Annotated in this window: 115 protein-coding genes (1 of these 115 running past the window's edge); 77 read left to right on the top strand and 38 right to left on the bottom strand. The window is 31.7% G+C overall.

The features are described 5' to 3' along the window. The 33 genes from ACZ098_RS14365 to ACZ098_RS14205 form a co-directional block, all read left to right on the top strand. Window positions 1–658, top strand: partial view of a hypothetical protein gene (locus tag ACZ098_RS14365; protein WP_487312457.1) — the 3' portion only. Its footprint begins 20 nt before the window's first position; 658 of the gene's 678 nt are visible here — the last part of the coding sequence; its start codon lies off the left edge, out of view; it ends in the stop codon at window positions 656–658. Between the two features lie 174 nt (window positions 659–832). Then, window positions 833–1,324 (top strand): hypothetical protein, encoded by a 492-nt coding sequence (locus ACZ098_RS14360; RefSeq protein ID WP_487312456.1) that lies wholly within the window; start codon window positions 833–835, stop codon window positions 1,322–1,324. A 152-nt stretch (window positions 1,325–1,476) separates the two neighbouring features. After that, complete coding sequence (locus tag ACZ098_RS14355) at window positions 1,477–1,890, top strand: immunity 22 family protein (protein ID WP_487312455.1); 414 nt, start codon at window positions 1,477–1,479, stop codon at window positions 1,888–1,890. A gap of 168 nt (window positions 1,891–2,058) precedes the next feature. Next, window positions 2,059–2,775, top strand: a complete 717-nt coding sequence (locus tag ACZ098_RS14350) for a hypothetical protein (RefSeq protein ID WP_487312454.1) — start codon at window positions 2,059–2,061, stop codon at window positions 2,773–2,775. Between the two features lie 144 nt (window positions 2,776–2,919). Then, window positions 2,920–3,435, top strand: coding sequence for a hypothetical protein (locus tag ACZ098_RS14345; protein ID WP_487312453.1), 516 nt, complete (start codon window positions 2,920–2,922; stop codon window positions 3,433–3,435). Window positions 3,436–3,588: 153 nt separating this feature from the next. Continuing rightward, complete coding sequence (locus ACZ098_RS14340) at window positions 3,589–4,143, top strand: hypothetical protein (RefSeq protein ID WP_487312452.1); 555 nt, start codon at window positions 3,589–3,591, stop codon at window positions 4,141–4,143. 185 nt (window positions 4,144–4,328) lie between these two features. Then, window positions 4,329–5,174 (top strand): hypothetical protein, encoded by an 846-nt coding sequence (locus ACZ098_RS14335; protein WP_487312451.1) that lies wholly within the window; start codon window positions 4,329–4,331, stop codon window positions 5,172–5,174. A gap of 228 nt (window positions 5,175–5,402) precedes the next feature. Beyond that, window positions 5,403–5,804, top strand: a complete 402-nt coding sequence (locus ACZ098_RS14330; RefSeq protein ID WP_487312450.1) for a hypothetical protein — start codon at window positions 5,403–5,405, stop codon at window positions 5,802–5,804. Between the two features lie 179 nt (window positions 5,805–5,983). After that, the gene (locus ACZ098_RS14325) at window positions 5,984–6,412 is read left to right on the top strand and encodes an SMI1/KNR4 family protein (protein ID WP_487312449.1); all 429 of its coding nucleotides are present in this window, start codon (window positions 5,984–5,986) and stop codon (window positions 6,410–6,412) included. 156 nt (window positions 6,413–6,568) lie between these two features. Then, entirely contained in the window at window positions 6,569–7,012 is a 444-nt protein-coding gene (locus ACZ098_RS14320) for a hypothetical protein (protein WP_487312448.1), read from the top strand. 221 nt (window positions 7,013–7,233) lie between these two features. Next, window positions 7,234–7,479, top strand: coding sequence for a hypothetical protein (locus tag ACZ098_RS14315; protein ID WP_487312447.1), 246 nt, complete (start codon window positions 7,234–7,236; stop codon window positions 7,477–7,479). A 13-nt stretch (window positions 7,480–7,492) separates the two neighbouring features. Continuing rightward, window positions 7,493–7,819, top strand: a complete 327-nt coding sequence (locus ACZ098_RS14310) for an EF-Tu C-terminal domain-related protein (protein WP_487312446.1) — start codon at window positions 7,493–7,495, stop codon at window positions 7,817–7,819. A 160-nt stretch (window positions 7,820–7,979) separates the two neighbouring features. Next, window positions 7,980–8,681 carry an SIMPL domain-containing protein gene (locus ACZ098_RS14305; protein WP_487312445.1) on the top strand — a complete coding sequence of 234 codons (702 nt, stop codon included), beginning with the start codon at window positions 7,980–7,982 and terminating at the stop codon, window positions 8,679–8,681. Between the two features lie 182 nt (window positions 8,682–8,863). After that, entirely contained in the window at window positions 8,864–9,037 is a 174-nt protein-coding gene (locus ACZ098_RS14300) for a hypothetical protein (RefSeq protein WP_487312444.1), read from the top strand. Between the two features lie 1,079 nt (window positions 9,038–10,116). Beyond that, window positions 10,117–10,695 (top strand): hypothetical protein, encoded by a 579-nt coding sequence (locus tag ACZ098_RS14295; protein ID WP_487312443.1) that lies wholly within the window; start codon window positions 10,117–10,119, stop codon window positions 10,693–10,695. Window positions 10,696–10,861: 166 nt separating this feature from the next. Continuing rightward, a complete protein-coding gene (locus ACZ098_RS14290) occupies window positions 10,862–11,326 on the top strand; it encodes a hypothetical protein (protein ID WP_487312442.1) in 465 nt (154 codons plus the stop codon). Window positions 11,327–11,527: 201 nt separating this feature from the next. Beyond that, the gene (locus ACZ098_RS14285; protein WP_487312441.1) at window positions 11,528–11,878 is read left to right on the top strand and encodes a hypothetical protein; all 351 of its coding nucleotides are present in this window, start codon (window positions 11,528–11,530) and stop codon (window positions 11,876–11,878) included. A gap of 185 nt (window positions 11,879–12,063) precedes the next feature. Further along, a complete protein-coding gene (locus ACZ098_RS14280) occupies window positions 12,064–12,693 on the top strand; it encodes a hypothetical protein (protein WP_487312440.1) in 630 nt (209 codons plus the stop codon). Between the two features lie 223 nt (window positions 12,694–12,916). Further along, entirely contained in the window at window positions 12,917–13,528 is a 612-nt protein-coding gene (locus tag ACZ098_RS14275; protein WP_487312439.1) for a hypothetical protein, read from the top strand. A 176-nt stretch (window positions 13,529–13,704) separates the two neighbouring features. After that, window positions 13,705–14,583 (top strand): hypothetical protein, encoded by an 879-nt coding sequence (locus ACZ098_RS14270; protein ID WP_487312438.1) that lies wholly within the window; start codon window positions 13,705–13,707, stop codon window positions 14,581–14,583. A gap of 256 nt (window positions 14,584–14,839) precedes the next feature. After that, window positions 14,840–15,088, top strand: coding sequence for a type II toxin-antitoxin system ParD family antitoxin (locus ACZ098_RS14265; RefSeq protein WP_487312437.1), 249 nt, complete (start codon window positions 14,840–14,842; stop codon window positions 15,086–15,088). Then, complete coding sequence (locus ACZ098_RS14260; RefSeq protein WP_487312436.1) at window positions 15,081–15,380, top strand: type II toxin-antitoxin system RelE/ParE family toxin; 300 nt, start codon at window positions 15,081–15,083, stop codon at window positions 15,378–15,380. The genes ACZ098_RS14265 and ACZ098_RS14260 overlap by 8 nt, the downstream gene beginning before the upstream one ends. Before the next feature lie 153 nt (window positions 15,381–15,533). Continuing rightward, window positions 15,534–16,646, top strand: a complete 1,113-nt coding sequence (locus tag ACZ098_RS14255; RefSeq protein ID WP_487312435.1) for a DUF6438 domain-containing protein — start codon at window positions 15,534–15,536, stop codon at window positions 16,644–16,646. A gap of 207 nt (window positions 16,647–16,853) precedes the next feature. Beyond that, window positions 16,854–17,123, top strand: a complete 270-nt coding sequence (locus ACZ098_RS14250) for a hypothetical protein (RefSeq protein ID WP_487312434.1) — start codon at window positions 16,854–16,856, stop codon at window positions 17,121–17,123. A gap of 384 nt (window positions 17,124–17,507) precedes the next feature. Then, window positions 17,508–17,834 carry a hypothetical protein gene (locus ACZ098_RS14245; protein ID WP_487312433.1) on the top strand — a complete coding sequence of 109 codons (327 nt, stop codon included), beginning with the start codon at window positions 17,508–17,510 and terminating at the stop codon, window positions 17,832–17,834. Between the two features lie 169 nt (window positions 17,835–18,003). After that, complete coding sequence (locus tag ACZ098_RS14240; RefSeq protein ID WP_487312432.1) at window positions 18,004–18,576, top strand: hypothetical protein; 573 nt, start codon at window positions 18,004–18,006, stop codon at window positions 18,574–18,576. A 163-nt stretch (window positions 18,577–18,739) separates the two neighbouring features. Continuing rightward, a complete protein-coding gene (locus tag ACZ098_RS14235) occupies window positions 18,740–19,234 on the top strand; it encodes a hypothetical protein (protein WP_487312431.1) in 495 nt (164 codons plus the stop codon). A gap of 147 nt (window positions 19,235–19,381) precedes the next feature. Further along, complete coding sequence (locus ACZ098_RS14230) at window positions 19,382–19,729, top strand: hypothetical protein (RefSeq protein WP_487312430.1); 348 nt, start codon at window positions 19,382–19,384, stop codon at window positions 19,727–19,729. 62 nt (window positions 19,730–19,791) lie between these two features. Next, window positions 19,792–20,235, top strand: a complete 444-nt coding sequence (locus ACZ098_RS14225) for a hypothetical protein (protein WP_487312429.1) — start codon at window positions 19,792–19,794, stop codon at window positions 20,233–20,235. Window positions 20,236–20,410: 175 nt separating this feature from the next. Next, window positions 20,411–20,833: a hypothetical protein gene (locus ACZ098_RS14220; protein WP_487312428.1), complete on the top strand. Its 423-nt coding sequence runs from the start codon at window positions 20,411–20,413 to the stop codon at window positions 20,831–20,833. 177 nt (window positions 20,834–21,010) lie between these two features. Next, window positions 21,011–21,616 carry a hypothetical protein gene (locus tag ACZ098_RS14215; protein ID WP_487312427.1) on the top strand — a complete coding sequence of 202 codons (606 nt, stop codon included), beginning with the start codon at window positions 21,011–21,013 and terminating at the stop codon, window positions 21,614–21,616. A gap of 260 nt (window positions 21,617–21,876) precedes the next feature. Then, the gene (locus ACZ098_RS14210) at window positions 21,877–22,848 is read left to right on the top strand and encodes a DGQHR domain-containing protein (protein WP_487312426.1); all 972 of its coding nucleotides are present in this window, start codon (window positions 21,877–21,879) and stop codon (window positions 22,846–22,848) included. Further along, window positions 22,849–23,808, top strand: coding sequence for a hypothetical protein (locus ACZ098_RS14205; protein ID WP_487312425.1), 960 nt, complete (start codon window positions 22,849–22,851; stop codon window positions 23,806–23,808). Window positions 23,809–23,914: 106 nt separating this feature from the next. Here the strand turns inward: ACZ098_RS14205 and ACZ098_RS14200 are convergent, their stop codons facing one another. Further along, entirely contained in the window at window positions 23,915–24,406 is a 492-nt protein-coding gene (locus ACZ098_RS14200) for a thermonuclease family protein (RefSeq protein WP_487312424.1), read from the bottom strand. A gap of 96 nt (window positions 24,407–24,502) precedes the next feature. Between ACZ098_RS14200 and ACZ098_RS14195 the strand changes: the two genes are divergently transcribed. Then, window positions 24,503–25,306: a hypothetical protein gene (locus tag ACZ098_RS14195; RefSeq protein ID WP_487312423.1), complete on the top strand. Its 804-nt coding sequence runs from the start codon at window positions 24,503–24,505 to the stop codon at window positions 25,304–25,306. A gap of 757 nt (window positions 25,307–26,063) precedes the next feature. Here the strand turns inward: ACZ098_RS14195 and ACZ098_RS14190 are convergent. Beyond that, window positions 26,064–26,330: a hypothetical protein gene (locus ACZ098_RS14190; protein ID WP_487312422.1), complete on the bottom strand. Its 267-nt coding sequence runs from the start codon at window positions 26,328–26,330 to the stop codon at window positions 26,064–26,066. A 204-nt stretch (window positions 26,331–26,534) separates the two neighbouring features. On the opposite strand from ACZ098_RS14190, the gene ACZ098_RS14185 reads away from it, so the two are divergent. Together ACZ098_RS14185 and ACZ098_RS14180 are read left to right on the top strand one after the other, a co-directional pair. After that, window positions 26,535–27,467: a hypothetical protein gene (locus ACZ098_RS14185; protein WP_487312421.1), complete on the top strand. Its 933-nt coding sequence runs from the start codon at window positions 26,535–26,537 to the stop codon at window positions 27,465–27,467. After that, complete coding sequence (locus ACZ098_RS14180) at window positions 27,467–28,174, top strand: hypothetical protein (protein WP_487312420.1); 708 nt, start codon at window positions 27,467–27,469, stop codon at window positions 28,172–28,174. The genes ACZ098_RS14185 and ACZ098_RS14180 overlap by 1 nt, the downstream gene beginning before the upstream one ends. A 150-nt stretch (window positions 28,175–28,324) precedes the next feature. On the opposite strand, the gene ACZ098_RS14175 is transcribed toward ACZ098_RS14180, so the two are convergent. The 8 genes from ACZ098_RS14175 to ACZ098_RS14140 form a co-directional block, all read right to left on the bottom strand. Then, window positions 28,325–29,500 carry a GIY-YIG nuclease family protein gene (locus tag ACZ098_RS14175; RefSeq protein WP_487312419.1) on the bottom strand — a complete coding sequence of 392 codons (1,176 nt, stop codon included), beginning with the start codon at window positions 29,498–29,500 and terminating at the stop codon, window positions 28,325–28,327. Further along, window positions 29,493–31,427 (bottom strand): DEAD/DEAH box helicase, encoded by a 1,935-nt coding sequence (locus ACZ098_RS14170; RefSeq protein WP_487312418.1) that lies wholly within the window; start codon window positions 31,425–31,427, stop codon window positions 29,493–29,495. Before ACZ098_RS14170 ends, ACZ098_RS14175 begins: the two co-directional genes overlap by 8 nt. A gap of 167 nt (window positions 31,428–31,594) precedes the next feature. Further along, complete coding sequence (locus tag ACZ098_RS14165; RefSeq protein ID WP_487312417.1) at window positions 31,595–33,262, bottom strand: RNA/DNA-binding domain-containing protein; 1,668 nt, start codon at window positions 33,260–33,262, stop codon at window positions 31,595–31,597. Continuing rightward, a complete protein-coding gene (locus ACZ098_RS14160; RefSeq protein ID WP_487312416.1) occupies window positions 33,259–35,967 on the bottom strand; it encodes a DNA methyltransferase in 2,709 nt (902 codons plus the stop codon). Before ACZ098_RS14160 ends, ACZ098_RS14165 begins: the two co-directional genes overlap by 4 nt. Window positions 35,968–36,067: 100 nt before the next feature. Continuing rightward, a complete protein-coding gene (locus tag ACZ098_RS14155) occupies window positions 36,068–36,991 on the bottom strand; it encodes a hypothetical protein (protein WP_487312415.1) in 924 nt (307 codons plus the stop codon). Window positions 36,992–37,012: 21 nt separating this feature from the next. Continuing rightward, the gene (locus tag ACZ098_RS14150) at window positions 37,013–37,291 is read right to left on the bottom strand and encodes a helix-turn-helix domain-containing protein (RefSeq protein ID WP_487312414.1); all 279 of its coding nucleotides are present in this window, start codon (window positions 37,289–37,291) and stop codon (window positions 37,013–37,015) included. 133 nt (window positions 37,292–37,424) lie between these two features. Then, a complete protein-coding gene (locus tag ACZ098_RS14145) occupies window positions 37,425–38,615 on the bottom strand; it encodes a hypothetical protein (protein ID WP_487312413.1) in 1,191 nt (396 codons plus the stop codon). Between the two features lie 7 nt (window positions 38,616–38,622). After that, a complete protein-coding gene (locus ACZ098_RS14140) occupies window positions 38,623–39,834 on the bottom strand; it encodes a tyrosine-type recombinase/integrase (protein ID WP_487312412.1) in 1,212 nt (403 codons plus the stop codon). Between the two features lie 388 nt (window positions 39,835–40,222). Here ACZ098_RS14140 and ACZ098_RS14135 point away from each other — a divergent pair, with 388 nt between their 5' ends. The 12 genes from ACZ098_RS14135 (at window position 40,223) to ACZ098_RS14080 (ending at window position 49,736) form a co-directional block, all read left to right on the top strand. Continuing rightward, window positions 40,223–40,996 (top strand): hypothetical protein, encoded by a 774-nt coding sequence (locus tag ACZ098_RS14135; RefSeq protein ID WP_487312411.1) that lies wholly within the window; start codon window positions 40,223–40,225, stop codon window positions 40,994–40,996. Window positions 40,997–41,184: 188 nt separating this feature from the next. Next, window positions 41,185–41,820, top strand: coding sequence for a hypothetical protein (locus ACZ098_RS14130; RefSeq protein ID WP_487312410.1), 636 nt, complete (start codon window positions 41,185–41,187; stop codon window positions 41,818–41,820). Between the two features lie 283 nt (window positions 41,821–42,103). Next, a complete protein-coding gene (locus tag ACZ098_RS14125) occupies window positions 42,104–43,054 on the top strand; it encodes an isopenicillin N synthase family dioxygenase (protein WP_487312409.1) in 951 nt (316 codons plus the stop codon). A gap of 144 nt (window positions 43,055–43,198) precedes the next feature. Further along, a complete protein-coding gene (locus ACZ098_RS14120) occupies window positions 43,199–43,531 on the top strand; it encodes a translation initiation factor (protein ID WP_487312408.1) in 333 nt (110 codons plus the stop codon). A gap of 115 nt (window positions 43,532–43,646) precedes the next feature. Then, window positions 43,647–44,513 carry a nucleoside phosphorylase gene (locus ACZ098_RS14115; protein ID WP_487312407.1) on the top strand — a complete coding sequence of 289 codons (867 nt, stop codon included), beginning with the start codon at window positions 43,647–43,649 and terminating at the stop codon, window positions 44,511–44,513. A 218-nt stretch (window positions 44,514–44,731) separates the two neighbouring features. Further along, window positions 44,732–45,286, top strand: coding sequence for a GNAT family N-acetyltransferase (locus ACZ098_RS14110; protein WP_487312406.1), 555 nt, complete (start codon window positions 44,732–44,734; stop codon window positions 45,284–45,286). A 126-nt stretch (window positions 45,287–45,412) separates the two neighbouring features. Continuing rightward, on the top strand, window positions 45,413–46,267 hold the full coding sequence (locus ACZ098_RS14105; protein ID WP_487312405.1) for a hypothetical protein: 855 nt from the start codon (window positions 45,413–45,415) through the stop codon (window positions 46,265–46,267). Window positions 46,268–46,339: 72 nt separating this feature from the next. After that, entirely contained in the window at window positions 46,340–47,191 is an 852-nt protein-coding gene (locus ACZ098_RS14100) for a substrate-binding domain-containing protein (RefSeq protein WP_487312404.1), read from the top strand. A gap of 20 nt (window positions 47,192–47,211) precedes the next feature. Further along, window positions 47,212–48,144 (top strand): transglutaminase-like domain-containing protein, encoded by a 933-nt coding sequence (locus tag ACZ098_RS14095; RefSeq protein ID WP_487312403.1) that lies wholly within the window; start codon window positions 47,212–47,214, stop codon window positions 48,142–48,144. Window positions 48,145–48,201: 57 nt separating this feature from the next. Continuing rightward, the gene (locus ACZ098_RS14090; protein WP_487312402.1) at window positions 48,202–48,768 is read left to right on the top strand and encodes a DUF3575 domain-containing protein; all 567 of its coding nucleotides are present in this window, start codon (window positions 48,202–48,204) and stop codon (window positions 48,766–48,768) included. 10 nt (window positions 48,769–48,778) lie between these two features. After that, the gene (locus tag ACZ098_RS14085) at window positions 48,779–49,363 is read left to right on the top strand and encodes a hypothetical protein (protein ID WP_487312401.1); all 585 of its coding nucleotides are present in this window, start codon (window positions 48,779–48,781) and stop codon (window positions 49,361–49,363) included. 10 nt (window positions 49,364–49,373) lie between these two features. Beyond that, window positions 49,374–49,736: an iron chaperone gene (locus tag ACZ098_RS14080; RefSeq protein WP_487312400.1), complete on the top strand. Its 363-nt coding sequence runs from the start codon at window positions 49,374–49,376 to the stop codon at window positions 49,734–49,736. A 3-nt stretch (window positions 49,737–49,739) separates the two neighbouring features. Here ACZ098_RS14080 and ung read toward each other — a convergent pair whose 3' ends face one another. Further along, window positions 49,740–50,408 carry a uracil-DNA glycosylase gene (gene ung, locus ACZ098_RS14075; protein ID WP_487312399.1) on the bottom strand — a complete coding sequence of 223 codons (669 nt, stop codon included), beginning with the start codon at window positions 50,406–50,408 and terminating at the stop codon, window positions 49,740–49,742. Between the two features lie 123 nt (window positions 50,409–50,531). Here ung and ACZ098_RS14070 point away from each other — a divergent pair, with 123 nt between their 5' ends. Further along, a complete protein-coding gene (locus ACZ098_RS14070; RefSeq protein WP_487312398.1) occupies window positions 50,532–52,700 on the top strand; it encodes an endonuclease MutS2 in 2,169 nt (722 codons plus the stop codon). Window position 52,701: 1 nt separating this feature from the next. Next, on the top strand, window positions 52,702–53,118 hold the full coding sequence (locus ACZ098_RS14065; protein ID WP_487312397.1) for a thiol-disulfide oxidoreductase DCC family protein: 417 nt from the start codon (window positions 52,702–52,704) through the stop codon (window positions 53,116–53,118). Window positions 53,119–53,167: 49 nt separating this feature from the next. Here ACZ098_RS14065 and ACZ098_RS14060 read toward each other — a convergent pair whose 3' ends face one another. The 3 genes from ACZ098_RS14060 to aroC all read right to left on the bottom strand — a co-directional run bounded on the left by ACZ098_RS14060 (window position 53,168) and on the right by aroC (window position 57,442). Next, window positions 53,168–54,853: a T9SS type A sorting domain-containing protein gene (locus tag ACZ098_RS14060; protein WP_487312396.1), complete on the bottom strand. Its 1,686-nt coding sequence runs from the start codon at window positions 54,851–54,853 to the stop codon at window positions 53,168–53,170. A 94-nt stretch (window positions 54,854–54,947) separates the two neighbouring features. Then, on the bottom strand, window positions 54,948–56,210 hold the full coding sequence (locus ACZ098_RS14055) for a dicarboxylate/amino acid:cation symporter (protein ID WP_487312395.1): 1,263 nt from the start codon (window positions 56,208–56,210) through the stop codon (window positions 54,948–54,950). Window positions 56,211–56,371: 161 nt separating this feature from the next. Next, window positions 56,372–57,442 (bottom strand): chorismate synthase, encoded by a 1,071-nt coding sequence (aroC, locus tag ACZ098_RS14050; RefSeq protein WP_487312394.1) that lies wholly within the window; start codon window positions 57,440–57,442, stop codon window positions 56,372–56,374. 176 nt (window positions 57,443–57,618) lie between these two features. Here aroC and ACZ098_RS14045 point away from each other — a divergent pair, with 176 nt between their 5' ends. The 3 genes from ACZ098_RS14045 to ACZ098_RS14035 all read left to right on the top strand — a co-directional run bounded on the left by ACZ098_RS14045 (window position 57,619) and on the right by ACZ098_RS14035 (window position 59,920). Next, window positions 57,619–58,449: a UDP-2,3-diacylglucosamine diphosphatase gene (locus ACZ098_RS14045; protein WP_487312393.1), complete on the top strand. Its 831-nt coding sequence runs from the start codon at window positions 57,619–57,621 to the stop codon at window positions 58,447–58,449. 33 nt (window positions 58,450–58,482) lie between these two features. Continuing rightward, on the top strand, window positions 58,483–59,274 hold the full coding sequence (locus ACZ098_RS14040) for a hypothetical protein (RefSeq protein ID WP_487312392.1): 792 nt from the start codon (window positions 58,483–58,485) through the stop codon (window positions 59,272–59,274). Window positions 59,275–59,413: 139 nt separating this feature from the next. Continuing rightward, a complete protein-coding gene (locus ACZ098_RS14035) occupies window positions 59,414–59,920 on the top strand; it encodes a hypothetical protein (protein WP_487312391.1) in 507 nt (168 codons plus the stop codon). A 52-nt stretch (window positions 59,921–59,972) separates the two neighbouring features. Here the strand turns inward: ACZ098_RS14035 and ACZ098_RS14030 are convergent, their stop codons facing one another. The 11 genes from ACZ098_RS14030 to ACZ098_RS13980 form a co-directional block, all read right to left on the bottom strand. Next, entirely contained in the window at window positions 59,973–60,428 is a 456-nt protein-coding gene (locus tag ACZ098_RS14030) for a protease complex subunit PrcB family protein (RefSeq protein WP_487312390.1), read from the bottom strand. Next, on the bottom strand, window positions 60,379–61,521 hold the full coding sequence (gene bshA, locus ACZ098_RS14025; protein WP_487312389.1) for an N-acetyl-alpha-D-glucosaminyl L-malate synthase BshA: 1,143 nt from the start codon (window positions 61,519–61,521) through the stop codon (window positions 60,379–60,381). The genes ACZ098_RS14030 and bshA overlap by 50 nt, the downstream gene beginning before the upstream one ends. 9 nt (window positions 61,522–61,530) lie before the next feature. Then, a complete protein-coding gene (locus ACZ098_RS14020; protein ID WP_487312388.1) occupies window positions 61,531–62,064 on the bottom strand; it encodes a hypothetical protein in 534 nt (177 codons plus the stop codon). Window positions 62,065–62,127: 63 nt separating this feature from the next. Then, on the bottom strand, window positions 62,128–65,124 hold the full coding sequence (locus ACZ098_RS14015; RefSeq protein WP_487312387.1) for a serine hydrolase domain-containing protein: 2,997 nt from the start codon (window positions 65,122–65,124) through the stop codon (window positions 62,128–62,130). A gap of 138 nt (window positions 65,125–65,262) precedes the next feature. Next, entirely contained in the window at window positions 65,263–65,745 is a 483-nt protein-coding gene (locus tag ACZ098_RS14010; protein WP_487312386.1) for an ABC transporter ATPase, read from the bottom strand. 54 nt (window positions 65,746–65,799) lie between these two features. Continuing rightward, window positions 65,800–66,591 carry a (Fe-S)-binding protein gene (locus ACZ098_RS14005; protein ID WP_487312385.1) on the bottom strand — a complete coding sequence of 264 codons (792 nt, stop codon included), beginning with the start codon at window positions 66,589–66,591 and terminating at the stop codon, window positions 65,800–65,802. 72 nt (window positions 66,592–66,663) lie between these two features. Beyond that, window positions 66,664–67,110: an LNS2 domain-containing protein gene (locus tag ACZ098_RS14000; protein WP_487312384.1), complete on the bottom strand. Its 447-nt coding sequence runs from the start codon at window positions 67,108–67,110 to the stop codon at window positions 66,664–66,666. A gap of 82 nt (window positions 67,111–67,192) precedes the next feature. Continuing rightward, window positions 67,193–68,518, bottom strand: coding sequence for a 4Fe-4S dicluster domain-containing protein (locus ACZ098_RS13995; protein ID WP_487312383.1), 1,326 nt, complete (start codon window positions 68,516–68,518; stop codon window positions 67,193–67,195). A 30-nt stretch (window positions 68,519–68,548) separates the two neighbouring features. Continuing rightward, window positions 68,549–69,505 (bottom strand): MlaD family protein, encoded by a 957-nt coding sequence (locus tag ACZ098_RS13990; protein WP_487312382.1) that lies wholly within the window; start codon window positions 69,503–69,505, stop codon window positions 68,549–68,551. A gap of 38 nt (window positions 69,506–69,543) precedes the next feature. Beyond that, entirely contained in the window at window positions 69,544–70,704 is a 1,161-nt protein-coding gene (locus ACZ098_RS13985; protein WP_487312495.1) for an N-acetylmuramoyl-L-alanine amidase family protein, read from the bottom strand. A gap of 52 nt (window positions 70,705–70,756) precedes the next feature. After that, complete coding sequence (locus ACZ098_RS13980) at window positions 70,757–71,833, bottom strand: N-acetylmuramoyl-L-alanine amidase family protein (protein ID WP_487312381.1); 1,077 nt, start codon at window positions 71,831–71,833, stop codon at window positions 70,757–70,759. Between the two features lie 80 nt (window positions 71,834–71,913). Between ACZ098_RS13980 and ACZ098_RS13975 the strand changes: the two genes are divergently transcribed. Both ACZ098_RS13975 and ACZ098_RS13970 read left to right on the top strand, forming a co-directional pair. Continuing rightward, entirely contained in the window at window positions 71,914–74,667 is a 2,754-nt protein-coding gene (locus ACZ098_RS13975) for a putative LPS assembly protein LptD (RefSeq protein ID WP_487312380.1), read from the top strand. 10 nt (window positions 74,668–74,677) lie between these two features. After that, entirely contained in the window at window positions 74,678–75,058 is a 381-nt protein-coding gene (locus tag ACZ098_RS13970; RefSeq protein WP_487312379.1) for a RidA family protein, read from the top strand. 73 nt (window positions 75,059–75,131) lie between these two features. Here the strand turns inward: ACZ098_RS13970 and ACZ098_RS13965 are convergent, their stop codons facing one another. After that, window positions 75,132–75,830, bottom strand: coding sequence for an SIMPL domain-containing protein (locus ACZ098_RS13965; protein WP_487312378.1), 699 nt, complete (start codon window positions 75,828–75,830; stop codon window positions 75,132–75,134). A 45-nt stretch (window positions 75,831–75,875) separates the two neighbouring features. Continuing rightward, window positions 75,876–76,508, bottom strand: a complete 633-nt coding sequence (locus tag ACZ098_RS13960; protein WP_487312377.1) for a rhomboid family intramembrane serine protease — start codon at window positions 76,506–76,508, stop codon at window positions 75,876–75,878. Window positions 76,509–76,610: 102 nt separating this feature from the next. On the opposite strand from ACZ098_RS13960, the gene ACZ098_RS13955 reads away from it, so the two are divergent. Beyond that, on the top strand, window positions 76,611–77,483 hold the full coding sequence (locus tag ACZ098_RS13955) for a lysophospholipid acyltransferase family protein (RefSeq protein WP_487312376.1): 873 nt from the start codon (window positions 76,611–76,613) through the stop codon (window positions 77,481–77,483). Between the two features lie 10 nt (window positions 77,484–77,493). Here ACZ098_RS13955 and ACZ098_RS13950 read toward each other — a convergent pair whose 3' ends face one another. The 4 genes from ACZ098_RS13950 to glmM all read right to left on the bottom strand — a co-directional run bounded on the left by ACZ098_RS13950 (window position 77,494) and on the right by glmM (window position 82,963). Beyond that, window positions 77,494–78,981 carry an aminotransferase class V-fold PLP-dependent enzyme gene (locus ACZ098_RS13950; protein ID WP_487312375.1) on the bottom strand — a complete coding sequence of 496 codons (1,488 nt, stop codon included), beginning with the start codon at window positions 78,979–78,981 and terminating at the stop codon, window positions 77,494–77,496. A 61-nt stretch (window positions 78,982–79,042) separates the two neighbouring features. Beyond that, complete coding sequence (locus ACZ098_RS13945; protein WP_487312374.1) at window positions 79,043–80,632, bottom strand: S41 family peptidase; 1,590 nt, start codon at window positions 80,630–80,632, stop codon at window positions 79,043–79,045. Window positions 80,633–80,713: 81 nt separating this feature from the next. Then, on the bottom strand, window positions 80,714–81,142 hold the full coding sequence (locus tag ACZ098_RS13940) for a hypothetical protein (RefSeq protein WP_487312373.1): 429 nt from the start codon (window positions 81,140–81,142) through the stop codon (window positions 80,714–80,716). Between the two features lie 417 nt (window positions 81,143–81,559). After that, complete coding sequence (gene glmM, locus ACZ098_RS13935; protein WP_487312372.1) at window positions 81,560–82,963, bottom strand: phosphoglucosamine mutase; 1,404 nt, start codon at window positions 82,961–82,963, stop codon at window positions 81,560–81,562. 210 nt (window positions 82,964–83,173) lie between these two features. On the opposite strand from glmM, the gene ACZ098_RS13930 reads away from it, so the two are divergent. The 4 genes from ACZ098_RS13930 (at window position 83,174) to ACZ098_RS13915 (ending at window position 86,798) form a co-directional block, all read left to right on the top strand. Further along, window positions 83,174–83,758 (top strand): acyl carrier protein phosphodiesterase, encoded by a 585-nt coding sequence (locus ACZ098_RS13930; RefSeq protein ID WP_487312371.1) that lies wholly within the window; start codon window positions 83,174–83,176, stop codon window positions 83,756–83,758. Between the two features lie 200 nt (window positions 83,759–83,958). Then, complete coding sequence (locus tag ACZ098_RS13925) at window positions 83,959–84,372, top strand: GxxExxY protein (protein ID WP_487312370.1); 414 nt, start codon at window positions 83,959–83,961, stop codon at window positions 84,370–84,372. A gap of 71 nt (window positions 84,373–84,443) precedes the next feature. Beyond that, complete coding sequence (ggt, locus tag ACZ098_RS13920) at window positions 84,444–86,120, top strand: gamma-glutamyltransferase (protein WP_487312369.1); 1,677 nt, start codon at window positions 84,444–84,446, stop codon at window positions 86,118–86,120. A 9-nt stretch (window positions 86,121–86,129) separates the two neighbouring features. Then, window positions 86,130–86,798 (top strand): DNA alkylation repair protein, encoded by a 669-nt coding sequence (locus ACZ098_RS13915; RefSeq protein WP_487312368.1) that lies wholly within the window; start codon window positions 86,130–86,132, stop codon window positions 86,796–86,798. 195 nt (window positions 86,799–86,993) lie between these two features. Here the strand turns inward: ACZ098_RS13915 and ACZ098_RS13910 are convergent, their stop codons facing one another. Both ACZ098_RS13910 and ACZ098_RS13905 read right to left on the bottom strand, forming a co-directional pair. Then, the gene (locus ACZ098_RS13910) at window positions 86,994–87,557 is read right to left on the bottom strand and encodes a hypothetical protein (protein ID WP_487312367.1); all 564 of its coding nucleotides are present in this window, start codon (window positions 87,555–87,557) and stop codon (window positions 86,994–86,996) included. A gap of 1 nt (window position 87,558) precedes the next feature. After that, a complete protein-coding gene (locus ACZ098_RS13905) occupies window positions 87,559–88,485 on the bottom strand; it encodes a hypothetical protein (protein WP_487312366.1) in 927 nt (308 codons plus the stop codon). 174 nt (window positions 88,486–88,659) lie between these two features. On the opposite strand from ACZ098_RS13905, the gene ACZ098_RS13900 reads away from it, so the two are divergent. The 4 genes from ACZ098_RS13900 to ACZ098_RS13885 all read left to right on the top strand — a co-directional run bounded on the left by ACZ098_RS13900 (window position 88,660) and on the right by ACZ098_RS13885 (window position 93,099). Then, a complete protein-coding gene (locus ACZ098_RS13900) occupies window positions 88,660–89,667 on the top strand; it encodes an SIMPL domain-containing protein (RefSeq protein WP_487312365.1) in 1,008 nt (335 codons plus the stop codon). Window positions 89,668–89,675: 8 nt separating this feature from the next. After that, the gene (locus ACZ098_RS13895) at window positions 89,676–90,143 is read left to right on the top strand and encodes a hypothetical protein (protein WP_487312364.1); all 468 of its coding nucleotides are present in this window, start codon (window positions 89,676–89,678) and stop codon (window positions 90,141–90,143) included. A gap of 94 nt (window positions 90,144–90,237) precedes the next feature. After that, the gene (locus tag ACZ098_RS13890; protein WP_487312363.1) at window positions 90,238–92,058 is read left to right on the top strand and encodes a chloride channel protein; all 1,821 of its coding nucleotides are present in this window, start codon (window positions 90,238–90,240) and stop codon (window positions 92,056–92,058) included. A gap of 51 nt (window positions 92,059–92,109) precedes the next feature. After that, complete coding sequence (locus ACZ098_RS13885) at window positions 92,110–93,099, top strand: tetratricopeptide repeat protein (RefSeq protein WP_487312362.1); 990 nt, start codon at window positions 92,110–92,112, stop codon at window positions 93,097–93,099. Window positions 93,100–93,135: 36 nt separating this feature from the next. Here the strand turns inward: ACZ098_RS13885 and ACZ098_RS13880 are convergent, their stop codons facing one another. Further along, complete coding sequence (locus ACZ098_RS13880; protein WP_487312361.1) at window positions 93,136–93,657, bottom strand: hypothetical protein; 522 nt, start codon at window positions 93,655–93,657, stop codon at window positions 93,136–93,138. Between the two features lie 215 nt (window positions 93,658–93,872). Here ACZ098_RS13880 and ACZ098_RS13875 point away from each other — a divergent pair, with 215 nt between their 5' ends. From ACZ098_RS13875 to ACZ098_RS13845, 7 genes are all read left to right on the top strand, one after another. Then, window positions 93,873–95,405: a T9SS type A sorting domain-containing protein gene (locus ACZ098_RS13875; RefSeq protein ID WP_487312360.1), complete on the top strand. Its 1,533-nt coding sequence runs from the start codon at window positions 93,873–93,875 to the stop codon at window positions 95,403–95,405. Window positions 95,406–95,773: 368 nt separating this feature from the next. Then, window positions 95,774–98,605, top strand: a complete 2,832-nt coding sequence (gene uvrA / locus ACZ098_RS13870; RefSeq protein ID WP_487312359.1) for an excinuclease ABC subunit UvrA — start codon at window positions 95,774–95,776, stop codon at window positions 98,603–98,605. A 57-nt stretch (window positions 98,606–98,662) separates the two neighbouring features. Further along, a complete protein-coding gene (locus ACZ098_RS13865; protein WP_487312358.1) occupies window positions 98,663–99,388 on the top strand; it encodes an LOG family protein in 726 nt (241 codons plus the stop codon). Window positions 99,389–99,463: 75 nt separating this feature from the next. Beyond that, window positions 99,464–100,897 carry an MBOAT family O-acyltransferase gene (locus ACZ098_RS13860; RefSeq protein ID WP_487312357.1) on the top strand — a complete coding sequence of 478 codons (1,434 nt, stop codon included), beginning with the start codon at window positions 99,464–99,466 and terminating at the stop codon, window positions 100,895–100,897. Beyond that, the gene (locus tag ACZ098_RS13855) at window positions 100,897–101,784 is read left to right on the top strand and encodes a hypothetical protein (protein WP_487312356.1); all 888 of its coding nucleotides are present in this window, start codon (window positions 100,897–100,899) and stop codon (window positions 101,782–101,784) included. The genes ACZ098_RS13860 and ACZ098_RS13855 overlap by 1 nt, the downstream gene beginning before the upstream one ends. Continuing rightward, window positions 101,781–104,567, top strand: a complete 2,787-nt coding sequence (locus tag ACZ098_RS13850; protein WP_487312355.1) for a gluzincin family metallopeptidase — start codon at window positions 101,781–101,783, stop codon at window positions 104,565–104,567. The genes ACZ098_RS13855 and ACZ098_RS13850 overlap by 4 nt, the downstream gene beginning before the upstream one ends. Window positions 104,568–104,750: 183 nt before the next feature. Beyond that, entirely contained in the window at window positions 104,751–107,156 is a 2,406-nt protein-coding gene (locus tag ACZ098_RS13845) for an alpha-ketoacid dehydrogenase subunit alpha/beta (protein WP_487312354.1), read from the top strand. Between the two features lie 39 nt (window positions 107,157–107,195). On the opposite strand, the gene ACZ098_RS13840 is transcribed toward ACZ098_RS13845, so the two are convergent. Then, entirely contained in the window at window positions 107,196–108,419 is a 1,224-nt protein-coding gene (locus tag ACZ098_RS13840; protein WP_487312353.1) for a porin, read from the bottom strand. 94 nt (window positions 108,420–108,513) lie between these two features. Here ACZ098_RS13840 and prmA point away from each other — a divergent pair, with 94 nt between their 5' ends. After that, the gene (gene prmA, locus ACZ098_RS13835; RefSeq protein ID WP_487312352.1) at window positions 108,514–109,380 is read left to right on the top strand and encodes a 50S ribosomal protein L11 methyltransferase; all 867 of its coding nucleotides are present in this window, start codon (window positions 108,514–108,516) and stop codon (window positions 109,378–109,380) included. Window positions 109,381–109,408: 28 nt separating this feature from the next. After that, window positions 109,409–109,684, top strand: a complete 276-nt coding sequence (locus tag ACZ098_RS13830; protein ID WP_487312351.1) for an ATP-dependent Clp protease adaptor ClpS — start codon at window positions 109,409–109,411, stop codon at window positions 109,682–109,684. A gap of 69 nt (window positions 109,685–109,753) precedes the next feature. Here the strand turns inward: ACZ098_RS13830 and ACZ098_RS13825 are convergent, their stop codons facing one another. Genes ACZ098_RS13825 through ACZ098_RS13815 form a run of 3 tightly spaced genes read right to left on the bottom strand, consistent with a single transcriptional unit; the run spans window position 109,754 to window position 111,194 of the window. Beyond that, complete coding sequence (locus tag ACZ098_RS13825; protein ID WP_487312350.1) at window positions 109,754–110,176, bottom strand: lipocalin family protein; 423 nt, start codon at window positions 110,174–110,176, stop codon at window positions 109,754–109,756. A gap of 44 nt (window positions 110,177–110,220) precedes the next feature. Next, window positions 110,221–110,634: a DUF6691 family protein gene (locus ACZ098_RS13820; protein ID WP_487312349.1), complete on the bottom strand. Its 414-nt coding sequence runs from the start codon at window positions 110,632–110,634 to the stop codon at window positions 110,221–110,223. A gap of 2 nt (window positions 110,635–110,636) precedes the next feature. Beyond that, window positions 110,637–111,194 (bottom strand): YeeE/YedE family protein, encoded by a 558-nt coding sequence (locus tag ACZ098_RS13815; RefSeq protein ID WP_487312348.1) that lies wholly within the window; start codon window positions 111,192–111,194, stop codon window positions 110,637–110,639. 109 nt (window positions 111,195–111,303) lie between these two features. On the opposite strand from ACZ098_RS13815, the gene ACZ098_RS13810 reads away from it, so the two are divergent. From ACZ098_RS13810 to ACZ098_RS13795, 4 genes are all read left to right on the top strand, one after another. After that, window positions 111,304–111,756, top strand: a complete 453-nt coding sequence (locus ACZ098_RS13810; RefSeq protein WP_487312347.1) for a 2-dehydro-3-deoxyphosphooctonate aldolase — start codon at window positions 111,304–111,306, stop codon at window positions 111,754–111,756. Window positions 111,757–111,861: 105 nt separating this feature from the next. Further along, the gene (gene kdsA / locus ACZ098_RS13805) at window positions 111,862–112,680 is read left to right on the top strand and encodes a 3-deoxy-8-phosphooctulonate synthase (RefSeq protein WP_487312346.1); all 819 of its coding nucleotides are present in this window, start codon (window positions 111,862–111,864) and stop codon (window positions 112,678–112,680) included. Between the two features lie 9 nt (window positions 112,681–112,689). Then, entirely contained in the window at window positions 112,690–113,550 is an 861-nt protein-coding gene (locus ACZ098_RS13800; RefSeq protein ID WP_487312345.1) for a hypothetical protein, read from the top strand. Between the two features lie 80 nt (window positions 113,551–113,630). Next, a partial coding sequence (locus ACZ098_RS13795) for a fibronectin type III domain-containing protein (protein ID WP_487312344.1) occupies window positions 113,631–115,343 on the top strand: 1,713 nt, incomplete at its 3' end.

Genomic DNA, 115,343 nt, shown 5'->3' with positions numbered 1-115,343 from the left:
TAAAGAGAAAATTATTGGCATAACTATTTTGGCCCAATTTGGTTCTCCTAGATTGCATTTAAAAAAGATATTAATTACTTTTTTTAGAATACTCAAAACCGAAAATAACAAAAATGTAATCAGTTCATTATTATACGGAATTGGACACAACAATAAAAATTTAACAGAAAAGCAAATTAAAATAATTTGTTCTTATCAAGATCATAGAAGCGTAAATGTTCGACACAGTTTAGTTTCTTCTCTTTTAGCTATTGAAGAAATTGAAGCAGTTACTACTTTAATAAAGTTATCTAAAGACAAAGATTCAGGTGTTAGAGATTGGGCGACATTTGGTCTTGGAACACAAATAGAATTAGATAATGAATTAATTCGTGAAGCATTATGGAATAGAACATATGACAACGATAAACAAACAAGAGATGAAGCTATTATTGGTTTAGCTAAACGCAAAGACAATAGAATAAAAGAAATTTTAATAAGAGAACTTGAACAAATAGATGAATTTGGTTCAATAATTTTAGAATCCATTGAAGCACTCAATGATAAAGATTTTATAAATTTAATTGAAAAACAAATCATTATCAATAAAGAACTAAAAAAAGTAAATGAAGAATGGCTAGAAGATACATTGGAAAAATTAAAGAAAAATAAAGAATAAACTGTCACCACCATTCGTTTAGCACGATTGCGAATTTTGTAGTAATTTCACGTTTACATTTCACAAGAAATTTTATCTTTGATAGAAATAATTGAGATTATTAGCGCAATACAAAAGTATACAGCTAAGGTTAGCTTACATCATTATCACCTAGACCTTAGTTAACAAGTATTTATGAGAAACTCTGTTGGAAATAGTACTACTTTGATTTTTATCATAATCCTGAGTTTTGGATTGAATATCTATTTCTCAGAATATAATTTGTCAATAAGCTTATTTGTTTTATTTTTAATTTTAGTTTCTATCTCATCTTTATGCTTGTATTTTTTGAATTATTATGTAAAAAACAAAAGACTTAAAGTTGTCTTATCAGTATTAGTCGTTCTATTTTCGATTGGATTGTTAGTTTGTGAAGTCATGCTCGCAAGTCTCAGAAGTGCAAATAATGTCTTCAAAACTTGGCGAATAAATCAATTTGAGATACAATCCATTACAAGGACATTTGAAGGGCCAGAAACAAGCTTTTATGTATTAAAGGAAATATATTGTTTTGGTTTAATTCACAAAGATTTGGGCATTGCATTTCCGAATGAAAATAATAAGTGTATTGTGGAATTTGGTAATGCAAATCAAACTTTTGATTTGTGTAAAGGACAACAAAAATAAAAGCTTGCTAACAGCAGTTTCTCGCAATTGAGAATTTTTGTTGTAAGTTCACTTTCACGTTTCGCAAGAATTTTTATCTTTAACAGAAAATAAAAAGTTCCGAACTTCGCAACTTCGTGAAGCGGCGACACGTTAGCAAACATTTTAGAGAAATGAGTACAAAAAAGATAATCTGTGTTTGGATTGGAAAATTTAAAACCGAAAAGGAGTTTTATCAAGACTACTTGAAATTTGATTATGAAAATGAAGCGAACTCAATATCCCAATTTGGAAAAGACGCTGAACTTGAATATTATGACGAAGATTATATTGAAAGTTGGTGGTTTGAAAAATTAGAAATAAATAATTTAATTGAAAATCAAGACAATTTACTTGATTCCAAATATTTTTTCGAAGAGTTAATTACTGAATTAAAAACGAGAAATCTAAATAATATAAATTTCATTACGTTTCTTTTTGGAGAAGTTGGAACAAATCCTACAAATGAAATATTATTTGAATATCAAGGAATAAAACCCACAAAAAAGCCAATAGAGTTTGTTCTCAAAAAAGAATATAAATTGTAATAAAAACGCTTGCTAACAGCCGTTTGAAGCAATTGCTGGCTCGGGATTTATTTAGAAATGTAAAAGGTTATTAATTAAAAGTTTAAGTTATATTTGTAAAGGCTTTGTCATAGTTCATTGCTACTTCATGAAGCAGCGACACGTTACTTACAATTTTTAACCCTGCAAATGAAGAACACAATCTTTCTAATTACATTACTAACCTGCTCCATTTGCGTAAGTCAAAATCAGAAAATTGACAGTTTGTTTATTCAATTCAAAAAGGCATCTTTTTATGAGAATGTTTATCCTTCTAAACTTGCATTAGAAAATTATCAAAAAGAAGTTATCCCTCAATTAGTTGAGTTACTAAGCGATACAAACTTTGTAAAATTAACTGGAACTGCCGACTTGATTTATCTAGGTACTGAGCAATGGTATGGACATGGGCAATATGTTCCGTATGCAATGGATTGGATTTCGATTAGAGCTGGTTGGCTAGTTGAAGAATTAACCTTTCAGGATTTTGGATATAAAACCATAGATATTTGCAACTTAAATTGGAAAGATAAACCAGAAGTTGGAGAAAAGTTAAAAGAATTACGAAAAGTACAAGCTCAAAAAGTTGAAAATTGGTGGAAAGAAAACAGTACAAAATGGACTCGACTTGAATCTATAAAAGAAGCGTTGATTTCTAATAATGTAAATAGAATATCGAACGCAGTTCAATTTTTAAGATTTGGAGAAACAAAATGTGACGGACTCAATAGAGAAGTGTTTCTTAAAGAAATAAAGCCATTAGCGCTAAAATTAAGAGATTCGGGAAATGAAGACATAAAAGAAATTGGAAAGCAGTTAGAAAGTGAAAATCTTTATAATTGGTTAGGAAAACAAAACGGTAGGTAACAGCCGTTTCGCGCAATTGCGAATTTTGCGGTAAGTTCATGTTCACGTTTCGCAATAATTTTTATCTTTAATGGAAAATAAAAAATTCCGAAGTTCGCAACTGACGAGAAGAGGCCGAACGTTGGCAGTAATTTTGAAGAACTTATGCAGAAAACAGAAATCATAGACAAAACCAAACTGAATAATCTGATTGAATATATTCTATCAGATTCCAAAGCTCTAATTTATGAGTCTTATTCCGAAATGGAAAAAGAGCTAATCTGCATAAATAATTATTCTCAATTTAAAGAATATTTTGAACGCTCAATTTCTGAAAATGAAAAGCATTTAGTATTTGGAATTTATTATCCCGAAACTAAAGGCAAAGTTTCAATAGCTAAAATTGAACTTGATCCAAAACGTTGTAAAGGGAAAACTTATAGGTACAGAATTGATGGTTGGGGAATAATTTTTATCCATTTAAATTTAATAAATAACGAAAGCCAAATTGAATGTAGAGTTTCTGTTAATTCGAAAAAAAGAGCAGAAAACTGGGAAAGTACAAATCCACAATTTGGAAGCCCAGAATTGTGGGATTGGAAATTAGTAGAAAGTAATGTAAGAAAAATAATTAACCGATTAAAAAAAACTAATGCCAACAAAGGCGGTTTCGCGCAATAGCTGACTTGTCTTTCTTGGAAAATACTACGAACTTCAGCATTTCTTATTACATTTTTCTTTAACTTGCCGCTACTGACGCGAAGCGGAACGTCGGCAGTAATTTTGGATAAAGAATACTAAATCAGAAATTTACAATAAATTTTACCTAAAAAGATGAATCAAAAATTAACGAAAATAGAAGTTCAAGAAATCGTTGATGACAAATATTCAAACAAAAATTTTATTAGCAGAAATTTTGGTTCTAGCACTTATAAAGAATTTGAAAATATAGAAAATTCAACTTACCGAAAAAAAGAACAAACCAACAATTTAAAAATATACGTGAGTAAAACACCTTACATCTTACTGATTACAATTACATCTTTTTATTTACTAACTTTTCCATACTTAAATAAAGAAAATCCAACGACACAATTTTTAAAAATAACTTATTTGATTAGTTTTATTTTAATCATTTTTAGTTTGTATAAAATTTTATCAAACCGAAAACTTTATATTCAAGTTTTACCTAATTCATTTGTCTTTAAAGGAAGAGAAATTAAATGGAATGAGATTATGACTACAGGAAAATTAATAGTTCACGGAAAAGCAAGTCACGAATTTTTAATTTTAGGACTTGACTCAGGAGAAATCTTGCAAATTGACATTGAAAAATCAGAAATTTATACTGAAGATTTTATCAAAATAATTCATCTTAACAAAACTTAAAATAAAAACTACTGCCAATAGACGTTTGCACCAATGGCGTGGCTCGGGATTTATTTGGAATAGCAAAGCTGTATAATTTAAAGTTTTGTTTATATTTGTGAAGGTTTGGTCCTGGTTCATCGCCACTTCATAAAGCCGAGACACGTTAGCACTAATCTTTGAGACAACCCAAAAAAAACCGCAAATTGAAATCAAAAAGCGAAAAATTATCTAAACTATTAGCAACATCTCCAATATTATTAATTTTAGTAATGAGATATGCATGGTTTGAAAGAATTTCAATAAAAAATGGAGAGCTTTTTTTTTTAATTCTTGCAGCAATTATATTTTTCCTAGCATATAGATTATTTAAAAAAAATTATACCAATTTATCCAAGTTCTTTATTTTATCATTTTTATTAATCGGTGCTTTTCCATATTTACATTACTTAATTTATCATTCCGACAAAAATAACTACACTTTTAATTCAGATTACTTGAACCAGAGAATTCTCGGCTATAAAGAAAACTTAAAGAACTATAGTGACTCAATATTTGTAGAGCAAATGTTTAAAAATTTTAAAAATTCAAATATTTCTCTTTCTACAAGCGTTAGTGCAATAAACAAAAATCAAAATTTTGGAAACTATGTATTCATTTTAAAAACTGTCAAACAAGATTGGTATCATATAGGCGGAGCACCGATACCCAGAGGTATATCATTTGACAGAAATAATTTATTTAAAGTTTCAAATGGAAAGAACAAGTTTTTCTTTAAGACAAAAGATGGAAACTTAAAAGATGAAATCATGCTTTATCTTAAAGAAAAACAACTACTTCAAACGCAAATTTCAAATCCGAAACAATTTGTACCCTTTTCAGATATTTGGCTTGATTCAGTAACAGGCTTCGTTTTCGCCTTTATTAAACCAGTATCTACAAAATCTCAAATCCTAAGATTATTTCAAATAATTACTGCTTATTTCTTTTTTTACATGGTTTCAAGCTGGTTAAAGCAATCCAAAATACTCGATATAGATAACGTTGAATAAAAACAAAAAGACTACTTCAACAAAGAACTGTGCTTACAAAAAAACTTGAGGCGGTTTCAAGAAATGGCGAGGCACGCGATTTATTTGAAATCGGAAAGATTTTTAATTTAAAGTTTTATTTACATTTGTGAAGGCTTGGTTTTGGATCATCACCACTTCATGAAGCTGCAAGATGTTAGAAGTAGTTAATAAAAAAGTAATCAATAATTTACAAAAAATATTGAGTTAATGAAATTAAAATTTAAACTTGTACTACTATCACTAGTAGCAATTATCATAATAAGTTGCGATCCTCCGCATTATATTGATTTAATAAATACTACCCAATCTCCAGCTAAAGTGAGATTCAATCTAAAATCAAAAGTTGAGAGTTATGAATTAAAAGAAATTGCAACAAGCGATTCAATCGTTTTTAATTTGAATCCAAAAGATACAGCCAATATTCATTTCGGTATTGGTGATTGGTCTGATTCGGGAATTGAAGAAGTAACAAAAGCAGTGAAAAGTATCGAAATTGCAACTAAGGATATTACAACTAAATACAAAACTGAAAACTCGATTAAAAATCTTTTGAAAAAAAACAGACATGGGTTTTTCTTTAAAACCAAAATTGAAATTGAAATACAATAAACTCAACTATTATAAGTAGTTTCAAGAAATGGTGAGTCATGGAATTTATCAGAAATCGGAAAGGTCATTAATCTAAAGTTTTATTTATATTTGTGAAGGCTTGTTCTTGGTTCCTTGTTACTTCTTGCAGCCGCAGAACTTTATAGCCAAGCGCATCCAAAAATTGCACATACTTTAAAATGGAAAATTTCGAAGAAATATTAATTGAAAAAGGATGGTCAAAGCGTGAAAGAAAGGCGTATATTGACTTCGAAAATATTGAAAAAAGTATTGGTTTTAAACTTCCAATCGACTATAAAAATTATGTGGAAAACTTTTATGGTAATGAAAATTTTATTGGAAATGAATATGTAAGACTTTGGGATGCAGAAAATGAATTGCTTGAAAATAATGAAGGCTATAAAATTACTGAAAATGTAAAAAATACATTTGGAATTGGAGAAAATGGAAGTGGAGAATTTATCGCAATTGAATATTTTAAAAATGACAATTATAGAATTGTATTGTCGCCTTTTATTGATTTAAACAAAGAAACTTTTGTAGAAATTGGAAATTCATTTTCTGATTTCTTAAACCGACTGAAAAATGGAAAGGATTGGTTTTACTAGATAAAACTTTAGCTAATAACAGTAGTCTCAAGAAATGGCGAGGCACGAAATTTATCAGAAATTGGAAAGGTTATTAATTTAAAGTTTTGCTTATATTTGTGAAGGCTTGGTCTTGGTTCATTGTCACTTCGTGAAGCCGCCGAACGTTAGGCGATATTGTATCTAAAAATTACGCAAATGAAATATACCAAGCTAATAATTCTCTATTTTTTAATTAGTTTTTCTCTATCTTCTTGGGCAAAAGCAGAAACTGATACAATTACTAATTGGCAGGTGTACAAAGGCTCAAAATTATTGTTTCGTAGCAATGCCGTCGATTGTTTTAAACTTACAGGAGTAATTAAAAAGAGCGATGAATTTAAAACATTAAAAATTGTTTTCTTTCGTGACACAAAATCATATGGAAAACAAAAAATTAAATTGTTAGATCAAAAAAAAGTTGTGGCACAATTTGATTATGAAAACAGCGAAGAATTAGAAATAACAAAAAGTAAAATTCATAGTTTATTTAAAAAAACTAAAGTGTATTTAACGATAATGTACTATGACAATATAGAAAAAAAAGGTACTCTATTGGGATATTTACAATTGGAAAACTAAACAACATCGACTAACAGCCGTTTCACGAAATTGCGGGGTTTGGGATTTATCAGAATTAGTAATTTTTGAAACTAAATTTTGTTTATTTTTGTAAACTAAAGTGTTAAAAATCCGTAAGTTCGTGAAGCGGCGACACGTTAGTGGCAAGCTCACACGTGATGAAAAAGCGAGTTTATGAAACAAATAAAATTCTTTATTATTACTAACTGTTTCAATTAAATATGAAAAGAACTACCCGATATATTTTTAGTTTAGTTATTGCATTATTAGCAAGCCTGATTTCTTATAAAGTAACATTTGAAACTGTAGAATATATACAACCATCCAAAAGATATGACGCCACAGGACATCCTGAGTTTGTTATGCCGATTGGAGCACTTCTTTGGGCTCTAATAATTTCTTTTTTGACCTTAATTTTGACTATCATTAGCATGAATAAATATTTGAAAAATAAATACTGCCGCTAAAATCTATTTAAATATGAAAATTGAAACAGATTTTATAGCACTTTTAAAATACAGAACTGCCGAAGAAGGCGGAAGAAAAACTGCAGCGCATTCTGGTTACAGACCAGATATAAAATTTCCATTCGACAAAATGTTAACTTGTGGATTTCAGAATTTTATTGGACAAGAAAAAGTATTTCCTGGTGAAAGTGTAAAAGCAGAAATTAAAATCATCGCTACAGAATATTTTAAGGGTCAATTATTTGAAAATTTAGAATTTGAATTCAGAGAAGGCTCAAATATAATTGGAATTGGAAAAATATTAGAAATTGTAAATCCAATATTAAAAGTCAGCCACTAACAAAGGCGGTTTCAAGAAATGACAAGGCACGAGATTTATCAGAAATCGGAAAGCTCATTAATCTAAAGTTTTAGTTATATTTGTGAAGGCTTGGTCTTGGTTCATCGCCACTTCATTAAGCCGCGACACGTTGGGCGATATATTAATCGAAAATCAGAAAATGAAAAAATTAACATTATTATTTGCATTTATTATTTCAGCGAAAAGTTTTTCGCAAACGAAAAACTTCATTGATTTACCTTACATCGAAACATCCGCAATTGCTGATACTTTGGTATTACCAAATAGAATTCATCTGAACATTATAATTTCCGAAAAAGACACAAAAAACAAATATTCTGTTGAAGAGTTGGAAAATTTAATGGAGCAGAAATTAAAAGGCTTGGGAATTAATACAAAACAAAATTTAAGTTTAAACGATTTAGCTAGTAATTTCAAAAAATACTTCATCAAAGAAACAGATGTTATGAAATCTAAATCATATAATTTAGTTGTTGAAAATGCAAAAATTGCTGGTAGCGTAATTTCTGAACTTGAAACAATTGAAATTTCAAATATTCGTGTAACAAAAACCGAAAATACAGAATATGAAACAATAAAACTGATACTAAAATCAAATGCAATTGCAAAAGCAAAAATTCAAGCAGAATTTATGACCAAACCCTTAAAACAAAAAGTTGGTAATGCACTATTCATTTCTGATTTAACAAACGTGAGAAATTTTGACGATAGTGCAAATTTAGACGAAGTTGTGGTTATAGGATATGGCAGAAAAAGCAAACAAGAAGATAAACCAATTGATATTGAATTTCAAAAAATTAAAATTGAAAGTATTGTTAACGTGAAATTTAAACTTGAATAAAAAATACAATCGTCCAACAGCAATTTGGCATTATGACGGGTTTTAGGCTTAATTTGAACTTGGTTTTGTACTTTTAAAATCAGTGTTAAACCGAAAGTTTTGGTCTCCTTAATCCGCCACTTCAGCAATCGACAAAACGTTAGCAGTAATTTTATCACGCGAACATCTTTATTACAAAAATTATGTGGATAATACTATTTTTCTTTTTATCAATAATTGCTATTGGAGTTTCCTATTGGTATGATTATAAACAGGATAAAAAAGAGTTTGTACTTTCGCTTAAAATTGTTGTTCGGAATATTTTACTCATCGGAATTGTTTACTTCACAATTGAATACTTAAAAAATTTTATTTAAATAAAAAATAACCTCAAGAGGAACTGTACTTACAAATAAACTTAAAGCAGTTTCAAGAAATGGCTAAGCACGCGATTTGTCAGAAACTGGAAAGGTCAGTAATCTAAAGTTTTGGCTATATTAGTTTAGGCTTGGTATTGGTTTTAAGCCTCTGTGAGCAAGCCTAATAAAGGTAGTAACACAATTATGAAAGGTAATTACTTACTTTAATAACACGCTCTGCAAAGTCTCCCGACCTTGCGGAATTTTTGATTCTATAAGATCGAGGAACTTTAGCCACGTTTTTATCACATTCAGTTAGGAAGCTTTAGACCTTTTTAACTCGGTAAAGTTAGGAGACCATGCGCAGCGTGACTTATTATGAATCAGAATGCCGTTTAAAAAGTGTTGCTTTGATGAAAGTCCGAACTCATATCATCACTCATTTTTGTTTTCTAATACTGCGGACAAAATGTCGACGTACTTAGAAAACAAATTGTCGACGCCTTGTCGAGAAGTTGTCGAAGCCTTGTCGAGAACTTGTCGAAGCCTTGTCGAGAAGTTGTCGAAGCCTTGTCGAGAAGTTGTCGAAGCCTTGTCGAGAAGTTGTCGAAGCCTTGTCGAGAAAATGTCAAAGCCTTGTCGAGAAGTTGTCGAAGCCTTGTCGAGAAAATGTCGAAGCCTTGTCGAGAAGTTGTCGAAGCCTTGTCGAGAAGTTGTCGAAGCCTTGTCGAGAAGTTGTCGAAGCCTTGTCGAGAAGTTGTCGAAGCCTTGTCGAGAAAATGTCAAAGCCTTGTCGAGAAAATGTCAAAGCCTTGTCGAGAAGTTATCGAAGCCTTGTCGAGAAAATGTCGATGTCTTGTCGAGAAAATATTGAAGTCCGTTCAGCAACCAAAATAGGCCAAGCCAAATCTAAAAAATAGCGTGCAACGGAAAAACAACAGCGTCATAAAGAAATGGCGAGGCAAGAGATTTATCAGAAATTGGAAAGGTTTTTAAAATAAAGTTTTATTTATATTTGTAAAGGCTTGGTCGTGGTACGTTGCTACTTCGTGAAGTCGTGGAATGTTAGACAAAAAATTATAAAAACACCATTATAAATGAAAAAAAATAAATTTTTAATTATAAAATTTCTTTTAATTTTATTTGTAGCAATTAATGTTTCTTGTGTTAATTATAACAATCAAATCTTTTTTAAGAAAAAAACGCCAAGTTATACAGAAGTACAATTAATAAATGAAAGTGAATACAAAATCGACATAGAAGGATTTAAAATTTCTAATCAAGAAATTGATAGCATAATATTGAGTAATTTTAAGAAAAAAAATATTATTTTAACAGATAATACTAACGCCAAATACAAACTATCTTTAAAAAAACTTACTTTTAGAATTGAGAAAACAAGGTCAGAAGCGATGGATTCTAAAGGATTTTACAGTGGTCAATATGGAAATGAAATAAAAATCAACATAGATATTGAATCATTAATAGTGAATAATAAAAATCAAAATGATAAAAAAATCACATGGAAATTATCCGACATAAAACCTGTCAGCACAGATATTTTGTTCGACTTTTTTGCTAATGATAGCCAAGATAAAATTAAACCAAAAATTATGTTAGAAAATAGTTTAAATGGAATATCACACAAAGTTGTAAAATTTATTTTAAAACAATAGTATTGAATTGAAATCCTCCTGCCAATAGCGCTTACAACAAATGGCGAGGCACAATATTTATTAGTTAGCGGTAATACTGCACAACTGCCGAACGATTATTATTAACGCATGATGTATATTTGACCTAAGATAAAGGATGAAAAAGGTATTAACAATCTTATTAATTATGGGACTATTCAGCAAATTATTCGCACAAACAGACAAAAAGAATTTAAACTCTTCAGTTGATCAAGAACTTCGATTAAAATATAATATTATGACTAATATTTCACTGGAAAAGTGTCAGAAATATGTCGACCGTGAGCAATTCAAACTGATTGAAAACGGAATTTATCAAGATTTAACTGACAGCGATGAAACGAAATATAGAATGACTATTTCATATAAATTAGATGAAGAAAATGATACGAATAATCAGTATCCAATAGAAGATATTTTAAACAAATACTATTTGTACGTCTATGATTTTTTGGAATCCGAAAATAGTATCGGACAAAACATTTATAAACTTGAATTAGCTGGAGCGTTAGAAGACTTGAAAAAAAGTCAAGAAATTATAGGAAAGAAAGTTTATAACGCAGAATTTAGAGATGAAAAAAAGACAATAAGAGTTGACTTAATAATCGAATAAAAGTAGTACCGCTAACACAGGTTTTATGCTATCACTACGCTTAAGCTTTTTTGGACGCCTAGTCTCTTATCTTTTTTCTTTCTCATCACCTTTTTTCTTTCAAAATTTTCGGCATATTTATGGTCTATGATAAAAAAAGTAACAGACATACAGCCTGAGAACGTTACCAGCACTATTCACACGCCTTTTCTAAAATAGAAAATGAATCCGATAGAAAATTATAAAGTTAAACTTTTTGTTCCATCAGAATATGGAAAAAAATGTATATCAACAACGAACGGTTGGATGTCACAATTTATTGGAGACCATAATCGTATTGACACTGCAAATTCTGTAGTAAATAATATTGAAAAAGTTTTGAGTGGAATTCAAACTGAATGGATTGGTGAAAATTTAGGTATGCAATTAGTACTCGTAGATTCAAAAGAAACCAAAATATATCAATCATCTGAAAAATGGTACAACAACCCAAAAATTCTACCTGATTTTATATTACCAACTATAGATTTTAAAATTATAGTGGAAAGTTGGATAGATTATTTGAAAAACTAATACTACCAGTAACAGCCGTTTCACGAAATTGCGAATTTTTGTGGTAAGGCTACGTTTGCGTTTCGCAAGAATTTTTATCTTTAACAGAAAATAAAAAGTTCCGAACTTCATAACCTCGACAAGCGCAGGGAAGTTAGCAGACAGCTTAGAAAAAAGGGACAAATTAAATAATTAAAATCAAGAAGATGAGACCTAAAAAAATACTATTGTTAATCTTGTTAAACATAAACATAAATTTATTTGCGCAAGTAACTACTACTAAAGAAGAAATTAAAATAGAAATAATTAAGTCTAAATTAGTTGATAATGTTAGTGTATTTGGAATCAGACAACTAGAAGTAACAAGTGACGACTTGAGAAAAGTAATGATTAAAACAAAAATTAAATCAACAATTGATAACAAAACTAAATTAAGTGCATTTTCGCTTTTAGACACTAAAAATAAAATTCGATATAGACTTGCTGACTATAAAGGATATAATGGCTTTATTGGAGAACCTGAATTGATTCCATATAGAAAAGAAAGACTATTTAAAGAAAATGGAAAAGAAATTGATGGATATTGGTTACCTCAATATGATGATTCCGAAAAAGACTATTTTAATGAATATGATAGAGAAGGCTATAACAATTTTGAAATGAAAATAAATTTCGGAACTACTAAAAAACCAAAATTAAGTATAGTCTATTTTGGAGAGACAAGTTATGAAAAATTTACCGCTGAATTATTCTTTGCAATATTAATAGAAAATAAAGACTCTGATTATGAATTGTATTACAAAGATGAAAAAATAAGTGATATAAAATTTAAATAAAGCCAATCTACCAAAACTGTTTTATGCTATCACTGCGCTTAGGATTTTTTGGACGCTTGGTCTCTTATCTTTTTTCTTTCTCATCATCTTTTTTCTTTCAAAATTTTCGGCATATTTATGGTCTATGATAAAAAAAGTAACAGACATAAAGTCAGGTAACCTTAGTGACAACGCTACCGCAGAACTTAAAAATTAACATAATATAAAACAATTAGAATATTAAATGAAAATAGTTTTTGCAATAATAGGTTTATTAGTTTTAATAATTGTAATGTTTGCCATTTATAGATTTATAACTGTAAAACTTCAAAATAACAAACTTAATAAAGAACGTTTTGAAAGAGTAAAAGAACTTTATGAAAAACTTGAAAACGGAGAAAATATAACAGAAGAAAATATTTTACCATATGCTCAAAACTTACTTACTAGGCAAACTGCATTTCAACTTTTAGAAAAATATAACAAAGTAAATTTATTTCCAAAAGAATATTATTCACTAATAAAAGGAGCTGAAAGTAGTTTGGCAAATTGGTTGGAATTCCCAACAGAACTTGGTGCTTGTCCTGACGAAATGGAACATATTAAACGTGTTACATTTGACTATGATGGAGCAAATAACTTTGTCCATTACGAAGTGTTTAAATATTGTGTTTATAAACCTCATTGGGCATCAGGAGATGGATGGAGTTTAGGTGTTGTTGGTCCATATTTTGATGATAGCAAACCGTACGATTTTGCTCAAGCAACATTTAGTAGAATTGGAAGCAAATTTGACAAAGTAACAGCAGATGAAGAAGCTAAATGGGTTCACGAAAATATTTCAATGAGACAATAAAAGTACAGCCTCGTACACCGTTTTCAACAAATGTCAAGGCATGGGATTTATAAGAAATTGAAAAGGTTTTTAATTTAAAGTTTTATTTATATTTGTGAAGGCTTGGTCTGTGTTCAGCGCCATTTCTTGAAGTCGCGACACATTGTGCGACTTTTTAAATTAACTAAACAAAACAAATGAATATTTATCGCGAATATTTTGAAACTCTTAAAAGTTATCTTGAAATACTTAAAATAGACAGCATTGAGGATAATACTGAAAAAGGCATTTTTGGTTGTAGTGAAGAGGAAATAACAATTATCAAATCAGGCAAAAAAAAATTCCCTATTGCTTATGAAGAATATTTACGCAGTATTGGAAAAAAATTCTTATTTGAATTTATGAATGCTGAAAATATGGCTTATGATGATTTGGATTATATAAATAAATTTGCAAAAGAAGTTTTTGAAAACAATTCTTTGAAATTAAACAACGAATTTATTGTGATTTCCGAAAGAAGAAATGAATATATTTCTCTAATATATTCTGATACAGACAATCCAGAAGTTTGGATAGCAAGCGATTGTTGGGACGAAGAAAGTGAAGGTCAAAATTTAGTAGTACGCAGTAAAAGCTTTACTGATCTTATGACAAATTTTTTTGCATCCACATTACATTATAAACCATCTGGTTTTAATTTTGTTCCTGATGATGTGGAAAACAGTGACATTTACATTGGAAACTTATATTTTCAGTGGGTAAAGGGTTTAAAAGAAATATATCTATTCATACATAGCCAACAAGAAAAAGTGCAGAACAACATTCATTTGACTTATTTAAATGAAACTTTTTTAAACTATTATGAAAGGAATGAAGTGGATTCCATAACATTTGAAATTGATTATGATGACAAAAAAATGGTAGAAGATTATATTAAAACGAAAGATACCAAAAATAACAATAATGTAACTATCAATCAGAATAATGACGAATTTAAATCATTGAAGAAAATCGGACTAATAATTTTATCTTTATTTATTATTGGTCTTTTTTTATTTATTTTAATTGTTCTTTAATTAAAAAAGCCTCGCGTAACACAAGTTTTATGCTAGTACTGCGCTTGGGCATTTTGGGACGCTTGGTCTCTTATCTTTTTTCTTTCTCATCACGTTCACCTTGTAAAAGTTTCGGTATATTTGTTTTAATCTGTAACAAAACCAGCAACAGACATAAAGATTGGTAACGTTAACTGTAATTTTTTGTCCGAGAAAAAAACAACTCTTTCTTTGATAATTACCAAATTTTGGTAACTTTGTTAAAAATAAAAAAATTATGGGACGAAATACATCAGTTTCTCTTGGAAACTATTTTGAAAACTTTGTCGATAGTAGAATTGCGGAAGGAAGATTTAAAAACGCTAGTGAAGTTATTCGAGCTGGATTGAGATTATTAGAAGAAGAGGAAAGCAAAATTATTGCTCTTAAAAAAGCTATCAGTGAAGGGATTGAAAGCGGAATCGCAAAAAACTTTGATCCAAAAAACCATCTTGAATTGTTAAAAGCCAAAAAGAGAAATGGCTAAATACGAATTAACAAACAAAGCAGTAGAAGATTTATCGAAGATTTGGGATTATACATTCGAAGTTTGGTCTGAAAATCAAGCAGACAAATATTATTTTGAACTTATTAAAGATTGCCAAGTAGTGGCGGAAAATCAAAGCTTAGCGAAAAATTATACGGAGATTGATGATGATATTTATGGTTATAACTCGGGACAACATATAATTTTCTTCAGAATAATGAGCGAAAACGAAATTGAAATTATTAGATTTCTACATTCAAAAATGGATTTGAAAAACAGAATTCAAGAATAAAACTACTGCCGACAGCAGCTTCAAAAAATGTCAAGGCACGGGATTTATCAGAAATCGTAAAGATTTTTAATTTAAAGTTTTATTTATATTTGTGAAAGCTTGGTCGCGGTTCGTTGCCGTTTCTTGAAATCGCCGAAAGTTGGTAATACTACTATGACGAAAAATTTTAAATACCTATTTTTACTATTATTGACATTGATTTCTTGTGAAAAGAGACCAACAAAAAACTATGAAAATATAATTGTGGGCGATTGGATTTTTCAAAAAGAAAACCCTAAAATTGAAAATCATTTTTACACTGATTTTGGGTATTCGTTTGACAATAATGGAAACTGCGAAAGTAAACCAGGATATTTTGAAACAAAAGATGAAACAGAAAAAGAAGAAAGAAAAACTATCTTTTACGGAACAAAAACTAAATATAAAATTGTAGGCGATAGTTTATATATTTTTAATTTAGTTTCTAAAAAATGGAATGCTTCTAAAATTATTGCAATTAATTCAAAAACGTTACAACTAAAGTCTGACAAAAAAGTCGTTTTAGAATTCTCAAAACTAAACTTCAAAGTGAATGAAAAAGAAGACTTTGACAAAATAATTATATCAAAATCTCCTTGTTTTGGTTCTTGTCCAATAAATGACATCGAAATAAACAAGGACGGAAAGCTATATTATTATGGAGCTCATTACAATTCTAATAATGGTTACTTCAAATCACAAATAAATACTTCTGAATTCAATGAAATTGAGAATAGTTTAAAAAAAGTAAATTTCTTAAACTTAAAAGATAGTTATACAGCAAATTGGACTGATGATCAAGAGGTTAGTGTTACATTCGTAAAAGAAAACAAAATTTTGAAATCCATATCTGATTATGGAAGACAATCTCCAAAAAGTTTCCGAATAAATATTGAGCCACTAACCTATTTGTATCAAAAAATAAAATTAAAAGAAAACAAAACAGCTAAAGATTTTCAGCACATAAATCTTCGATTTGAAAAGGGTAATAAAATCATAAACTTGACAAGTTCTGAAGTTTTCTTCTTATCGAATCTATTGAGTCAATCAATAACTACAAGTAAATCTTTTAAAGCCGAATTTGTAACTAATTATGATACTGAATATGATGTAAGCAGAATTGAAACCGATGGAAGATTATTTAAAATATTTTCTAAAAATAAAAGTTCAGTAACGTATGATTTGGGCTTTAATTTTATTGAGAAAAATGAATTAACAAAAAGACTACTAGTTAATAGCAATGAATAAGTACTACTGCCGACAGCAGCTTCAAAAAATGTCAAGGCATGGGATTTATCAGAAATTATAAAGGTCTTTAGTTTAAAGTTTTGGTTATATTTGTGAAGGCTTGGTAGCGGTTCCATGTTACTTCATGAGGTAGCGGAATTTTAAGATAACGAAAATAAAGGACATAAATTGAAAATTAATTATTTGCTTATATTGAAAATTGTGTCTTTGGAAATTTTATTTTCCATTACATTATTTTTTACTTCGTTTTTTTTAATTTGGGGTTATTTTGGAGAAGGTGCAGGATCTGAAAGTTCTAGTGCACTATTGTGTCGACAAATTGCAACTTGCATCGTAGTACTCCCACCTTTAGTTTTTAATATTTATAAATTGTATGCGGCAACTGTAAAACAAAATTTCATTACTTTTTTAGGTGCGGAAATTATAATTGTTTTTCTATTTATTTATGCCTATCATAAAGGTTTTATTGGCAGCTAAAAACTGTTCAATCAAATTAAATCTATGCAATATATAAAAACAGTGTTGTGGTTTTCGTGCGCAAAAAGTTTAGCTCATAAAGATTAAGTTGTGATTGAAAATTTAAATACATTTCTGAAGAATCACATTGTGTTTTTAGACATAAAAATGTCTTGAAAAAGTACTTGAAAAAAAAATTTCATTTGGAAATAATTATAGAGGACGTGAATTAACACATATCCCCTAACAGCGGCTTCAAAAAATAGCGAAGAACTGGATTTATAAGAAATTATAAAGGTTTTAAATTTAAAGTTTTATTTATATTTGTGAAGGCTTGGTCTGTGTTCATCGCCATTTCTTGAAGCCGTGAAACTTTAGGCGGCATTTCACAACGAATTGTAAAAAATGACAAAAATTATAACATTCATATTGATTTTATTAATAATAAACGGAAGTAAACAGAAGAGCATTATTGCGTCATACGCAGCTATATCTTGTCCGTGCGCGCAGTGGAAAGTGGAAGGCGAAAAAGAAAATGTTTACTTGGAAAGAGAAAATGAAAAACTCAAAGATGTAAACAAACTTTGGGATGGAAAGACATTGCCTTTTAAAGTTGTGGTGAAAGGAAAATTTAAAGCTGGCAAAGGAATACCGAAAGGCTTTACAACAAAAGGAGAACCGAAAGCAGCGAAGATTTTTGTTTATAGCCAAATTGAAGTGCTAGAAGATTAAAAACGCCGCGTAACACTCGCTTCAGACAATTGCGAATTTTGTGGTCAATTCAAGTTTGTATTGCGCAAGAAATTTTATTTTTGAAGAAATAATCGGTTCTGAAGTTTGCTACTCCTTGAAACCACAGCACGTTAGTAGAAATTTTGAAAAATCTAATAAATAAGTACGTATGAAAATTATACCAGTAGCTCTTTTTTTGTTGTTGTTTGCTAACTTTAACCAACGTACTGATAGTTTTATCACTACTATTCAAAAGGATAACTTATGTAGAAATCATTCTCAAAAGAAAATCAAACTAGATAATTTAAATGAACTAGCTAAAACCAAAATATTAATCATTCAATGCAGTAATGGATATGGTTATTCCGGTTTGGGTTATGATTTCAATCCATTAATTGAACAAGAATTGATAAAAGATGCACGATTGGAAGTGATTCCGTTTTCTTATAAAAAACTAAAAGGGATTACTTATCAAGGAGTATATGATAAGAAATATGCAAAACCAATTATTCAAAAAATAAATGCGGATGTTTTTATAATGACCAAATTTGAAAAAGCACTTAGTGAACTATCTGACGAACGTGCAATCGAATGGGGTTATGAAATAAAAATATTGAATACTAAATCAATGCATCAAAAAATTTCAATTAAAGGAACAGGATTTAAAAAATACCTAGATTTGGAAAATGACATTCGATCAAAAAGTAGCATTTTAACTGAAGATATCCTAAACCTAAAGTAGACAGCCGTTTCAACTATAGCGAAATACAAGATTCATCTGAAATAGAAACAATCTTTAAAATAAAGTTTTATTTATATTTGTGAAGGTTTGGTTGTGGTTTATTTTCGCTACTTGAATCCATAAAAAGTTAAGTGTCTTATTTAATATATGTAATCTTTATAAAATGAAAAAAAAGTTAAGCCTTATTTTTTTACTATTCCTTTCATTGTCCAACGCCCAAAGTAAAGGTAGTTTTAAAATATGCCAGGATATTACAATACACATGATTACTTTTAATAAAAGTATTGGTAACCACTACATAAAAAGACCAATTGGAAATGAACTTATAGAACTGTGCTTCATTCTTGAAGAACAACCTAAGAAAAAACTAAAATGCTTTTTGATACAACGTACTGTCGATGATCTTGCAGCTGATAAATATACTAATGGTAGCAAACAAGAAGTTGACCTTTCCTATTTCTATGAACTTATAGAAAAGCTTAATAAAATTGATTCTAAAACCATTAGTGAGGACAGTAATGTTGCAGATGGTAGTACGTGTTCTATTGAAATTACTGGTGAAAATGTAGCTATCCGACTTTCTGACAATTGGGAAACCGAAAGTAAGGCTGAATTTTATAATTTGTTTGAATCCGTCTGGAATCAGTTTAAGAACTGAAAATAGTAGCACTTTCAAGAATTTACTAGCTGTTAATTCAATTGAAATCAAAAACGTTTTTACTAAAAAGTTGCTGCAACTTCTATGACTAAAATAAATTTATTCTAACTTTTATTCGTAAACTTGTTAAACACTAAAATTTGCCTTATGAAACTACTACTTCTATCCCTTTTTGCGGTCTTAAATTTTTCAGTTTATGGACAAGATGATATCCAACTCAGTTTTAAAAATGATAGCAATGCTGTTTACCATCTTTCATTGATTGTATTCACTCCAGATGGAAAAGGTCAAACAAGAGTTAGCAATGTTGAACCGAATGCTGTTAAAGAATATAATTTCCCAGTTGGTACAGAAATTTATATTGCCGACACTAAACAGGAAGAATTTGCAATGAAAGGTAATGACATCAGAAAAACACAAGTAAAACCTTGGCTTGTTGTGTCGCAATCTGATGCGAATAGAATTGTTTTATTAACTAGTTTAATACTAAAGTAAACTTTGCATTTATGCGGATTTATCAGAAATAGAAACGATTTTTACTAATCAGTGTACTCAAAATGAATAAAGTAGTCCCATTTTTTTTAATTCTTGTTGCGAATTTATGTGCAGCGCAAAGTCAATTCGTGGGCGATTGGAAAGTAACCGAAGTTAATGGAAATTCCGATTTCTATTATAACATTGAGTCCGATTCAATTAAAGTATCTAACCGTATAAAAAGTGAAACCAATTCAAAAGATTTGGAATTTTTCCTTGATATGATGAAAAGTGAATATCAAAATAAGCACTACATTTTTTCAAAATTTGAATTGCAAGACATTTCAGATGATGTAGTTTTACTAACTTCAAAATACCATGTAAAAGAATCCGAAAAGGTTATAGAAATTGTGGATGGAGGTGCACTGTCTAAAGCTTTTTTCACTTTCATAACAGACGATCAACTCCTACTCAGTTTTCCGATTGATGAAAACATCTTAAAATTAACCTTTAAAAAAATTAAATAAAAGACTGTTGCACATCAACATTTCAAAAATAACGAAGCACAAAATCAATCTAAACAATAAAGATATTTACTATAAAGTTTTGGTTATATTTGTAAAGGTCTGTGGTTAGTTGACCGCCACATCCTACAGCCCAAAAACAGTGCAATCCATTTAAAAACCACCTAAACAAAATACAATGGGACTATTTGATTTATTCCGAAAAAAAACAACCAAAGCGTCGGATGATAGCAATCCGACAGATTTTATGGCCGAAATGGAAGCCATGATACAAAAGATTAAAGATGAAGAAGGCACCGAACTAGACGAATTGCCCAATCATAGCGGTGAATTTGGCTTTTCGAAAGACAATCCGATACTGGTAACCAGTGTTGCTGAATCCCGAAAATACTTAGATAAATTAATTTATATACAACCGGGTGCTTCTCAGTATACTTGGAATCGAACGGGTTCCATGCGAAGCAGTATTGTGAGCACACCCATTGATGAATACAATTTATTAGACACTGATTTTAAAATTGTTACAACGATTTACATTTGGCCTTACAACAAGGTAAATTCCAAAAAAGTACCCGAAGGATTTGGTCTAATGGAAGATTAAATTGAAAAAAGGCTACTACTAAAAGGCGCGCAACAGCAGTATAAGAAATTGGGTTTCAAATTGAATTGTAAGCTTGTCTCGTGCTATTCATTTACAGTGGGCAATCTAATACAATTGCAACGACATAAGTACTCGGAACGTTAGCCACATAAAGTAACAACAACACACCAAATAACTATGAAAAGATTCCTAATTGTTAGTATTTCGTTATTTTTTTCAGACAGTTTTGCTCAAGAATATGGACAAGAAGGCTATCAGGAAAAAAGATACCGAGAAGCAATGGCAGCTTTAAAAAACAAAGAATACGAATATGCTTGCAATGAATTTAACTTTGTTCACGGGTATAAAAAAAACGAATTAAGCCGCATTGCCCTAAAAAAAGCCGATTCACTTCTACCCTTTGCACAGCAAAACATTCGCAAGAAAATTATGGGTAAATGGATCTTGAAAGAAAGCGGTTCGAATTGGGGATTTGAAGCAGTAAAAGACAACGGCATACAAAAATTGTTGTTCATAGACGAAGACCAATTTTCCTTTTACGACTTGGACGTGAAAACAAATACAATGACTTTAACCAAAGTTGAAAAATCGGTTTTTACAAAAGTTAGGGATTATCGAAATCTGGCGTTTGAATTTGTTTTTTCTGATAAAACGCTCTGGAAATTTTATTTTATTGAAGAAAGACAAATTTTGAAACAATTCATGATTGGCGAAGAAGTTGAAAACGGACGAACTGAAATAGTCTGCGGCAACTCGGAATACAATTACACCCGAATGCCATAGAAAGAAACCTAAATCGCACTGTAACAAGCTGAAACGCTATTTTTTAATGCAAAAAGACACAAACGAAGTATAAAAATTTGGTTATAACTTTGTTGAAAATCAGGTAGTTTTACGTGGTTTTTTGTGGGGATTATTTTATATGTTTGTGTGGAAGAAAAGCACCTACTTGTAACGGACATTATATAGTTAGGCGCTATTTAAATGCAAACCGATAAAATTAGAATATTTTCATATATTAGCAGAATTAAGAAATATAAAAAATGGAAGATCCAGTTATAGACCATAAATTTTCAATTAGTTTAGTTACGCAAGGCGAACATAGATTTTATACCTTAACAATGCCGTCAGATGTTCTTGCAAAAACTTGCTTTGTTTCATCACGAGATGCAAATCCCGTCGATGGTTTTCAAAGATTACTTGATAAAGACAGAGCAGAAAAAATTGCTGAATACATAGATAAAGGCATGGGGACAATTCCAACTGCAATCATCTTGTCTGCTCAGCCAGAAGCAGAACTTGAAATTATTGGAGGAGGAAAAACAATTAAATTTAAAGATAATCCTAAAAGTTTTTTAATACTAGATGGTCAACATAGAGTTTTTGGTTTTTCTATGGCACTTACATCAGTTAGAGTGCCAGTTGTAATTTATAATAATCTATCTAAAAGAGATGAAACAAGAATTTTTATTGATATAAATACAAGCCAAAAACCAGTTCCGAATGAGTTATTATTTGACATAAAAAATCTTGCTGAATATGAAAACAATTCTGAATTATTATTACGAGAAATATTTGATTTATTTCATGAAGAATCTGATAGTTTTTTATTGGGTCTAACAAGTCCAGCACAAAAATCAAGAACAAAAATATCTAGAGTTACTTTTAATCAAGCATTCACATCGATCGTCAAAAATTTTGGAGATAAAGAATCCGAAGAAATTTATGAAATTTGTAATGCGTATGTTGGAGCTTTTTACAATGGTTTAAAAAGATTAAATTTGGAAAATTCAATGACAAATTCTACAGTTTTTAAATCAATTATTTCAATTTTTCCACATGTAGCACAAAGAACGAAAGACAAATATTCAAATTATAGAATTGATTCTTTTAATGAAATTTTAAGTCCACTTTTTTCAAAAATAAAACCAAGTAAATTATCAAAACCGGGGAATAGCTACAAAGATTTATCAGCTTATTTAATTGACTGTTTAAAAACGGACTTTGTTTTATAGATGTATATAGAAGATATTTTTAGAACATATTGGGCTCATGGTCTTAATAACATTACTGTAAATAATGCGGTAACATTTAATGATTGGATAAAAGAAGGAAAAGATTATCAAATAAGAAACCAAGTAAAGGAAGATGAATTCACTCTTGATTTAAATGAAAGATCTCTATTCTTAAATCCAATATCAAAAGATTGCAATAGATTTTGTACTTCATCATTAGAAAGTATAATTAAAATTGACAATTTGGACATTTTACCAAAATCAATCAGCTGGCTTTTAATTAAGCAATATTATTCCGCATTTTACTCTGCGCATTTAATACTAAGATTTTTAGGAAATTCATTGTCACAATTTGATAGTGATGGCATAAAAAAAGTAAAAAGTATTGCTGATTTATATGGTAACTTAAATGGTATAAATGTACAAGGTGGCTATTATTTAGTAGATTATGCTGATAATACTAAATCCGTAAGTTGCAAAAAAATAAAAATTAATGATGATGGTGGATCACACGTTGCCCTTTGGAAAATTTTTGGAGAAAAGATTAAATTTATTAGTACCGATTGTTTGGCTAAAAATACATCAACAGATATTCAATTATTTACAAAACAACTAGATGATTTAATAAATAATTTATGTTATGTTGGTTCAAACAATTACAGTTGGTTATCAAGAATAAGAAATGACTTAAACTATAAACATTTGTATGGGGTTTGGCATCCATATACACTTCATAAAAATGATTTAGACTTTATAATTCGGAATCTAAGTGCATGGAAGGGCGATATTAATAAAATCGAATTATCAAATTTAACGGGAAGAGAAATAGTACGATTTTCTAACACTTGTCAGTTCATTATAGGGCTTTCTAAAAAAATTAGTGAGGATATGTCTAAGAGATGTTCCATGGGAAGTTCTTTTTTAAATTCAGGCTATTCAAAAATAATTAACATCGCCTAACAGCTGTTTAGTGTTTTAACCTTTTTTAAGTATTGTTTTTACTGATGTTTTATGTAATATTTTAAAATAGGTACAACATAGGTACAACATTCTTAACTATAATACTCTACCAATTTTTTGAAAATGCAAATAGTCCTTTTTGCTCGTTTTTAGCGGTTAAATTTAGCATTTGATACTTTGATAATTCATAACAGAAATAGCGACTATATGGCTTTGCAAATCCTTCCTGTATCATAATTTCATTTAAACAGGAACCATCTTCTAGAAAAACATAAGCTAAAGTTCTTCCATATAAATCAATTTCGTTTTCTGTTTCCACTAAAATTGAAACATTTGTATTTGGTGGTGCAATTTCCAATAGATATTTTAAAGATTTTCTGCCTAACTCCATTAAAAATTGTGCAGCTAAATGTGTTTCTCTTTCATCTTGGGTTAATTTTCTACAAGGTTTTAACTCTGGAGCATCAATCCCTAAAAATCTAATTTCAAATTCTTGATTATTAAAAATATTTTCAACAATTAATCCATCACCATCAACAACTTTTTTAATTTTCAGATGATTTTTTATAATAATATTTTCTTTTGCGTTTATTTGCATTGTTTTACTTTATTTAACTACTTGATTTATAATGTTTTATGTTTTATTTTTACAATATTAAAAAAAAATATTCATCAATCAAAAAACACACAACAGATGGCAAAACAAAAAGGTCACATTAAGTATGTCGGCACACTCGGAGAAGTTAGACACTTCAAAATCAAAGGAAATGATGGTTACTTTGCTGGTCTAAAAGGTGGTCCAACCGCCGAGCAAGTAAAAACTGCACCTGGCTTTATTCGTACTCGTGAAAATATGAGCGAATTTGGAGCTTGTGCCAATGCAGGTAAATCAGTAAGAGTTGGTTTATCTTCATTAATGAAACAAATGGCAGATAATCAATTGACAGGTCGATTAACTGCAATTATGAAAAAGATCAATATTGAAGATGGTTCTGAAGCAAGAGGACAAAGAGCAGTATTAGTTTCGCAACAACCTCAATATTTGAAAGGTTTAGATTTTAACCGTAACATTTCATTTAATGGTGTTTTTTCAGCTCCCTACTCATTAACTCCTAATGTAGATAGAAATGAAAGTGTTTTAACTATTCCTTCGTTTAATCCTGCTAATTTTATTAGTGTTCCATCAGGAGCAACACATTTTAGAATTATCAATGCAATTTCAGTTATTGCAGATTTCGTATTCAATCCAACTACTGGTGCTTATGAAGCTGCCGATACTGATTTAAATGAACTTTCAAACATTGCTTATTCAGCTTACACACCTGTCGATGTTGCTACTACTCCACTAACAGTAACTGCCACGTTACCAAATGCTCCAACAATGAATACAAATGTAACTGCAATTGGAAGTATTGGAATTGAGTTTTACCAACAAGTTGGCTCAAACTATTATTTGTTTAATGCAGGAAACGCAATGAAAATACAAGATTTATTTTAGTAGATTTCAAATTCAAAATTAAGCCCTTTCTTTCGATTGGGCTTTTTTTATTCTCAAATTATAGATTTTCTATATAATGGTAACTTATGTATTAAATATGTATGGAATATGTATTAAATATCCATTAATCAATTCTTTGTTTAGAAGTGGTAATAAAAGTCTAAATCAAAAAAGAATAATTGTTTTTTTATCAATTCCACAAACACAAATAAATCCATAACATTCCGATTAAAAAAGACCATTCCGATAAGACTTCAACTTGAGCTGTTTTTTTTAAACGAATGCCCTACGTCGGTTTCAATTGAAAATCAAATGTTGTGGCATTCGTTTAAAAAAAATTGCATCCTATGGGGTTTGGGGAAATGGAAGATTTCCCCAACTGTACTTACCTAGTGCGCTGGCAGTAGCGAAACAAGGGTATAGTTTTTTATTTGCTTATCGGGATGTTCTGATTGCTTTTATTGTTGGCTTGGTGCTTCGTTTCTTCTTTTGAAAATATGTTTTCTTATTTTATTGAATGCTTCTTTATTATTGAGTAGCATCAAGACAGCTTAAAAGCAATTTACTACTAAACGTCTGACAAATAAAAAACTATACTCTTGTGGGCAAATTTGATTATTGAGGATGCCTGATTGTTCTTGCGAAATAGATAGTTTCTAATTATAACAAATGTTGTACGGATATGTAATGGCATCTTCAATAAACAATGCAAATACTTTACCGCTTTTGGGTGGGTGCGGCTGGTGTGGCGGCTATTTTACATAATGAAATTATAGTTTCGAGCCCATCGGTGTTCGTGGGCTTGAACTATAATGTTGCCTTCATTATGTAAAATAGCTTGGGAAGGGTTTTGGCTTCGAGGGTTGGAAAACAGCTCTTTACTTTTTTTATAAAACAAAAAAAACAATAATAAAGGTTTATAAAAAAATAAAGTGCTGTTTATGCGTTGGGAAAGCCAAAACCCTGTGAGCGTTGGCAGAGCGTTGGCTTGGGTGGGTGCAAAAAGGTCAGCGATAGCGTTCATATTTTTTTTTATTTACTTTCCTTATCATATTAACGAAATGAAGCAAACAAAGAATTGATTCTAGGAATACTTGGACTAGGAGCGATTTTTGTGCAGATGAATGAGGTAATGGCTATTTATTCTCTTTTTAAATAATAAACAAAAAGTAGTGAAATAGACTAATTATGCAAATACTTTTTATATTTACACAGTTTTTTATTAGAAATGTCAAAAGAAAAAATAGAAATAATATTAGATAAGTATCCTGATGGCTCAAATATTGAGTTAGATAATATGTCATTGGATGCTGCGAAAATATTATTAGATATAGTCCAGGCTTTTACAAAAATAGCTGAAACTGAAAACAATCCTAATATAAAAATAGGTATACGAACTGGTAGCGCTTGTTGTACAATTGATGATGCTGAAATAATTTACGATAATATGCTAAAAGTTGTAAATGAAGATGATGACAGAAGTAATGATTATGTTTCAAATTTGTTAATAGTTCAAGACAAATTACAAAACAGCAACTTTAAGTTCAAAGCAGTTTATACAAATAAATTAAATGTTGAAGTACCAATAATTAATTTATTTGAAAAAAAATTTAAGCAAAGAAGAGAAAGAAAAGTAATAAAACACATTTTTAACATAGATTTTTTTAAAGGCAAACTTTATGAAAGTGGTGGAAAAATACCAAATTTTCATATTGAACAAAATGGAACAAAGTATAAGATTAAATGTAAAGAAGATCAAGCAATAGAAGTTGGCAAATTTCTATATAAGGAAGTAAAAATATCTGCTTGGGGAAAATTAAATTCAAATAATAAAATGACATACGAATTTTGCGATATTTACAATGCAAATCAAGATGACTTTTATGGAAATTTTAAAGATTTCATAAGAGAAAATAATTCTATGTCTGGAACTGAACCATTGAAACATATTCATTATAAATTGAAATCATACTTTTCAGATGGAAAATTTAAAGAAAGTAGAAAATTTATTAAAATGTTTTGTAATGAAACAGCCGATGTTAATAGATTAAGATCAATATTGTTGATTTCTAAACCATTTAAAGATAATAATGATATAAGCGATTTGTTGAAAACTATAGAAGAATTGATTGAAGTTAAAACAAAAAGAAAGGTATTGTAATGAATATTAATTTAAATAACATACCTGAACATATTTTTAAAATACAAGAATGTGATACCAATGAGGATTTTATTGCTATTGGAATAGAATTAGATGAAAATGGTTATGGACATCATAGCGGAATATTTATTTCTTTAAACAATGAATTAGTTTTATTTCATTTTGATGGTTCGACTGTTAAAATTGAAAATTCAAATGATATAAATGAATGGTTTTTGCTAAATAAACTTGTTATTTTTGAAGGAGAGGATGATTTCATTATAAATTTTAAAGCTCATTGTGAAATAATTTGTGAAGAGTCGAAGCCTGAATTTGGCTTTCTTTTTGATGGTTCATATTATGACATTAATGGCAATTATTTTACTGAAACAGAATTTAATGATGTAACTACTTGTGTTGGTTTTTGTATAAAAGTTATTCAAGGTTATTTAAATAGTTCTAATTATATTGACTTTGACGGCTGGGATATTAATAGCCTAGAGGATTATAAGTTGAAAAATAGTGAGTTTTACGAATATCAATTAGAAAGTTTAAAAGAAAAATATCCTCAAAGAATTGAAGAAATTAAAGAAAAGTATTTTAAAAGAATTTTACCATCCGAACTAACAAGTTCTGGTTTTTGTGATTTGTTACCTATTACAAAAGAAAGTATAGATTATATAAAACCTACCGTAGAAATGACTTTACAAACAAAAAGACTTTTATAGCTTATTTTTTTATATTCTGACGGCTCAATAGGGCTTTCGCAATCCAAACCAATTTTATTTTTTTCTTGCATTAGTTTCAAAATTTGCTAATTCTTTTGAAGTAGAATATCTTTTATTATGACAACCCACCCCTGCTTTTATTATTAATATTTATCTTTTTACAATAACGAAATTCAATTCATCGTATTTATAATCTACAACTTCACCGCTAATTATTAACTCAATGGCTTGTTCAATTACTTCGATAGGTGCTATAAACCATTCTCTTGGTGTGTGACGTTTTTTATTTTCATCGAAAACATCAATATTTAGACACGCTTTACCAAAGAAGTTGTGCAATAATTGTTCAAGCTTCTGTGGGTTCATATTGTAACATTTCCAAGTAGTGATAATTCTTACTTGTGCCATTAAATATGTTGGGTCCTTTTCGGCATTTTTAATTCTCTCTTCAACTGTATCTTTAGAATATCCAATTTTAAATAAATTATCTATTGCTAGTATTCTTTCATCTTTAGTTTTAGATTTTAATACATAAATAAATCCCGCTTCTTCATCTTCTTCAGTAATGTTGCTAAACTTTTCTATGAAATTTTCATTTACTTTGGTCAAATCGTCGGTGATGCTCTGTCCGTTTGTAAATAAATTTTTGAATAACGAACGCAATTTCATATTAGATTCGGTTCCGTTTTCAAATATTATTTTGGTTCGTCCGTCTAATTTTCCGAATTTATCTTTTTTGACATCAATTGTTTTTTCTAACAATAAAAGAATACCGTTATGAATAAAATATCGACCTTCATTTTGATGGTTTTCGTTAAACTCAACAATTTTTCTTTTACCTTCAACTAAATCTTTTTGAACTTGTTTGAAAAACGGCTCGTATTTATGGAAATCTTTACACGGTTTTCTTCTTGCTACAAAATCCGTTGCTGCTCTATCATAGTCTTTTGGAGTATGTTTAAAATCAAATAAATCAGTATCATCATCTAACAAATCGAAAGCATCACCATTAAAAATATCTTCTAATGAATTAATCTCCTTTTTTTCGATGCTTAATAATCCGTGTACATCTTGATTTTCTAGCAATGCCGTTTTCTCTGTATTTTCTCTAATTTTTTTTAATCTTGAATAGAGTTGAAACTCTGCTATATTGCTTGGGTTGGCTTGTGGTTCTTTATTATTTTTTGATACAAACTCGTTAATTTCTGCAAACGATGCTAATAATCTTTCTTCTTCGTTTTTTGCACTAGAAACTTTGGGCTTGACATTTAAAATATCAAACTCATCATCATTAAAAATAGCATCAAGTACTTTTTGTTTATCCATTTGCTAATCGTTTTCTTTTTTCTTCTTTCAAATAAATTATACACTCTGCCATTCTTCTTTCTAATGGATTATTAGAAGTTAAGCTAGGTTCTTTGTTATATAACTTTTTGAATTCTGTTATTTGTGGCCACAAAATTGCTGCTTCTTCAAAATCCATTGTAAACCTTGTAGCTTGAATGGTATCTTGAATAATTTTTAATACTTTGGTTGTAACCGATTTCGAAAGGATTTCAAAAGCTTTCTGAAAAGGATTAATTCTATCTATCAAATCAATATTTATATCATCAATATTTACAAATTTATCAGCCATTGTAATAAATCTTTGGTCGCCAACTTCTTTAATTGTACCGTTTTTTATTACTGCATCTACTACAACATATTGACGTATTTCTTCTATTTCTTCGTCTGATAAATCTGGATATTTAACTCTTATGATTTTTGGTATTAAAACTTTGTTGATTACTTCGGGATCAATATTACCTGGCATTGCTTTTATCATTCTATCATCTTGTAGAATAGTAGCTTTTAAGTCATTCAAATCGGCTTCAATAATATCTTTAACTCTTTTTGAACTTGGCTCTTTAAAACCTCTTATTTTGATTTCGCCCGGCTTTACTTCGGCATCATCATTATCAACTTTGGTTTTGAATTTAAAATTTGGTGCTAATACTTGTTCCATCAATAACGATGCTGTAATGGCTTTTAGCATATTGTTAGTAGCTACTTTAACATCATCACGAATAGCGTCTGGACTTGCAATAAGATTTGTAAATTGTGCGTGAGATTTATTATCACTATCACGAGTACATCTGCCAATAATTTGAATAATCTCTGTTAATGAACCTCTATAACCAACCGTTAAAGCGTGTTCACAAAATGGCCAATCAAAACCCTCTTTTGCCATACCTAACGCAATGATAATATCCATATCATCAATAGATTTTATATCGCGCAAGTAGTTTACTATTTTATCTCTTTCTTTAGAAGTATCTTCAACCAAATTAGCTACTTTGAGTAGTTTACCATCGCTATGTCTTTTTATTTCAATAACGCCTGTTTGACTGTCTTGTTTAACCACATCGCCAATAGCATCTATAATAAAATTAACTTCGTCGTGTTTTTGCTTGGTACTTTCGCCTGAATTTACATTTGGAATATGAATAATTGTTTTCTTGTTAGTATCTAAAACATCAAGAATTGCTGTTGTATATTGTCCTGTATAGAAATGATAACCAATCCCTAATGATTTAAGGTAGTTGTAACCATTTAATTGTTCGTAATAATTATAAGTTACTGGTGTAAATTTTCTTTCATATTCTGGTGTTAGAATTGGCACACTATCTCCACGAAAGTAGGAACCTGTCATAGCAATTATATGCGCTGTAGATTTGTTCATTATAGCTTTTAAACGTTCTCCCAACTTATTGTTTACATCGGCAGAAACGTGATGAAATTCATCTATTGCAAGTAATGTATTGTTGAATTTTGTTTCGTCTAAACCCTCACAACCAAAACGTAAAGTGGCGTGTGTACAAATTAATATTTTTTCATCATTATCCATAAAATTATGGAATGCTTTTACTTTGCTACTACTACCATCATCGCCTGGAGTACAAAGGTTGTATATGTCATTAGGTTCCCAATTGGCAAAAAAACCATCTTTTTTTAAATCAGTAGCAGAAAATGAACTTCCTATCGAACGTTCCGGAACAGCAACTATAACTTTTTTAATACCTTGATTAACCAATTTATCTAATGCCAAGAACATTAAAGCACGAGATTTACCTGAAGCTGGTGGTGCTTTTAGCAATAAATATTGTGCATCACGAGAAGCAAAAGCCCGAGTTTGCATTTCACGCATTCCCATTGTATTTATTTTGGTGCTTTCTCCTGTTTGGTTGTAGCTTACATTTACTATATCTGGCATATTTATTATTTGTTGGTGGTTGATATTCTTTAATAAAATGATTTTTTTATTTAATATTTTTAAAACATACAATTAAATAACTAAACACTCATAAACCTATATAAAACAACACATAACAGCATTTTTGCTTTGTATTATTTAATATTTATATTTAATATTATTAATTTTTATTTAATTTTTTTTAATACCCATTTAGACTTGATCCTACTACCAGTATTCTCAATAGTAGTAGCTGCCATTTCTTGAATAATATTGTTTATATAAATTTTTCTTTGCTTTTCATTTTTATAGTCAGGCAAATTTGCAAATAATAATGTATTAATTTCTTCACGAGTTGCAAAGCCGTGATTTTTTATGTGCTGAATTATAAATCCTTTATAAACATCTTTATCTAATCCTTTGTTTTTGGTATAATTCGCTTTTTGCCCTGTTAATTCTGCAATTGTCGCTGAAATGTAATAATCTGGTTTTCTACCTTCAATGAGTTCTTTTTTCTTTAATAATTTAGCTGCTTCATCATTGATTGGCAAATGTTTCTGAACCTTATCTAAAAGTATTACTTCGGTTAAACTTAAATCATCTTTTTTCTCAATCAACAATTTAGAATAATTTTCATCTATGGTGTGACCGTAAATCTCTAATACAACATTATCTCTTGTTGATTTTGTATAATCTGGCAATGGGAAAAATCTTTTACGTTGCTCAACGTACATTCTATAAATGCCATAACCCATTGTATCAATCATATTCAAATTGACCATTGCATTAACCAACCAACGATTGCGGTATTTTTTGGGTGTTTTTTCTCCTGTTGTATAATCTTCGGCTGTGCCTTCAAAGAAACCACCTTGATTAGAGAATATTAGTTTATTCACTTGTTCAGTCAAGACTATTCTAGAATTGTGGCTGTAATCTTGATGTGCAATACAATTATTTAATGCTTCTAAAATTACTTTGGTATCGTATTTATTTACTTCGGTAGAGAGCAATTGATTGTCTGGAAAAAACTTATACTTTACGTTTCTAATTCTCTTTAGTATATCGTTGATACTCACAAACAAAGGAATGTCAAAATGTTCATAGGCTTTTTCTTCGGTATCTAATTTCCAAGTGATTTGTGCTACCGATGGAGAAATGTAATGTGATGCTTCGGGTTTTCCTAAAAGTATTATAGCAGTATTAGTAATTTTACCTCCAATTGTGATTTTAGCTTTGTCAAGAAATGTTTTAGCATCCCAATCGTCTATTTTATCATAAATGGGTGTTCCGGCATTTTTTTCTTTAAACTTGTCTTTTGCTTTTGATATAGCATCTGGATCTAAATCATCGATGGTTGCATTTTCAATACAGTTTGCGGACCAATCTTCTTCGGAATTATAAATTGCTTTTACAAACTCTGGAAAGTTTCTTAAATCGGTTAGACTACTATCAAAACGAATGTAAGGTATTTTTTTGAAATGTGTAGGTTCTGCTTTTGCAGCAGGAATTCTAAAAATTTCTAAATAGTGTTTGGCATCATACTGACAAACAAAATGATTGAAACGAACTGAAGGATGCAAATATTGACGCAAAAACAATTCAAGCTCTTGTGTTCCTTCTTTTTTATTCTTTAGTTTAAAGTTTGTGCCTACAACATTATGAGTAGCATCGTCGATACCAAAAACAAAATAACCAAAAGCTTGATTGTTAATACAAGCTGCATTGGAAATAGCAGAAATATAATGTCCTATCTTATCGTTAGTAGTAGCATTGCCAGATTTGAACTCTACCCATTCGTTCTCTTTGGGTAAGGCTCTTAATTCGTCAATTAGTTCTATAAGTTCGGTATTTGTCATTTCGCTTTTGTTTTTTTCTTACTGGCTTTCTTCTCACTTTCAAACAATGTTCCTTTTTCATTTTCTTCTGCTATCATTTGTTCATACAATTTAAACAAATATTCTAAACGTTCTTCGTCGGTGTCAAAAGGTTTGCTTCTATAACATCGTTCTACAGCCAAGTCGTTTAATCTATGCGCTTCTCGCAAACCATCGGGCATTTTTTCGGGATCATACAATTGTGCTAATGTTTTTTCGCTGTGGGCTTCTCGTTCTTCTAATATTCTGAAAACACATTGCTCCAATTCTTCTTTTTGAGATTTAGAAATGGGTGGAAATGGGAAATTATTGTAAACTAAATTTACAGAATATCTAATTCTTGTTTCTAACTTACCTGAAATTGTTTTAGTCCAAACATTATGTATTTTAGAACTTAATAGCCCAAAAATTAATGGTTCTGAATTATAAATAACAAATAATCCATTACTAATAATTGTGCCTGGATTTTTATAACCAACAGGCAAATATTCTCGATTTTCAGAACTTGTAAATGGTAAAACAATTGAATTTTCATTTTTATATTTACGATAAAAAAATCTATGTGGAACCTCTGCTGCTTTTTTTGCATCTCGTCCTGCTCCAATTCTATATTCTCTGCACTTATCTATTCTACTTTTAATTGAAGAAATTTTATAACCCTTTTCAATTTTATCATCATCAATCCAAATACAATACCTTTCTAAACCATTTAAAAAATCATTTCCGCCAATATAAGGTTTAATAAATTCCTCTGATAAAGCATCTTCTGAAATAAACTTTAATCTCTCTTCTGGACTTAAAATTAAAAAACCACCATCAATACTACTACTTCCTAATGCCATTTCTGGTAAATTTGAAATTGCATCTGTTCGTTGACTAATAAAAATATTACTAGCATCTAAAAGGTAAGGATTAATATTTTTTACCTTTAAAATAACGTTATTGGAAAAGATTTTTTTCTCGTTACTTTGAAAATTTTGAATACCTACAATAACACAAGTTACACCTGCAACACTTTTAGCATTGTTATCCCACTTAAAAGATGTGTGAGCAAAACTAATTTCTTGATTATTAGAAAAAACATATGGCCATAATAAACTTACTTGTTCTCCTTGACAAATAGAGTTAGTAGAAACAAAAGCATATTTTCCATTAATATTTTTTATATAATCTGTTCCTTTTTTAAACCAACATCCAATATAATCTAATCTTTTGACATTACCCATAGAATTAAAAATCAATTCCATATCTTCTTTTTGAACATCATCCCAATTTCTAAAACCCAAGTAAGGCGGATTTCCTAAAATATAAATTTCATCGTCTTTTTTCTTTGGACAAACCATTTCCCAATCCAATCTGGTGGCGTTTCCGTGAGCAATAGACCCTGTTTGCATCAAAGGCAAGGCAGGTTTGGAGCGACCAAACTGGGTTTTAAATTCTTGGTTCATTTGGTGTTCTGCCAGCCAAAGCGAGAGTGTGGCAATTTCGTGAGCAAAATCGTCTAGCTCAATACCATAAAAATTGTTGAGCATAATGCCCGAAAACTGGTTGCTATAGGTGCCGTTTATGGTATCAATTGCCTTAAAAATGTGCATTTCTAACTTCCGCAATTCTTTGTAACCAATAATCAAAAAATTGCCCGATCCACAAGCTGGATCAAAGAGTTTGATGTTCCAAATGCGTTTGAGAAGTTCATTTAGATTTTTTAAATTTTTTAAATTTTTTAGATAATTTTCATACAACTCATTCAAAAACAAAGGTTCTATGAGTTTCATAATATTTGGCACACTGGTGTAGTGCATACCCAAACCGCCACGATGCTCGGGTGTGATAACGGCTTGTATCATCGAACCAAAAATATCTGGGTTTATTTTACTCCAATTTTCGCTACCACTATCTAATAAAGCTTGACGACTTCGGCGTGTAAAGTTTGGCGATTTTATAGGTTTGGCGAACAAACCACCATTTACATAAGGAAATTTTTGTAGGTAATCTGGTAACGCCAATCTTGCTTTATCATTTGGAGGCAAGTTCATTACAGTGAACAATTTATCGAGATAATCGGCTAAATCGCTTCCATCTGTTTGAGTATGGTTTTTTATAGAATGTGAAAATAAATCTTTTGTAAATATCTCGGTATCTTCAGCAAAATAACAAAACAATAATCTTGAAAGAAACACATTTAATCCGTGAATAAAATCAGGAGAATTGTCTGGATTGTCTTTTTTGATTTCGTCAAAAAGCTTTGCCATTTTTTCGGCTGCTCTTACATCGGCTTCGGTTTCTTTTTTGTGGGTTGCTTTTTCTATTCCAGCCCACGGCATAAAGAAATCAAAATGCTTGTTTAATGCCATAAAATCAATATCCAAACTATCGTTGGTTTTGGTGTCTATGGCAAGCAGAATTTTAAAATCGGTTACAATTACAAAGCGTTGCTTGTTTTTAACTTGGGATTGCATTTGTGTAATAACAGCGTGCAAATCTTGATTGAAAACAGGTTTGAAAAAAACTTTTTCTTTCCACGAAATTTCTCCTTCTACTTTGGATAGGTTAAGATTGCCTTTTTGCAATAATGTTATTGACGATTTGGGCAAACCATAAGCCAAAAGAAACTCATAAATAAAAGTTTCTTTATTGAAGTTAAGCAGCAGATTTTTAAGGTTTTGTTCTATTTGAGCAATGTTCATTGTAACTTTAGGTAATGATTGTAATTAATAAAAACACAATCGATTATGAATTGCTAAAAATAGAAATAATCTTATTGATTTGAAACAGTTATCTGAATTCTTATTGTTTTTTCTTTTTTAAAATATAATCACACTCGGAAAACTTAATTCTTACCTGTGCAGTTTCCACCTTTGTAATAGTTGGAATATGCACACATTTTAAATATTTGGTTCTTCTTTCAATAATATTTCTAATGTTGGAATGAAGATTGTTTGGACCCAATTTTTTGTAATAAAGCTTCTTTTGATTATTGAATTTATTACGGCTTCCGTTTTTTAAAATATCTTCCCAAAAATGAGTATTGAAAAATTTGTTATCAATATCTTTAGATAAATCGAATAACAGAACATTGTCCCATTCATTAAGTAATGAAGCTATTAGTTTATCATAATTGCTTATTTCTGCTAAATCCTGCAAAGAAACTATTCCTAATTTCTTTAAGAATTTATGCTCTCTTGTTCTTACTTCAAATCTAAAAGTGTTTTCACATTCGTGTGGAAATTGCACACTTTTGTTGTATGCTTTTACTTGTTTGTAGGCTTCATTTCCTGCTTGTTTAAAGTCTTTATGTATTGTAGTCCTTGCAAATTGTCTGGTTGAATGGTAGATTAAATTATGCACCAAATCGGTTACATTGATTATTGGATTGATATTTACTCCATATTCTAAATTGATAAGTTTGCATTTATTCAAATCAAGGTCAAATAAGCTCTTGATTTGAATAATTGCACTTATACAATCCTCGATATAAAAATCGTCAGCATTGTGTAACTCATCATTATAGAAGTAGTGAATACTTCCGCTAATTTCTAAACGGTCTTGGTATTTTATAAAAATTAGATTTTTGTATTTACGTATTTGCTTTTCTTTGATTTCATCAATATACAACCGCTCGGATTTACCCACATATTCTAACAAGTCATTGTTCCAAACGGTATTGATTAGTACTTCATCAGTAATTCTGAATTTAAATAAATCTAGCATAGTTGAGATTTATAAATTCAATTACTTTTTATATGCTGGCTTGTAGTTTTTGTTCAACATCTTGGTTACATCATCCATTTTATAATAGATTTTTGAACCAATTTGCGAAAATGATATAATACCTTCATCACGCCAAGTTTGCCCTGTACGTTTACTTATATTCATTAGTTTTAAAAACTCTTGATTGTCTACAAAAATCTCTTTAGGTTCTTTGGAATTTTGAGTGATTGTTTTTTTGATTTCCTCGATACGCATCACCATATCATCATACTGCTCTTTAGATAAAATAATTGCTTCCATTTTATATTCTTTTTAGTGTTAATGAATAAATTATGGTGCAAGATTAAGCGATACGATAAAACAAAAACAGTTACAATGGGTTATATAACCGTTGCGTTAAGTGTTGATTTTATTGGGTTTATGTAATATAAAATTATTTAAACTTTTTTACATCAGCTTGTAAAAGTCGAAGATTTGTTTCCCAAAAATCAGCAGCTTTAGTATCTGGTTGATTGAATTGACTTCTTAATTTTTGGGTGCTAATATCTTTATCTCCTGTTCTCTTTGTTTCAAAGTTTGTTGAAATAAATCGGTGCAATTCGGCTTCTGATTTAATATCAAAAATATTAGGTTTTAAATCTTTTAGCAGCTTAAATAATAATGCCAATTCTGGAACTGATAAATTGGTTTTTAGTTTTGGATTGGTTGAAGTAACTGTATTATTTTCCTCTACTTTGTCGTGTTTTTTTATTTCGTTTAATATAATTCTTTTGAACTCATATAAGCTATAAAATTCGAAAGGATACATTAAAGCTTCCGTGTCAATTGACGGTTCCAAACTAATATTTATCTTTTTGCGATTTTCAATTTGTTTTTCGGTCAAATCTTCAATTGGTGTTCTTTTGTAAAAAGGAATTGGCAACCCTTTTTCATTGTATTCATCTACTCGCTTTTGAATTTCTTCTGCTGAAATACCACTTTCAAATTCATCTTTCTCAACAAACAAATAAAGCTCTAAATCGTTTAAAAAATATTTTAATGGATCTAGTTCGAAATTAGTTTTTTCCTTGAGTATATTATGTAATTTGAGTTTTCCGTAATCACTATTTCTAATATCATCAAATAAATCATTGATTGTATCTTCTTCAAACTCTTCTACTACGATTGAATTTTCGAGTTTAGTATTTTCAGTTTGGGTTAAATAAATTTCTTTTAATAATTTGTAATTTTCTATTGCTTTTTTCCGTTTTACTTCAATTTTTTCTTTCATCAAATCGATGTAGTTTTCATCGTTCAGAAATTGTAAATCATCAGGAAGACTGCCGAAATTTTTGTTGTAAGCTCTTTTTAAAAGTGAACTAAATTCAGTCCAATCTGCTAATACATATTTTTCATAAGCAACATCGAAAATATCGAAAAGCATTTTTAATTGAATACCATTAAAGTTTTCAATTTCCATTTCGGTTTTAAACTTCTCAAAATTTATATCTGGTTCGGAAGCTTCAATTTTCTTTACATAGCAATAATCATAATCGCTTTTAGTCACAAGCAAAGTGTATGGAAAAAGCAATCCACATAAACGCCCTGATTTAAAGCGTATTTCTTCTCTTTTAGTCGTTATCATATAATTATCAATCAATGTATTGGTCTACTGCTTTATCAAGCTCTTCATTTAATATTTTTGCGTAAATCTGTGTGGTTCTAATATCACTGTGTCCCATTAACTTACTAACGTGTTCAATTCTCATACCATTATTTAAAGCTGTCGTAGCAAATGAATGACGACTTAAATGGAAAGACAAACTAAATGGTAATTCTAATTTATCACCTAATTTATTTAGTTGAAAATTTATTGAATGATTAGAGCTATCAATGAAATTTTGTCTAAATTCTTCATCTTCAATAAATTTCTTTTTATCAACTACTAAAGGAAAAATAAAATCTTCTTTATTGGCTTTTGGGTTTAAATACTTGTTTAATATTCCTAAAGCTGTATTTCCTATTTTAAACTGATGCTCTTTTTTAGTTTTTCGTATTGTCTTTTTAATCCTGTTCTCTTCCGGGTTAAAATGTTTGTATTGCAATTCAACAACATCACTAAATCTTAAACCACCTGCATATATAGCAAAAGTAAATAAATCTCTTGCAAGTTCAGCTTTATCTTTTAATTCCAATTTTGCTAATCCTTCAAGTTGGTCTTTACTTAAAAACATTCTTTTAGTTGGGTCTTTCTTTAAACTCAATTTACTGAACGGATACATATACTCTGGTATAATGTCGTCTTTAATTGCTTCTTTAAACATTATAGCCAAAATCATAATTGAATAACGTTGTGTTGTGTTTCCATTTTTCAAAGTATTTCCCATATAACCTAAAAAATCCTTAAGTAGTGAAACAGTAATTTCATCAAAATGCAAATTTCTTGTCCCAACCCAATCTTCGAATTTCTTTAGATATAAAATGTAATTTCGATATGTACTAATTGAAACACTTCCTTTAATATTCTCACATCTTTTGTATGAATACTCAAAAAAGTTAGGAATATCTTTTCCTTTTATTGCTTCTTTCAATTTATTTGCGGAAACGCTTTTAACTTTACGCTCCAGGTCGGCAACCTGTGCTTCTGCATCCGCAACCTTTTGAGCAATTGAAGCGTTCATTCTTGCACTATTAGGATGGTTTTTCTTTACACGCTGTTTTTCGTCGTCCCATTCACTTTCTTTTAGTTTTACACCTACGGCAACAAACTTTGTTTTTCTGTCTTTAATCAGCCTAATATAAAGCGGAGAATGTCCTGATTGGTCAATTTTGTTTGTTCTTAAAATTAATTTGATAGATGCCATACTAATTGAATTTGAATTATACTATATTTGTAAACCGATGTAATAAAGCGAAAACCTTTAAAATCAAGGTGTTCATTTGGGTGCATCGTGATACGAAGGTACAACATTGGGTACAACAAAACAAACATTTTAGTGCTTTTTTATGCGCTAAAATATCCGTCTTATTTTTATAAAGTCAATAAATATAGGTAATTAGAAGAAAAAAAGTGTGCGGTTAAATTAATTCCACTAACAGCCGTTTCAAGAAATGGCAAATCAAGGGATTTATCAGAAATTGGAAAGGTCTTTAACTAAAAGTTTTAGTTATATTTGTAAAGGCTTGATCTTGATTCATCGCAACTTCATGAAGCCGCAACGTTAGCCGTAATATTAAAAAACCGAACCGAAAATGAAGAAATTAATCCTATTTATAATAATAATTTTAAATATAAATTTTTCTTTTGCTGATTGTTCATCAAGTGGAATGCAATTCTTCCCAATGAGTAAAACTATTAGTTTGAATCCAATGTTTATAATTCAAGGTTATGCTTACAGCCAGCAAACCGTAGAATCATTTAAAAATCGAAACGTATATTTAATAGATGAAAATGGCGGAAAAATTAATCTAAAACTAATTGAATTAATTAAAGGACAAATGAGTTTAACTCAAGCAATTTTTAAAGTAGAAAGTCAATTAAAACCAAAAACGAAATATTATATTGGATATTCTAATGAAACTACATCTGAAATCAGAGAAAGAAAAAAATATAATTCTACTAGTAACAAAAGTGAAGAAATTTTTTGGGAGACCAATGAAAATGAAAATACTGAGTTATTAAATCCTAACTTAAAATTAAAGTTTGATAAAACAGATGTAGTTCATTATGGTTGCGGACCCTCTGCGAATGCACTATTTGAAGTGAATAATTTAAGTAAATCAGAAACTTGGTTTAAGACTGAAGTAATAGAAATATCGACTAACACAAAAACTACATTTTATATTACAAGTTATAAAAACAAAATAAATGTTGGTCACGGAATGTGTTCAGGTGCATTCACTTTTAAAAATAACGGAAAATACAAAGTGAGATTTACGCCGATGAATACTGATGGAAAAGAATTAAAATCTACAGAATGGACAACTTTTGAAAGTCCTTTTAAAAATGATAAATTCGGGAGATAAAAAAATAGTACGACTAACACAAGTTTTACGCTATTGCGGGTTTTTAGCTTAATTTAAAGTTTGTTTTGTAATTATGAAGTCATAGCCTATGAAATTTTAAATTTTTAAATAAAAACTATATTTTTTAAAAATCCGCGTTGCCCAGCAGCCGTGTCCTCCGCGTTCAATACTTAAAACTAAAAAAATATATGCAGCAAAATAAGAACACATTTTATGCACTAAATAAAAAGCACATTAAGTCGACGTACTTTACTTTACTCGTACTGTTTACATTAGTATTTATTGCTTTAATTCTATATGCATATTTCTATCAAGAAACTCTAATTTCTTTAAAATGGCTAATTTTAGGATTGCTATTAATTGTTGTGTTTCCTGCTCTTGGGATAGCAGAACATAATTACGTTTGGAATAGAAAAAACAACTACAAAAATGATCTATTGCAAATGCATCCGTACAAGGAACTTCATAAAATCGGATTTGAAAATGAAACCGTTTTAAAAAATTCAAAAAACTATAAAAGTTATATTAAGAGCGCCATAATTAATGACATTCAAGTTCTTTTTGACGTTACTAAACCAAATGTTGCCGAATTCATTATACTTTGTGACACAACAAAATTAAGTACAAGTGAATTATTAGTAAAAAGTAAAGAATTGAAAAAAGATAAAATTAGTATAAATTCCTATAGATTAACAAGAGAAATTGATCACAACAAAGAAAAATTTTCTCTTGAAGAAATTACAGCACTACTTAACAACATGACTGAGAAAGTAAAAATGAATAATTTTCCTCTATTAAATTTAACTCAAGAAGGAGAATATTAATTTTCTTATTTGAGAATGACAAAGAGTGTAGCTTTTCAATCAGTTCCATAAACCAATAATTAAATCCGCCCAAAACCGCGTTACCTTGCATTCGTATCCTCCGCGTTCCAAAAAATCCAACAATCCAAAAATCCAACAATCCAACCATCCAAAATTCCAACAATCCAAAAACCACAACAACAATTGTTAACAACTTCTACTCCATCAAACTAAAAAATTCTTACATTTGTAGTTATAACGGAGACTACTCCGTAGTAAGTTATTAACAAAAAAGTTTTAGTAAATGCAAAACATTCCTAGTGTTGACTTGCGTGATTTCCTGTCGGATGATCCGACACGTAAACAAAAATTTGTAAATGAAATCGGAAAAGCTTTCGAAGATATTGGCTTCGTGGCGCTAAAAGGTCATTTTTTGGATGACAAATTGGTTGATGAATTGTATGGAGAAATTAGGAATTTCTTCGCACTTCCTTTAGAAACAAAATACAGCTATGAGATTCCGGGCATTGGAGGTCAGCGTGGTTATGTTTCTTTTGGAAAAGAACATGCAAAAGGTCGCAAAGAAGGCGATTTGAAAGAGTTTTGGCACTTTGGACAGTATGTAGACGCAGCTTCCAAATACGCTGCCGAATATCCTGATAACGTAGAAGTTAAAGAATTACCTCGTTTTAACGAAGTCGGAAAAGAAGCCTACCAAATGCTTGAAAAAACAGGTATTTATGTATTGCGTGCTTTGGCTTTGCACTTGGGCTTGGACGAGTTTTATTTTGATAATTACGGTAAAGAAGGTAACTCGATCTTGAGACCCATTCATTATCCGCCAATAACTTCAGAACCAGAGAATGCTATTCGTGCTGCGGCGCATGGCGACATCAACTTGATCACACTTTTGATGGGTGCGCAAGGTAAAGGTTTGCAAGTACAAAACCACGACGGCGAATGGATTGATGCGATTGCTGAACCAGACGAATTGGTAATTAATGTAGGCGATATGTTGTCGCGTCACACCAATAACAAACTGAAATCTACGATACACCAAGTGGTGAATCCGCCAAGAGAACTTTGGGGAACTTCGCGCTACTCTATTCCGTTTTTTATGCATCCGGTAAGCGACATGCGTTTGGACGTTTTAGAAAATTGTATTGATGAAAATAATCCAAAATTATACGATGATATTTCGGCAGGTGAATTCCTATACGAACGCTTGGTTGATTTGGGATTGATTAAGAAGTAATTAAAATTTAAAAATTACGAATTAGGAATTACGAATTTGGAATTTGGAATTACTAATTTAGTAGCACTATTATATTATTCATTGGAAATTGAGGGTTAGGAATTATTTTTAATTTTTAATTCTCAATTTTTAATTTATCAAACTATGGATTTACAAGACCAACTAAAAAACCTGTTTCCAGACCACGTACCTTCTAACGAACCAGAAGTTACTGAGGAAAAAGACCACGAATTATACGTTCAAAAAGAACCGATGATTTGTAAATTTGAAAAACGAAAAGGAAAGCCAACCACGATTATCTCTGGTTATGAAGGTGAGGAAGAAGATTTTAAAATTCTAGCCAAAGAGCTAAAGAATAAACTCGCCGTTGGAGGAACTTTCAAAGATGGTGAAATCATTATTCAAGGTGATTACCGCGATCGAATTATGAAAATCCTTCAGGAAAAAGGGTTTAAAACTAAGCGCGTTGGAGGATAGTTCAATTAAGAATTAAAAATTATAAATTAAATTAGATATGATGTAAAAATTTCCAAATTATCGAATTTCCAAATTTACAAATTATCGAATTATCAAATAAACAAATAAACACTAAATGATACAATCCTCAGAATTAATATTAAACCCAGACGGCAGTGTGTATCACCTAAATCTGAAACCTGAAAATATAGCACACGACATCATTTTTGTGGGTGATCAAAATCGTGTCGAGAAAATTACGAAGAACTTTGATTCGATTGAGTTTTCGCAACAGAAACGGGAGTTTAAAACGCAAACCGGAATGTACAAAGGAAAACGAATTACAGTGATGTCGACTGGAATTGGTCCGGATAACATTGACATTGTCATGAACGAACTGGATGCGTTGGTCAACATCGATTTGGAAACCAGACAACCCAAAGAAACCTTGACGTCGTTGAATATTATTCGGATTGGGACTTCGGGTTCGCTGCAAGAAGATATTCCGGTAGATAGTTTTGTGATGTCTACATTCGGATTGGGATTGGACAACATGCTTCGCTCCTATTTGATTGACGAAGTTTCTAATTTAGAAATGGAAGACGCATTTGTAAATCACACCAATTGGGATTTACGAAAAGGAAAACCGTATGTAATTTCGTGTTCAGAAAAACTTGAAAAAATCATTGAAAGCGACAGAATGCACAAAGGCATTACGGCAACGGCTGGTGGATTTTATGGTCCGCAAGGTCGTGTGTTGCGCTTGTCTATTCAAGATGAGGAATTGAATTCTAAAATGGATAACTTTGAATTTGAAGCAAACCGAATCACCAACTTAGAAATGGAAACGGCTGCAATATATGGACTAGGAAAACTACTTGGTCATGAGTGTTTATCGCTCAATGCTATCATTGCCAATCGTGCAAGCGGCACTTTTAGTAATGATCCTTATAAAGCTGTTGATGAGTTGATTGCTTATACTTTGGATAAATTAGCGAGGTAAGTATTGAGATGAAAGTATTAAGTATTAAGTATTAAGACTGGAAATTATGACTTTTAGAGACGCTACCAAAATTTTTAAAGCAATTGAAATCTTTTTATTTGGTAGCGGCATTTGAATAGTAATTAAAAGAAATTAAACCATTAAGAAATTTAAGGTAATTAAGAAAAAATCTTACTATGTCTTAATGCTCTAAATGGTTTAAAAATAAAACTTGAACAATGAATTTAGTTTTAGAAACAGAACGTCTGATCCTGCGACCATTTGAAGTATCAGATGCCGAAGCGTTATTTGAAATGGATAAAAATCCAGAAGTCCACACCTATTTGTGGCAAAAACCTGTAATGAATATTGATGAGGTATCAGCAGGTATAGAGATGGTAAGACAACAATATGTAGATAATGGCATTGGTAGATTTGTAGCAATTATAAAAGATACCAACGAACTTATTGGTTGGACAGGAATCAAATTCGTAACCAATCACGTAGAAAACGGAAACACCAATTTCTATGATTATGGCTATCGTTTGAATGAGAAATTCTGGAACAAAGGTTATGCAACCGAAGCTTCTATTGCGTGGATAGATTATTTTTTCAATCAAATGACACTTCTAGAAGGTCAAAGTCACAAATTGAACGCCTACACCCATGCAGAAAACGGCGCTTCCAATCATGTGCTACAAAAAGTTGGATTTCATTTCATCGAGGATTACCCTGATAATGATGGAGTGATATGGAAATGGTGGCAAATGGAAGAAGGATTATTGGATCGTTAGATCTTTGGATAGTTGGATTTTTGGATTATTTGATTGTTAGATAGTTGAACTAGTAGTAAATAATTAAACCAATTGCTGTAAACTGGTCATTGAAAAAAATTAAAGAATGAAATGTTTTAATTCAAAATGAAAAAACTATTCCTCATCCTATTTACCTCTTTATTTTTAACAAATCATGCATTTGCACAAGCAAACGACACAGAAGCATTACTCTACAATATAAGCTTTGGAGGTTTGTTTGGTACTATTGGTGGAATGATCAATAAAAAACCAAATGAGAAAATGGGAAAAGTTATGCTGAAAGGATTAACACAAGGTTCGTTAGGTGGTTACGTAACTTTTGAAAGTAAACGAGTTTTGAGACTAGCACAAGAAAATGAAGATTGGAAATTAATCTGGACTGCTAAACTACTAAATGCCGGAGGTACATCAATAAAAGAAAATGCAGCTTTAAATGAAACTTTTTGGAATAAATGGCATATAAATTTTGGTTTTAATCGAATTGAATTTGAAACAAAAAATAAATTTAAAATTAATTACAAAATTATGCCAATCGCATTTATTTACAATACAGTAGCATTTGCACAAGCAAAATTCGATTTTAAAAATTCCGTTCAAACTGGAGAATTCATTTTCAAAAGTAGTGACAGTAGACTTTATGAATCTGGAACGAGAGGTGCAGCGTTTCCTGGAACAATCGTTTTGAGAAATGATGGAGTTAATTACAATGTTATTACACACGAAATCATTCACTTATACCAATCCAATGATTTTTCAATCGTAAATACGTTTTACACAAAACCACTAAAATCACTAGAAAGAAAATCAAAATTTATAAATAAAATAAACAAGTATATTTACTACGATTTCCATTATGTACCATTACGACTAGCTTACAATTATGAGTCAAAAACCGCAAATAGCTATTTTAGTAACCACTTTGAACATGAAGCAGGATATTTTTCCAACACCTTAAATTAGCTTGTAATTTATTACACATCAGCCACTTCAAAAATCTAATAATCTAATAATCCATTAATCTAATAATCCAAAATGAAACATATAAAAATCGCAGGCGTGCCCGAACATTTCAATCTTCCTTGGCATTTATGTATCGAAAATGGAGAATTTGAAGCTGTTGGAATCGACTTACAATGGACTGATGTACCCGAAGGAACTGGAAAAATGTGTCAAATGTTGCGCGATGGCGAAACCGATATTGCAGTAATTCTGACCGAAGGAATTGTAAAAGATATCAATGCAGGAAATCCGTCAAAGATTGTTCAGGTTTACGTTGAAAGTCCGCTTGTTTGGGGTATTCACGTCGATGCCAAATCGAACTACAAAACACTTTCTGATTTAGAAAATACAACCGTGGCTATTTCACGCTTGGGTTCGGGTTCGCAATTGATGGCGTATGTAAATGCTAATAATCAAGGTTGGAATACCGATAATTTGAAATTTGAAATTGTAAATACCATTGATGGTGCTGTTGCAAGTTTGTCAACAGGTACTTCCGATTATTTTATGTGGGAAAAATTCATGACTAAACCTTTGGTAGACAAAGGCATTTTTAGAAAAGTAGCCTATTGCCCAACGCCTTGGCCTTGTTTTGTAATTGCGGTTCGCGAAGAGCTTTTAAAAAAACATCCCAATACAATTGCCCAAATTCTTGAAATCATCAACAGGACTACGCAAGATTTTAAAGATATTCCAAGAATCGACAGCACTTTATCAGAAAAATACCATCAGAAAATCGAAGATATTCAAGAATGGCTGTCGATTACCGAATGGTCGCAAAGTCAATTGACCAACGAAATGTTAAACAAAATTCAAAATCAGTTATTTGAACTTAAAATTATAGAGAAAAAAGGTACTTTTGCTGAAATCGTTGCAACTGTTTAGGTTCCAACTTTAGCCCTAAAATGATAACACTAAATAATCTTACTTATAAAAGTATAAAAGAACAACTCACGGTTAAAAAACCATGGGATATGATTATTATTTTTGTTATCAATATCTTGTTAACGATACCCATCTTTTTAATTCTGCATCAAAACATTATCGATTTAAACTGGTATTGGCAGTTGGACCGGGTTTTCATGTTTGTTTTGATTGTTGTGGTCTTGCAATTAATTTTAGGCGCCCTGCGTCGCATTACTTTAATTGTAGTTTTTGGTTATTTGATACTTCTTTTTTTTGGTACCATATCGGGAACATACAGTGTGGTAAGTGTGTACAACAGTTACCAGTCGTTGTTGTATTCGATGCGTTTTAATCCGTATCCGCAAGACATCATTATTTCGAAATTACTACCATTCCCTAATAAAAACAAGGTTATCAATGCGATTGAATTTGACAACCCAAAGGTGCGCAATTTTGCAATCATGTCGGCCAATACCTACTTCAAAAATACTAGAGGTTATCAAGAGTATCAAACTATCATTCAGTGTTTTGCGGTATTTAAAGAAATCAATACCAATTGGAACTACATTCACGATCCAAAAGGACAAGATTACATTGCCAAAGCCACAGAATCGTTACAATATTTATCTGGCGATTGTGATGATCATTCCATTCTAATGGCAGCATGCATTCGATCGATTGGAGGAACGCCGAGATTAATACACACAGACGGACACATTTATCCTGAAATTTTGATAGGAACTAAAGCCGACTTAGAAATTATCAATTACCTCATAAAAAAAGAACTTTTCCCTGATGAAAGTAAAGGTAAAGCCATCAATTATCACATCGACGAGCGTGGACAGATTTGGTTAAACCTAGACTATACTGCCAAATATCCAGGCGGACCATTTATGAATGAAGAAATTTTAGGAGCTTTAACTTTGAATTAAATATCGCATTTTAATTCAAATAATGTAGTATATTAGCTTCATAAAAATTGACTTGGTATGAAGAAATTACTGTTGCTTGCACTCTTATCATCTGCACTCACCAATGCACAAGAGAACGCATTGAAATCTAAAAAAAATGAGGTTCGAATTGACGTTCTTTCGATTGTTACTTCGGGTAAATTTGGAATTAGTTACGAACGATTTTTAGAAAATGACTTCTCTGTCGGAATCAACGCTAATTTTTCGAACAGTAAAAATATTGAAGACGATTTTGAAGCAGGATTTCGAAACAACCTTCCTACCTACGAAGTAAATCCTTACGTACGTTACGCCTTGTCTAAAAGCAAAACCCGGTATTACTTTGCCGAACTATTTGCTTCAGCCAATGGCGGTGATTACAAAGAAGTAGTTCGCTTGCTTGACGAAAATGGCATTGGCTATTTCACTACAGAGAAATCAAAATATTCTGATGTTGCTCTTGGTGCTAGTTTGGGATATAAAATGTATTTCAAAGAAAAAATTGCTCTAGAAGTTTTGGTAGGAATTGGCAGAAACCTTTTCGATACCGATAAAAGCCCTGATTATGTGTCTCGAGTAGGAATTAATTTAGGTTATCGTTTTTAAAATTAAGATCATGAAAAGAATAAAAAATATAGTATTGGCACTTTTTTGTGTAACCTTGGTAAGCAGCTGTAACGATGATGATGGCTTTTACAATGCCGAATTTGTTTCGATTCCAAACTTAGTTGATATTGAAACACAAGCTTCTTACGCCGTAAATGATTATTTGTATTTGAATGCATACATCGATCGCTTGCAAGACGAACCCAACCAAACATCGCAGTTGGATTTGCGTAAATCTACAGGAAATGCACCGTCGTTCAACTTTACTTATTCTTTAGAAAAAAAGGTAGGTAACGATTGGGAATTGGTAGAATTGACAACAAACAATACCATTATTGATGATGGGACTTTATTTTCAGGTGGATTTTATGCCGCTTATGCCAATTTTGATACCACGTTAGATCGTTACCAATTTAGAGCCGGAATTAAATTAGAAACTGCTGGTGAATACCGTTTGAGTTTTGGTTACAATAGTAGTAATAGTGAAGCAGTAGAGTTACGATCAGATTCGGAAGGAAACAACATTTTCTTGAACATTACTAGTACTCAAAATGATTTGAATGGTAATGGTTACTATAGTTTTGTAGTGAATTAGTGCATAAACAATGGAAGAAAAACCATTAAATGTCGACCAATACATAGCACGATTTCCGAAAGAAATTCAAGATCAATTACAAGATATTAGAAACATCATTCGTACTATAGCTCCTGATGCCGAGGAAGTGATAAGCTATAATATGCCCGCTTACAAACAAAATGGCATCGTTGTATATTTTGCTGGATATAAAAATCATATTGGCTTTTACCCTACTCCTTCTGGCATTGAAGCGTTTAAAAATGAATTCCAAAAGTACAACTATTCGAAAGGAGCTGTACAATTTCCTATAGATGCACAATTGCCCAAAGAACTGATAGAAAGAATTGTCCTTTTCCGGATCAATGAAAATAGTAAGCGTGTAAAGAACTAAATTTTACCAATCAATTGCTGTTTTTCCGATACTTTTTAAGAAGGAATTGGTTTGACTAAAATGCTTATTTCCAAACCATTTACCTTGGTTAGCACTCAGTGGCGAAGGATGTCCTGACTCAAGTACCAAATGCTTATTCCGGTCAATATTCTTTCCTTTTTTAATGGCAAAATTTCCCCAAAGTAAAAAAACCAATTGCTCTTTGTTGTCCGATAAAATTTTTATGACCTCGTCTGTGAAAGTTTCCCAACCCAGTTTTTGATGGCTACCAGCTTGATTTTCTTTAACAGTTAATGTCGCGTTGAGTAACAAAACACCTTGTGATGCCCAGCGTTGCAAATTTCCAGAAGTCGGAATGAAAATGGTGTCCAAATCATCATTAATCTCTCTGAAAATATTGCGTAATGAAGGAGGAATTTTAACACCATCATTAACCGAAAAACACAGTCCATTAGCTTCACCTAAACCATGATAAGGATCTTGACCTATAATTACAACTTTTACAGCTTCATAGGAACATTGGTTGAAAGCTTCAAACACTACTTCTTTTGGAGGAAAACATATACTGCGTTGGTATTCTTGTTCTACAGCATGCCACAAATCAGTAAAGTAGTGCTTTTTAAATTCGCTAGCCAAAACCGTTTGCCAAGATGAAGAAATCGTCGTCAACATTTCATAAATTTTACCAAAAATATAAAAATCTGAATCAATTTGGACTTATAACTTTGTAACTTTGACTTTTATTTTTGTTCCAATACACGAATGCCTAATTTTAAACTACCACGACCCTAATACATGATTTCAATTACTGAAAAAACGCTTCAAGATTTAGAGTTTTCTACTATATTACAAACCTTGTCTGATGGTTGCAATACCGAAATGGGAAAAGCTAAAGCCATGCAGATTGTACCGTTTAAGGATAAAGAACCTTTGATGGATAATTTGCTTCAGACTTCAGAATATTTATCTTCTTTTACCAACAACAACGCGATATCCAATCATGGTTTTGAATCCATAACCAACGAACTTCGATTTCTAGCCATTGAAGACAGTCAATTGGAAGTTTCTGGATTTAGAAAAATTGCATCTTTATCGGAAACGTCGAATACTTTGATTTTGTTTTTGAAGAAATTTCATGAATACTATCCAAAACTTCATGAAAAAGCATCCAAAATTGAAGTAACTAAATATTTAATTCAAAAAATTGAAGAAGTCGTAGACAAATATGGAGAAGTGCGCGATAATGCTTCGCCAGACTTATTGAATATTCGCCGCGACATCAATTCAGTAAGAGGAAAAGTAAATCAAAGTTTCGGTATCGCCATGACGCAGTACAATGCGTTGGGATATCTTGATGATATTAAAGAAAGTTTTGTAGAAAATCGAAGAGTTTTAGCGGTTTTGGCTATGTACCGCCGTAAAGTGAAAGGTTCTATTTTAGGAAGTTCTAAAACAGGAAGTATTGCCTATATTGAGCCCGAAGCAACCTTGAATTATTCGAGAGAATTAAAAAATTTAGAATACGAAGAAAAAGAAGAAATTACCCGAATATTAAAGCAACTTACAAGAGATATTCGTCCGTTTATCGATTTAATCATTCAGTACCAAGAATTCCTTAGTGATATCGATGTAATTGCATCCAAAGCGAAATATGCCAATAAAATCAATGGAATTCTGCCCGCAATTAATAATGAAAAACGTTTGTATTTCAGAGATGCTTACCATCCGATTTTGTATTTGAATAATAAAAGTAAAAACGAAATCACGCATCCCCAAACCATCGAATTAAATCCTGAAAGCAGTATTATTGTAATTTCAGGACCAAACGCTGGTGGAAAAACCATCTCTTTAAAAACAGTTGGTTTACTACAATTGATGTTACAAAGTGGCCTATTAATTCCGGTGCATGAGCGAAGTGAGACGTTTTTATTTGACAGAATCTTGACTGATATTGGAGACAATCAATCTATTGAAAATCATCTAAGTACGTACAGTTACCGACTCAAAAACATGAACTACTTTTTGAAGAAATGCAACAGTAAAACACTTTTTCTTATCGATGAGTTTGGTACAGGTTCCGATCCCGATTTGGGTGGTGCTTTGGCTGAAGTTTTTCTAGAAGAATTTTACCATCGCGATGCTTACGGAATCATTACGACACATTATACCAATTTGAAAATTTTGGCCAATGAGTTACCAAATGCCACAAACGCCAACATGCTTTTTGACGAACGAACATTGGAACCATTATACAAATTGCATTTAGGACAAGCCGGAAGTTCGTTTACATTTGAAGTTGCACAGAAAAACGGAATTCCATTTGGGTTAATCAACCGAGCTAAAAAGAAAATTGAAGGTGGAAAAGTGCGCTTTGACAAGACAATAGCTACACTTCAAAAAGAACGTTCGAAACTAGAAAAAACATCGCAAACCTTGAAAGAAGAAGAAAGCAAAGCGCGTGATGAAAGTAAAAAAATGGAGTCCATCAATGCTAAAATCAAGCAGAAGCTGGAGAGTTATCAAGAATTGTATGACAGCAATCAAAAGATAATTTATATTGGTCAAAAAATTGAAGATATAGCTGAAAAATACTTCAACAATAAAAACAAAAAAGAGCTTATTGGGGAATTTCTCAAGGTAATAGAAATTGAAAATTCAAAACGAAAAAAGGCTACAGCCAAAGAAATAAAGCAAAAAGAAGTTCTTAAAAAAGAAATTAGTAAAGAAGTCGAAGTTCAAGTAGAAGAAATTCGTAAAGAAAAAAAAGAGAAAAAACTCAAAGCATCGTTAGTTGTTGAAAAGCCAAAAGTAGTTCTGAAAGTTGGCGATAGAGTTCGAATGTTTGATGGAAAAGCAATTGGTACTATTGATAAAATCGAAAAAAACAAAGCCGTAGTAAATTATGGTGTTTTTACATCCAATGTTACGCTTGAAGCTTTAGAATTTGTTGAAAAAGCGAAATAATATGATACAACTGCCCAAAAATAAAAAGATCGTACTCTTTGATGGGATTTGCAATCTATGTGAAAGTTCGGTACAGTTTATTATTAAGCACGACCAGAAAGACGTTTTTCGATTTGTAGCATTGCAATCGGAAATCGGTCAAGAAATCCTAAAATCAATAGGGTTGGACACTAATAAAGTAGACAGTATTGTACTTTACGAACCCGGAACAGCTTACTACTATAAATCGCAAGCGGCTTTAAAAATCGCAAAAAACTTAAGTGGTTGGGTTTCTGTTGTGGGAATCTTTACATTTCTACCAACTTCTTTTTCTGACATAATTTATGATTATATTGCCAAAAACCGCTACAAGTGGTATGGCAAAAAAGAAAGTTGTATGATTCCAACACCTGAATTGAAAGCTAAATTTTTAACGTAAAAAAAAACGACTAATTTCTTAGTCGTTTTTTTATCATGGTTGCCATTAGTTATTCTTTGATGATTTTCTTTACACTACTTCCATTATCAGAATTAACAGTCATCATGTACACGCCTGATTGTAAATCTGACATATTTACTTGCGTTGTAGTAGCATTAATAGTATTTCCAGATTTTACTATTCTTCCGTTTAAATCAGCAATTTCATAAGAGAGTATATTAGATCCATTAGAACCTTCTATAGAAACTAAATCACGTACAGGGTTTGGATATACAGTAAAGGAATAATTTGAAAAAGATTCATTTCCTAATGAGCAATTTCCAGAAAATACAGCTTCTATTCCCAATTGTCCTAAATTTGTCGTTAGTAATGTTAAAGTACCACCAGTTAACGCGCTTGTATTGTATACCGTAGTCAAATTTGGATTAACGTAAGAACCAAGTGGAAAATAACCCGCAGTTGCATTGGCTGTTTGCGCTAAACCTACATGAACTTGTTGGTTTGCAGCTATTGCAATTGGAGTAGGAAATGTAAATGATTTAATGGTATTTAAATCGCCAGCAACTAAAACAGTATTTGGGCTTTGTGCCAATATTGCGCCTGAACTACTTAATAATACCCCAAAAACTGTCTTTCCAACATTCATAGCAGCAGGCGTTTCTGAAGAAATTGCTACATTAACACCAGCAATTGTTGAGGCAACTGAATTTAAAATTGGAGTTGATATTATTCCACTTCCTGTATTAAATCCTACACCAGAAGAATAGCTCACTGCACTTTGACCTTGGCCAGAGACATAACAGGTTGAATTAGTATTAAAATTAAAACTATTATTAGCATTAAATTGATCTGCTGGAACGCTAACACTTAAAACATTTGCACCTAAAGCTGTTGGCGTCCAGCTAGTAAAGTTTACTGTAATAGCTGCTCCGGCTGCTAAAGAGGGAATTGTTTGTGAATTACTGTAGGTATTTGCACCACTTACTCCTGCTGTAACAACTATATTAGTTAGCGCAACATTACTCTTATTTCTAACAATTGCAGATATTGGTGTAGATAAACCTAATGTTGTAGCTATATTACCAAATGAACTAACGCTTTCAACTGCAACATCATTACTGTTTGGATTTACATAACTAAATCGTGTACTTGGTCTAAAACTTGTTGCAGCAAGTGTTGTTGGAGCGGCAGTTGCACTTGCAGCAGAAACACAACCATTGACTAGTCCAGTACTATTTGCACTGTATGTAGCTGGAGTTGTTGCAGCTGTTCCTGTCATTACAAAATCATAAGCAACGTAAATACCTCCACCATTATAAACAAAAGGTGTAGTTAATGTTAAATCGATATTGGTTGCGTTAGCAGGAACTGTATAAGGACCAGAATAAACTTGCGTCATTCCAGCAATAATTGTTGCCCAATCTGTTCCGCGTGTAAATGTTACATCTGCAGAGTTTAGCATGTAAACAATCATGGTTCCAGTTACCGCTGCATTTGCGCCAGCAGTAGTAGAAAAACCAAAAGTGTTTAGAGACGTTCCTGAAATAACTGAATTTAATTCAGAAGCTAAAACAAGAGATGCGCCACGCATAAATGAATGCGCACTTGTACCGTTTGGTACACGAACTTGTGTGGTTGTATTTCCAGTCGGTGCATTCAAAAAAATATTCGCTTGACCAAACGAATAGGTTGTTGCAAATACCGCTACTAGGAAAAGTTGAGTAATTTTTTTCATATTTGTTATTTTTATAATTAAGTAAACAAATATATAAACTATTCTTACTTCGTAATCATTATAATCACTATATATTTAAATAAAATATTAAATTTTAATCCTTTTCCCATTTGCCAACAACAGATGTAGCTAGAGCATTTCCAAGAACATTAGTAGCACTTCTAAACATATCGCAAAAATGATCTATTGGTAAGATTAAAGCAATTCCTTCTATTGGAATATCAAACATTCCGCAGGTTGCCGCGACCACAACCAAACTTGCTCTTGGCACACCGGCAATACCTTTACTGGTAAGCATTAATACTAAAAGCATGGTCATTTGCGTTGGCAAATCTAAAGGAACATTGTATACTTGTGCAATAAAAATACTAGCGAAAGTCATGTACATCATGCTGCCATCAAGATTGAAAGAATAACCCAGTGGTAACATGAATGAAACTACTTTGTCTTTGACTCCAAAACGTTCCAATTCTTCGGTAAGTTTAGGAAAAACGGCTTCTGAACTTGTGGTTCCAAATGCAATTACCAACGGACTTACAATTCGTTTTAATAAAATAGTCATGCGACCTTTTAGGAAAATATAACCTACAAGTAGTAAAAATATCCATAATGATGTAATACCAACCATGAATGAAGCAAAGAAATTTTTGTACGTAATCAGCAATTCTCCAGCATCTTTTATAGCAAATACGCCTGCAATAGCTCCGAAAACGCCTAGTGGTGCAAATTTCATTACGTAATTTACCATTTTCAAAATGATGTGCGAGGTTTTGTCTAGAGCGTTTACAACAGGCTTTGCAGAAGTACCTATTGATGCAGCAGCTAAACCAAAAAAGATTGAAAATATTACAATTTGCAAAATTTCATTGGTAGCCATCGCCTCGACGATACTTTTAGGGATGATGTGTTCTACAAAATTTTGAAATGAAAATCCTTGTGTTTTACTAGTTACTTCGGAAGCTGTTGATAAATCTATTTCTCCCAATTTTAAACCTACACCTGGTTCTAAAAAGTTTACCCAAAACAAACCTATCATTAACGATACAAACGACGCTGAGAAAAACCAAGCCATTGCGCGACCTCCTATTCTACCAACTGATTTTAAGTCTCCAAGCTTGGCAATTCCAACGACTAATGTTGTGAAAACCAATGGAGAAATAATCATTTGCACCAACCTAATGAAGATGGTCGCAAGCATTTTTATTTTATCAGAAAAGCCTTTGGCGTCATCTGGAACATAGTTGTTGTGGATGTAAATTCCCAACAAAGCACCAATTACCATTGCTATCAAAATTTGAAATGTTAGGTTGCTTAGAATCGACTTTTTAGGTTCGTGAGTAGTTTCGATAGTGTTCATTTTAAAAGTATTTATGTTTTAGCCCAGATAGTAGTGGGAAGCTTTGTGAAGGAAAACGCTATTTTTTCATGACTAAAAACTGCGACCAACGGAAGCACGTTTTTGGTCTTAGAAAAAAAGCATTTTACAAGCAAACTTGCAACAGATAGCTGGAATTGCTTCTAATAATTAGAATTATAAGTTTTGTTAATAAGGTAAAAATCGGCAAGAACTAGTGCTGTCATCGCTTCGACAATAGGCACGGCGCGCGGCACAACACATGGATCGTGACGCCCTTTTCCTTGCTGTTCTACAATAGTATTTTGATTGGTTAAAACTTCTTGTTTTTGGATTAAAGTGGCGACTGGCTTGAAGGCAACCCGAAAATAGATATCCATTCCGTTGGAAATTCCGCCTTGAATTCCGCCCGATAAATTGGTTTTGGTAGTTCCATCTTCGTTGTATAAATCGTTGTGTTCGCTACCTTTCATTCGTGCGCCGCAAAATCCGCTACCAAATTCGAAGCCTTTCACGGCGTTTATGGATAGCATGGCTTTTCCTAATTCGGCATGCAGTTTATCGAAAACTGGTTCGCCCAATCCGATAGGAACATTTTGGATTACACATGTTATGGTTCCTCCAACGGTATCGCCTTGTTTTTTAATTTCTTTGATGTAGTGCTCCATTTTTTCAGCCGATGCCAAATCAGGACAGCGCACGGCATTGGTTTCGGTTAAGGAGAAATCTAAATCTTGGTAAGGTTTATCGATAAATATTTCACCCACTGAAGATACAAAAGCATTGATTTTAATATCTTTTACAACTTGTTTGGCTATTGCGCCAGCTACTACTCGACTTGCCGTTTCGCGAGCCGAACTTCTTCCACCACCACGATAATCGCGAATTCCGTATTTTTTTTCATACACATAATCGGCATGACTAGGTCGGTACGAATTTTGTATGTGCGAGTAATCGTCTGATTTTTGATTGGTATTTGGAATTAAAAAACCAATTGGCGTCCCGGTAGTTTTTCCTTCGAATAGTCCTGATAAAAGTTGTACTTCATCTTCTTCTTTTCGTTGGGTAACGATGACCGATTGTCCTGGTTTTCTGCGCTGCATTTCGTGTTGAATTGCCTCTAAATCTAGTGTAATTCCAGCAGGACAACCGTCTATAATTCCGCCCAATGCTTCGCCGTGGGATTCGCCAAAAGTGGTGATTTTAAAAAGTGTTCCGTAGCTATTTCCAGCCATTTTATGATGTTTTCAACAAATATAGGATTATTGTTTAAAGTTTAAAAATATTAAGGTTTAAAATATAAAAGTCAAAATGTTGAAAACAATGTTGAAAGAAATTAATTTCTTAACGTTTAACTAAATTTCAATTCACAATTGAAGGTGTAATTTGTAAAACTTCAAATTATACTATTTTGAAAAAACGAAAAGTTGAATTGGTGGTGTTATCGGATGTTCATTTAGGAACTTTTGGATCGCATGCAAAAGAATTGTTACAGTATTTATCGAGTATTAAACCTAAAACGTTGGTGCTGAACGGCGATATAATTGATATTTGGCAATTTAGAAAGTCGTATTTCCCAAAATCGCATTTAAAAGTGATTAAGAAAATTATTGACATGACTTCGAAAGGAACGAAAGTATATTATATTACAGGAAACCATGACGAAATGCTTCGGAAATTTAGCGATTCTATTGTTGGAAATTTCTCGATTATAGACAAGCTGGTTTTGACTCTTGATGATGATAAGAAGGCATGGATTTTTCATGGCGATGTTTTTGATGCTTCGGTACAACACTCTAAATGGGTTGCAAAATTAGGAGGTTTAGGTTATGATTATTTAATATTGACCAATCGATTCGTTAACTGGTGTCTTTCTAAAATGGGAAAGGAACCGTATTCGTTTTCGAAAAAAATTAAAGCTAGTGTGAAAAAAGCGGTGAAATTCATTTCCGATTTTGAAACCACTGCTACCGATTTGGCTATAGAAAAAAAATACGACTATGTGATTTGCGGACACATTCATGAACCTAAAATTACATGGAAAGAAAATAAAAATGGTTCTACGTTGTATTTAAACTCTGGCGATTGGGTTGAAAATTTAACTGCATTGGAATACAACAAAAAACGATGGAAAATGTATAAACATTCTGATTTTGTTGCAACGGAAGAGGAAGATTTGTTTCAAATGGACGACTTAATTAACCAACAATTAGTTGCATCAATAATTATGTCGAAGAAATAATTTTGTTATATTAGCCAATTAATATGATAAAATATGAAACCTACTTTTTTATACGCAATCCTTTTTTTGGCATTATTTACATCTTGTTCTACTGACGAAGAAAACGCAATTGGAACTTCTGCAAATTATTTTCCTTTGGCAAGTGGCAATTTTTGGACGTACGATGTACAAGGACAAACTATTGGAAGAGATTCGCTTTACGTAGCTGGCGATACTATAATTGAAAATAGTGATTTCAAAAAAATGAAGTCGCAATTTTTACCTTTTGGTTTTTTCACGAATTCTTTAGCAGAAAACGGATTGAAGATCAATGGTTCAAAAGTGGTTCTGAGCGGTGGCTTGAATTTTGATCTAGGAACTGGATTACCTTTAAATTTAACAGTTTCAAATTTCACCGTACTTGATGAAAATGCTTCAGCAAATGCGCAATTAAGCACCACAACGGGAACCTTTTCACAGACTTTTGATACATTTCCGCTGACATTCAATTATACTTTAAAATCTGTTGCCGATGGTAGTTTACCAACATTTACTTCACCAGATGGTACCGTGTATACTGATGTTAAAAAAACAAAAATTGTTTTGACTTTAAAGATCACTACCACAACTACGATTCCAGGAACTCCTTTTCCTGTTACTTTAAACTTGTTAGACCAACAAGATGTAATTACGGCAACACAATATTATAGTAAAGACATTGGAATGGTTTATAATAACACCGCTATTACTTACGAGTTCAATCCTCAATTGGCAGATTTTCTTCCAATTCCGGCATCTGGAAACCAAACTCAAGAGGAATTTTTAGATGTTTATGAAGTAAATTAATTATTTCTAAATTTTAAAATCCTATATTTCAGTTAGTTATTAGCCTGCTAAAAATTGTGTAACACTTTATCATTATTATGTAACGATAAAAATCAAGCATAGTATGATATTTGCATAACTAATTTAAATAAATCAATTTATGAAGAAAGTAATTTTATCAGCTTTTATGTTAATCGGATTAGCATTTAGCGCACAAGCACAAGACATTTCAAAAAACGCATTAGGATTACGTTTAGGAGATAACGACGGATTTGGTGGAGAAATATCGTACCAAAGAGGTCTAGGAGATAACAACCGTTTGGAGTTGGATTTAGGTTTCAGAAACAGTAATGATGTAGATGCTTTCAAACTTACAGGTTTATACCAATGGGTTTGGAATATTGAAGGAGGTTTTAACTGGTACGCTGGTGTTGGTGGTGGTTTAGGAAGCTGGAGTTATGACAGAAGAATTGGAAACGACAGATTCGAAGATGATGGTACATTCGCATTTATTGCTGGTGACCTAGGAATCGAGTACAATTTTCAAGAAGCTCCAATTCAATTGGCTCTAGATATTAGACCAGAATTGTATTTTAATGACAATGATAATTTTAGAGATGATAATTTTGGACCAGATTTAGCTTTAGCTATCCGTTACAGATTCTAGTCTTTGAATTTAATACAACAAAAAATCCCAAGAAGTAGTTCTCGGGATTTTTTTATTTTATTTCAATTGGCTTTTTAGATTTTACTTTAAGGATATAATATGGTTTTGTAATCGCAGTTGTAGCCATTCCTGATGGTGGGACTTCTTTCAAAGTAATGCTGATTTTATCGGCTAACTCCTGAATACTTTCGACTTCTAAAGTATAGCCACCTGAGTTTTTTTCACCCATATTGACCAAAATAAAATTAGAAGTTTTAATATCATCTGGTTTTAAATAGGGTTTAATTATTTCATCATTAAGTAGCATTTTGAATTCATTCTCTTCTGATATTATTTCGTAAAATTGAAAACTACCGCCACCATAATCGCTTCCAAAAAGCACATCATACAACGGTTTGGACTCGAGTGGTTTTTTAAAAGTTGAACACGAAGTTAGAATAATAGCAAATGCTAGTACGCTAAATTTTTTCATGAATTGACTGAATTGCTTTTTGGTAAATGTCTTCATAAATTGGTAAAATATTTTTAATATCAAATTGTTTGGCAACTTGAAGCGCATTCTTTTTAAACGTATTTAACGTTTCAATATTGCTTAAAATTTTCAACGCATTGTCCGCCATCTCATCAATATTTCCAACATCTGAAAGATAACCTGAAATTCCATCAAAATTTACTTCAGGCAAACCACCCGAATTACTTGATATTACCGGAACACTCCAAGCCATTGCTTCTAATGCTGCAAGTCCAAAACTTTCGGTTTCTGATGGTAGCAAAAATAAATCGGTGTAGGATAAAATCTTATCAATTTCATTACTGTTTCCAAAAAAGATCACTTTATCTTGGACACCTAGTTCTTCGCACAAACGTTCTGCCTTTTCTTTTTCAGGTCCATCACCTACCATCATCAGTTTGGCTGGTAAACTTTGTTGCACTTTATAAAATATTTTTATTATATCTGGAATTCGTTTTATCTTTCTGAAATTACTAATGTGTGTTATGATTCGCTCTTCTGGTTTTGCCATAACCGAACGTTCACATCGAATTTCGCGTTCGTTTCTGTCTTTCCCTAATTCGATAAAATTGGGAACAACATGAATATCTTTTTTAATGTTGAACAATTTGTAGGTATCGTCTTTAAGACTTTGAGAAACAGAGGTCACAACATCTGATTTATTGATGCTAAAACTTACTGCTGTTTTATAAAATGGATGATTTCCAACCAAGGTAATATCGGTACCATGAAGCGTTGTTACCATTGGAATTACAATACCTTCGTCTTTTAACATTTGCTTAGCCATATATCCTGCGTAAGCGTGTGGAATGGCATAATGAACATGAAGCAGCTCAATTTTATATAATTTCACCATATCAACCAACTTACTTGACAGTGCCAATTCGTAAGGTTGATAATGAAATAATGGATATTCAGGAACATTGACTTCGTGATAATGTACATTGGAGTTTAAAAGTGCCAATCGAACTGGTTGTCGGTAGGTAATAAAGTGTATTTCGTGTCCGCGATGGGCTAATTCCAAACCAAGTTCAGTAGCAACAACGCCACTACCACCAAAGGTTGGATAACAAACTATTGCAATTTTCATAGTTTTAATTTAAAAGAATTTTCCCTCGTAATATCCAGTTACTGGTATTTGCAGACTGCTTGAGAATGGAGATATTGATGCATTAACAAAAGTAATTTTAAAAAAATTATTTCCAATATCAGTAATTGTTACTGCACCTTGTTTAAAAATATAATTATCATTGGTGTTAATAAATGAACCAGTTGCCATTTCATTATTAGGTAAATTATTATTAATGAAATTATATGTGCCATTTATAGAAGCATTACTATTGGGATAGGTTATTTTTATTTCCATATCTCCATTTGTACTAAATGTTTGATCGTTTTTTATGAGTGTAAATGTCCTCCTGTTGGCTTGACCATTATTAACGCCAAGTTCTAAAAATGTAGACAACGTGGCAGGTGATATTGTAGGCTGAAAAGAAACCTGATTTATGTTGATGTTGGATATATTATTTGGATTAACAATTGGATCAGTATTACTACTTGCTTGATCGTTATCTTTAGAACAACTTGCGAGTAAAACAAATACAAAACTTATAATAGATAAATTTTTAATCATTATTTTAAGATTTATTAAGCTATAATTTTAGGTTCAAACTATTTCACATCAAATATAAGAAATCTAACGGTCCAAAATTGCACTTTGAATTACTTTCTGAATATCTTCACGAATATTTTCCTTAGACAATCTGTTGGCAGCATTTGAATCAGGGAATGTCCTGTTGGAAAGAAAAACATAAATAATTTCGGTTTCAGGATCTGCCCATGCCATCGTACCTGTAAAACCCGTATGGCCAAAACTTGACATTGAAACACAACCGCAAGTTGGACCAGCACCATTTATTTGAGGTTTGTCAAATCCTAAACCTCTTCTGTTTCCTTGAGCACAAAAATGACAGGTATTAAAAGTATCAAAAGTAGTATTGGTAATGTATTGAATGCCTCCATAATTTCCTCGATTGAGATACATCTGCATCATTTTAGCTACATCCATAGCATTGGAGAAAATACCGGCATGACCTGCAATTCCACCTTCCATTGCAGCTTCCATATCATGAACGTAACCTTGTACTAAACTATGACGAAAATAAGTATCTATTTCTGTTGGAGGAATAACCGACTTATCAAATTTTTGCAACGGATTGTATGTGGTATTGTTCATTCCTAGTGCTTTATAGAAATTCTCCTGACTCAAATCGCTAATCGATTTTCCATATAATTTTTCCAAATACTCTTTAAAAATTATAAATGTAAAATCGCTGTATCGGTATTCTTTTTTATCAATTAGTTTACTCTCTACAATCTGTTTCATGATCGTATCTTGATAATCGTTTTTAATGAAAAGACTATCCGAAACTTGTTTGGAAAAATCGGCCGTTGCAATTTTGCTATAATATTTATCGGATGGTTTTCCTAGGCTGTCCAACGTTTGCTTGTAAAACGGGATCCACGCTTGAAGCTGTGCATAGTGAGAAAGCAATTCTTTAAAATTAATATCTTGCTTGTTAGAGTTTTTGAAAACCGGAAGCATATCGCCCAACTTACTATCTAAAGACACTTGTTTTTTATCGTAAGCTAGCATCACATTTGGCAATGTCGAAACCATTTTAGTAATCGAAGCTATATCATAAATATCACTATTTTTAACCTTTTCTTTATTTTCATAGGTATGAAACCCATACGATTTTTGATAGATTACTTTACCTCTTCTTGCCACTAAAAGTTGAATGCCTGGCGTCATTTTTGCATCGATAGCTTTAGTAGCAATTCCGTCAATTTTTGACAAAATTTCTTTACTCATTCCTACATTTTCTGGTGCTGTGAAACCAAGTCGGTTGATAACATCGGTTTGCAAACCAAAGTTTACTGGAAATAATTCGTTTATTGTAACTGGTAATTTTCCTTGTGCAGAAAATCCTCCAAATAGCAATTCGGCAGAAACTTCTTGTGCGATGTCAGAATTCTGATACGACATAATTACCGCTTCGATTCCGTCAAAATTTACAACAGGAGAAAGCGAATAGGGCTTAGTAAAAGCGTCTAAAATAACCACATTATTGTCTGCAATTTTTTGCAACCAAACTAATTCTGTCTCAGTAAAATCATGCTTTTTCCAAGCTCTATCCGATTTATGAAAACCAACAATCACCGTATTAAAAGACTTTAATTTTACGTTCAACGAATCTATATTATCTGAAGCAACTTCAGTTACATCTGTATACTTTTTAAGAGTTGAAACAAAGGCTGAATTTACATCATCACCAAGTTTTACATAGGCAATTTTTTGATCTAATTTTTTAATCGGAAGAATGTTGTCTTGATTTTTTAATACTGTAATGGCATGTTCGTACAGTTGATATTGCAAAGCATCTTTGGATGATGCATTCAAATCTTGATCTAAATTTCGAGTTTCGATTGGTTTGAATTTATGCAATCCCGATTTGTATTTGTAATGTAAAATCTTTTTGACAGATAATGCTAATCGGTCTTCTGTAATAATAGAATCCTGATAGGCAGCGCATATTTTTTCATAAGCCAATGGCACGTTTTCTGGAAAAAGCAGAATATCATTTCCGGCTAAAAATGCCTGTAAATCAATATCTCCAGGACTCAAATATTTACTTGCCGCTTTCATATTTAGGGCATCTGTAAATATTAAGCCATCAAAACCAAGTTCTTTTTGAAGCAAATTAGTAACCACATTATATGAAACCGACGTAGGTACATTCTCTTTTTGTTCTAAACTAGGAACATTAAGATGCGCTACCATAACAGACACTAATCCTTCATCAAACATACGTTTGTACGGATAAAGTTCTACGTTTTCCAATCGATCTTTAGAAAAATTGACCAAGGGTAATGCATAATGCGAATCGGTTGCCGTATCGCCATGACCTGGAAAATGTTTTCCGGTCGAAAAAATACCTTGACTTTGCGCGCCGTTCATCAATGCAATGGCATGTTCGGTAACATTAGTTTTATCTTCACCAAAAGAACGATGACCAATAATTGGGTTTTTAGGATTGGTATTGATATCTAATACCGGAGCAAAATTGAACTGAACTCCTAACCTTTTAGATTCTTTGGCCATATTTTCGCCAACTTTTTTAATCAAATTCAAATCTCGAACCGCTCCAAGCGTCATATTCCATGGATACTTATAGGTAGAATCCAATCGCATACTCAAACCCCATTCGGCATCAATTCCAATAAACAAAGGTGTTTTGGATTTACCTTGAAATCGATTTGTTAGAACTGCTTGACGATTTGGTCCACCTTGAAAAAAAATTAATCCACCAACTTTACTTTCTTCAATAAGCTTATCCAATTCTTTAAAATGAGTTTCATCTTTGTTGGAATAGGCTGCAACCATAAATAATTGACCAATCCGTTCGTCAAAAGTTAGATTTTTATAAACGCTATCTACCCATTTGGTTTCAGCTTCAGTTTCTGGAAAGAAATTTTTGCGTTGATCTTTAGGTTGTGGCTCGTATTCAGGTTCAATTGTTGCTACAGCTACTATCGCACGATTGATGGTATTCGTGTTTTTTTTTGTACCGCAATTGGTTACTGAAAGTAAAATTATAAATAACGATGCTAATTGAAGGGTATTTTTCATTGTTGTATTTTTGACTTATTCTCAATTTGATTATAAGTAATGAAATTATATAGTAATCGAAAAGTTAGACTCTCATCTAACTTTTTAATAAAAACGAATTGGCAAGAAAATTATTTCAAATTTTAAGAAACTTTAAGATTAGAAAAAACGGCTGTGCCAACTCTCTGCTGCTGGAATTTCCCAACCATCTTTAAATTCTTCAATAGTATTGACTAAATTGTTAAAGACGATTGTATTTTCTGAAACTGATTTGTCCTTAGCTAATTTTTTAAATTCTAATAAAGTTTTGTAAGTAACAAATTCACCTTGCTTGAAGGCTACGTTCATTTTATCTAGTAAATCAACTTCATATTTTTGCTCTAATTGCTGAATAAATTCAACCGATTTATCAATAGAACAACCTGTTGCTTGTTGTACTTCTTGATTGACCGCAAGGATAATGAATCGATTGTATTTTATCTGATAAGAAGCTTCCAACGAAGTTCCGTGCGCTGCCCAATTAGTAATAAAATCGACCAAATCTTTTTCAATATCAGTCACTTCAGCTTCTGAAAATTTTCTGCTAGATTGATAAATCCAGATTCTAGACTCTTCTGGTAAATTTTCGAAAGGTATATACATAATAATATTAGATTTTAGATATTAGATACTTATATATCTAAAATGTCAAAAGAGTTATAAATCTTGCGCATTAGCAATAAGTTCGGCAATATCCATAACTTTTACATCAGCTTCTTTTTCTTTGTTTTTTACACCGTCAGTCATCATGGTATTACAAAAAGGACAACCTGCTGCGATGATGTCTGGTTTGGTTTCTAAAGCTTGTTCTGTTCTTAAAATATTTACTTCTTTGTTACCCGGTTCGGCATCTTTAAACATTTGCGCTCCACCAGCACCGCAACACAAACCGTTAGCTTTAGAACGCTTCATTTCTACCAATTCGGCATCTAATTTTTCGATTAATTCTCTTGGCGCTTCATAAATATTATTGGCTCTTCCAAGATAACACGGATCATGAAAAGTAATTTTTTTGCCTTTAAACTGTCCGCCTTCAATACTTAATCTGCCAGCGTCTAATAGTGATTTTAGGAACTCTGTATGATGAATGACTTCGTATTTTCCTCCTAATTCGGGATATTCATTTTTTAGTGTATTGAAACAATGTGGACAGGCAGTTACAATTTTTTTAGCTTCATAAGCATTTAGAACCTCAATGTTCATCATGGCTTGCATTTGAAAAGCAAATTCATTTCCTGCACGTTTTGCTGGATCACCAGTACAACTTTCCTCAGTTCCTAGAACTGCGAATTCTACATTGGCACGATTTAAAATTTTTACAAATGCTTTTGTAATCTTTTTGGCTCTATCATCAAAACTTCCTGCACATCCAACCCAAAATAATACTTCTGGTTGCTTGCCTTGCGCTAACATTTCGGCCATTGTTGGCACGTTCAATACTTCTGACATTTTTTTAATATTTATGTGGTTATTTGGTTATTTGTTTATTCGAATTACCAAATGAACAAATAATCAAAACACTTATTCATGTTGTCCATCGTCAAAAACCTCGATGGTTACTTCTTTTTCAATTAAATCGGTAAATTTTCCACGGTAGCGAGTAGCTTTAACCAAATGATTATCAATCCAATGATAGTTTCCTCCTCTTGGTTTTCCCATTACCATGCCGTGGTATTTGAAACCATGCTTTTTAAGCCATTGTTCGGTAACTTCTCTATGTGCTTCCGTTCTTGAGGTAAAAAAGAAAATTACATGACCTTCATCATACCATTTATTTAAGGTGACTAAAGCATCTGGATATAATTCTGCTGTAAGCATACGTTCTGGTTGCTCATTAGGAATATCGTCGCAAATAGTTCCGTCAATATCTATAAGATAATTCTTAATTCCGTTTGCTAAAATTGGACTGATTAATTCACCATTTTCAGTTAACGGTTGGAGGTTTTTTTCAATGTCTTCTGTGTTCATCTTTTCTTTTTTAAAAAATTATTAATTGTATGCATCAACATTTTTCTAACCTCACATTATAGAAAATTGTTTGTTATTCATTTTATTCGTTTTTCCAATTCAAACGATCTTGTTGATTGTATTGCCATGGCGCGCCATTATTTTCAATATTAGTCATCATCGCATTTAAAGACATTGGCGCCGCACTTTGCTCCATAACCAAAAATCTTCTCATGTCCATAATTATCGACAATGGGCTAATGTTTACTGGACATTCTTCTACACAAGCATTGCAAGAGGTACATGCCCAAAGCTCTTCGGCAGTGATGTAATTATTTAACAAGGATATATTATCTGGAATAAAAACACCTTTATTTTTATCAATATTTCTTCCTACTTCTTCCATCCTATCACGCGTATCCATCATGATTTTTCTAGGCGAAAGTTTTTTACCCGTTTGATTTGCTGGACAAGCATCGGTACATCTTCCACATTCGGTGCAAGTGTAAGCGTTTAACAATTGAACCCAATTTAAATCTTGAACATCAGAAGCTCCAAATTTACTTGGCACCGCGTTCTCATCTACTACTGGAGTCGCATACGGATCGGCATTTGGATCCATCATTAATTTTACTTCGTTGGTAACACTTTCTAAATTATCAAATTGACCTTTTGGATTTAAATCGGCAAAATAAGTATTTGGAAACGCTAGTAAAATATGTAAATGTTTTGAATAATAAAGGTAATTTAAGAACACTAAAATTCCAGAAATATGCAACCACCAGAATGTTCTTTCCAACATTACAACGGCGCTTTCTGACATTCCATTAAAGATAGGAGAAATAAAATGACTCACTGGAAAAGAACCGGCTTGCACGTAATGCGAAACTCCAGCTTGTTGCAACCAAAAATCGGAAGCATTCATTAGTAAAAATAAGGACATCAAAACTACTTCAAAATACAGAATGTAATTGGCGTCTGATTTTGGCCAACCTTTTAAATCTGAACTTATGAAACGTTTTAATTTGATAACATTACGACGTAACCAAAAAATCAAGACTGAAACTAATACTAATAACGCTAAGATTTCAAAACTTCCGATCAGTACATTATAAAAACTACCTAAAAATTCAAAAACTCTATGTGTACCAAATAATCCATCGATTATGATTTCTAAAACTTCGAGATTAATAACAATAAACCCTACGTATACTATTATGTGTAAAATTCCCATCACAGGTTTTTTTACCATTTTAGATTGTCCAAGTGCAATCAAAGCCATATTGTTCCATCGAGCTGATGGATTATCGGTTCGATTAACTTCTCTTCCTAATTTGATATTACGGATTAATTTTTTAACATTAACAGTAAAATAACCTACTCCTAGTAGTAGAATAATTGCGAAAAATATATTGTCTAAATAGCTCATCTCTTTAGAGTTATTAAATTGAAAAAAACATTATTTTTTAATAGTATCGGATGCTTTTGGACCAGTATAAGGTTTGTTTTTCTTACCAAATAATGATATATTAACATATCGTGTTGGATACAATCGAACATCTTGTAATAACAATTCTAACTCTTTCGAGGTTTTAGAAAAATTATTGTACAACGTTTCATCTTTAATAAGTTTGCCCATAGTACCTTTTCCCGATTCTAAACTAGCCATCATTTTATCAACGTTAACAATTGTTTTTTCTAATGCTTTTACGGTTTGACCAATATTTGCTTGTGCCAAAGAATCTGATAATTTTGAAAAATTACCCGAAGCCTTTTCCACATTAGTCATGGTATTGGAAATTTTTGAGTTATTTGCAGCTAGCAAAGAGTTTACTTGAGTTGAGGCAATTTTAAACTGAGCAATGGTTTCATTTAAATTAGCCAAACTTGCTTGTAAATTTTCTCTAGTCTTGGCATCAAAAATTTGATTCACACTTAGCATTACAACATTTGCGTTGTCTAATAATTTTTCAAGTTTTTGCTTCAAAGGATCGATTTGACCCACAATTCCGTCTAACATTCCAGGTTTTACAGATGAAACTAAAAATTCTTCAGACTCAGTTGGAACACTATTTTTGGTATTCACTATGATAGCAATTTGCTTTCCTCCAATTGGGCTTGGCGAATAAATTTCGGCAATACTACCTTTGGTTATTGGAAAATCGTTTTTTATTTGCAATTCTACTAAAAGTTTTCCATCAGGTTTCAAATCAATTGCTTTAACTTTTCCGATTGTTAAACCGTTTAAAGTAACTGGCGATGACGGAATTAATCCTTCAACATTATCGTATTGAACATATAATTTTTTATAGCTTGAAAGCAAATCGCTTCCTTGTAAAAATCGGTAACCCCAAATAAATAATAGGATTGATGCAATAACTAATACTGCTGTTTTAATTTCTCTTGTTAATTTCAAAATAGTAATTTTTTACAAAATTAGATAAAATAATTGGGTTATTGACTAATTGCTTCTTTGACACTGATACTTTTTCCATCTTTAAAAGCAATTATAAAAGCTGTTGTATAACCTTTACCTTTAGCATCGGTCAATAGTTTTTTTGCTTCATCATAATTAGATGTATTGCCGTAAAGATATTTATAAATAGAACCGCTTTTAGAAACAGATACGTTTTTTAATCCTTTAAAGTTGCTTGAAACAGTCTCTACTTTTTTAGCACTTGCCGAAAGTTGTACTTTAAAAACTACACCACTAGTATTTTCAACTGTTTTAGTTTCAATTTTATCTTTTACCGAATCTATTTTATTGGAACTAACCGCTTTTGTTGGAACATCTTCAACACGATCGGATGGCTTTTCAGAAGGTGCTTCGTAACTTCCGCCATCAAAATTTTCTTTTTTATAACTAATTATTGCATCGGCAATAGCTTTGGCAATTTCGTTCTGTCCTTCCTCCGAATCCAAATAAGCGCCTTCTTTCGGATTAGAAATAAAACCCGTTTCAATTAAAACTCTTGGCATGTAAGCCTTGTGTAAAACCATATATGGTGCTTGTTTTACACCACCACCACGACTTTTCTTACCTAAATCTTTTACAAATCGATCTTGAACTTTTCCAGCTAAAACAATGCTGTTTTCTATAAACTCTTCTTGCATGATGGTCATTCCCAACATCGATTCGGGCTTGTTCGGATTAAAACCTTCGTATTTATTTTTGTAATCTTTTTCTAAAGTAATTACCGAGTTTTCTTTTTTGGCTGCTTCTAAGTTGGAGGCGTTTTTGGACATACCCATTACATAAGTTTCGGTTCCATCGGCAACTGTATTTTTATTGGCATTGCAATGAATGGATACAAAAATATGCGAATCGGCTCTGTTGGCAATATTGGCACGCTCGACCAAACCTATAAAAACATCGGTTTTTCTTGTATAAATTACCTCAATACCTGGATTTTTATCTAATAACTTTCCTACTTTTAGAACAATAGCTAAGGCAATTTTTTTCTCAATATGTCCGTTATACACTGCTCCAAAATCATGATCACCATGTCCGGCATCTAGTGTAACTTTAAATTTTCCAGACTGCGAGTAGCTATCAAAACCAATAAAAAAAAGTAGTAGTGACAGAATGAATATAACTTTATGTAGGGTTGAAATTTTCAAAATATATTTTTTACAAATTTAAGTATAAATGTTTAAAAACTTAATTTTAATCTGTTTGTATTCCATTTTTATAAGCAACAATAAAGGCTGACGAAAATCCTTTACTTAAAGCTTCAGCTTTTAATAGCAAAGCCTCCTCGTAATTGTTTGTTTCGCCATAATAATATTTATACAAATTAGTATTGTAAACCGATGAAATAGAGGTCAATCCTTCAAAATTACTAGGTACCAAATCGATATTTTTACTACTGGCTAATAACTGAATTTTATAAACTTTTTCATTGTAATCCACTGCAGATTTTGTTGCTGTTTCGCTTTGTATTTGAGTTTGTGGTTGCATCTCAGTATCCAACTGTCCTAGATATTCGTTTTTGTAGTGAATTATGGCATCGGCAATTTGTTTCGCCATACTGTTTTGTCCTTCCTCTGAATTTAAAAATTCACCTTCTTCTTTATTGGATAAAAAACCCAATTCAATAAGCACACTTGGCATGTATGCAGCATCAAGAACCCAAAGTGGCTGTTGCTTTACGCCTCGAGTTTTTCTACTTAACTTAGTGGTAAAATTATCTTGAATTTTAGTTGCTAAATTGATACTGTTATTCAAATTATCTTCTTGAACTATAGTCAAACCTAACAACGACTCAGGATTTTTGGGGTCAAAACCTTTATAAGTTTGTTTGTAATTGTCTTCCAGATAAATTACGGCGTTTTCACTTTTGGCAACTTCCAAATTCATATCGGCACGCGATAAACCCATTACAAAAGTTTCGGTACCTGCTGGACCAAAATTTTTAACCGAATTACAATGAATTGAAACAAACAAATTGGCATTGGCTTTATTTGCAATTTTAGGACGATTAACCAATTCTATAAATTCGTCGGTGACTCTGGTATAAATAATTTTAAAATCCCGATCTTTAGCAAGATACTCACCAACTTTTAAAGTGGTTTTCAATGCAATGTCTTTTTCTACAAAGCCGTGATAGGAATTTCCAGGATCTTTTCCACCATGACCTGCATCCAAAATAATTGTGAACTTTTCGCTCTGAGAAAAGACACTATTTACGATACAAAAAGTTAAAAATAAGAGTATTAGTGCCGATTTATATGTAAATTTCATTTGTAACGTTAATTTTAATTAAAACTGCTAGTTTATAATTTTATTATTTGTCTATTTTTGACGAAAAATAATCTGTAAGTTTGGCTGTTCAAAAACTAAGCCACATTTTTACAAAAATAGTATTAAAACCGTTGCGTACAAACTTATTTTATATCGTTTTATTATCAATTTTTCTAACAGTAGGAAACCTCAGTTTGTTTGCACAAGAAACACGTGCAAAAAACAAAAATTTATCTGTTAAAAAACCTGCCATTGAACCTGCAAAAGAGAAAACTCAAGTAATTAACAATGAAGGGATTATTGTTACAGAAGAGGAAAAAGTAACTGTAGTAAAAGCAAATGATTCATCTAAGAAGAAAAAATCAATATTAGAAGGAAAAGTAAAATATAAGGCAAAAGAATATGCTCGTTTCGATCAGAAAAAGCAAACCTTAACGCTGTATGACGAAGCCGAATTATTTTATCAAGATTATGAATTAAAATCGGGTATTATTGTAATGGATTACACTAAAGACGAAGTGTATGCAGGACGTTTGAAAGATTCTACCGGAAAATACATTCAATATCCTAAATTCAAACAAGGTCAAAATGTAATTGAACCAGATTCTATTCGATTCAATTTTAGAACTAAAAAAGCGCTGGTTTGGAATTCAAGAACCGAACAAGGTGATATTCGAGTAAAAGCCGACATTACTAAAAAAGAAAACGATTCGGTTTATTTCATGAAAGATGCACGATTTACTACATCTAAAAATATAGACGATCCAGAATATTACTTTATTACCACAAAAGCCAAATTTGTTCCTGGAAAAAAAATTGTTGTTGGTCCTACTAATATGGTAATTGGAGGAGTACCAACACCAATATTTTTACCGTTTGCTTTTTTTCCAATGACTGATACAAGTCGCTCGGGAGTTATTATTCCAAGTTACGGACAAAGTAACCAACGTGGTTATTCGTTGCAAAACGGTGGTTATTATTTTGCTTTAAGCGATAACTATGATTTAGCCATATTGGGAGATTATTATACCAATGGTAGTTATGGAATGCGTTTCGAATCAAGCTATGCAAAAAAATATAAATTTACAGGAAATGTAAATGTCCGATTTGAAAATCTTATCAACAGTGAACGTGGATTTCCGGATTATGCTAAGACAAGCATTTATAATATCCAATGGTCACACAGTAAAGACTCTAAATCCAATCCGAACTCTAGATTTTCAGCTTCGGTGAATTTAGGTAGTAGCCGTTATTTTACACAATCTATAAATCAAGTAAACATTGGTTCTACCCTAAACAATACTTTAAGTTCTTCAATTTCTTATTCTAAAACTTTTAATACGGTTCCGCAGGTTAATATGTCGTTAACTGCAACGCATTCGCAGAATACACAGACGCAGCAAATCAATATGACTTTACCAACGCTTCAGGCAAGTGTGGACCGAATATTTCCATTCGCATCAAAAAATGGCGTGAAAAAAGGTTTTATTAAGAACATTAATTTTCAATATAATTTGCGTGGTGAAAACCGAATTGTAACTACAGATTCTTTATTTTTTAAATCTGAAATGTTTAAAAATGCTGAAACAGGTTTTCAACACAGCATTCCGCTGAGTACCAATTTTAAAATTTTTAAATTTTTCAGTGCCACAACATCTGCTAACTATAACGAAGTTTGGGCTTTTAAAACAATCAGAAAATCATTTGATCCTACAACGAATAAAGTAATAGATACTAAAGTCAATGGCTTTGATGCTTTTAGAACGTATACTTTTTCTAATAGCATTGGAACCACGGTTTACGGTACGTTCAATTTTGGAGAAAATAAAAAAATTCAGGCAATTAGACACGTGATGCGTCCATCTATCTCACACAGTTATGCACCAAGTTTCGAAAGATATTACGATACTTATGCAGCTGATGGAAGTGGAAGAATGATAAGAGACTACACCAGATTTGAAGGAAACGCTTTTGGAGCACCAGGAAAAAATTATTCCAATAATTTAGGATTTAGCATTAGTAACACGTTTGAAGCTAAAGTAAAAGATCGAGATTCTACGAAAACGGAACCTAAAAAAATAATGCTTTTAAACAATTTAAATTTTTCAACTGGATACGATATGGCTGCAGACTCTTTGCGTTGGTCGCCAGTACGAGTAAGTGGTGGAACACAATTGTTTAAACAAAAAATGAACATCAATTTTGCAGCAACCCTTGATCCGTATGCATTGGACAATAATGGTAGAAGAGTTGATACGTTCAACATAGACAATGGAGGAAGTTTGTTTAGAATGACAAGTACTAACATGACTCTAAATTATTCTTTTGCAAGTTCTGATAATGATAAAACTAAGAAAAATAAGCAAAGTGTAAGAAATGGTGGTCGCGAAGACGACTTATTTGGAACCAATACCGATTTAAGTGATCGACGAGAAAGTCAGTTTGAAGAAGATGAAAAAGATGATGGACTCGAAGAACCCATAGAATTTTATAATACTAAGCTTCCTTGGGATATGAACCTCGCCTATTCGTTGACCTACAGTAATAACAGTAGAGAAAATAAAATAATTGGAAATTCCTTAATGATATCTGCCAATACCGATTTAACTCCTAAATGGAAGATTGGTGCCTCAACAGGTTACGACTTTGTTCAAAAAGGTGTTACGTTTACCCAACTGCGTTTTGAGCGCGATTTATTAAGCTGGAGAATGGATTTCAATTGGGTACCATTTGGAACCAACGCTTATTGGGGATTTTTTATTGGTATCAAAGCAGGAATTCTTAGCGATATCAAGTACGATAAACAAAACCAACCTGATAGAACGTTACGTTAAACTAAATAAAATGAAAACAATAATCAATACAGAAAAAGCACCTGCTCCAATTGGACCATACAACCAAGCGATTCTAAAAAATGGAGTTTTATATACTTCGGGTCAAATTGCTTTAAATCCTGAAACTATGGAGTTAGTTTTAGACTCTATCGAAATGGAAACCAAGCAAGTTATGGAAAATATGAAAGCTGTTTTAGCAGCCGCTAACATGACTTTCGAAAATGTTGTAAAAACTTCCATATTCATTATGGATATGAACGATTTTGCTAAAATAAATGAAGTCTACGGAAGTTATTTTAACCCAGAAACTGCGCCAGCTAGAGAAACGGTTCAAGTGGCATGTCTTCCAAAAAATGTAAATGTAGAAATTTCAATGGTAGCTGTTTTATAACAACATCCCTTTTACGAATAAAAAAAAGTCTGGAATAACATCCAGACTTTTTTGTTGCTTTGAAATCAAATGATTAATCTAAAACAAAACTTACTACAATATTAGATGTAATTTCCATCTCTCCAACTGCGATTGTTTCTCTTTGAACCGATTCATCTGCCATAGCAGTCATTGCCATTGCTGATTTAAACATCGGTTGTGGAAAATAATTTTGAGAGTTATCTGAAATTACTAAAGCTTTTCCAACTTTCTGTCCTGGTAAAACCGATACATAATCGTCAGCTTTTCGTTTAGCATCTTTCATGGCTATTTTTCTAGCTTCCGACTGATATTGTTCCATTTTAGAAGATTTAAATTCTACATTATCGATTCGGTTTACACCAGCATCAACCAATCCTTCCATCAGTTCATCGTATTTTGCCAAATCTTTTAAATGAATACTAATTGTTTGAACCGCAATATAACTGTGCTTTTTGGTATTGTAATCGTAATTCGGATTCAATGCAACTCGTTGCGTAATAACATCTTCTTTAGGTAACTTCATTTTCTTGATGTATTGGATTACTTTGTCAACTGCAACATCATTGTCTTTCTTTACCTCAACAGCTTTTGTTCCTTTAGTTTCTACCGAAATCGAAATCAATGCTTGATCGGGTGTCACTTTTACTTTTCCTTCTCCTGAAACTGTAATTTGAGGAATCTGCTTTTGTTGATCTTGTGCTTGCGTCATAATTGCAAAAAGTGTGGCTAAAATTAATACTGCTTTTTTCATGTTTTACTTGTTTAGTTTTTTTGATTAATTCAAAAGTTATGCCAATTATAACTTGCCTTGCTTTGCCATAATAAACAAAATAACTATGGGCACTGCTAACAAAATGACACTCAAACCATTGTAGGACATCACAGATGGATATTTCATAATCGTAATAACATAACCACCAATTGCACCACCAAAATGCGCCGTGTGGCCAATATTATCATTCTTAGCTCTCATTCCGTAAATGGAATAAAGTAAATAGGCAATTCCGAATAAATAACCCGGAATAAAACCATAAATCAATATTCTTGGTTCAAGTAATATTGCCGAATACACTATTCCTGTAACCGCACCTGATGCTCCAATTGCACGGTAATTATAATCGTCTTTATGAAATAACAACGTTAGCAAACTTCCAAAAAGCAAACTCGCAAAATAGACTAATAAAAAAGAAAAATTACCAATATATTCGCAAACATAAGGTGCAAAGAAATATAATGTTAACATGTTAAAAGCCAAATGCGGAATATCCGCGTGTAGAAAAGCCGAGGTAAACATACGATACTGCTCGCCCGACCTGATGCTTCCAATATGAAATTCTAGCTTTCTAAAAAACGAAATGTCTTCAAAACCTTTCCAACTTACAAGCCCATTAACAACTATTATTGCTATTAAAAAAATATTCTGATACATGATTTATAATTTTAGGTAAAAATAACAATTGTTTACTTAGGATATGTTAAACGAAAGCCATAAAAAAAGTATAAAGTGTATATTTGCAAAAAAAACATACCCATGCAATTTTTACTTTTTATTGTTATATATCCAATTTTATGGTTAATATCCATTTTACCATTTCGATTGCTTTATCTATTTTCTGATTTTATTTACATCATAATTTATAAGATTTTTGGATACAGAAAAAAAATAGTTCGTGAGAATTTAAAAAAAGGTTTACCTCATCTGTCAGATCAAGAACGTCTTATTGTCGAAAAAAAATCATACCACCATCTGTGCGATATTTTTTTAGAAATGATTAAGACAATGACGATTTCTAAGAAAGAAATGAGTAAACGTTATGTTTTTACAAACTTGGATACCTATTTAGAATTAGAAAAAAAAGGAAAAAGTATTGCCTTGTTATGCGCTCATTATGCAAGTTACGAATGGGCTATATCGATGAATCATCATATTAATTTTGAAGGATTTGGTATTTACAAACAGATTTCTAATAAATATTTCGATAAACTCGTTCGTGATATCCGTTCCAAATTTAAAGCACATTTGATTACCACACGCGAAACCCGCAAAACAATTGAACAAAATAAAAATAACGGAATTTTAGGCGTTTATGGATTTGCGAGTGATCAAATTCCTAGCGGAAAAAATACACTTTACTGGAATAGTTTTTTAGGAATTGAAACGCCTATTCATTACGGCGCAGAAGCCTTGGCAAAACAATTTGACATGAATGTCATTTTCTTGAAAGGAAAAAAAGTTAAGCGCGGATATTATGAAGCAACCTTTGAAGTTCTTTCTGAAAATGTTCGAGTAATCCCTGATTTTCAAATATCAGAACTTTTTATACGAAAAGTTGAACAACAAATTATTGAAGCGCCAGAATACTATTTATGGACGCACAAACGCTGGAAAAATAGAAAAAAATAAAAGGTAACTTCTAAATCGAAAACCAAGTAGCCACAATATTTTTTTCTATGTGGAGTGCTTTTTTATGCACAAATTCATTATTATCCCCATTGTAAAAATATTCGTTCTCCCAAGTTTTATGGTTTTCTGCTAGACTCTTAATGCTTTCGCATACAAATTTTATTTCCTCGGTAGTCGTGGTTGGATGAATAGACATTCTAATCCATCCTGGTTTTTTGAATAAATCACCAGACGTTATTTGGCATACCAAATCATGAGATGTTTCTTGATCTACATGCAACAAGTAATGACCGTATGTACCAGCACAACTGCAACCGCCACGAGTTTGAATACCAAATCGATCGTTTAACATTTTTACCCCCAAATTGAAATGCAAATCGTCTATATAAAAAGAAATTACTCCTAGCCTGTTTTGATGCTCTTTGGCTAAAATTTTAATATTATCAATATTCCCTAATTCTTCAAATACATAGGCTACCAATTCATGCTCACGAGCAAGAATATTATTAACACCCATTTTTTCTTTTAACTGAATTGCTAAAGCTGTTTTTATTACTTGCAAAAACCCAGGAGTTCCGCCATCTTCTCTATCTTCAATATTATCAATGTACTTGTGTTCACCCCAAGGATTGGTCCAAGAAACGGTTCCACCACCAGGACAATCTGGCACAGCGTTTTTATACAAATTTTTATTAAAAACCAAAACTCCCGACGTTCCTGGACCACCAAGAAACTTATGTGGTGAAAAGAAAATTGCATCGAGGTAGCTTTCTTGATCTTCTGGATGCATATTAATTTCAACATATGGACCAGAACAAGCGAAATCTACAAAACACAATCCATTATTTTGATGCATCATTTTGGCTACTTCATGATACGGCGTTTTAATTCCGGTAACGTTAGAACACGAAGTTATAGAAGCAATTTTTAAACTTCTATCTTTGTGTTTGATCAATAATTTTTGTAATTCTTCAAGTGAAAATAGTCCGTTTTCGTCGGCAGGAATTACCTCAACGTCGGCACGCGTTTCCAACCAAGATGTTTGATTAGAATGATGTTCCATGTGAGAAATAAAAACGACTGGTTTCAACTCTTTAGGTAAATTGACAAACTCTTTTAAATTTTCAGGAATTTTTAATCCTAAAATACGTTGAAACTTATTTACCACGCCAGTCATTCCGGTTCCTGTATTTATCAAAACATCATCATTTGTAGCGTTTACATGACGTTTAATAATATGTTTTGCTTCGTGATACGCCATTGTCATAGCTGTTCCAGAAACGGTGGTTTCGGTATGTGTATTGGCAACAAAAGGACCAAATTCATTCATCAATTTTTCTTCAATTGGACGGTACAATCTTCCGCTTGCGGTCCAATCTGTATAAATAATTTTTTGAGTTCCAAAAGGAGTTTCAAATTCTTGATCTATACCAATAATATTGTTACGAAATTGCTGAAAATAAATTTCTAATTCAGTTTTTGTTTCTGTTGCAATCATATCGAATAAGTTTACTGCAAATATACTAATTTTAATACATTACAATTTTAAAATTGGCAAATTATGGTTTCTTAATATCTTTCAAAACCCATTCCAATTCAGGATCTTTTTTAGCAATTTTATCTTTAATTGTTGGGATAATTTCGACATCGGGAAAGATACCACGTCCATTAATTTCGCTTTGATTGATCGTTTTTATATCCATCAAACCCAATCGCAACGGAATTTTAGAATTGGGTAAATCTACAACTGGCATAATTCCGGCAACGGTACCATTAAAGGCACCACCAGTTTCTTCGCCTACAAAAGTCACGTTTGGATTTGATTTCAACGATGCCGATACAATACACGATGCGGAGAAACTTCCTCCATTTATTAAAACATAGATTTTTCCGTTATAATAATTGGATGCATTTTTGGTTTTTCTTGAACCTACGAGCTTGTACTGATACTTTCCAAATTCATTTTTTGTCGTTCTGTAATAGGAAAAACCCATATAAAATGGATAAAAAATAGCGGCAAACGGATATGAAATTTTAGGAATATTTCTAAACAAGCCTAACTTAAATAAACTAGTTTTTGACGTTACAAGCGCGGGTTGAAGCAAAATAAAATCTTTATCGGTTAAATGAGCATACAAATTCACAGCATCGGCAACTCTTCCACCAGGATTGTCGCGTAAATCAATAATTAAATTTTTAACATCATGCTTTTTAATAGAATCAAATATCAAATCATACGCTTTGTAATACTTTCCGTCAGAGAAATTCTTGATTTTTAGGATAGCAACCGAACTGTCTGATTGGATAAACTTTAAGCTTTTACTGTATTCATTAGTCAACTTGCTGTAACCGTATATGCTCTTAAATCGATTCGCTTGTTTTAATTTTTCTTTATCAAATGGTTTCTTTACTGCAACTTTTGCAGAATCGCTTTTAGAAATTGTAGGAATTACTTTTTTTTCTAATTTAGCTCTAGAAATAACTTGTTTTACTAACGAATCTTTAAATCTGAAAACAAAACTCAAACTGTCGTTTATGCCAATTTCATTGGTCATGTAGTTGGTATACCTTTTGGAAAATCCTTTTCTAACGTACGTAGTGTTAAAACCATCCGAAGTAATTGCCTTTCTATATTTTTCATAAACCGATTGTGGCGTTACTCCGTTTACCGAAATGACTTCAGAACCAAGTTGGATACTTTTATTTTTAGATTTATTTTTAACAACATACATTTTGCCATTTTCCCATTCGTATAGGAACTGCGATAATGGACCATCGCCAGTTTTGTTATACCGTTTTGCATCTTCTTTGGAAATTTTATTTTGCACCGGCGACATGGTCATATGCCCTTGGCGAACCGATGCAATAACAGGAGCAATAACAAAGTAAAATTCTTTGCTTGTCATGGGTTTGTCCACGACTTTCCTTATGCTGTCAAATTTAAAATTTAGTTTTTCTTTAGAAATATACCCATAAAGATTTGGATATAATTTTTCTAGTTTTCGTTGAGTATAATCAATGTCTTTTTGAAGTTTTACTACAGAAACGGGTTGAGCTAACTTATAATTGTATTTTTCAACAGAAGTACAATTAGCTAATAATAAAGAGATTACAACTATAAAAGAAATCCTTATAATTTTAATAGACATATCACATTGTTTTGAAAATCAAATATAGAATTAATTGGGTTTTACAGGAATTTGTTATGAAATATTTGGGAGATTAAGTGCTCAATTTACATTTTTAGATTTATAATATACAAAGCATGTACAAGTAAAACAAAATAAAATCCAAAAGATTTTGGGAGTATTAATTCCTCGATAAATTAAATCCATGATAGTAATTAAAATCATAAAGCCACACAGAAATTTCGCATTTCTTAGTAAAATTAAAGTTTCTTTAGTTTGATTTTGCTTTTCCATTTCCCTTTTCTGAAATTCAATTTTACGCCTTTCGTCAATAATAATGTTATTATTTTGGTCTAGTAAATTAAATTTATTTAAAAATATAGCTTCTAATTCTTTGAAGTTCTTTGTTTCAAAATCTGAGATATAAAAAGTTTTATTCATTACTCTAATTTTCAAAATTTGGTAGGTAATTCCTCGTGCGAAATAATTCTCAAAACCAAAACCTTTAACTTCCGAAAATTTGTAAATCATTTTTTTGAAGATGAAAGGTCTTTGCACAATAAGAATTTCATCTCTTAAGTTCAATTCAATTACACTTCCAAACTTATAAATTGAACCTAGTAACAAGAAAAAAAACACAAAAGTTACCATTGCAATCATGATACTTTTATCAGTAATTGTAACAGAATCTCTTAACAATAAAATTGAAATGCAACCAAATATTAGTGTAGTTAGTACATATAATAAAGTAGTGCTTTTTCGTAGTTTAGATTTCATAGAATAGCAATAACTAATAGATATCAAAAAACCAATAAATTATTTGATAAGATAAAATGACAAGTTACATTCTCCAAATATAAATAAATCTCAACTCATTCCACAAAAAAACCTTCCAAAATCACTCTTGAAAGGTTTTTATATTTGTAAAGAATCTGAAATAAATTCAGATTAAATCCCAGCAACCACTTTAATCTCGCCAATAATTCTCTCAGCTAATTCGTCTGCTAAATCTTGCGTAGCAGCTTCGGTATAAATTCTAATAATTGGTTCGGTATTCGATTTTCTTAGATGTACCCAGTTTTCGGCGAAGTCAATTTTTACACCATCAATTGTGGTGATATCCTCGTTTTTATACTTTTCAGTCATGGCAACTAAAATCGCATCAACATCAATTTGTGGCGTCAATTCAATTTTGTTTTTACTCATGTAATATTGCGGATAACTTGCTCTTAGTTCGGCAACCGTTTTCGTTTGATTTGCCAAATACGTCAAGAATAAAGCCACACCAACAATACTATCACGACCATAATGCGATTCTGGATAAATGATTCCGCCGTTTCCTTCGCCACCGATTATGGCGTTGGTAGCTTTCATCAATTCTACGACATTAACTTCTCCAACGGCACTTGCTTGATAACTTCCATTATGTTTGTTAGTAATGTCGCGCAAAGCACGAGACGAACTCATGTTAGAAACAGTATTTCCTGGAGTTTTGCTCAATACATAATCGGCAATGGCAACCAAAGTATATTCTTCACCAAACATTTCGCCATCATTAGAAATAAAAGCCAATCTATCAACATCCGGATCGACCACAATTCCGAAATCGGCTTGTTCTTCAACAACCAATTTGCAAATATCACCTAAATGTTCTTTCAAAGGTTCTGGATTATGAGGAAAATGACCGTTTGGTTCGCAGTATAATTTCACGCATTCTACGCCCATTTGTTCTAATAATCTTGGGATGATAATTCCACCAGATGAATTCACAGCATCAACAACAACTTTAAACTTCTTAGTTTTTACTAAATCGGCATTAACTAGTGGTAAATCTAAAACTTCGTCAATATGAATGTCCATGTACGAATCGTTCACAATAACTTCTCCCAACGAATCTACATCAACAAAATCAAAAGCTTCACTTTCAGCAATTTCTAAAATCAATTCGCCTTCTTTTCCGCTGAGAAACTCACCTTTTGCATTCAATAATTTCAAAGCATTCCATTGTTTCGGATTGTGTGATGCAGTCAGAATAATTCCACCGTCAGCATTTTCCATCGGAACCGCTATTTCTACTGTTGGCGTTGTAGAAAGCCCTAAATCAATCACATCAATTCCTAATCCAAGTAACGTATTCATCACCAAATTATGAATCATTGGTCCAGAAATTCTAGCATCTCTTCCGATTACCACCTTTAATTTTTGACCTTCGACTTTGGACTTTGAACTTTGAACTTTTAAAAATGTTCCATAAGCTGAAGCAAATTTTACAGCGTCAACTGGAGTAAGATTATCGCCTACTTTTCCGCCAATGGTTCCACGAATTCCTGATATTGATTTTATTAGAGTCATTTTTTTTTGTTTAAATGTTTATGAGTTTAAAAGTTTAAGAGTTAACCCATCTGAACTACAAATATAAAAAGTTATGATTTGGATTTCAATAAAACACGTAAAGATTTAATATATTTACGAAACATATACTGTTGCGAATTGTCATTCTCACTAATAAGACAGATTCAAAACCTTTTAAACATTTAAACCTTAAACTTTTAAACTAAAAATTTGAATTTTCTAGCCCACATTTATCTTTCTGGAAACAACGACATGCTTAAGATTGGTAATTTTATGGCCGATAGTATTCGTGGACACCACTATTTGGATTATCCAGATGAAATTAGAAAAGGCATTCTATTGCATCGTTACATTGACACTTTTACTGATGCGCATCCGATTTATAGAAAAAGTAAACACCGCTTGCACGAAAAATATGGTCACTATTCAGGCGTAATTATGGACATTGTTTACGATCATTTTTTAGCTAAAAATTGGTCTAAATATTCTAATGAAAAACTCGAGAATTATGCTGACAATTTTTACAAATTACTTCAAGATAATTATGAAATTCTGACGGAGAAAATTCAAAAAATGATGCCGTACATGATTGCTAGAAATTGGCTCGTTAGTTATGCCAATTTAGACGGTTTAGAAATGATTTTATTTCAGATGGATTACCGAACTAAACATCGCGTTCATATGCAAGAAGCGATTGTTGAAGTGAAGCAATTTTACACAGAATTTGAAGAGGAATTTACATTATTCTTTGAGGAATTACAGCAACATTGTAAGGAGAAAAAATATGAATTATAATGCGTTATTATATCTTAACCACATAGAAACATAGGTTAAGTTTGTGCAAAAAGAGTTTATTAGAAATTTCATTTTTTCTCATAGGTAATTAATAAAATTGAATAAATAAATCTATATTTCTACGTATTAAAAATTGAAACATTAATAAATTTTATAAAGAGAAAAATCGACCGATAAAAAATAATTAAACGCCAAAAAGTATGATAACACAAAAATATTTAGATGAGTTAACCTACGAAATTATCGGTTCAGCAATTGAAGTTCATAAAGTTATAGGAAGAGGATTATTAGAAAGTGTATATCATCAATGTTTAAAAGAAGAACTGAATTTGAGAAAAATAAATTTCAAATCCGAAATGAAAGTTCCTTTAATTTATAAGGAAAAAGAGTTGGAAGCTAATTTTAGATGTGATTTACTAGTTGAAAATGCAATTATTATAGAATTGAAATCTGTAACAGAAATGCATCCATTTTTTGATGCACAACTATTAAATTATATGAAACTTCTTAAGGTACCAAAAGGAATATTAATAAATTTCAATTGTTTCAATATTTTTAAAGATGGACAAAAAACTTTGATTAATGAATACTACGCAAAACTTCCTAAAGGATAATTCTAATTTCTATAAATTCTTAAAAAGAGTACAGCGACTAATAAATAAGTATTAAACAAATCTATGTTTCTATGTGGTTAAAAAGATCAACAATATTACTTTTCATTCTTTCATCAATTTTCTGCCAAGCGCAAACGGGTTTAATAACATCCAAAGCTATGGTAGTTTCGGCTCGTGAAGAAGCCTCTCAAATTGGAGTTGAAATCATGAAAAAAGGTGGTAATGCCTTTGATGCGATGGTTGCAACCGAATTAGCGTTGGCAGTTTCTTATCCTTATGCGGGAAATATTGGCGGTGGCGGATTTATGGTCTACCGCTTGCATAATGGCGAAACAGGCGCATTAGATTATCGCGAAAAAGCACCAATGAAAGCTACAAAAGACATGTACTTGGACGCAAATGGAAACGTAATTCCAAATTTAAGTACCGATGGCGCATTAGCTGTTGGTGTTCCCGGAACCATTGCAGGAATATTTGCTGTACATGAAAAATTCGGAAAACTATCCATTCAAGAAATTATGAAACCTGTAATTGCTCTGGCTAAAAAAGGTGTGGTGATTACGTCCAAACAAGCCAATCAACTCTATGCCTACCAAGATGATATTGTAAAAGTTAGCGGCAAAAAAACTATATATAGTAAAAAGTACAAAGTTGGTGATACCATAAAATACATTGGCTTGGCACAAACGTTAACCAAAATAATGGAAAACGGAAAAGATGAATTTTACAAAGGAGAAACCGCAAAAAAAATCGTTGCTTTCTTAAGATTAAAAGGTGGAATAATAACGTTGGAAGATTTAGAAAAGTACGAAGCCAAATGGCGTACGCCAATTTCTTTTAAATACAAAGACCTTAAAATTACTTCAATGTCGCCACCATCAAGCGGCGGAATTACCTTGAATCAAATTATGACCATGATTTCAGGCTATGATGTTTCGAAATATAAACTGAACTCGGAGCAATACATTCAGTTATTGATTGAAGCCGAAAGACGAGCTTATGCCGATAGAAATTATTTTCTAGGTGATCCTGATTTTGTGAAAATTCCACAAAAACAATTGCTATCTAAGAGCTATTTAAAAAATAGAATGAAAAGTTTCAATTGGGACAAAGCAACAAAATCAGCAGAAGTTAGTCATGGCGAGATTTCGATTTCAGAAAGCAACGAAACAACGCACTACTCTATCGTTGATGCTGATGGAAACGCTGTTTCAGTAACCACAACATTAAACGGTGCTTATGGTTCGAAGTTGTATTCGTCAGAGCTGGGTTTCTTTTTTAATAATCAAATGGACGATTTTAGTTCAAAACCAGGCATTCCAAATTCCTACGGATTAGTTGGTGCAGAAGCCAATAGTATTGTTCCTCAAAAACGAATGCTGAGTTCAATGACACCAACCATTGTAGAAAAAAATGGTAAGCTTTTTATGGTTTTAGGCACGCCTGGCGGATCAACGATTATTACCTCAGTTTTGCAAACAATTTTAAATGTTACAGAATTTAAAATGGGAATGCAAGAAGCTGTAAATGCACCACGATTTCATCATCAATGGTTGCCAGATGAAATAATGATGGAACCTAATAAATTTTCAAAATCAGTGATAGAAAACCTAACAAAAAAAGGATATATTATTAACGAAAATTCCTCACCAATTATAGGAAAAGTTGATGCAATTCTAGTATTGCCTAATAAAAAACTGGAAGCTGGTGCCGATGCTCGCGGTGATGATAAAGCAGTTGGATTTTAAAATGAAACTATGAAATTTATCGAAAATTTAGAATACGTTTTACTCCAAAAGGCCAATCGAGAAGTAGCCATTCCGATGGAGAAATATATGAAAAATAACTTTTCCTTTTTAGGAATAAAAACCGAAGAAAGAAGAACTAATTTTAAAGAAAATTACGAGAAACACAAATCGGAAATCAAAGAAAATTTCAGAACGATTGCTTGGGAATTATTTAACAAAGAAGACAGAGAATTTCATCAATGCGCAATAGATTTATTGGTTAAAGAATTCAAGAAAAACTATGTTTTAGAGGATATTAAATTAATTGAAAAATTAATTATAACAAACTCTTGGTGGGATTCGGTTGATGTTGTTGCTAAATATTTGCTTGGTGGCTATTTGCAGCAATTTCCTAATGAAACTGATGAAGTTATCGAACGATTTTCCAATTCAAATAATATGTGGTTGAACCGAAGTGCCATTCTATTTCAATTGAGTTATAAAGAAAAAACCAATTTCGATTTACTAAAATCAGAATGTGAAAAACATAAAGAATCGAAGGAATTTTTTATTCAAAAAGCAATTGGTTGGGCTTTGCGAGATTTCAGTCGTTTTAATCCAAGTGGTGTTTCAGAATATGTAAATTCAACCAATTTAAAGCCTTTAAGTCAACGTGAAGCATTGAGAAATATTAAATAACGTTTTTTTAAACAATCTTCTTTTACACGAATTGCACTAATTTACACAAATTGAAAATGGAAAATTACACTAAAAGCGTCTGATAAATCACATAATGATTCGTGAAATATTTAAAGTAAAATTAAAATTCGTGTCAATTAGTGTAATTCGTGTCAAATCTTCTAAAAACGCATAGGTCAAAATCTAATTGAACAATTACATTTCGCCTAAAAGCGTAGAAAAAACAACTTTAGTTTCTTCACCAAACCTTTTTGGAGTTTCAAAAAAATATACTTTTTGAACAATTTTGGTTTTCGTAACAATTCCTGATTTCGTTCTTGAAACAGTATATCCGGTTTTCCAACTTTGATATTCAACAGAATCATAGTTGCTTTCCTCTGAAACTGAGAATAAAATCGGTTCCGAAATTAAAAGCTTCTGAATAAATTGTTGTAATGGAATTTTATCAAAAGAATCCGAAGTTAAATCAATCACTATTGTGTTGGGATTTTGAAACAATAAATTGATGTTTTTGACTACTTCTTTCTTCAAATCATCATTCAATTTAGCATCAGTTAGCAACTGAAAATAGGAAAACAAATCTTCTACTTTAGTTTTAGAATTTTCTTGATAAGCATTCAAAACTTTGGCAGAAAATCTTTTATTTAAAGAAATTGTTGTAGCAACTTTTTTTTCTGAGACACTTTCTTTCATAGCCTCTTGAGCATTAACAAAAAAGCTGCATAAAAAAATAACGATAAATAAAAATTTCTTATTCATTCTATTCTTGTTTAATTCTAATGAACTGAATTTTGTCATTAGCATCATTTTTAATTTCAACAATCTTCATCTTTTTTAACGAAGCTGTTGGTACAATCAACTTTTGTGAAAATTCGGTTTTATTGAAATACTCGGCTCCCAAATCGTCTTTCAACATCACAATTACTTCCAAATTATCCGATAATATTTTATCCAATTGCTCTTTCCTAGTTTGCCAATCTTTAATATCTGATAACATAAATGCTTTGAGCATCATGGCATAATCATCGGGTTTTAAAGACACGACTTTATTTGGACCGCTAAAAGGTTCGCCCATTACCAAATTAACTGTTTTGGGCTCATAAAACGGACTTTGAATCACCAATTTGGATTTCTCATTACCATTATTAGAAACTTGAACTTTACCTTCTTTTATTTCTAATTCTTGTTTGACCGAATCTTTTACTTCAAAAACTTTAACTTCTTCGGCATTGACTTTTTCATTTGTGTATTCGTTATTTAGCTGAATTGTTTTAGGTTTTGACTCTTCATTTCTAAAAAAAAATACAATAGCAATTACAATAGCAAAAATCAATATCAAAAGTGATAACCAAAGTCTATTTTTTGATTTAATTGGTTTATTTGATGCTAAAGATTCAACAATTTTTTCTTCAAATGTAAACTCATCCCAACCTGAAAAACCAACAAATTCCGATAGAATATTCAACATATCCTTTCGTGGAATCTTGCTGTTGTTTTCGGGTTTTAAATGCGTGTAAACCCATTTTTCACTAATCGTTTGCTTACACTTTTCTTCAATTAAACCAATCAAGTTTTGAATATCCTGCGAACTAAAGGTCTTCCAAGTTCCTTGAAAAAAAGGATGATGCTCTTGATATTTCAAAAGCACTTTTTGTTTCAATTCCTGAAATTTTTCAAGTTCTGTCATTCTAATTATTCGATTCAAAAGTAAAGTAATAGTTGGATATTTCTACTGAAAACCAACTGTAAAAGTGCTGTAAATGTAACTAAAAAACTTTACAGTTAGTTGAAAGTCGTTTTACCAAACCAACTTTGAATATCGAGAGTATCATTGCATCATTAATTTTAAAAACTTTAAAACATGAAGACAAATTTGGTTACAACAATCGCACTTACAATTGCATTCAACTTTGCTAATGCGCAAGACATGGGAAATGCTCAATACGAAAAAAAAGGAAACGCTGATTATGGAAATGGCGCTTACGGAAATGGTGGTTATACTATTAACAGAGTAAACACGATTCAAACCACATCGAGCAGTCAAGACGAAATGGTTTTGACGATTAAAGGAATTTATAACGAACGTGCTACTGCTCAAATTGCAACATTTGCGGTACTTCAATTGGGAAAAACTGCCGAAGAAGCTACCAACTTAATTGACGAACGAATTGGAAACGTCATGAAAGAATTAGCGCTTTACAATAAAGAAATTGTGGTAGAAACCGATATGATTTCGTTTGTGCCAACTTATGATTATGCTGTTGAAAAAAAGATTTTCAATCCAAAAACGTATAACGAAAAACCATCCGGATTTGAATTGAAAAAGAACATCTTAATCAAATTTAGAAATAACAATGACTTTGATAAAATTCTATCTATTTGTGGCAAAAACGAAATTTATGATATAGCAAAAGTCGATTATGTTACCACTAATTTTGACCAAGTTAGAAGTGCAATGCAAAAGAAAGCCTTGGAAGTTTTTAGAGACCAAATGGCGAATTATTCACTAATTATGAATACCGATTTGAACAAAAAGGAAAAAATACTTCAAGAAGGTTTTAATGTTAATTATCCGATGGAAAGCTACAGAAGTTATCAAGCTTATTCGCAAGCCAATGCTAATTTTGATCCCAAAAGCGAAGTCAATGTAATCAAGAAAAACACCACACAATATTACAATCAAGCTTTGGTAAAAGATCACAATTTTGTCATGAATCCAGATATTACTGAACCTACCATTCAAGCATTTTATGATATCACAATTAGAATCAAACTTAAAGAAGACCAATTACCAAAAAACACTATTATCAGAAACAATAGATACTATATCATTACAGCTGCTGGAGATATCAAATTGTTGAATTTATAATTTCTAATATGAAAAAGATATTAATTTGTTTATTTGTTTTGGTTTCCAATTTAGTCAACGCACAACATTGTCCGTATGATGGCTCGTCAATAATTTTTGCAAAAATTCACACAAGAGAAAATGAAAACACAGTTCCAAATTTGAAAGTTAGTTTAGTCAAAAAAGACAAAAAAGGTAAAATCAAGAAAGAATTTATTTTAACGCAGTCAAATAATTTTCCGTTTTTAACTGATGAATATAGCTTAATTGTAGGAAACACTTTTGACATTGAAAATTATTATTTAAAAATTGAAAGTGTTTGTGAATTTAACAATGGTGAATGGACAAAATATTATTTGACAGAAATACAACTCTTCGAAAATGACATTAATGGTTTATGTAATCATCTTGATGCAAGTGCAAAAAACTGTAAATATATCGATGGAAGAGTTTATAAACCAATTGAAATAATTCTCAGAAAAACAAAATGTGAGTAAACAACAATATCCGATGAAGAAATATCCTTCATCGGATTTTTTTATGTGAAATTTTAAAACACTACTTTTGCAATTACTTTTTTATAAAATTAAAATGCCTAATCGTAGATCGGTTTCACTACAGCTTTTATTGAGACAACTCGCTCGAAAATTTGAAGCGGTTATTTTCCTTTGCAAACAGCTATTGTCTGAACGGAATTTCATTTATTTGGCTTGTGTTTTGGTCGGAATTTCTTGTGCTTTGGCAGTAATTGTTTTAAAAAGTTTTGCCCACAATGTATTTGTTTTTGCCAATTATGTAAATGGATTTTTAAAATTTCCGTTCTTTTCTATTCTGCTACCAATTATCGGAATTGTATTAACCGTTTTTGTAATTCGAAGAGTTTTAAACGGTGAATTGGAAAAAGGCAGTTCTAAAATATTGTATGCTGTTGCAAAAAAAGGCGGAATTATTCCTAAAAAACAAATGTACGCGCAAATTATCACCAGTTCGTTAACCGTTGGTCTTGGTGGTTCTGCAGGTTTGGAAAGTCCAATCGTAATTACTGGTGCAGCATTTGGATCTAACTTTGCTCAAAAATATAAATTATCACAAAAAGATAGAATATTACTTCTCGCCTGTGGAGTTGCAGCCGGAATTGGCGCTGCATTTAACGCGCCTATTGCAGGTGTACTTTTTGCTGTCGAAGTTATTCTTACCGATGTATCGATTTCTGCATTTATACCAATTATAATTTCAGGTGCAACTGGTGCTTTGGTTTCTAAGGTAATTTTGAGTCAAGATGTAATTCTAAGTTTCAAAAATGTTAAAGAATTTGATTATCACAATACACCCTATTATATTTTACTTGGAATTTTAGCTGGATTAGTTTCAGTTTATCATGCTAGAAATTTCAGAAAAGTAGAACATTTTTTTGGCAAATTACAAACTGGAGTTTATAAAAAAGCACTTTTTGGTGCAAGTATTTTAGCAATCCTTATTTTTATTTTTCCCTCGCTTTTCGGCGAAGGTTATGAAAGTATCAAAACATTATCTACCACAAATCCTGAAAATTTATTAAACAATACTTTTCTTGAAGGATACAAAAGCAAACAGTGGATTCTATTGATTTTTGTCGGAATTATTGTATTGCTAAAATCTTTCGCAACAGGCTTAACGCTGGGTTCAGGAGGAAATGGAGGAAACTTTGCTCCTTCTCTATTTGTTGGTTCGTACTTGGGCTTTTTCGTTGCAAAATTTATGGATATCACCAACATCAATTCACATCTTCCGGTAACAAACTTTGCCATAGTTGGAATGGCTGGAATTTTATCTGGACTGTTTCATGCACCATTAACAGCAATATTTCTTATCGGAGAAATTACTGGCGGTTACGATTTAATGGTTCCGTTAATGATGGTTTCCTCAATAAGTTATGCCGTTTCAAAGCAATTTGAAAAACATTCCATGGATGTAAAAGCACTAGCCGATAAAGGAGAAGTTTTTACCAGTGATAAAGACAAAAATATTCTGCAAAGCATTGATTTTCTGAAGCTTGTTAAAACAGATGTTATCTCAATTTCATTAGACAAATCACTTCAAAATTTAGTCGAACATTTATCCACTTCGCAACAACAATTAATTCCGGTTTTAGACGATAAAAGTAGACTTCTTGGCGTAGTTGATTTTGAACAAATTCGACCAATAATCTTCAATCCCTATCGCATAAAATTTACCATGATAAAGGAAGTGTTATCACAACCCAAAGAAACTATTCTTCACGATGACGGAATGGAAACCATCATGGATAAATTTGAAAAAACCGACGAAACACTACTTCCAGTTATCAAAAACGGAAAATTTTTTGGCTTAATTTCTAAAGTTGAAATCCTGGAAGCTTATCGAGAAAAATTAAAAGAAATGGTTATTGAATAATATTTTGATATTCAAATAAAATAGTTATTTTTAGAATCTAAATAAGTAACTATGAAATCATTATTGTCAATTCTATTGTTTGTGTTTTCAATTTCAATCAGTTTTTCTCAAGAAACTACCACAGTTGAGAAAGAAATTAAATTCGATAAAAAACAATTTTTAAAAGAATTATCTGAAAATGCCTGTAAATGCATCGACTCAATTTCTACCTATGACAAAATTGTAGATTCCATATCTTCAGAAATTCACAGGTGTATTGATAAACAAGTTGGAGCTTATCAAATGGGAACTAAATTAGCTTCAATAGGAAATTTAGAAGAAGTTAAAGAAGGAGACGATGGAAAAAAATCGATAAATATTTCAATCAATGTAAATTCAAATTCCAAAGAATACAAAGAGTATTATTACGAAATAGAGCGTTACCTAACTTCAAATTGTGCAGCAATAAAAGATAAGATGGCTGTAAATGATAAAGTCAATTCCAAGTCAGTTTCAAGAAATCCAGAAGCCTTAAAATATTATAGCTTGGGATTAGAAGAATCTAAAAAAGAAAATTTCGAGAAATCAATTGAATATTATAAAAAAGCGCTTGTATTTGATCAAGATTTTGCATTTGCTTATGATAACATGGGAATTTGTTACAGAAGGCTAAATAAATATGATGAAGCCATTGACGCTTATGAAAAGTCATTAAAAATAGATCCTAGCGGAACGATGCCGTTACAGAATATTGCCATTGCATATTTGTATAAAAAAGAATATAAAAAAGCGGTTAAATCATATGAAAAGCTAGCAAAATTAGACCCCAAAAATCCAGAAGTTTTTTATGGCATTGGTAATATTTATGTTCAATATTTAAACGAATACGAAAAAGGATTAGAAAATTTATGTCAGGCATATATTATCTATATCGAACAGAAATCTCCTTACAGAACAGATGCCGAAAAACTTATAAACATTGCTTATAGCGAACTGAAAAAGCAAGGCAAAGAAAAAATCTTCAATGAAATTTTAGAAAAATATAAAATATCACAAAACTAAAAATAAAACCCTTTCACTTTGAAAGGGTTTTATTTTTTACTTCGTCTTCTCACCAACAAAATAATCACTGGTGCTTTTAAACAATACGTTAAAAGTCGTCAAACTACCATAACATCTTGTAATATATTGTTGTAATTCTACTTTTTCAGCATTATCTAAGTTACTTGAATTAATTTTTTGCTCCATAACACGAAGTCGATCTCTAACCATGATAATTTTATTGAAAAAGGTATCGATTGGAACTTCCTTATTTTGTGTAGGTGTTCCTGGTTCCATGATCAATTTTCCACCTTTCCATTTGTCAGCTATAGGAATAACTTGCGAAACATCACTCCATTTTTGTAGAATATTTTTCAACGTTTTCTCTACTTCATAAAAACTTACTGAATCAACTTCGTCTTCAACTGCTTCGATTATTTCAAACTCGCTGTCAACATCAATAGTTTCTAATCCGCTTTCAATAAATGTTACCCAATAATGCTTAGAAGTGACATTGGTAACAACTCCTGATCCAAATTCTGAATGTTTAATTCTAGAACCAATTCCTAATATATTCATTTTACTTTTTTTTAAAGTTCAAATATAAAATGTTTAATTGACTTTTTAAATAGAATTAATTTTTACTATTTCTACCTTTAAGTTCCACAACTTAAGTTGGCAAAATTGAAATAAGTCAAAAAAAAATCAATAAAATTATCTCTAATTTTTTTTGTAGATTTACTGCAAGATACTTTCAATGCAGCTAAAAGTATAAAAATTTTAAAATGAAAATTATGAAAAGTAGATTGGTTTTATATTTAATGATGTTAATGGTAAATTTATTAAATGGGCAATCATACGTTCTTGATACTAATTATGGTACTCAAGGATATAAATTTAATGATAATTATTTATTAAATCCTAAAGGTTTATTAAAGTTAAATCAATCCTATTTTTATTATTCTTCTAATGAAATTTCTAAAACAAATTATAATGGAAATTTAGATTCATCATTTGGAGTAAATAGTAAATTATCATTTGGTAACTCAACTGAAAATTATACAATCAATGGTGGAAAAATAATTAATAATTCTATTTACTTATTTGGCAAAATTGTAAATACAATTGCTAATTCTGAAGATGGATTCATTCTGAAAATCTCAGAAAATGGAATTTATGATCCTACTTTTGGTTTAAATGGAATTAGCAAAGTGAATTTAGGTGATAACGAAAATATTTTTGATTTTTGTATCGATAATTCAGGTAAATTATTTTGTGCGGCAACCAAAACAAATAGTAGCTCATCTAAAGTAGTCACATTCAAACTCCTTTCAAATGGTGCAATTGATACTGGTTTTGGAACAAATTCTATTAAAGAATATATCTTCAATCCATCAGCCTTATTAAATCCCGATATTTATAAAATAATAAAATTAAGTGATGGTTATCTTTTAATTGGTAAAACAATGCATACTGAATTATCAGGTTCTAATACTTTTTACAATTCTAATTTAGTTATAGCAAAAGTTAATGAAAATGGAGATTATGTTACTACTTTTGGAACTGCTGGAATAAAATTAATTCATCTTTCAACAAGTCTTACCTTATATTCTGTTAATGATGCTCAATTAGTGAATTCTATGTTATATTTAAATATTTTAGAATCATCTTCATTTACTTCTCAGTTTAGATATTTAAAAAAAATTAATATAACTAATTTCCAAACGGTTTTCAATATTCCTATTTACTTCGAATCCAATTTTAAATTAGATGCCAACGAAAACATTTATGTAGTTGGGAGCGATAGATGTAATTCGCAACCATGCATCAGAGATTTTATGTTGAAAAAATTTAATTCCTCTGGAACTGTGGACACAAGTTTTGCTCAGAACGGAGTTTACACCTACAGTTTTCCTGGACTCTTGGCCAGAGATTATCAATCTTCCGTTGTAAATTTAGAAGAAGATGGCAAAATAGTTATTGGAGGATATGTTTATAGAGACTATTTAGATACAAATAATGTTTATATATCTCCAAAATATGGCCTTGGATCCATAAGAATTGGACAAGGAACGTTAACTAACGATTCATTTAATTTAGAGGAAGACATAACTGTTTTTCCAAATCCAGTTACAGATATTTTAAATTTAATTTGTAAAGATGAAATTAAAGAAATAAAAATATTTGATTTACAAAATAAAGTAATTTCAATTAAAAATAAAGTAATTACTAATTCTATAGATTTGAGCGAATTACAAGCTGGATTATATGTTGTAGAAATAAGAACGGACAACACTACTACATTTAAAAAATTCATAAAAAAGTAGTTTGAAATTATCAGGTCGAAGAGTTAGAATAGTATTTAAAATTTAACGTCTCAAAAATCAGAATCCAAAAAAAAACTATTATTTACAAGAAATAATAGCCTTTAAAAATGGTTTAAGGTTTTACTTGCAATGTTACATATTACCGTAAAAAAATACTCTTTACATACAATTGTACACGAATTGACCTTTCAAAAAATAGAGAAACCGCAAACATCTTTTGAAAAAAACTAAAACAAATTTTAGTCTAAAATCTTTAACAAATTCTTCTAATCTGACTAACTGAATTTCGAGTGTAAAATTGTACTTTTGCGTTTGGCATATTTCTTTCAAATAAAACAGCCGTGCTTTCACATTATACAACAAATTAAATGTTAGAAAACGATAATACGATTGAAGTTATTGGCGCTCGCGTTCATAATCTTAAAAATATAGACATTTCCATTCCGAGAGAAAAACTGGTCGTCATTACTGGACTTTCTGGCTCAGGAAAATCTTCTTTGGCTTTCGATACGATTTATGCCGAAGGTCAGCGTCGTTATATTGAAACTTTTTCGGCCTATGCACGTCAGTTTCTTGGCGGACTAGAACGTCCTGATGTTGATAAAATTGACGGACTTTCTCCAGTAATTGCTATCGAACAAAAAACAACAAGCAAATCGCCACGTTCTACCGTTGGAACCATTACTGAAATTTATGATTTCCTGCGTTTACTTTATGCTCGTGCCGCTGACGCTTACAGTTACAACACTGGCGAAAAAATGGTTTCGTATTCTGACGATCAGATAAAAGACTTGATTAAAGAGAATTTTACTGGCAAACGAATCAATGTTTTAGCGCCAATTATTCGTGCTAGAAAAGGTCATTATGCTGAATTATTCCAACAAATTGCCAAACAAGGTTTTGTAAAAGTGCGTGTAAATGGAAAAATTACCGACATCACAACCGGAATGAAATTGGATCGTTACAAAACACACGATATCGAAATTGTAATTGACAGATTACAGGTTGAAGACGACGAAGATACTGATAAAAGATTATCCGAAAGCATCAAAACAGCAATGTATCACGGTGAAAATGTGATGATGGTTATTGAGCATGAAAGCGATGACGTTCGGTTTTTCAGTAGAACTTTGATGTGTCCAACAACTGGAATTTCTTATCAAAATCCTGAACCCAATTTGTTCTCGTTCAATTCGCCAAAAGGTGCATGCGAACATTGTAATGGTCTGGGAATTGTAAACGAAATCAACAGAAAAAAAATTATTCCAAATCCCAAATTGTCCATCAATAAAGGTGGATTTGCTCCTCTTGGCGAATATAAATCGTCGTGGATGTTCAAGCAATTGGAAATTATTGGAGAAAAATACGGTTTCAAATTGACGGATTCCATCGAATCAATTTCGGATGAAGCCATGGAAATGATTTTGAACGGTGGAAACGAAAAATTTTCGGTAGTTTCAAAAACTGCTGGCGTTACTAAAGAATATAAAATTGAATTTGAAGGTATTTCAAAATTCATCAAAAATCAATTTGACGAAAGTGGCTCCAATTCTATAAAACGTTGGGCAAAAGAATTTATGGACGAAATTCTATGTCCGGTTTGTCATGGATCACGATTGAAAAAAGAATCACTTTTCTTTAAAATTGACAATCAAAATATTGCTGAATTATCGGCTATGGATATTTCAGAATTGACGGTTTGGTTCCAAGCATTACCATCGAAATTATCTGACAAACAAACTACAATTGCAACAGAAATTTTAAAAGAAATCAATGATCGATTAAAATTTCTAATGGATGTTGGGCTAAGCTATTTGTCATTGAATCGAAGTTCTAAATCACTTTCTGGCGGTGAAGCGCAGCGCATTCGTTTGGCAACACAAATCGGTTCACAATTAGTTGGTGTTCTTTACATTTTAGACGAACCAAGTATCGGATTGCATCAGCGTGACAACGAACGATTAATTAATTCCTTGAAAAATCTTCGAGATATTGGAAATTCCGTTTTGGTTGTAGAACATGACAAAGACATGATTGAAGAAGCCGATTATGTTATTGATATTGGACCGAAAGCTGGGAAATATGGTGGAAATATCATCAGTAAAGGAACGCCAAAAGAGTTGTTGAAAGAAAACACAATTACGGCTCAATATATGAACGGCACGATGAAATTTGACATTCCAAAAAAACGTCGCGAAGGCAATGGAAAATCGATAAAATTATCTGGTGCAAGTGGTAATAATCTTAAAAATGTTTCGGTTGAATTTCCATTAGGAAAACTAATATGTGTAACTGGCGTCTCTGGAAGCGGAAAATCAACGTTGATTAACGAAACGCTCTACCCTATTTTGAACGCACACATTTACAACGGCGTAAAAAAACCACAACCTTACAAAAAAATTGAAGGTTTGGAACATATAGACAAAGTAATTGACATTGATCAAAGTCCGATTGGACGAACTCCACGTTCTAATCCAGCAACGTACACTGATATTTTTAGCGAAGTCAGAAACCTGTTCACCATGACACCAGAAGCGATGATTCGTGGTTACAAAGCTGGGCGTTTTAGTTTTAATGTGAAAGGCGGACGATGCGAAACTTGCGAAGGTTCTGGAGTTAGAACAATAGAAATGAGTTTCTTACCTGATGTTTATGTAGAATGTGAAACGTGTCTTGGAAAGCGTTTTAACCGTGAAACTTTGGAAATTCGATTCAAAGGAAAATCAATTTCAGATATTTTAAATATGACGATTGATGAAGCGGTTCCGTTTTTTGAAAACATTCCTAAAATTCAGCGAAAAGTACAGACTTTACAAGATGTTGGATTGGGCTACATCACGCTTGGTCAACAAAGTACAACACTTTCTGGTGGTGAAGCGCAACGTATAAAATTATCGGCAGAATTGTCTAAAAAAGATACTGGAAACACGTTTTACATCATGGATGAACCTACAACTGGTTTGCATTTTGAAGACATTCGGGTTTTGATGGACGTAATAAATAGATTGGTTGATAAAGGGAATACCGTATTAATAATTGAACACAATCTTGATGTAATTAAACTTTCCGATTACATTATTGACGTTGGTTTGGAAGGCGGAAAAGGTGGTGGAGAAATTATCTGTAAAGGAACTCCTGAGGAAATTGTGAAGAATAAGAAAAGTTATACGGCGCAGTTTTTGAAAAAAGAGTTACTTTAGCACGCTTTTTTTAGCACAGATATAATAAGATTAAGTAAAAAATTATAGAGATAGATTATGAAATTTGAAGAATTTGCAAACGAAGACGATTTAATAAAAGATAAATTACAACAAAAAACTTGGAACGAAATACGAAGTAACGACTCATGGGCGATTTTCAAAATCATGTCAGAGTTCGTAAATGGTTACGAATCAATGGCTAGAATTGGACCTTGCGTTTCTATTTTCGGATCGGCACGAACCAAACCTGATAATAAATATTACTTGTTGGCAGAAAAAATTGCATTCAAAATCAGTAAAGCTGGTTATGGTGTAATTACTGGTGGCGGACCAGGAATTATGGAAGCAGGAAACAAAGGTGCGCACACCGGTGGTGGAACATCAGTCGGTTTGAACATTGAATTGCCGTTTGAACAACATTATAATCCGTACATAGATAAAGATAAAAACTTAAATTTCGATTACTTTTTTGTTCGTAAAGTCATGTTTATCAAATATTCTCAAGGATTTGTAGTAATGCCTGGTGGATTTGGAACTTTAGACGAAATGTTTGAGGCCATTACTTTGATTCAAACTAAAAAAATCGGAAAGTTTCCAATTATATTGGTCGGTACAAGTTATTGGTCTGGTCTTATGGATTGGATTAAAAATGTGATGATTGAAGAAAATAAAAATGCCAATATTGAAGATTTGAATCTTATAAAAATTGTAGATAACGAAGATGAAGTCGTTGAAGCTTTGGATAATTTCTACAAAAAATACAATTTGAGTCCGAACTTTTAATTTGTTTAAACCACAAAAGACACAAAAGAAAATTGATGACTTTTGTGTCTTTTGTGGTTATTTATCTTCAAAAAGATGTTTTTCAACTCCTTCCATTTCGCTATTTTTCTACCTGTAGTTTTTATTTTGTATTGGTTTGTATTCAATAAATCAAGAAGTTATCAAAACTATTTACTGATTGCAGCGAGTTATTATTTCTACTCCTGTTGGGATTGGCGGTTTTTATTTCTATTGGTTTTTTCAACTTTATTAGATTATTTTTCGGCCATTCAAATTGAAAACAGTAGTAATGACAAACTCAGAAAAATGTGGCTTTGGCTGTGCATTTCTATCAATTTAGGATTTCTTGGCATTTTTAAATACTACAACTTTTTCGCTTCATCGTTTGCCGAATTGTTACAATCGTTTGGAATTGCAGCAAGTCCGATTCTATTGAAATTAATTCTGCCAGTCGGAATATCATTTTACACCTTTCACGGGTTATCATACATCATCGACATTTATTACAAACGCATCAAATCGGAGAAAAACTTCATTGATTATTCGCTGTTTGTAAGCTATTTTCCATTGTTAGTTGCTGGCCCAATTGAACGTGCAACGCATCTTTTACCACAAGTCAAAGTCAAAAGAGAGTTTAATTTTGACAAAGCCAAAGAAGGAATTTACCAAATAATTTGGGGTTTGGTAAAGAAAGTTGTCATTGCCGATTCCTGCGCTGTTTATGCCAATGAAATTTTTAATCATTATCCGACAATGAATTCGTTATCGTTAGTTTTGGGTGCAATTTATTTTGCATTTCAAATCTATGGAGATTTTTCTGGCTATTCGGATATTGCCTTGGGAACCTCCAAATTATTCGGAATTGATTTACTGAAAAACTTCAATTATCCTTATTTTTCAAGAGACATTGCCGAGTTTTGGCGACGTTGGCACATTTCACTATCGTCATGGTTTCGTGATTATTTATACATTCCGCTTGGCGGTAGCAAGGGAACTAAATTGTTCCAAATTAGAAACACGTTCATCATCTTTATAGTAAGCGGATTTTGGCATGGCGCCAACTTAACTTATGTGGCTTGGGGTTTCATAAACGCTTTGTATTTTCTTCCACTTTTGGTGTTAAACCGAAACAGAAAAAATGTAGATGATTTTTCGTTAGGATTTAATTTTGAATCGATTCGAACGATAGTAAACATTTTAATGACATTTTCAATTACGTGTTTTGCTTGGATATTTTTTAGATCCAAAACCATTCACGACGCCATAAGTTACATCAAAAGAATGTTTGAAAACCTCGATTTTTCAACGCAATATTTTAGTATTGAACGATACAATTATGAGTTAATTTCGATGGTTGTTATTTTCGCCATTGTTGAATGGAACAACCGTAAGAAAATCGAACCTATTTCGGGTAAATACAGTTGGTTAAAGTTAGGACTTTGTTTAGCAGCAATTTTAGCTTTAGGCGTTTTTTCAGATTACAAAGAATTTATTTATTTCCAATTCTAATGAAGCAATTTGTACAATTTATCGGAAAAATTTTAGTGCTTTTGCTTCTGACTTTGGTACTTCTTGACGCATTGTATACTTTGGTTTACAAGCAATCCAACGAACGAACAAAGATTGATTATTTATACAATTCTAAAGACCAAAATTATGATGTAGTTTTCTTGGGTTCGTCACGAGTTAATAATCATTTTGTTCCACAAATATTTAAAGAAAACGGTTATAAAACGTTCAATTTCGGATTGACTCGTTCACGATTAGAAGAATCGGCATTGATGTTAAAACTAATGGTGGAACGCAATTACAAAATCAAAAATCTAATTCTTCAAGTCGATTTAAACATCAATACCAACGATCATTCGGAAGCCATTCGTTCATTGTTTATGCCCTACATTCATCAATCGGAAACTATCCGAAATCATTACAAAAACATTGAGGAGTACAATGAGTTACTGTATATTCCGTTTTATCGCTATATGAATTATGATGCTCGAATTGGTTTTAGAGAAATGTATCAAACGGCAATTCACAAAAAAACAAATGCTTTGGATAATGACGGATTTTATCCTCTTACAACTAATCAAAACCCACTAATTCCTGCCGATTTAACTAAATACAGGCCGAAAAGGAATAAATCTTATGACGAAATTAAGAATATCTGTCGAAAAAATAATATAAATTTGATTGCAATCACAACTCCAATATGTTCAAATACAATTAACAGAGCTTATTTCAAACAAATAAAACTAGTTTATCCTGAAATACGTAATTTTGAAGATGCTGTTACCGAAGACAAGTATTTTGCAAGTTGCGGTCACATGAACAAAGCTGGAGCAATAAAATTTACGAAAGTAGTTTTTGACGCTTATTTTAAACCTAAAAAGAATTGAAAAAATTAGTTTACCTACTGTTTTTATTCGCATTAAATGTTGTTGCGCAACATCAATCCAAATTGACAGTTGAATTGAATTCAGAAACTAAAATTCTTAATGTCTTTCAGGAATTAACTTATTATAATCAATCCAACGACACTTTATCAATACTAATTTTAAACGATTGGAACCACGCTTATTCCGATAAAAATTCGCCTTTAGGAAAACGATTTTCTGATGAATTTGTTCGTAATTTTCATTTAGCACCAGAGAAAGAACGAGGTTTTACCAATAATGTTACGGTTTTTGAAAACGATAAAACATTTTTAAACTGTGAACGGTTGCCTAATCATCTGGATCTAATCGCAATTCGATTAAAAAACAAACTGCTACCACAGCAAAAATTGGTTCTGAATATATCCTATTTTATAAAAATTCCAAGTGAAAAATTTACAAAATATGGGTATGATATCAATGGAAACATTTATTTAAAGAACTGGTTTTTAATTCCTGCTCGCTATGAAAATGGAGGGTTTGTAAAATACAGCAATGCCAATTTAGATGATGAAGCGAATGCCTTATCGGACTATGAAATTGAATTTAAAAATAGTGTTAATTATAAAATAGCAACCGATTTAGACGAAGTTTCTGATGGCGTTTTTTCAGGTAAAAATCGATTGAATTTTAGCATTTATCTCGAACCCAAATCCTCTTTTGTACATTTTAAAAATGATGAAATTGAAGTACTATCGAATATTAAAGATACCAAACTTTCAGACATACAAAAGTCGTTGCTAATTGACAAAGTCACCAAATATGTTAGCCAAAATATAGGTAGTTTTCCATTTAAAAAAATTACGGTTTCGCAGACTGATTATGAAAAAAATCCGTTTTATGGTTTAAATCAATTACCAAGTTTTATCAGTCCTTTTTCGGATGAATTTATTTATGAAATAAAATTTTTGAAAACCTATTTGAACAACTATTTAAAAAATACTTTACAAATAGATAATCGAAAAGACAATTGGATTCTTGACGGAATTCAAATATATACCATGATGAAATACATTGACGAATATTATCCCAACGAAAAAATGATGGGTAATGTTTCTAAAATAAAACTGCTTCGTGGATACAACTTGGTTTCGTTAGATTTTAATGAGCAATACAGCTATTTTTATATGTTGATGGCTCGAAAAAATTTAGATCAACCACTTGGCGATTCTAAAAGTTCTTTGATTAAATTTAATGAAAAAATTGCCTCTAAATACCGTGCTGGATTGAGTTTGAAATACCTCGATAATTATTTAGAAAAAAATAGTGTATCAAAAAGTATCCAATCATTTTATGAATTAAACAAACAAAAGCAAACGTCTAGGACAGATTTTGAAAAGATAATCACCCAAAATGCTACCAAAAATATAGATTGGTACTTCAAAACTATTATTGATTCTAAAGACATTATAGATTACAAATTTGACAAATTTACCAAAACCAAAGACACTGTTTTATTTTCATTAAATAATAAGACCGAAGTAAATGTTCCTATTTCAATTTACGGAATTAAGGGCAAAAATGTAGTGTCCAAAATATGGATAGATCAAGTTAAAAAAGACAGCGTTTATGCCATTGCGAGAAATGGTGCCGACAAAATTGTCATAAATTATAAAAATGAAGTACCCGAATTTAATCTTCGTAACAATTGGCAATCGCTAAAACCATTCAGAATAAGTAATAAACCGGTCAAGTTTAACTTTATGAAAGATTTAGAAGATCCTTATTACAATCAAATATTGTATGTTCCTTCGCTCGAATTTAATATTTATGACGGTTTACTTATTGGGATGCGCTTTCACAACAAAACTATTTTAGACAAGCCGTTTAATTTCGATTTCAATCCATCCTACTCGTCCAATACGCAATCGCTATCTGGATCGGCTTCGATTGCTGTAAATCAAAATTATCGCGAGAGTAGATTGTATAACATTCGGTATTCTTTAACTTCATCACTATTTCATTACGCGCCAGATGCCATTTATACACGATTTAATCCGACAATTTTACTACGATTTAGACCCGAAAATTTAAGAGACAATCGGAAACAATCACTTCTATTTAGACAAGTAATTGTAAATCAAGAAAAATCGGCTTTTGTAACCAGTGAAACCGAAAATTATTCTGTTTTTAATGCAAAATATTTTAACACCAAAACCGAGTTAACCAATCATTTAAATTTTTCTGGAGATTTTCAAGCAGCAAGTAAATTTGGAAAAATTGCAGCCGAAATAGAGTATCGCAAGCTATTCAACAACAACCGTCGCATCAATTTAAGGTTGTATGCAGGAACATTTTTATACAATAAAACAAATTCTGATTTTTTCAGCTTCGGATTGGATCGACCAACCGATTATTTATTTGATTACAAATACCTTGGTAGATCTGAAAACTCTGGTTTGTTTAGCCAACAAATAATTATTGCTGAAGGCGGATTTAAATCAATTTTAGACAATCGTTTTGCCAATCAATACATTACAACACTCAATGCTGGAGTTAATATTTGGAATTGGATTGAAGCATATGGTGACATTGGAATTATTAAAAATAAAGGTTCTCAAGAACAATTCGTCTACGATAGTGGTATTCGATTGAACTTAGTAACCGACTATTTCGAACTTTATTTTCCTGTTCATTCCAATAATGGTTGGGAAATTTCGCAACCTAATTATGGTCAAAAAATACGATTTATTGTTACCTTTAGTCCGCAAACCTTAATTAATCTTTTTACAAGAAAATGGTTTTAAGTGCTCACTTAATCTTCTATTTTTAACAAATAACTCAATATTATGCCTTTTTACTATTAATAATTTATTTTATTTAAATAATTGCATTCAATAATTATTAATAATTTAATTTAATTTTCTGCAAAGATTTGCAATTGGAATCGTTTTTTATTAAATTTGTTTTTTAAAGAATTCTTTTCAATTATGACTGAAACACAAAACAAAGTTGAAATTACTTTTGAAGATTTCAAAGCCGAAGTGCTAAACGACTACAAGATTGCCTCTACAAGTCGGGAATGTAGCCTTCTGGGAAGACGTGAAGTACTTACTGGAAAAGCTAAATTTGGAATTTTTGGCGACGGAAAAGAAATACCACAATTGGCGATGGCTAAAGCTTTCAAAAACGGTGATTTTCGATCAGGATATTACCGCGACCAAACCTTTATGATGGCTATTGGCGCTTTAAATATCGAACAGTTTTTTGCCGGTTTGTACGGTCATACCGATTTGAATTTTGATCCAATGAGTGCCGGCCGACAAATGGGCGGACATTTTGCTACACATTCGCTTGACGAAAAAGGAAATTGGAATAATTTAACTCAACAAAAAAATTCAAGTGCAGATATTTCTCCAACGGCAGGACAAATGCCTCGATTATTAGGTTTAGCACAAGCTTCTAAAATTTTTAGAAATGTAAAAGGTTTAGAAGATAAAACCAATTTTTCTATAAAAGGGAACGAAATTGCTTGGGGAACAATTGGAAATGCCTCTACATCAGAAGGATTGTTTTTTGAAACAATAAATGCTGCAGGCGTATTACAAGTTCCAATGGTAATGAGCGTTTGGGACGATGAATATGGAATTTCAGTTCATGCTAGACATCAAACTACAAAGGAAAATATATCTGAAATCTTAAAAGGATTTCAACGTGATGAAGACAATAAAGGATACGAAATTTTTACTGTAAACGGTTGGGATTATCCAACTTTGATTGCAACATATGAAAAAGCTGCGGTTATTGCTCGTGAAGAACATGTTCCTGTTTTAATACACGTTCGTGAACTAACACAACCGCAAGGACATTCAACTTCTGGAAGTCATGAGCGCTATAAAAATGAAGAACGACTTGCTTGGGAAACCGAATTTGATTGTTTAAACCAAATGCGAAAATGGTTAATCGAAAACAACTTGGCTTCTGCCGAAGAACTAGATTCGATTGATAATCAAGCGAAAAAAGAAGTTCTTGAAGGGAAAAAAGCCGCTTGGCAAGCTTTTACAAATCCGACCAAAGAAGAGCAAAAAGAATTAGTACAACTATTAAATTCAATTGCTTCACAGAGTGAAAATAAAATTTTTATTGAAAAAATTGCAAATGATTTAGCTGCAACTAAAGAGCCAATTCGAAAAGAAATTTTAACCGCAGCTCGTAAAGTCCTTCGAATCATTGTTTCGGAAGATACGAAACCACAACTTGCCAATTGGATCACAAATTATACCAATACAATTCAACCGAAATTTAGTTCTCATTTATTTTCAGAATCAGAAACTAATGTATTTTCAGCAAGTGAGGTAAAACCAACCTATGATGACAATGCCGAGGATGTTGATGCACGCTTGGTTCTAAGAGATAATTTTGATGCGATTTTTTCTAAATATCCAGAAACTTTAGTATTTGGTGAAGATGCCGGAAACATTGGTGATGTTAATCAAGGTTTAGAAGGTATGCAAGAAAAATATGGTGAATTGCGTGTTTCCGATGTAGGAATTCGCGAAGCAACTATTCTTGGTCAAGGAATAGGAATGGCAATGCGAGGATTACGTCCAATAGCTGAAATACAATATCTAGATTACTTGCTTTACGCCATTCAAATTATGAGCGACGATTTGGCAACCTTACAATACCGAACTGCTGGTAGACAAAAAGCTCCAGTAATTATTAGAACTCGTGGACATCGTTTAGAAGGTGTTTGGCATTCAGGTTCGCCAATGGGAATGATTATAAATGCTATTCGTGGTATTCATGTTTTAGTTCCAAGAAATATGACTAAAGCAGCAGGATTTTATAATACGTTATTGCAAACAGACGAACCAGCATTGGTAATTGAATGTTTGAATGGCTACCGATTGAAAGAAAAAATGCCCACAAATCTTGGTGAATTCAAAACTCCAATTGGTGTTGTAGAAACTATAAAAGAAGGAAAAGACATCACGTTGGTTTCTTATGGTTCAACACTAAGGCTGGTAGAACAAGCTACAAAAGAACTTTTAGAAATTGGTATCGATTGTGAAATTATAGACATTCAATCGCTGTTACCATTTGATATTAATCAAGATATTGTTAAGAGTATTGCTAAAACCAACCGTCTTCTTGTTATTGATGAAGATGTTCCAGGTGGTGCTAGCGCGTTTATCTTGCAACAAATTATTGAGGTTCAAAATGGTTACAAACAGTTAGACAGTGCGCCACAAACTTTAGCTGCCAAAGCACACCGACCAGCTTATGGAACTGATGGAGATTATTTTTCTAAACCATCTGTAGAAGATATTTATGAAAAAGTATATTCAATTATGAATGAAGTGCATCCTGAAAAGTATAAAAATTTATACTAAAACAAAAAAGGCTTTTCAAAATCTGAAAAGCCTTTTTTATTAAATCCCAATTTCGACTTGAAATCTCAAATACCAATTGTTTTTCGTTGTGCCATCAATATAATTTAAAGAATCATAAGTTACTTCGCCTTGAACTTTAAATGCGTGTTCCCAAATGTATTTGGTTAAACCCAAGCTGTACTGCTTCGTTTTAGGAGCTAAATTCTCGATATCTTTTCCAACATTTTGAAGCGAATATCTCCCAATTATTTCGTAATTAGAAATAAAATTATAACTCAGTTGATAATCAAAGCCGTTACCAACAAATACATAATTACTTTGTAACGTATCATCAGGATTGAAGGTTATTGCATTTTCAGTAGTGGTTCTTGACATAAAACTAGACATGGCTGCCCAACCATTATATTTGATCATAGCATCCAACAAAACTGATTTCATAGTTCTTGTTTCAAACAAATCGTTTCCAAGTTGTCCTTGCGTTCGTCTAGCATGATTGTTTTGCTGAAATGCACCAGAAAACATGACTTTTGGTTTTTTCTCTCGTACAATATCGCCTTCAAAATAAGTACCATCTTTGGTAAAAGCTCCAAACGGAAACAACTCCACTTTACCTGTAACTGCTACTCCATCATCCGCTTTTTCAGTACTATTTCGTCCTTCTCCCGTGGAAATTGCCGTTTTAAAATTGTATGAAAATTGATCTTTGTACTCGTTTAAATTATGTACTTGAAATCCAAAATCTCTATCAATAGTAAATTTGGCATTATTAATCGTTCGATCTGTTAATTGTAAACCGCCAGAGGAATTCACACGTTGTCGGTTACCTGGTAATTTAGTCTGACCAAAACTGATATTAAAATTTTTGTTAGGACGATAAAAAATCACAGCATCTCTAATAATATTAATGTTCTCACCTTCTCTTATTTCTCCAACATCACCCGGAGCGAAAGACAATTGCAACGCATATAAAAATTTAGGATTTCCTACATAACCATCCAATCGCAATCGCAAACGTCTAATTTGTCCGTCATATCCTCCATTTTCATCTTCATTTTTTATATAGGTTACCCGATTTTGCATTCTGAATCGAATATTTAATTGAAAAATACTATCCGGAGAAGTCATTCCAATGCCTTTTCCAAAATTGTAATAGGGTAAAACCGAAAGCTTTAAATCGTTATCCGTTTTAGTTTGTTTAATTGATACCTGCGCTTTTAATGTCCAAGCACAAGTAAGAAATAATAATAAAATAATTTTTTTCATGAATCGATATGTAGTTAGGTTGCAAATGTAATTTTTTTCCAGAGAACTTAAAATGGTAAGCATCCTATTATTACCTTTGCAAAAAGTAAAAATTATGTCAAATGCCTATTTAGGTTACCATTTTATTATTGAACCTACTGACCCGAGCTCAAGCGAACAGGCGAAGCAATTGTGTTCAGAAATTCTTATTGCCGAATTGGGTGAAAAAGCTTTTGAAAGTTTTATAGAAACTGATAACGGAATATCTGCTTTTGTTCAAAAAGATTTATGGTCTGAAGATATTTTAGAAGATATTTACATACTAACTTCATCGGAATTTACAATAACATACGAAATTGAAGAAATCGAACAAGTAAACTGGAATGAGGAATGGGAAAAAAATTTCGAACCCATTGATGTTGATGGAAAATGTAATGTTCGAGCGCCATTTCATCCAAAAACTGAAGCGGAATTTGACATTGTAATCGAACCAAAAATGAGTTTTGGAACAGGTCATCATGAAACTACACACATGATGATTCAACATTTGCTTGAAGCAGATGTTACCGATAAAAAAACATTGGATATGGGATGCGGAACAGCAATTTTGGCAATTTTGGCGGAAATGAAAGGCGCAAAACCTATTGACGCAATTGATATTGACAATTGGTGTTATTTGAATTCTATTGAAAATGCAGAACGTAATAATTGTAAAGAAATTACAGTTTATGAAGGTGATGCAGCAATATTAGATGGTAAAAAATATGATTTTATTATAGCCAACATCAATCGAAATATACTTTTAAATGATATGAAATCCTATACCGATTGTTTAAACTCAAACGGAGTATTACTTTTAAGCGGATTTTATACAGAAGATATTCCTTTTATAAATGCAAGTTGCGTTGAAAATGGATTAACGTATGTTAAAAAATTTGAAAGAAACAATTGGGTTTCATTGAAATACACAAAAAATAATTAAATTTGCGTTCAATTTTATTCGATTAATAATGAGTACAATAGAAAAAATACAAGAAGATGTTTCTGTTTTAGAACAAGTTGGGGTAAATAACGAAATTGTTCTTTTTAACGATGATGTAAATACATTTGACCATGTCATTGAAACGTTAATACAAGTTTGCAAACACACTTCAGAACAAGCTGAACAATGTGCTATTTTAGTTCATTATAAAGGAAAATGTACCGTAAAGACTGGTCATATTGACGAATTAAAACCACAATGTACTTCGCTTCTAGAAGCAGGTTTGAGTGCAGAAATTATTTAACAAATGACTCATAATAAAAAATGCTCTAAACGTAATTGTTTAGAGCATTTTTTTATTTGTAAGAGAAAATTAATTTGCTCTTTTAAGAACGGTTACGTCTGTAAATGTTTCTCCTCCTTCTGTATAAGTTTCATAAACTTTTAAAGTTGAACCATCTAGTTGTTTTATTTCAACTTCACCAAAACTTGTTGTTAAGGTATTCCCTGATTTTACATATTCACCACTTGAAGTGAATACTGAACAACCTGTATCATAAGTTGCGCTATCAAAGGTATTATCAGAATTGAAAGTAATATTATCTTTAGCACAACCTGCTTGATGCTCGTACAAAAATAATTCTTCGGTTGATCCAATTCTTTCACCTTCTTTAAAAAATTCCCATTTTCCTACAATGTTTCCAGATGTAGATGGTCCGTCATCGTCTTTACTACAAGATGGTAATAAAAATGATAGTGTAAGCATTAAAATAATTGAATTTGTAATTTTTCTCATTTTGTTTTGTTATTTAGATTAGATTGCAATGATACAAAAAAAATTTAATGAGGAAGCTTATCTTTCAAAACTCCATAAATAAAAGTTCCAAGTAATGCTCCAATCAAAATAATTCCAACACTTAAAAAACCGGAACCTAAAAGAATAAAAATTGGTCCTGGGCAAGCGCCAACCAAAGCCCATCCAAGTCCAAAAAACAATCCACCAATCCAATATCTAAAAGTGCCTTTTTCCTTATCTTGAATCTCTATTGGCAAGCCATTGATGTCCTTGAGATTTTTTCTTTTTATTATTTGTACACCAATTAATCCAGTTGCTATTGCTACCATTATAATTCCGTACATATGAAAAGAATCAAACTGAAACATTTCATAAATTCGATACCATGAAACGGCTTCCGATTTAGTTAATACTATTCCGAAGACAAAACCTACTAGTAAATATTTAAATAAATTCATAATTAAAATAATAAAGGAAAAATAAAATGCGCCATTAACAATCCACCTATAAAAAAGCCAATAACTGCTTTCAAAGAGGGTACTTGTAAATTACTTAAACCTGAAATAGCATGACCAGAAGTACAACCACCAGCATAACGAGAACCAAAACCAATTAATATTCCACCTACCAAGAGAATACAAATCACTTTAGGCGATTCAAAAATTGAATTGGCAAACAATGCATTTGGAAGTAATTTTCCGTTTGGTTCATCAATTCCTAAAAGCGCTAATTTCTCAATTGTTTTGGGGCTGATTGCAACATTTGTTATATCGCTCATAAAATGTGATGCTACAAAACCTCCTAATATCGCTCCTATTACAACAATTAAATTCCATTTTTGTGCCTTCCAATCCCAATCAAAAAAAGGGACTGCACGTCCAACACCAGTCATGGAACACAAACTTCTAAGGTTGGACGACATTCCGAAAACTTTTCCGAAATAAATTAGGCAAAGCATTACCATTCCTATTAAAAATCCAGAAACAGACCAATGCCAAGTTTGAGATATAAAATTCATAACTACCTATTAATTATTTTTCACAAAAATAGAAATAGTGGTTTGATATTTGAACAACTATTTACTATTTAATGAAAAATAGTATCTTTAACCAATAATTTAAACAAACATGAAAAAAATAAATTTATTCATTTTTACGTCTTTAATTCTCCTATTTTTCTCCTGTGGCAGTGTAAAATCTACGTTAAAAAATGTTGATAACAATGCTGTAAGACCAGCAATAAAAGAGGGTCATTATGTTATTACAGAATACAGTAAAGATGCTAAATATGGTTATGACAAAGACTATCCTATAAATCTTGGGTTTGATAATGAGAAGTTTGGATCTCGCAGTATTGATTATTTTTTTAATGCATTAACAGGATTGGATGGAGAAAAATTAACCTACATAAAAACTGAGAGCTGTTGTCCTTTTCCAACTAAACGAAGTGTCATGGGTGGCGGAATACTTGATTTACATGAAGTAACCTTTCAAGGTAAAAACAAGAAAGTAATCTTGTACTTTAATATTTATGATAAAGGTAAAATTATGTGTCCAAATGGTTTTTTAATAAAAAAATAGCATTTACATAACTTAAGTTGTAACTTTAACACAATACTAAACCTTCTAATACATTCATTAGAAGGTTTTTCTTATTATATTTGCGAAGCAAAAAAAATAATCATTATGAACATAAATACTATACCACAAATCAAGCACATTGATAGTGGAAATTTTTTCTTATTAGCCGGACCTTGTGCTATTGAAGGTGAAGAAATGGCTTTAAAAATTGCCGAAAAATTAGTTTCTATTACTGATAAATTACAAATTCCTTACGTATTTAAAGGTTCTTTCAAAAAAGCAAACCGTTCAAGAATTGATAGCTTTTCTGGAATTGGAGATGAAAAAGCATTAAAAATTCTAAGAAAAGTTTCTGAGACTTTTCACATACCAACGGTTACAGATATTCATACAAATGAAGATGCTGCGATGGCTGCAGAATATGTTGATGTATTGCAAATTCCAGCTTTTTTAGTTCGCCAAACAGATTTAGTAGTTGCTGCAGCAAATACAGGAAAAGTTGTCAATCTAAAAAAAGGACAATTTATGAGTCCAGAAAGCATGAAACATGCAGTTCAAAAAGTTTTAGATTGCAATAATGAAAAAGTAATGGTTACCGATAGAGGTACCATGTTTGGATATCAAGACATGATTGTTGATTTTAGAGGAATTCCAACAATGCAAAATTATGCTACAACTGTTTTAGACGTAACACATTCTTTACAACAACCAAATCAAACTGCTGGTGTAACTGGTGGAAGACCTGATATGATTGAAACAGTTGCCAAAGCTGGAATCGCTGTTGGAGTAGATGGAATTTTTATTGAAACACATTTTGATCCTGCAAATGCTAAAAGTGACGGGGCTAATATGTTACATCTTGACTACTTTGAAGATTTAATGACCAAATTGGTAGCAATTAGAAAAACCATAAATCAATTTTAACTTCAAATAATGTCTATAAAACCATCTTTTAATTCTATACTTTTTTTAATCACTTTTCAATTCGCTGTAGCACAAGAAAATATAGTTTCAGAAAAGTTTACGTCACACAATAAAGGTAAATTTTTCTTTTTTTGGGGAGGAAATAGAGAGAGCTTTACCAAATCTGATATTCATTTTAAAGGTTCCAATTATGACTTTACAATTCATGATGTTGTAGCAAATGATAAGCCAAAAGGATGGCATTTAGATTATATAAATCCATCGAGAATGACAATACCGCAAACTAACTTTCGTATGGGGTATTATATCAACGATCATTACAACATAGCAATTGGAGTAGATCACATGAAATATGTAATGCAACAAAACCAAACTGCTAATGTAACAGGAGTAGTAAACCTTCCTACTTCAGAAGTTGGTTCTAGCAATAATGGTACGTACAATAATACACCTGTTAATTTTACAGATGAAAATTTTCTAACATTTGAACACACAGATGGATTAAATTATGTTCATACTGAATTTTCAAGAGTTGATGATTTTTCAAAACTTTTCAAAATTTATAATACTGATAAGTTTCAGATAAATTTAACTGAAGGGATTGGAGCTGGGATTTTATTTCCTAAAACCAATGCAAAATTATTAGGAAAAGAGCGACATGATGATTTTCATGTCTCAGGATATGGAGTTTCTGCCAAAGTCGGATTAAACTTTACATTTTTTAAATATTTCTTTTTACAAGCTGAATTAAAAGGCGGATACATTAATATGAGTGACATTAGAACTACAGCAAATTCAACTGATACAGCGCAACAAGAATTCTTTTTTCTTCAAAGAATAATAGCCTTAGGAGGAATTTTTAAATTATAATTACACTTTTTCCTTTTTTTTTTCTATTTTTGATAACATTATTTCAATTTAACATCAACCAAACTATATTTTTAACATTTATGAAAAAAATTACTTTAGTATTAGTTTTTTCATTTCTTTCATTTTTTGGCTTTTCTCAGGGATTGCCATTAGAAGGATTTGAAAATACGATTGGTCCAGATTTACCTTCTCCAACCACTCCTACGGATTGGACTTTAGGATCTGGAACACCAGGAAATCAATGGGCAGTATTTGATAACGGTATTGGACTCACCAAGCGTTGGGATATTGTAACTGCACCAGCCAATGTTTATGCAGGAACCAATTCTACATTTATTGATGTTGAGAATATCAATGCCAATAACACTTCAGAAGATTACTTGGCAACGCCACTGATCACCGTTCCGACTAATGGTCAATTACGATTTTGGACACGAACAGGTTCTAACGGAGATCAAGGTTCTATTTTTCAAATTAAAGTAGCACCTGTTACAGGAACTCAAATTAACCCTGCTGATTATACCTTAATACAACAATGGACGGAAACTTCCCTTACAACAGCATTCAATACTTATGAAGAGAAAGTTGTTAGTTTGAATGCCTTTGCAGGACAACAAGTATATGTAGCTTTTGTTAGAGTTTTCGCTCAGCCTACTCCAGCTTTAGGAGGTGACAGATGGTTTATTGACAATGTTCAAATTATACAGCAGTGTTTAAATCCAACTGGTTTAACAGCTACAGCAGTTACTTTTAATGGCGCAAGTTTATCTTGGACTAGTCCAGGAGTAACTTCATGGGAAATTGAAGTTTTACCAGCAGCCAATGTACCAACAGGAGTTGGAGTGCCATATAGTGGTGCTTTACCTTATGTTGTAACGAATTTATTACCAAATACAAATTATCAATTTTTTGTACGATCAGTTTGTGCTCCAGGAAATCCGAGTGGATGGGCAGGTCCAATTAACTTTACCACAACAACAGCACCGCCTGTTTGTGGAGGTAACTTTGTTGATGCCGCTGGTCCAACTACAAACTACGCCAACAATAGCGACTCAACAGTAACTATTTGCCCTACAACACCAGGCGATCAAGTTACCGTTACTTTTACAGCTTTTAATACAGAAGCAAACTGGGATGCCTTATACGTTTTTAATGGTAACTCAATTACTGCACCACAAATAGCAAGTGCCAATCCAGCAGCAAACGTACCTGGAGGATTAGCAGGAGGATATTGGGGAACTGTAATACCAGGTCCATTTACCTCTACAAGTCCTGACGGATGTTTGACTTTTAGATTTAGAAGTGATGGTTCGGTAAACAATCCAGGATGGATAGCCAATGTAACTTGTGCACCACCTCCAACATGTACCAAACCAACCAATCTTGTTGCTTCAGGCGCCACAGCTACCACGGTAAATTTAGCGTGGACACAACTACCTAATCCAAACAGTAGCGTTGCTACAACATGGCAAGTATTGGCTTTGCCTTGTGGTTCGCCATTACCAACACCAGCATCTACTGGATTTATAACAGCCTCTACAAATCCATTCGTATATACAGGATTGACAGCTGATACGTGTTATAATTTTTATGTAAGAGCAGTATGTTCTCCAACAGAAACAAGCGATTGGTCTGTAGGAGCAACAGCAACTACTCAAATAACACCACCGGTATGTGGAGGAACTTTCACAGATCCAGGAGGAGCAAATGCTAATTATGCTAACAACGTAGATAATACAGTAACCATTTGCCCAACTACACCAGGCGATGCCGTTACCGTAACTTTTACATCA

It is taken from the genome of Flavobacterium sp. SP2 (assembly GCF_057626655.1).
Note: the sequence above shows the minus strand (reverse complement) of the source record. Positions and strands in the feature narration are given on the sequence as shown.

What these genes read in the sequence shown, in the direction of transcription:
- ACZ098_RS13820 (WP_487312349.1), bottom strand. Translation starts at nt 110,634, where the DNA reads ATGAATTTATTTAAATATTTACTAGTAGGTTTTGTCTTCGGAATAGTA.
- ung (WP_487312399.1), bottom strand. Translation starts at nt 50,408, where the DNA reads ATGTTGACGACGATTTCTTCATCTTGGCAAACGGTTTTGGCTAGCGAA.
- ACZ098_RS14005 (WP_487312385.1), bottom strand. Translation starts at nt 66,591, where the DNA reads ATGTCAGAAGTATTGAACGTGCCAACAATGGCCGAAATGTTAGCGCAA.
- uvrA (WP_487312359.1), top strand. Translation starts at nt 95,774, where the DNA reads ATGTTAGAAAACGATAATACGATTGAAGTTATTGGCGCTCGCGTTCAT.
- ACZ098_RS14230 (WP_487312430.1), top strand. Translation starts at nt 19,382, where the DNA reads ATGAAACTACTACTTCTATCCCTTTTTGCGGTCTTAAATTTTTCAGTT.
- ACZ098_RS13950 (WP_487312375.1), bottom strand. Translation starts at nt 78,981, where the DNA reads ATGATTGCAACAGAAACAAAAACTGAATTAGAAATTTATTTTCAGCAA.
- ACZ098_RS14115 (WP_487312407.1), top strand. Translation starts at nt 43,647, where the DNA reads ATGATACAATCCTCAGAATTAATATTAAACCCAGACGGCAGTGTGTAT.
- ACZ098_RS13875 (WP_487312360.1), top strand. Translation starts at nt 93,873, where the DNA reads ATGAAAAGTAGATTGGTTTTATATTTAATGATGTTAATGGTAAATTTA.
- ACZ098_RS14035 (WP_487312391.1), top strand. Translation starts at nt 59,414, where the DNA reads ATGAAGAAAGTAATTTTATCAGCTTTTATGTTAATCGGATTAGCATTT.
- ACZ098_RS14225 (WP_487312429.1), top strand. Translation starts at nt 19,792, where the DNA reads ATGAATAAAGTAGTCCCATTTTTTTTAATTCTTGTTGCGAATTTATGT.
- kdsA (WP_487312346.1), top strand. Translation starts at nt 111,862, where the DNA reads ATGAACATAAATACTATACCACAAATCAAGCACATTGATAGTGGAAAT.
- ACZ098_RS13825 (WP_487312350.1), bottom strand. Translation starts at nt 110,176, where the DNA reads ATGAGAAAAATTACAAATTCAATTATTTTAATGCTTACACTATCATTT.
- ACZ098_RS13980 (WP_487312381.1), bottom strand. Translation starts at nt 71,833, where the DNA reads ATGAAATTTACATATAAATCGGCACTAATACTCTTATTTTTAACTTTT.
- ACZ098_RS13830 (WP_487312351.1), top strand. Translation starts at nt 109,409, where the DNA reads ATGAGTACAATAGAAAAAATACAAGAAGATGTTTCTGTTTTAGAACAA.
- ACZ098_RS14095 (WP_487312403.1), top strand. Translation starts at nt 47,212, where the DNA reads ATGATAACACTAAATAATCTTACTTATAAAAGTATAAAAGAACAACTC.
- ACZ098_RS14210 (WP_487312426.1), top strand. Translation starts at nt 21,877, where the DNA reads ATGGAAGATCCAGTTATAGACCATAAATTTTCAATTAGTTTAGTTACG.
- ACZ098_RS13995 (WP_487312383.1), bottom strand. Translation starts at nt 68,518, where the DNA reads ATGAGCTATTTAGACAATATATTTTTCGCAATTATTCTACTACTAGGA.
- ACZ098_RS14315 (WP_487312447.1), top strand. Translation starts at nt 7,234, where the DNA reads ATGAAAAGAACTACCCGATATATTTTTAGTTTAGTTATTGCATTATTA.
- ACZ098_RS14265 (WP_487312437.1), top strand. Translation starts at nt 14,840, where the DNA reads ATGGGACGAAATACATCAGTTTCTCTTGGAAACTATTTTGAAAACTTT.
- ACZ098_RS14110 (WP_487312406.1), top strand. Translation starts at nt 44,732, where the DNA reads ATGAATTTAGTTTTAGAAACAGAACGTCTGATCCTGCGACCATTTGAA.
- glmM (WP_487312372.1), bottom strand. Translation starts at nt 82,963, where the DNA reads ATGACTCTAATAAAATCAATATCAGGAATTCGTGGAACCATTGGCGGA.
- ACZ098_RS13915 (WP_487312368.1), top strand. Translation starts at nt 86,130, where the DNA reads ATGAAATTTATCGAAAATTTAGAATACGTTTTACTCCAAAAGGCCAAT.
- ACZ098_RS13970 (WP_487312379.1), top strand. Translation starts at nt 74,678, where the DNA reads ATGAAAACAATAATCAATACAGAAAAAGCACCTGCTCCAATTGGACCA.
- ACZ098_RS13965 (WP_487312378.1), bottom strand. Translation starts at nt 75,830, where the DNA reads ATGAAAAAAGCAGTATTAATTTTAGCCACACTTTTTGCAATTATGACG.
- ACZ098_RS14170 (WP_487312418.1), bottom strand. Translation starts at nt 31,427, where the DNA reads ATGCCAGATATAGTAAATGTAAGCTACAACCAAACAGGAGAAAGCACC.
- ACZ098_RS14280 (WP_487312440.1), top strand. Translation starts at nt 12,064, where the DNA reads ATGAGACCTAAAAAAATACTATTGTTAATCTTGTTAAACATAAACATA.
- prmA (WP_487312352.1), top strand. Translation starts at nt 108,514, where the DNA reads ATGTCAAATGCCTATTTAGGTTACCATTTTATTATTGAACCTACTGAC.
- ACZ098_RS14175 (WP_487312419.1), bottom strand. Translation starts at nt 29,500, where the DNA reads ATGGATAAACAAAAAGTACTTGATGCTATTTTTAATGATGATGAGTTT.
- ACZ098_RS14085 (WP_487312401.1), top strand. Translation starts at nt 48,779, where the DNA reads ATGAAAAGAATAAAAAATATAGTATTGGCACTTTTTTGTGTAACCTTG.
- ACZ098_RS13810 (WP_487312347.1), top strand. Translation starts at nt 111,304, where the DNA reads ATGAAAAAAATAAATTTATTCATTTTTACGTCTTTAATTCTCCTATTT.
- ACZ098_RS14275 (WP_487312439.1), top strand. Translation starts at nt 12,917, where the DNA reads ATGAAAATAGTTTTTGCAATAATAGGTTTATTAGTTTTAATAATTGTA.
- ACZ098_RS14345 (WP_487312453.1), top strand. Translation starts at nt 2,920, where the DNA reads ATGCAGAAAACAGAAATCATAGACAAAACCAAACTGAATAATCTGATT.
- ACZ098_RS13925 (WP_487312370.1), top strand. Translation starts at nt 83,959, where the DNA reads ATGATAACACAAAAATATTTAGATGAGTTAACCTACGAAATTATCGGT.
- ACZ098_RS14100 (WP_487312404.1), top strand. Translation starts at nt 46,340, where the DNA reads ATGAAACATATAAAAATCGCAGGCGTGCCCGAACATTTCAATCTTCCT.
- ACZ098_RS14135 (WP_487312411.1), top strand. Translation starts at nt 40,223, where the DNA reads ATGAAGAAATTAATCCTATTTATAATAATAATTTTAAATATAAATTTT.
- ACZ098_RS14235 (WP_487312431.1), top strand. Translation starts at nt 18,740, where the DNA reads ATGAAAAAAAAGTTAAGCCTTATTTTTTTACTATTCCTTTCATTGTCC.
- ACZ098_RS13945 (WP_487312374.1), bottom strand. Translation starts at nt 80,632, where the DNA reads ATGTCTATTAAAATTATAAGGATTTCTTTTATAGTTGTAATCTCTTTA.
- ACZ098_RS14120 (WP_487312408.1), top strand. Translation starts at nt 43,199, where the DNA reads ATGGATTTACAAGACCAACTAAAAAACCTGTTTCCAGACCACGTACCT.
- ACZ098_RS14125 (WP_487312409.1), top strand. Translation starts at nt 42,104, where the DNA reads ATGCAAAACATTCCTAGTGTTGACTTGCGTGATTTCCTGTCGGATGAT.
- ACZ098_RS14310 (WP_487312446.1), top strand. Translation starts at nt 7,493, where the DNA reads ATGAAAATTGAAACAGATTTTATAGCACTTTTAAAATACAGAACTGCC.
- ACZ098_RS14350 (WP_487312454.1), top strand. Translation starts at nt 2,059, where the DNA reads ATGAAGAACACAATCTTTCTAATTACATTACTAACCTGCTCCATTTGC.
- ACZ098_RS13815 (WP_487312348.1), bottom strand. Translation starts at nt 111,194, where the DNA reads ATGAATTTTATATCTCAAACTTGGCATTGGTCTGTTTCTGGATTTTTA.
- ACZ098_RS13855 (WP_487312356.1), top strand. Translation starts at nt 100,897, where the DNA reads ATGAAGCAATTTGTACAATTTATCGGAAAAATTTTAGTGCTTTTGCTT.
- ACZ098_RS13955 (WP_487312376.1), top strand. Translation starts at nt 76,611, where the DNA reads ATGCAATTTTTACTTTTTATTGTTATATATCCAATTTTATGGTTAATA.
- ACZ098_RS14065 (WP_487312397.1), top strand. Translation starts at nt 52,702, where the DNA reads ATGATACAACTGCCCAAAAATAAAAAGATCGTACTCTTTGATGGGATT.
- ACZ098_RS14285 (WP_487312441.1), top strand. Translation starts at nt 11,528, where the DNA reads ATGAATCCGATAGAAAATTATAAAGTTAAACTTTTTGTTCCATCAGAA.
- ACZ098_RS14080 (WP_487312400.1), top strand. Translation starts at nt 49,374, where the DNA reads ATGGAAGAAAAACCATTAAATGTCGACCAATACATAGCACGATTTCCG.
- ACZ098_RS14015 (WP_487312387.1), bottom strand. Translation starts at nt 65,124, where the DNA reads ATGAAAAATACCCTTCAATTAGCATCGTTATTTATAATTTTACTTTCA.
- ACZ098_RS14355 (WP_487312455.1), top strand. Translation starts at nt 1,477, where the DNA reads ATGAGTACAAAAAAGATAATCTGTGTTTGGATTGGAAAATTTAAAACC.
- ACZ098_RS14270 (WP_487312438.1), top strand. Translation starts at nt 13,705, where the DNA reads ATGAATATTTATCGCGAATATTTTGAAACTCTTAAAAGTTATCTTGAA.
- ACZ098_RS14165 (WP_487312417.1), bottom strand. Translation starts at nt 33,262, where the DNA reads ATGACAAATACCGAACTTATAGAACTAATTGACGAATTAAGAGCCTTA.
- ACZ098_RS14150 (WP_487312414.1), bottom strand. Translation starts at nt 37,291, where the DNA reads ATGGAAGCAATTATTTTATCTAAAGAGCAGTATGATGATATGGTGATG.
- ACZ098_RS14360 (WP_487312456.1), top strand. Translation starts at nt 833, where the DNA reads ATGAGAAACTCTGTTGGAAATAGTACTACTTTGATTTTTATCATAATC.
- ACZ098_RS14220 (WP_487312428.1), top strand. Translation starts at nt 20,411, where the DNA reads ATGGGACTATTTGATTTATTCCGAAAAAAAACAACCAAAGCGTCGGAT.
- ACZ098_RS13940 (WP_487312373.1), bottom strand. Translation starts at nt 81,142, where the DNA reads ATGATTTACAAATTTTCGGAAGTTAAAGGTTTTGGTTTTGAGAATTAT.
- ACZ098_RS14105 (WP_487312405.1), top strand. Translation starts at nt 45,413, where the DNA reads ATGAAAAAACTATTCCTCATCCTATTTACCTCTTTATTTTTAACAAAT.
- ACZ098_RS14205 (WP_487312425.1), top strand. Translation starts at nt 22,849, where the DNA reads ATGTATATAGAAGATATTTTTAGAACATATTGGGCTCATGGTCTTAAT.
- ACZ098_RS13900 (WP_487312365.1), top strand. Translation starts at nt 88,660, where the DNA reads ATGAAGACAAATTTGGTTACAACAATCGCACTTACAATTGCATTCAAC.
- ACZ098_RS13885 (WP_487312362.1), top strand. Translation starts at nt 92,110, where the DNA reads ATGAAATCATTATTGTCAATTCTATTGTTTGTGTTTTCAATTTCAATC.
- ACZ098_RS14130 (WP_487312410.1), top strand. Translation starts at nt 41,185, where the DNA reads ATGCAGCAAAATAAGAACACATTTTATGCACTAAATAAAAAGCACATT.
- ACZ098_RS14190 (WP_487312422.1), bottom strand. Translation starts at nt 26,330, where the DNA reads ATGAACGCTATCGCTGACCTTTTTGCACCCACCCAAGCCAACGCTCTG.
- ACZ098_RS14325 (WP_487312449.1), top strand. Translation starts at nt 5,984, where the DNA reads ATGGAAAATTTCGAAGAAATATTAATTGAAAAAGGATGGTCAAAGCGT.
- ACZ098_RS13860 (WP_487312357.1), top strand. Translation starts at nt 99,464, where the DNA reads ATGTTTTTCAACTCCTTCCATTTCGCTATTTTTCTACCTGTAGTTTTT.
- ACZ098_RS13865 (WP_487312358.1), top strand. Translation starts at nt 98,663, where the DNA reads ATGAAATTTGAAGAATTTGCAAACGAAGACGATTTAATAAAAGATAAA.
- ACZ098_RS14055 (WP_487312395.1), bottom strand. Translation starts at nt 56,210, where the DNA reads ATGAACACTATCGAAACTACTCACGAACCTAAAAAGTCGATTCTAAGC.
- ACZ098_RS13905 (WP_487312366.1), bottom strand. Translation starts at nt 88,485, where the DNA reads ATGACAGAACTTGAAAAATTTCAGGAATTGAAACAAAAAGTGCTTTTG.
- ACZ098_RS14215 (WP_487312427.1), top strand. Translation starts at nt 21,011, where the DNA reads ATGAAAAGATTCCTAATTGTTAGTATTTCGTTATTTTTTTCAGACAGT.
- bshA (WP_487312389.1), bottom strand. Translation starts at nt 61,521, where the DNA reads ATGAAAATTGCAATAGTTTGTTATCCAACCTTTGGTGGTAGTGGCGTT.
- ACZ098_RS14180 (WP_487312420.1), top strand. Translation starts at nt 27,467, where the DNA reads ATGAATATTAATTTAAATAACATACCTGAACATATTTTTAAAATACAA.
- ACZ098_RS13840 (WP_487312353.1), bottom strand. Translation starts at nt 108,419, where the DNA reads ATGAAAAAAATTATTTTATTATTATTTCTTACTTGTGCTTGGACATTA.
- ACZ098_RS14260 (WP_487312436.1), top strand. Translation starts at nt 15,081, where the DNA reads ATGGCTAAATACGAATTAACAAACAAAGCAGTAGAAGATTTATCGAAG.
- ACZ098_RS14245 (WP_487312433.1), top strand. Translation starts at nt 17,508, where the DNA reads ATGACAAAAATTATAACATTCATATTGATTTTATTAATAATAAACGGA.
- ACZ098_RS14010 (WP_487312386.1), bottom strand. Translation starts at nt 65,745, where the DNA reads ATGTATATACCTTTCGAAAATTTACCAGAAGAGTCTAGAATCTGGATT.
- ggt (WP_487312369.1), top strand. Translation starts at nt 84,444, where the DNA reads ATGTGGTTAAAAAGATCAACAATATTACTTTTCATTCTTTCATCAATT.
- ACZ098_RS14090 (WP_487312402.1), top strand. Translation starts at nt 48,202, where the DNA reads ATGAAGAAATTACTGTTGCTTGCACTCTTATCATCTGCACTCACCAAT.
- ACZ098_RS13960 (WP_487312377.1), bottom strand. Translation starts at nt 76,508, where the DNA reads ATGTATCAGAATATTTTTTTAATAGCAATAATAGTTGTTAATGGGCTT.
- ACZ098_RS14040 (WP_487312392.1), top strand. Translation starts at nt 58,483, where the DNA reads ATGAAACCTACTTTTTTATACGCAATCCTTTTTTTGGCATTATTTACA.
- ACZ098_RS14295 (WP_487312443.1), top strand. Translation starts at nt 10,117, where the DNA reads ATGAAAAAAAATAAATTTTTAATTATAAAATTTCTTTTAATTTTATTT.
- aroC (WP_487312394.1), bottom strand. Translation starts at nt 57,442, where the DNA reads ATGGCTGGAAATAGCTACGGAACACTTTTTAAAATCACCACTTTTGGC.
- ACZ098_RS14145 (WP_487312413.1), bottom strand. Translation starts at nt 38,615, where the DNA reads ATGATAACGACTAAAAGAGAAGAAATACGCTTTAAATCAGGGCGTTTA.
- ACZ098_RS14240 (WP_487312432.1), top strand. Translation starts at nt 18,004, where the DNA reads ATGAAAATTATACCAGTAGCTCTTTTTTTGTTGTTGTTTGCTAACTTT.
- ACZ098_RS14140 (WP_487312412.1), bottom strand. Translation starts at nt 39,834, where the DNA reads ATGGCATCTATCAAATTAATTTTAAGAACAAACAAAATTGACCAATCA.
- ACZ098_RS14020 (WP_487312388.1), bottom strand. Translation starts at nt 62,064, where the DNA reads ATGATTAAAAATTTATCTATTATAAGTTTTGTATTTGTTTTACTCGCA.
- ACZ098_RS14030 (WP_487312390.1), bottom strand. Translation starts at nt 60,428, where the DNA reads ATGAAGACATTTACCAAAAAGCAATTCAGTCAATTCATGAAAAAATTT.
- ACZ098_RS13800 (WP_487312345.1), top strand. Translation starts at nt 112,690, where the DNA reads ATGTCTATAAAACCATCTTTTAATTCTATACTTTTTTTAATCACTTTT.
- ACZ098_RS14195 (WP_487312423.1), top strand. Translation starts at nt 24,503, where the DNA reads ATGGCAAAACAAAAAGGTCACATTAAGTATGTCGGCACACTCGGAGAA.
- ACZ098_RS14255 (WP_487312435.1), top strand. Translation starts at nt 15,534, where the DNA reads ATGACGAAAAATTTTAAATACCTATTTTTACTATTATTGACATTGATT.
- ACZ098_RS14300 (WP_487312444.1), top strand. Translation starts at nt 8,864, where the DNA reads ATGTGGATAATACTATTTTTCTTTTTATCAATAATTGCTATTGGAGTT.
- ACZ098_RS13880 (WP_487312361.1), bottom strand. Translation starts at nt 93,657, where the DNA reads ATGAATATATTAGGAATTGGTTCTAGAATTAAACATTCAGAATTTGGA.
- ACZ098_RS13895 (WP_487312364.1), top strand. Translation starts at nt 89,676, where the DNA reads ATGAAAAAGATATTAATTTGTTTATTTGTTTTGGTTTCCAATTTAGTC.
- ACZ098_RS14185 (WP_487312421.1), top strand. Translation starts at nt 26,535, where the DNA reads ATGTCAAAAGAAAAAATAGAAATAATATTAGATAAGTATCCTGATGGC.
- ACZ098_RS14290 (WP_487312442.1), top strand. Translation starts at nt 10,862, where the DNA reads ATGGGACTATTCAGCAAATTATTCGCACAAACAGACAAAAAGAATTTA.
- ACZ098_RS14330 (WP_487312450.1), top strand. Translation starts at nt 5,403, where the DNA reads ATGAAATTAAAATTTAAACTTGTACTACTATCACTAGTAGCAATTATC.
- ACZ098_RS14155 (WP_487312415.1), bottom strand. Translation starts at nt 36,991, where the DNA reads ATGCTAGATTTATTTAAATTCAGAATTACTGATGAAGTACTAATCAAT.
- ACZ098_RS14070 (WP_487312398.1), top strand. Translation starts at nt 50,532, where the DNA reads ATGATTTCAATTACTGAAAAAACGCTTCAAGATTTAGAGTTTTCTACT.
- ACZ098_RS14340 (WP_487312452.1), top strand. Translation starts at nt 3,589, where the DNA reads ATGAATCAAAAATTAACGAAAATAGAAGTTCAAGAAATCGTTGATGAC.
- ACZ098_RS14305 (WP_487312445.1), top strand. Translation starts at nt 7,980, where the DNA reads ATGAAAAAATTAACATTATTATTTGCATTTATTATTTCAGCGAAAAGT.
- ACZ098_RS13890 (WP_487312363.1), top strand. Translation starts at nt 90,238, where the DNA reads ATGCCTAATCGTAGATCGGTTTCACTACAGCTTTTATTGAGACAACTC.
- ACZ098_RS13845 (WP_487312354.1), top strand. Translation starts at nt 104,751, where the DNA reads ATGACTGAAACACAAAACAAAGTTGAAATTACTTTTGAAGATTTCAAA.
- ACZ098_RS14000 (WP_487312384.1), bottom strand. Translation starts at nt 67,110, where the DNA reads ATGAACACAGAAGACATTGAAAAAAACCTCCAACCGTTAACTGAAAAT.
- ACZ098_RS14160 (WP_487312416.1), bottom strand. Translation starts at nt 35,967, where the DNA reads ATGAACATTGCTCAAATAGAACAAAACCTTAAAAATCTGCTGCTTAAC.
- ACZ098_RS14200 (WP_487312424.1), bottom strand. Translation starts at nt 24,406, where the DNA reads ATGCAAATAAACGCAAAAGAAAATATTATTATAAAAAATCATCTGAAA.
- ACZ098_RS13910 (WP_487312367.1), bottom strand. Translation starts at nt 87,557, where the DNA reads ATGAATAAGAAATTTTTATTTATCGTTATTTTTTTATGCAGCTTTTTT.
- ACZ098_RS14060 (WP_487312396.1), bottom strand. Translation starts at nt 54,853, where the DNA reads ATGAAAAAAATTACTCAACTTTTCCTAGTAGCGGTATTTGCAACAACC.